The organism is Streptomyces rishiriensis, assembly GCF_003112535.1.
Lineage (GTDB): Bacteria > Actinomycetota > Actinomycetes > Streptomycetales > Streptomycetaceae > Streptomyces > Streptomyces rishiriensis.
On the sequence record NZ_BEWA01000010.1, the window covers coordinates 1 to 112169 of the forward strand.

General features: G+C 71.1%; 108 protein-coding genes and 3 pseudogenes (1 of these 111 running past the window's edge). 50 read left to right on the top strand and 61 right to left on the bottom strand.

Translation table 11 applies throughout. The features are described from left to right. Window positions 1-15: 15 nt before the first annotated feature. Window positions 16-1479, bottom strand: coding sequence for a transcriptional regulator (locus Sri02f_RS17575; RefSeq protein WP_245970657.1), 1464 nt, complete (start codon window positions 1477-1479; stop codon window positions 16-18). A gap of 187 nt (window positions 1480-1666) precedes the next feature. Between Sri02f_RS17575 and Sri02f_RS17580 the strand changes: the two genes are divergently transcribed. Beyond that, window positions 1667-2044: a hypothetical protein gene (locus Sri02f_RS17580; protein WP_109002258.1), complete on the top strand. Its 378-nt coding sequence runs from the start codon at window positions 1667-1669 to the stop codon at window positions 2042-2044. 638 nt (window positions 2045-2682) lie between these two features. Beyond that, on the top strand, window positions 2683-3189 hold the full coding sequence (locus tag Sri02f_RS17585) for a hypothetical protein (RefSeq protein WP_109002259.1): 507 nt from the start codon (window positions 2683-2685) through the stop codon (window positions 3187-3189). Between the two features lie 56 nt (window positions 3190-3245). Here the strand turns inward: Sri02f_RS17585 and Sri02f_RS17590 are convergent, their stop codons facing one another. Together Sri02f_RS17590 and Sri02f_RS17595 are read right to left on the bottom strand one after the other, a co-directional pair. After that, window positions 3246-3962: a response regulator gene (locus Sri02f_RS17590; protein WP_109002260.1), complete on the bottom strand. Its 717-nt coding sequence runs from the start codon at window positions 3960-3962 to the stop codon at window positions 3246-3248. After that, window positions 3959-5323, bottom strand: coding sequence for a sensor histidine kinase (locus Sri02f_RS17595; protein ID WP_159106717.1), 1365 nt, complete (start codon window positions 5321-5323; stop codon window positions 3959-3961). Before Sri02f_RS17595 ends, Sri02f_RS17590 begins: the two co-directional genes overlap by 4 nt. Before the next feature lie 132 nt (window positions 5324-5455). On the opposite strand from Sri02f_RS17595, the gene Sri02f_RS17600 reads away from it, so the two are divergent. From Sri02f_RS17600 to Sri02f_RS17610, 3 genes are all read left to right on the top strand, one after another. Next, complete coding sequence (locus Sri02f_RS17600; protein ID WP_109002419.1) at window positions 5456-6022, top strand: class I SAM-dependent methyltransferase; 567 nt, start codon at window positions 5456-5458, stop codon at window positions 6020-6022. 172 nt (window positions 6023-6194) lie between these two features. Next, a complete protein-coding gene (locus Sri02f_RS17605) occupies window positions 6195-6677 on the top strand; it encodes a GNAT family N-acetyltransferase (RefSeq protein ID WP_109002262.1) in 483 nt (160 codons plus the stop codon). Between the two features lie 492 nt (window positions 6678-7169). Further along, entirely contained in the window at window positions 7170-8078 is a 909-nt protein-coding gene (locus tag Sri02f_RS17610) for an aldo/keto reductase (protein ID WP_109002263.1), read from the top strand. A gap of 124 nt (window positions 8079-8202) precedes the next feature. On the opposite strand, the gene Sri02f_RS17615 is transcribed toward Sri02f_RS17610, so the two are convergent. After that, window positions 8203-8592 carry a VOC family protein gene (locus Sri02f_RS17615; RefSeq protein WP_109002264.1) on the bottom strand — a complete coding sequence of 130 codons (390 nt, stop codon included), beginning with the start codon at window positions 8590-8592 and terminating at the stop codon, window positions 8203-8205. Window positions 8593-8788: 196 nt separating this feature from the next. On the opposite strand from Sri02f_RS17615, the gene Sri02f_RS17620 reads away from it, so the two are divergent. From Sri02f_RS17620 to Sri02f_RS42845, 4 genes are all read left to right on the top strand, one after another. Beyond that, complete coding sequence (locus Sri02f_RS17620) at window positions 8789-9676, top strand: LysR family transcriptional regulator (RefSeq protein ID WP_109002265.1); 888 nt, start codon at window positions 8789-8791, stop codon at window positions 9674-9676. Window positions 9677-9811: 135 nt separating this feature from the next. Further along, window positions 9812-10000: a double zinc ribbon domain-containing protein gene (locus Sri02f_RS17625; protein WP_109002266.1), complete on the top strand. Its 189-nt coding sequence runs from the start codon at window positions 9812-9814 to the stop codon at window positions 9998-10000. Between the two features lie 63 nt (window positions 10001-10063). Further along, complete coding sequence (locus Sri02f_RS17630) at window positions 10064-10357, top strand: hypothetical protein (protein ID WP_109002267.1); 294 nt, start codon at window positions 10064-10066, stop codon at window positions 10355-10357. A gap of 225 nt (window positions 10358-10582) precedes the next feature. Then, complete coding sequence (locus Sri02f_RS42845; RefSeq protein ID WP_245970658.1) at window positions 10583-11146, top strand: hypothetical protein; 564 nt, start codon at window positions 10583-10585, stop codon at window positions 11144-11146. Between the two features lie 48 nt (window positions 11147-11194). On the opposite strand, the gene Sri02f_RS17640 is transcribed toward Sri02f_RS42845, so the two are convergent. The 6 genes from Sri02f_RS17640 to Sri02f_RS17665 form a co-directional block, all read right to left on the bottom strand. Beyond that, entirely contained in the window at window positions 11195-13831 is a 2637-nt protein-coding gene (locus Sri02f_RS17640) for a beta propeller repeat protein (protein WP_109002421.1), read from the bottom strand. Window positions 13832-13989: 158 nt separating this feature from the next. Beyond that, window positions 13990-14805 carry a hypothetical protein gene (locus Sri02f_RS17645; RefSeq protein WP_245970659.1) on the bottom strand — a complete coding sequence of 272 codons (816 nt, stop codon included), beginning with the start codon at window positions 14803-14805 and terminating at the stop codon, window positions 13990-13992. Further along, entirely contained in the window at window positions 14802-16466 is a 1665-nt protein-coding gene (locus Sri02f_RS17650; RefSeq protein ID WP_109002268.1) for a serine/threonine-protein kinase, read from the bottom strand. The genes Sri02f_RS17645 and Sri02f_RS17650 overlap by 4 nt, the downstream gene beginning before the upstream one ends. Before the next feature lie 170 nt (window positions 16467-16636). Beyond that, complete coding sequence (locus tag Sri02f_RS17655; protein WP_109002269.1) at window positions 16637-17200, bottom strand: snapalysin family zinc-dependent metalloprotease; 564 nt, start codon at window positions 17198-17200, stop codon at window positions 16637-16639. Between the two features lie 197 nt (window positions 17201-17397). Continuing rightward, window positions 17398-18558, bottom strand: a complete 1161-nt coding sequence (locus tag Sri02f_RS17660; protein ID WP_109002423.1) for an MFS transporter — start codon at window positions 18556-18558, stop codon at window positions 17398-17400. Window positions 18559-18593: 35 nt separating this feature from the next. After that, complete coding sequence (locus tag Sri02f_RS17665) at window positions 18594-19160, bottom strand: Chromate resistance protein ChrB (RefSeq protein ID WP_109002270.1); 567 nt, start codon at window positions 19158-19160, stop codon at window positions 18594-18596. Between the two features lie 215 nt (window positions 19161-19375). Between Sri02f_RS17665 and Sri02f_RS17670 the strand changes: the two genes are divergently transcribed. Continuing rightward, window positions 19376-20113 carry a flavodoxin family protein gene (locus tag Sri02f_RS17670; protein ID WP_109002271.1) on the top strand — a complete coding sequence of 246 codons (738 nt, stop codon included), beginning with the start codon at window positions 19376-19378 and terminating at the stop codon, window positions 20111-20113. Between the two features lie 83 nt (window positions 20114-20196). Here the strand turns inward: Sri02f_RS17670 and Sri02f_RS17675 are convergent, their stop codons facing one another. The 4 genes from Sri02f_RS17675 to Sri02f_RS17690 form a co-directional block, all read right to left on the bottom strand. Further along, window positions 20197-21327 (bottom strand): S8 family peptidase, encoded by a 1131-nt coding sequence (locus Sri02f_RS17675; RefSeq protein ID WP_245970660.1) that lies wholly within the window; start codon window positions 21325-21327, stop codon window positions 20197-20199. 120 nt (window positions 21328-21447) lie between these two features. After that, window positions 21448-22296 carry an IclR family transcriptional regulator domain-containing protein gene (locus tag Sri02f_RS17680; protein ID WP_109002273.1) on the bottom strand — a complete coding sequence of 283 codons (849 nt, stop codon included), beginning with the start codon at window positions 22294-22296 and terminating at the stop codon, window positions 21448-21450. Between the two features lie 165 nt (window positions 22297-22461). Further along, complete coding sequence (locus Sri02f_RS17685) at window positions 22462-23253, bottom strand: cyclase family protein (RefSeq protein ID WP_109002274.1); 792 nt, start codon at window positions 23251-23253, stop codon at window positions 22462-22464. A 166-nt stretch (window positions 23254-23419) separates the two neighbouring features. Next, entirely contained in the window at window positions 23420-23893 is a 474-nt protein-coding gene (locus Sri02f_RS17690; protein WP_245970661.1) for a hypothetical protein, read from the bottom strand. Window positions 23894-24146: 253 nt separating this feature from the next. On the opposite strand from Sri02f_RS17690, the gene Sri02f_RS17695 reads away from it, so the two are divergent. Together Sri02f_RS17695 and xynC are read left to right on the top strand one after the other, a co-directional pair. Then, entirely contained in the window at window positions 24147-24911 is a 765-nt protein-coding gene (locus Sri02f_RS17695) for an IclR family transcriptional regulator (RefSeq protein WP_245970662.1), read from the top strand. 384 nt (window positions 24912-25295) lie between these two features. After that, the gene (gene xynC, locus Sri02f_RS17700) at window positions 25296-26606 is read left to right on the top strand and encodes a glucuronoarabinoxylan endo-1,4-beta-xylanase XynC (protein ID WP_109002275.1); all 1311 of its coding nucleotides are present in this window, start codon (window positions 25296-25298) and stop codon (window positions 26604-26606) included. 206 nt (window positions 26607-26812) lie between these two features. Here xynC and Sri02f_RS17705 read toward each other — a convergent pair whose 3' ends face one another. After that, a complete protein-coding gene (locus Sri02f_RS17705) occupies window positions 26813-27409 on the bottom strand; it encodes a hypothetical protein (protein WP_109002276.1) in 597 nt (198 codons plus the stop codon). Between the two features lie 128 nt (window positions 27410-27537). On the opposite strand from Sri02f_RS17705, the gene Sri02f_RS17710 reads away from it, so the two are divergent. The 3 genes from Sri02f_RS17710 (at window position 27538) to Sri02f_RS17725 (ending at window position 30662) form a co-directional block, all read left to right on the top strand. Then, window positions 27538-28086 carry a PadR family transcriptional regulator gene (locus Sri02f_RS17710; RefSeq protein WP_109002277.1) on the top strand — a complete coding sequence of 183 codons (549 nt, stop codon included), beginning with the start codon at window positions 27538-27540 and terminating at the stop codon, window positions 28084-28086. A gap of 142 nt (window positions 28087-28228) precedes the next feature. Continuing rightward, entirely contained in the window at window positions 28229-28501 is a 273-nt protein-coding gene (locus tag Sri02f_RS17715; RefSeq protein ID WP_109002426.1) for a DUF3253 domain-containing protein, read from the top strand. 589 nt (window positions 28502-29090) lie between these two features. Further along, entirely contained in the window at window positions 29091-30662 is a 1572-nt protein-coding gene (locus tag Sri02f_RS17725) for an alpha-L-arabinofuranosidase B (protein ID WP_109002278.1), read from the top strand. A 282-nt stretch (window positions 30663-30944) separates the two neighbouring features. Here the strand turns inward: Sri02f_RS17725 and Sri02f_RS17730 are convergent, their stop codons facing one another. The 4 genes from Sri02f_RS17730 to Sri02f_RS17745 are packed head-to-tail and all read right to left on the bottom strand — an operon-like array spanning window position 30945 to window position 35746. Next, window positions 30945-32066 carry an XdhC family protein gene (locus Sri02f_RS17730; RefSeq protein ID WP_109002279.1) on the bottom strand — a complete coding sequence of 374 codons (1122 nt, stop codon included), beginning with the start codon at window positions 32064-32066 and terminating at the stop codon, window positions 30945-30947. Beyond that, window positions 32059-34182 carry a xanthine dehydrogenase family protein molybdopterin-binding subunit gene (locus tag Sri02f_RS17735; RefSeq protein ID WP_109002280.1) on the bottom strand — a complete coding sequence of 708 codons (2124 nt, stop codon included), beginning with the start codon at window positions 34180-34182 and terminating at the stop codon, window positions 32059-32061. Before Sri02f_RS17735 ends, Sri02f_RS17730 begins: the two co-directional genes overlap by 8 nt. Continuing rightward, on the bottom strand, window positions 34179-35171 hold the full coding sequence (locus tag Sri02f_RS17740; RefSeq protein WP_109002281.1) for an FAD binding domain-containing protein: 993 nt from the start codon (window positions 35169-35171) through the stop codon (window positions 34179-34181). The genes Sri02f_RS17735 and Sri02f_RS17740 overlap by 4 nt, the downstream gene beginning before the upstream one ends. Continuing rightward, a complete protein-coding gene (locus Sri02f_RS17745) occupies window positions 35168-35746 on the bottom strand; it encodes a (2Fe-2S)-binding protein (protein ID WP_109002282.1) in 579 nt (192 codons plus the stop codon). Before Sri02f_RS17745 ends, Sri02f_RS17740 begins: the two co-directional genes overlap by 4 nt. Window positions 35747-35991: 245 nt before the next feature. Between Sri02f_RS17745 and Sri02f_RS17750 the strand changes: the two genes are divergently transcribed. Next, window positions 35992-36588 (top strand): TetR/AcrR family transcriptional regulator, encoded by a 597-nt coding sequence (locus Sri02f_RS17750; protein ID WP_109002283.1) that lies wholly within the window; start codon window positions 35992-35994, stop codon window positions 36586-36588. Between the two features lie 12 nt (window positions 36589-36600). Here the strand turns inward: Sri02f_RS17750 and Sri02f_RS17755 are convergent, their stop codons facing one another. From Sri02f_RS17755 to Sri02f_RS17770, 4 genes are all read right to left on the bottom strand, one after another. After that, on the bottom strand, window positions 36601-37443 hold the full coding sequence (locus tag Sri02f_RS17755; protein ID WP_109002284.1) for a hypothetical protein: 843 nt from the start codon (window positions 37441-37443) through the stop codon (window positions 36601-36603). Window positions 37444-37700: 257 nt separating this feature from the next. Next, window positions 37701-38897, bottom strand: a complete 1197-nt coding sequence (locus Sri02f_RS17760; protein WP_109002285.1) for an SPFH domain-containing protein — start codon at window positions 38895-38897, stop codon at window positions 37701-37703. A gap of 11 nt (window positions 38898-38908) precedes the next feature. Further along, window positions 38909-39160: an NfeD C-terminal domain-containing protein gene (locus Sri02f_RS17765; protein WP_109002286.1), complete on the bottom strand. Its 252-nt coding sequence runs from the start codon at window positions 39158-39160 to the stop codon at window positions 38909-38911. Window positions 39161-39483: 323 nt separating this feature from the next. Then, on the bottom strand, window positions 39484-40164 hold the full coding sequence (locus Sri02f_RS17770; RefSeq protein WP_109002427.1) for a class I SAM-dependent methyltransferase: 681 nt from the start codon (window positions 40162-40164) through the stop codon (window positions 39484-39486). A gap of 246 nt (window positions 40165-40410) precedes the next feature. Between Sri02f_RS17770 and Sri02f_RS17775 the strand changes: the two genes are divergently transcribed. Then, a complete protein-coding gene (locus Sri02f_RS17775) occupies window positions 40411-40653 on the top strand; it encodes a DUF6411 family protein (protein WP_109002287.1) in 243 nt (80 codons plus the stop codon). A gap of 39 nt (window positions 40654-40692) precedes the next feature. Here the strand turns inward: Sri02f_RS17775 and Sri02f_RS17780 are convergent, their stop codons facing one another. Next, window positions 40693-42144: an amidase gene (locus Sri02f_RS17780; protein WP_109002288.1), complete on the bottom strand. Its 1452-nt coding sequence runs from the start codon at window positions 42142-42144 to the stop codon at window positions 40693-40695. A gap of 255 nt (window positions 42145-42399) precedes the next feature. Here Sri02f_RS17780 and Sri02f_RS17785 point away from each other — a divergent pair, with 255 nt between their 5' ends. Beyond that, a complete protein-coding gene (locus Sri02f_RS17785; RefSeq protein ID WP_109002289.1) occupies window positions 42400-45408 on the top strand; it encodes a glycoside hydrolase family 3 protein in 3009 nt (1002 codons plus the stop codon). A 221-nt stretch (window positions 45409-45629) separates the two neighbouring features. Here the strand turns inward: Sri02f_RS17785 and Sri02f_RS17790 are convergent, their stop codons facing one another. The 3 genes from Sri02f_RS17790 to Sri02f_RS43635 form a co-directional block, all read right to left on the bottom strand. Next, window positions 45630-47354 carry an acyl-CoA dehydrogenase family protein gene (locus Sri02f_RS17790; RefSeq protein ID WP_109002290.1) on the bottom strand — a complete coding sequence of 575 codons (1725 nt, stop codon included), beginning with the start codon at window positions 47352-47354 and terminating at the stop codon, window positions 45630-45632. A 93-nt stretch (window positions 47355-47447) separates the two neighbouring features. After that, a complete protein-coding gene (locus Sri02f_RS17795) occupies window positions 47448-48005 on the bottom strand; it encodes a PadR family transcriptional regulator (RefSeq protein ID WP_109002291.1) in 558 nt (185 codons plus the stop codon). Window positions 48006-48063: 58 nt separating this feature from the next. Beyond that, window positions 48064-48198 (bottom strand): hypothetical protein, encoded by a 135-nt coding sequence (locus tag Sri02f_RS43635; RefSeq protein WP_281261893.1) that lies wholly within the window; start codon window positions 48196-48198, stop codon window positions 48064-48066. A 256-nt stretch (window positions 48199-48454) separates the two neighbouring features. On the opposite strand from Sri02f_RS43635, the gene Sri02f_RS17800 reads away from it, so the two are divergent. Continuing rightward, a complete protein-coding gene (locus tag Sri02f_RS17800; protein ID WP_109002292.1) occupies window positions 48455-49708 on the top strand; it encodes a hypothetical protein in 1254 nt (417 codons plus the stop codon). A 180-nt stretch (window positions 49709-49888) separates the two neighbouring features. Then, the gene (locus Sri02f_RS44340; RefSeq protein ID WP_445009688.1) at window positions 49889-50449 is read left to right on the top strand and encodes a class III lanthionine synthetase LanKC N-terminal domain-containing protein; all 561 of its coding nucleotides are present in this window, start codon (window positions 49889-49891) and stop codon (window positions 50447-50449) included. A gap of 38 nt (window positions 50450-50487) precedes the next feature. Here the strand turns inward: Sri02f_RS44340 and Sri02f_RS17810 are convergent, their stop codons facing one another. From Sri02f_RS17810 to Sri02f_RS42240, 6 genes are all read right to left on the bottom strand, one after another. Further along, on the bottom strand, window positions 50488-53088 hold the full coding sequence (locus Sri02f_RS17810; RefSeq protein ID WP_245970677.1) for a SpoIIE family protein phosphatase/ATP-binding protein: 2601 nt from the start codon (window positions 53086-53088) through the stop codon (window positions 50488-50490). A gap of 116 nt (window positions 53089-53204) precedes the next feature. Next, on the bottom strand, window positions 53205-54770 hold the full coding sequence (locus Sri02f_RS17815; RefSeq protein WP_109002293.1) for a nitrilase-related carbon-nitrogen hydrolase: 1566 nt from the start codon (window positions 54768-54770) through the stop codon (window positions 53205-53207). Between the two features lie 60 nt (window positions 54771-54830). After that, window positions 54831-55499, bottom strand: a complete 669-nt coding sequence (locus Sri02f_RS17820) for a response regulator (protein WP_109002294.1) — start codon at window positions 55497-55499, stop codon at window positions 54831-54833. Next, on the bottom strand, window positions 55493-56581 hold the full coding sequence (locus Sri02f_RS17825) for a histidine kinase (RefSeq protein WP_109002295.1): 1089 nt from the start codon (window positions 56579-56581) through the stop codon (window positions 55493-55495). The genes Sri02f_RS17820 and Sri02f_RS17825 overlap by 7 nt, the downstream gene beginning before the upstream one ends. Window positions 56582-57004: 423 nt before the next feature. After that, window positions 57005-57478, bottom strand: a complete 474-nt coding sequence (locus Sri02f_RS42235) for a hypothetical protein (protein WP_218029879.1) — start codon at window positions 57476-57478, stop codon at window positions 57005-57007. 14 nt (window positions 57479-57492) lie between these two features. Beyond that, window positions 57493-57933 carry an MBL fold metallo-hydrolase gene (locus tag Sri02f_RS42240; RefSeq protein ID WP_218029880.1) on the bottom strand — a complete coding sequence of 147 codons (441 nt, stop codon included), beginning with the start codon at window positions 57931-57933 and terminating at the stop codon, window positions 57493-57495. A 187-nt stretch (window positions 57934-58120) separates the two neighbouring features. Between Sri02f_RS42240 and Sri02f_RS17835 the strand changes: the two genes are divergently transcribed. Continuing rightward, entirely contained in the window at window positions 58121-58342 is a 222-nt protein-coding gene (locus tag Sri02f_RS17835) for a hypothetical protein (RefSeq protein WP_109002296.1), read from the top strand. A 104-nt stretch (window positions 58343-58446) separates the two neighbouring features. On the opposite strand, the gene Sri02f_RS17840 is transcribed toward Sri02f_RS17835, so the two are convergent. Both Sri02f_RS17840 and Sri02f_RS17845 read right to left on the bottom strand, forming a co-directional pair. Then, window positions 58447-58662: a hypothetical protein gene (locus Sri02f_RS17840; protein WP_159106718.1), complete on the bottom strand. Its 216-nt coding sequence runs from the start codon at window positions 58660-58662 to the stop codon at window positions 58447-58449. 203 nt (window positions 58663-58865) lie between these two features. Further along, window positions 58866-59708: a helix-turn-helix transcriptional regulator gene (locus tag Sri02f_RS17845; protein WP_109002298.1), complete on the bottom strand. Its 843-nt coding sequence runs from the start codon at window positions 59706-59708 to the stop codon at window positions 58866-58868. A gap of 102 nt (window positions 59709-59810) precedes the next feature. On the opposite strand from Sri02f_RS17845, the gene Sri02f_RS17850 reads away from it, so the two are divergent. After that, the gene (locus Sri02f_RS17850; RefSeq protein WP_109002299.1) at window positions 59811-60506 is read left to right on the top strand and encodes an SDR family NAD(P)-dependent oxidoreductase; all 696 of its coding nucleotides are present in this window, start codon (window positions 59811-59813) and stop codon (window positions 60504-60506) included. 106 nt (window positions 60507-60612) lie between these two features. Here the strand turns inward: Sri02f_RS17850 and Sri02f_RS17855 are convergent, their stop codons facing one another. After that, window positions 60613-61491 carry an alpha/beta fold hydrolase gene (locus tag Sri02f_RS17855; RefSeq protein ID WP_109002300.1) on the bottom strand — a complete coding sequence of 293 codons (879 nt, stop codon included), beginning with the start codon at window positions 61489-61491 and terminating at the stop codon, window positions 60613-60615. A 24-nt stretch (window positions 61492-61515) separates the two neighbouring features. Next, a complete protein-coding gene (locus tag Sri02f_RS17860) occupies window positions 61516-62217 on the bottom strand; it encodes an SDR family oxidoreductase (protein ID WP_109002301.1) in 702 nt (233 codons plus the stop codon). Between the two features lie 251 nt (window positions 62218-62468). Between Sri02f_RS17860 and Sri02f_RS17865 the strand changes: the two are divergent. The 3 genes and pseudogenes from Sri02f_RS17865 to Sri02f_RS17875 all read left to right on the top strand — a co-directional run bounded on the left by Sri02f_RS17865 (window position 62469) and on the right by Sri02f_RS17875 (window position 65852). Beyond that, window positions 62469-63967 (top strand): annotated as a pseudogene (locus tag Sri02f_RS17865) (MFS transporter). Between the two features lie 260 nt (window positions 63968-64227). Further along, a complete protein-coding gene (locus tag Sri02f_RS17870) occupies window positions 64228-64797 on the top strand; it encodes a TetR/AcrR family transcriptional regulator (protein WP_109002302.1) in 570 nt (189 codons plus the stop codon). 146 nt (window positions 64798-64943) lie between these two features. Continuing rightward, a complete protein-coding gene (locus Sri02f_RS17875) occupies window positions 64944-65852 on the top strand; it encodes an aminoglycoside phosphotransferase family protein (protein WP_109002303.1) in 909 nt (302 codons plus the stop codon). Between the two features lie 55 nt (window positions 65853-65907). On the opposite strand, the pseudogene Sri02f_RS44090 reads toward Sri02f_RS17875, so the two are convergent. The 3 genes and pseudogenes from Sri02f_RS44090 to Sri02f_RS17885 form a co-directional block, all read right to left on the bottom strand. Continuing rightward, window positions 65908-66086: pseudogene (locus Sri02f_RS44090) on the bottom strand (IS21 family transposase); the annotation flags it as partial. Window positions 66087-66088: 2 nt separating this feature from the next. Beyond that, entirely contained in the window at window positions 66089-66361 is a 273-nt protein-coding gene (locus tag Sri02f_RS17880; RefSeq protein ID WP_109002304.1) for a hypothetical protein, read from the bottom strand. After that, window positions 66354-66761 (bottom strand): hypothetical protein, encoded by a 408-nt coding sequence (locus tag Sri02f_RS17885; RefSeq protein WP_109002305.1) that lies wholly within the window; start codon window positions 66759-66761, stop codon window positions 66354-66356. The genes Sri02f_RS17880 and Sri02f_RS17885 overlap by 8 nt, the downstream gene beginning before the upstream one ends. A gap of 122 nt (window positions 66762-66883) precedes the next feature. Here Sri02f_RS17885 and Sri02f_RS17890 point away from each other — a divergent pair, with 122 nt between their 5' ends. Next, window positions 66884-67486, top strand: coding sequence for an ArsR/SmtB family transcription factor (locus Sri02f_RS17890; RefSeq protein WP_109002306.1), 603 nt, complete (start codon window positions 66884-66886; stop codon window positions 67484-67486). Here the strand turns inward: Sri02f_RS17890 and Sri02f_RS41730 are convergent. Further along, window positions 67483-67629 (bottom strand): hypothetical protein, encoded by a 147-nt coding sequence (locus Sri02f_RS41730; RefSeq protein ID WP_167467568.1) that lies wholly within the window; start codon window positions 67627-67629, stop codon window positions 67483-67485. The two genes, Sri02f_RS17890 and Sri02f_RS41730, sit on opposite strands and share 4 nt — an antisense overlap. Between Sri02f_RS41730 and Sri02f_RS42855 the strand changes: the two are divergent. The 4 genes and pseudogenes from Sri02f_RS42855 to Sri02f_RS17910 all read left to right on the top strand — a co-directional run. Further along, window positions 67592-67830, top strand: a pseudogene (locus tag Sri02f_RS42855) (MFS transporter); the annotation flags it as partial. The gene Sri02f_RS41730 and the pseudogene Sri02f_RS42855 overlap by 38 nt on opposite strands. 488 nt (window positions 67831-68318) lie before the next feature. Further along, the gene (locus tag Sri02f_RS42860; RefSeq protein WP_245970663.1) at window positions 68319-68675 is read left to right on the top strand and encodes a TetR/AcrR family transcriptional regulator C-terminal domain-containing protein; all 357 of its coding nucleotides are present in this window, start codon (window positions 68319-68321) and stop codon (window positions 68673-68675) included. 94 nt (window positions 68676-68769) lie between these two features. Continuing rightward, the gene (locus tag Sri02f_RS17905; protein ID WP_109002307.1) at window positions 68770-69084 is read left to right on the top strand and encodes a hypothetical protein; all 315 of its coding nucleotides are present in this window, start codon (window positions 68770-68772) and stop codon (window positions 69082-69084) included. Window positions 69085-69094: 10 nt separating this feature from the next. Further along, window positions 69095-70165: a M14 family metallopeptidase gene (locus Sri02f_RS17910; RefSeq protein WP_109002308.1), complete on the top strand. Its 1071-nt coding sequence runs from the start codon at window positions 69095-69097 to the stop codon at window positions 70163-70165. Between the two features lie 90 nt (window positions 70166-70255). Here Sri02f_RS17910 and Sri02f_RS17915 read toward each other — a convergent pair whose 3' ends face one another. The 4 genes from Sri02f_RS17915 to Sri02f_RS17930 all read right to left on the bottom strand — a co-directional run bounded on the left by Sri02f_RS17915 (window position 70256) and on the right by Sri02f_RS17930 (window position 74028). Further along, a complete protein-coding gene (locus tag Sri02f_RS17915) occupies window positions 70256-71653 on the bottom strand; it encodes a hypothetical protein (protein WP_109002309.1) in 1398 nt (465 codons plus the stop codon). Between the two features lie 6 nt (window positions 71654-71659). After that, on the bottom strand, window positions 71660-72427 hold the full coding sequence (locus Sri02f_RS17920; protein WP_159106720.1) for a hypothetical protein: 768 nt from the start codon (window positions 72425-72427) through the stop codon (window positions 71660-71662). Between the two features lie 31 nt (window positions 72428-72458). After that, window positions 72459-72731, bottom strand: coding sequence for an ABC transporter permease (locus Sri02f_RS17925; protein ID WP_109002311.1), 273 nt, complete (start codon window positions 72729-72731; stop codon window positions 72459-72461). A gap of 421 nt (window positions 72732-73152) precedes the next feature. Beyond that, window positions 73153-74028 carry a LysR family transcriptional regulator gene (locus Sri02f_RS17930; protein WP_109002312.1) on the bottom strand — a complete coding sequence of 292 codons (876 nt, stop codon included), beginning with the start codon at window positions 74026-74028 and terminating at the stop codon, window positions 73153-73155. 122 nt (window positions 74029-74150) lie between these two features. On the opposite strand from Sri02f_RS17930, the gene Sri02f_RS17935 reads away from it, so the two are divergent. Both Sri02f_RS17935 and Sri02f_RS17940 read left to right on the top strand, forming a co-directional pair. Next, window positions 74151-75149 (top strand): NADP-dependent oxidoreductase, encoded by a 999-nt coding sequence (locus tag Sri02f_RS17935; protein ID WP_109002313.1) that lies wholly within the window; start codon window positions 74151-74153, stop codon window positions 75147-75149. 165 nt (window positions 75150-75314) lie between these two features. Further along, window positions 75315-75980, top strand: coding sequence for a hypothetical protein (locus Sri02f_RS17940; protein WP_167467570.1), 666 nt, complete (start codon window positions 75315-75317; stop codon window positions 75978-75980). Window positions 75981-76350: 370 nt separating this feature from the next. On the opposite strand, the gene Sri02f_RS17945 is transcribed toward Sri02f_RS17940, so the two are convergent. Next, window positions 76351-76788 carry a DoxX family protein gene (locus Sri02f_RS17945; protein ID WP_109002314.1) on the bottom strand — a complete coding sequence of 146 codons (438 nt, stop codon included), beginning with the start codon at window positions 76786-76788 and terminating at the stop codon, window positions 76351-76353. 541 nt (window positions 76789-77329) lie between these two features. Between Sri02f_RS17945 and Sri02f_RS17955 the strand changes: the two genes are divergently transcribed. Together Sri02f_RS17955 and Sri02f_RS17960 are read left to right on the top strand one after the other, a co-directional pair. Continuing rightward, a complete protein-coding gene (locus Sri02f_RS17955; RefSeq protein WP_109002315.1) occupies window positions 77330-77551 on the top strand; it encodes a hypothetical protein in 222 nt (73 codons plus the stop codon). Between the two features lie 703 nt (window positions 77552-78254). Continuing rightward, window positions 78255-79007 (top strand): DUF2637 domain-containing protein, encoded by a 753-nt coding sequence (locus Sri02f_RS17960; protein ID WP_109002316.1) that lies wholly within the window; start codon window positions 78255-78257, stop codon window positions 79005-79007. A 174-nt stretch (window positions 79008-79181) separates the two neighbouring features. Here Sri02f_RS17960 and ectB read toward each other — a convergent pair whose 3' ends face one another. Next, window positions 79182-80471 carry a diaminobutyrate--2-oxoglutarate transaminase gene (gene ectB / locus Sri02f_RS17965; protein WP_109002317.1) on the bottom strand — a complete coding sequence of 430 codons (1290 nt, stop codon included), beginning with the start codon at window positions 80469-80471 and terminating at the stop codon, window positions 79182-79184. A 65-nt stretch (window positions 80472-80536) separates the two neighbouring features. Beyond that, window positions 80537-80983, bottom strand: coding sequence for a hypothetical protein (locus Sri02f_RS17970; RefSeq protein ID WP_109002318.1), 447 nt, complete (start codon window positions 80981-80983; stop codon window positions 80537-80539). Between the two features lie 1125 nt (window positions 80984-82108). Between Sri02f_RS17970 and Sri02f_RS17975 the strand changes: the two genes are divergently transcribed. The 12 genes from Sri02f_RS17975 to Sri02f_RS18030 all read left to right on the top strand — a co-directional run bounded on the left by Sri02f_RS17975 (window position 82109) and on the right by Sri02f_RS18030 (window position 97164). After that, the gene (locus tag Sri02f_RS17975; protein ID WP_159106721.1) at window positions 82109-82798 is read left to right on the top strand and encodes an AfsR/SARP family transcriptional regulator; all 690 of its coding nucleotides are present in this window, start codon (window positions 82109-82111) and stop codon (window positions 82796-82798) included. Between the two features lie 1068 nt (window positions 82799-83866). Next, a complete protein-coding gene (locus tag Sri02f_RS17980) occupies window positions 83867-84892 on the top strand; it encodes a methyltransferase (protein ID WP_109002320.1) in 1026 nt (341 codons plus the stop codon). Window positions 84893-84930: 38 nt separating this feature from the next. Then, window positions 84931-86616 (top strand): amino acid adenylation domain-containing protein, encoded by a 1686-nt coding sequence (locus Sri02f_RS17985; protein WP_109002321.1) that lies wholly within the window; start codon window positions 84931-84933, stop codon window positions 86614-86616. Then, window positions 86613-87821 carry an acyl-CoA dehydrogenase family protein gene (locus tag Sri02f_RS17990; protein ID WP_109002322.1) on the top strand — a complete coding sequence of 403 codons (1209 nt, stop codon included), beginning with the start codon at window positions 86613-86615 and terminating at the stop codon, window positions 87819-87821. Before Sri02f_RS17985 ends, Sri02f_RS17990 begins: the two co-directional genes overlap by 4 nt. Window positions 87822-87930: 109 nt before the next feature. Continuing rightward, window positions 87931-88500: a hypothetical protein gene (locus Sri02f_RS17995; RefSeq protein ID WP_109002323.1), complete on the top strand. Its 570-nt coding sequence runs from the start codon at window positions 87931-87933 to the stop codon at window positions 88498-88500. Window positions 88501-88540: 40 nt separating this feature from the next. Continuing rightward, on the top strand, window positions 88541-88771 hold the full coding sequence (locus tag Sri02f_RS18000; RefSeq protein ID WP_109002324.1) for a hypothetical protein: 231 nt from the start codon (window positions 88541-88543) through the stop codon (window positions 88769-88771). Between the two features lie 26 nt (window positions 88772-88797). Continuing rightward, window positions 88798-90465: an alpha/beta fold hydrolase gene (locus Sri02f_RS18005; protein ID WP_159106722.1), complete on the top strand. Its 1668-nt coding sequence runs from the start codon at window positions 88798-88800 to the stop codon at window positions 90463-90465. A gap of 94 nt (window positions 90466-90559) precedes the next feature. Continuing rightward, on the top strand, window positions 90560-91093 hold the full coding sequence (gene ssuE / locus Sri02f_RS18010; RefSeq protein WP_109002326.1) for an NADPH-dependent FMN reductase: 534 nt from the start codon (window positions 90560-90562) through the stop codon (window positions 91091-91093). Window positions 91094-91117: 24 nt separating this feature from the next. Continuing rightward, entirely contained in the window at window positions 91118-92494 is a 1377-nt protein-coding gene (locus Sri02f_RS18015; protein ID WP_109002327.1) for an MFS transporter, read from the top strand. After that, window positions 92487-94583, top strand: a complete 2097-nt coding sequence (locus tag Sri02f_RS18020; protein ID WP_245970664.1) for a molybdopterin oxidoreductase family protein — start codon at window positions 92487-92489, stop codon at window positions 94581-94583. The genes Sri02f_RS18015 and Sri02f_RS18020 overlap by 8 nt, the downstream gene beginning before the upstream one ends. Next, window positions 94580-95962, top strand: coding sequence for an NAD(P)/FAD-dependent oxidoreductase (locus Sri02f_RS18025; protein WP_109002329.1), 1383 nt, complete (start codon window positions 94580-94582; stop codon window positions 95960-95962). The genes Sri02f_RS18020 and Sri02f_RS18025 overlap by 4 nt, the downstream gene beginning before the upstream one ends. Further along, window positions 95959-97164, top strand: coding sequence for an NAD(P)/FAD-dependent oxidoreductase (locus tag Sri02f_RS18030; RefSeq protein ID WP_109002330.1), 1206 nt, complete (start codon window positions 95959-95961; stop codon window positions 97162-97164). The genes Sri02f_RS18025 and Sri02f_RS18030 overlap by 4 nt, the downstream gene beginning before the upstream one ends. 25 nt (window positions 97165-97189) lie before the next feature. Here the strand turns inward: Sri02f_RS18030 and Sri02f_RS41235 are convergent, their stop codons facing one another. Then, window positions 97190-97399, bottom strand: coding sequence for a hypothetical protein (locus Sri02f_RS41235; protein WP_159106723.1), 210 nt, complete (start codon window positions 97397-97399; stop codon window positions 97190-97192). 86 nt (window positions 97400-97485) lie between these two features. Then, window positions 97486-98697, bottom strand: a complete 1212-nt coding sequence (locus tag Sri02f_RS18035; RefSeq protein WP_109002331.1) for an MFS transporter — start codon at window positions 98695-98697, stop codon at window positions 97486-97488. 54 nt (window positions 98698-98751) lie between these two features. Between Sri02f_RS18035 and Sri02f_RS18040 the strand changes: the two genes are divergently transcribed. Together Sri02f_RS18040 and Sri02f_RS18045 are read left to right on the top strand one after the other, a co-directional pair. After that, window positions 98752-99525 carry an AraC family transcriptional regulator gene (locus Sri02f_RS18040; RefSeq protein WP_109002332.1) on the top strand — a complete coding sequence of 258 codons (774 nt, stop codon included), beginning with the start codon at window positions 98752-98754 and terminating at the stop codon, window positions 99523-99525. 342 nt (window positions 99526-99867) lie between these two features. Continuing rightward, window positions 99868-100236, top strand: coding sequence for a hypothetical protein (locus tag Sri02f_RS18045; RefSeq protein ID WP_109002333.1), 369 nt, complete (start codon window positions 99868-99870; stop codon window positions 100234-100236). Between the two features lie 107 nt (window positions 100237-100343). On the opposite strand, the gene Sri02f_RS18050 is transcribed toward Sri02f_RS18045, so the two are convergent. The 8 genes from Sri02f_RS18050 to Sri02f_RS18085 all read right to left on the bottom strand — a co-directional run bounded on the left by Sri02f_RS18050 (window position 100344) and on the right by Sri02f_RS18085 (window position 107036). Continuing rightward, window positions 100344-100532 (bottom strand): DUF6059 family protein, encoded by a 189-nt coding sequence (locus Sri02f_RS18050; RefSeq protein ID WP_109002334.1) that lies wholly within the window; start codon window positions 100530-100532, stop codon window positions 100344-100346. Between the two features lie 81 nt (window positions 100533-100613). Continuing rightward, the gene (locus Sri02f_RS18055; RefSeq protein WP_109002335.1) at window positions 100614-100871 is read right to left on the bottom strand and encodes an acyl carrier protein; all 258 of its coding nucleotides are present in this window, start codon (window positions 100869-100871) and stop codon (window positions 100614-100616) included. Window positions 100872-100969: 98 nt separating this feature from the next. Continuing rightward, a complete protein-coding gene (locus Sri02f_RS18060) occupies window positions 100970-102037 on the bottom strand; it encodes a glucose-1-phosphate thymidylyltransferase (RefSeq protein ID WP_109002336.1) in 1068 nt (355 codons plus the stop codon). 34 nt (window positions 102038-102071) lie between these two features. Beyond that, a complete protein-coding gene (locus Sri02f_RS18065; protein WP_109002337.1) occupies window positions 102072-103619 on the bottom strand; it encodes an FAD-dependent monooxygenase in 1548 nt (515 codons plus the stop codon). 10 nt (window positions 103620-103629) lie between these two features. Then, window positions 103630-104409 (bottom strand): NAD-dependent epimerase/dehydratase family protein, encoded by a 780-nt coding sequence (locus tag Sri02f_RS18070; protein WP_109002338.1) that lies wholly within the window; start codon window positions 104407-104409, stop codon window positions 103630-103632. After that, window positions 104410-105090 carry a TylF/MycF/NovP-related O-methyltransferase gene (locus Sri02f_RS18075; RefSeq protein ID WP_245970665.1) on the bottom strand — a complete coding sequence of 227 codons (681 nt, stop codon included), beginning with the start codon at window positions 105088-105090 and terminating at the stop codon, window positions 104410-104412. 53 nt (window positions 105091-105143) lie between these two features. Beyond that, window positions 105144-106391 (bottom strand): nucleotide disphospho-sugar-binding domain-containing protein, encoded by a 1248-nt coding sequence (locus Sri02f_RS18080; RefSeq protein ID WP_109002340.1) that lies wholly within the window; start codon window positions 106389-106391, stop codon window positions 105144-105146. Window positions 106392-106394: 3 nt separating this feature from the next. Continuing rightward, a complete protein-coding gene (locus Sri02f_RS18085) occupies window positions 106395-107036 on the bottom strand; it encodes an SDR family NAD(P)-dependent oxidoreductase (protein ID WP_109002341.1) in 642 nt (213 codons plus the stop codon). Window positions 107037-107190: 154 nt separating this feature from the next. Here Sri02f_RS18085 and Sri02f_RS18090 point away from each other — a divergent pair, with 154 nt between their 5' ends. Together Sri02f_RS18090 and Sri02f_RS18095 are read left to right on the top strand one after the other, a co-directional pair. Next, window positions 107191-108441, top strand: coding sequence for a nucleotide disphospho-sugar-binding domain-containing protein (locus Sri02f_RS18090; protein WP_159106724.1), 1251 nt, complete (start codon window positions 107191-107193; stop codon window positions 108439-108441). 5 nt (window positions 108442-108446) lie between these two features. Next, window positions 108447-109721 carry a nucleotide disphospho-sugar-binding domain-containing protein gene (locus Sri02f_RS18095; protein WP_109002343.1) on the top strand — a complete coding sequence of 425 codons (1275 nt, stop codon included), beginning with the start codon at window positions 108447-108449 and terminating at the stop codon, window positions 109719-109721. A gap of 80 nt (window positions 109722-109801) precedes the next feature. Here Sri02f_RS18095 and rfbH read toward each other — a convergent pair whose 3' ends face one another. The 3 genes in view from rfbH to Sri02f_RS18110 are tightly spaced (each overlapping or abutting the next) and all read right to left on the bottom strand, a layout consistent with a single transcriptional unit that may run on beyond the window. Beyond that, window positions 109802-111100 (bottom strand): lipopolysaccharide biosynthesis protein RfbH, encoded by a 1299-nt coding sequence (gene rfbH, locus Sri02f_RS18100; protein ID WP_109002344.1) that lies wholly within the window; start codon window positions 111098-111100, stop codon window positions 109802-109804. Next, the gene (locus Sri02f_RS18105) at window positions 111093-112124 is read right to left on the bottom strand and encodes an NAD-dependent epimerase/dehydratase family protein (RefSeq protein WP_159106725.1); all 1032 of its coding nucleotides are present in this window, start codon (window positions 112122-112124) and stop codon (window positions 111093-111095) included. The genes rfbH and Sri02f_RS18105 overlap by 8 nt, the downstream gene beginning before the upstream one ends. Next, window positions 112121-112169: the final stretch of an NDP-hexose 2,3-dehydratase family protein gene (locus Sri02f_RS18110; RefSeq protein WP_109002346.1), read on the bottom strand. Its footprint extends 1307 nt past the window's final position; the window shows 49 of its 1356 coding nt (coding positions 1308-1356); the start codon falls outside the window, past its right edge; it ends in the stop codon at window positions 112121-112123. Before Sri02f_RS18110 ends, Sri02f_RS18105 begins: the two co-directional genes overlap by 4 nt.

A 112169-nucleotide genomic window follows, 5' to 3' on the forward strand; every position in this document is an offset into this window, starting at 1 on the left:
TGAACGGCGTTGGCTCTAGCTCTCGGAGGGCACCCAGGCGCGCTCGCCCGCGTCGTTCGTGCCGAACCAGTAGTGCGGCATTCCCTTGATGCTGGTGGTGTGGAACGGGCGGCCGTGGTCGTCGATGCGGATCGTGCCGCTTCGGCCCTGCGAGGACCAGTCGAGTTCGAGGTACCAGCGGGCGTCGTAGGCCTGCGTCGTCGCGTAGACCAGCAGCACCTCCGGGTCCTCGGCGGAGACGCGGTAGGGGAAGTGCACGGTGGGAACGACGTTTCCGGTGTCGGCGCCGCTCGCCGGACGGGTGATCGGGCGGTCGACGTCGAGGTTCACGGTGAAGCTGCGGGGCGTGATGTCGCCGCCGCAGCCCTGGCCCATGGAGTACGCGTTCCCGGGCTCCGGGCTCTCTCGGCTGACGATGCGGACATGGAGCGCCTCCAGGACCACAGCGGTGGACGACCTCCCCTGCACCGAGATCTGCACCGTCGTCTCCCGTCCGTGCACCGCGCCCTGCGTCGACGCCCAGACCCCGGCGTCCTGCTCGACCGGCGGCGGAGGCACCTGCGCGGGCGGCTTGTCGACGACGTACTCGTGGCCGCAGCCCTCGTTCCAGACGACGGAGTCGGTGCTCACGGTCAGCGGCGGCTCCGTGGCCGGCTTCGCGGACGAGACGGGATCGCGGCCGGTGGCGGACGAGGCGGGAGCCTTTTCTTGCCGGGGCCCGGGCGACGCGGAGCTGCCGGACGGTGCGGGGGAGGCCGTCGCCGACGGTTTCGCCGAACGGTGGGGTGCGCCGGGCGCGGCCGTCCGCGGGCCCCCGGGACGAGAGGCGTCCGCCCCGGAGGAGTCGTCGTTCGTCAGGATGTGCGTGCTGCTCAGAGTGGCGAGCACCGCGCAGACGACGGCAGTCGACGCCAGGACCCGTCGGCGGCGGTACCAAGGCCGGGGAGCAGGGGAGGGGGCGGACGCGTCCGGGCCGGGAGCACCTCCGGGTTGCCCCGCGGAGCTGTTCTCCGCGACGGGATCCCCGGTCTCGGAGAGTTCCCCGGCCTCGACGGGCTCCCCGCTTTCGGCGCCTTCCCCGGCCTCGGCGCGTTGCCCGTCCGGTGCTGTCGCCCACGCCGGTGCCGGTCTTGGTGCTGAAACCGGCACCACCGCTTCCGCAGGTCCGCCCGTACGCACCCGCTGCCGAGCCGCCACCGCCGCCAACCACAGCCGGTGCAGCTCGAGTCGCTCCTGCGGCGTCGCCTGGCAGAAGGCCGCGAGCCGCTCCACGGGCGCGAAGTCCTGCGGGACCGCCTCGCCCGCGCAGTACCGGTGCAGCGTGGAGGTGTTCATGTTGACGCGACGGGCCAGGGAGCCGTAGCTCCGGTCCGTGCGGTCCTTCAGCCGGCGCAGCAGCGCCGCGAACACCTCGACATCGTCCCGACCCGACACCGTTCCTCCGTCGTCCGCCCGCGATCCCGTATCCCAGGCACTCATATATCTGCACGTCAGATGGGCTGGGATGGTTCCACTGTCGCCAAGGAGACGACGGGAGTTGCGTCGGACTCCCGTGACCGCCGATGCTCTCGGTGTCGCCCCGACCAGGCCTGCTGACCGGGGCATACGCAAGCGATCAACTCCGTGGCCGCCGTGCCGGACGATCCGCTCGACCTCTGGAGGTTCGATGAAGTCCCTCATCCGAAAGGCGGCAGGCCTCGCAGGCGCGAGTGCCGCCGTCGCAGTCATGTCCGTGGCCGGCGCTTCGGCAGCCCGGGCGGAGGCCCCCACGAACGGCTGTCCCTACCCCTACGTCTGCTTCTACGTGGACGAGCACGCCTGGAACGCGGGCACGCCGATCGCCAAGTTCCGCGATGTCACGAGTTCCTACCAGACGGTCCGGTCCCGCCCGCACTACCACGTCGTGAACACGCGGAACGACGACGTGGCGTATCTGCGGCTCCAGGACGGGAACTCGATCTGCCTGCCGCCGAACACCGAGACCGTGTTCACGAACGCCTACAGCGTCACCGGCATAAAGATCTCCAGCAGTTCCACCTGCTGAACCAGGCTGAACCTGCGGAGAAGAAGAACGGGGCGGACGGCGCCCTGCGGTCCCGGACGTACCGGCGCGGTTGACGGTGACCGACATCGGCGCCGTGGGGCAACGGCCATGGCAGGGCCGACTGGGCTGTTTGCGGCAACGGGAGGCGCGCCGGCATCTGCGGCCGGTGCGGCCTGACCTGCAACAGCCCGTCGTCCATCTTCAGGAGCCAGGATGCCTCTGTGCCCCGCGCGTTCTCTTCGTGCCGCATCGTCGCCCTGCTGCGCGACGGCAAGCAGACCCGCGTGTTCCGGGCCGTCGGCCCGGCGCCGACCTGGCGACGGGCCGCCGGCCGCAGGCGAACGACCACATGCGGATCGCGAGCACGGCCAAGGCCTGCAGCGGAGCGGTGGCGCTGTCCCTCGTCGACCGCGGCACAGGGTCTCGACGACACCCTGCGCAAGCGCCTCCCGCAACTCCCTCACGCCTGACATCAGGTGACGCTTCGTCAACTCCAAACCCCACCAGCGGTCTGCCGGACCACTCGAAGGACCTCGAGTGCTTCCGCTACTCGACAGGGTGCGGCGTCGTTCTGGGCCACGGGGGACGCCCTGGCGTCACCTGCTCCGCACGGCCCCCGGACCGCTTAGGCTGCGGGCGTGAACTACAGCGAACTCGAGGCGGACGTCCTGCGGTTGGTCGTCGGAGCGACCGACGACGACGCCCGTGCCTTCGGGGAGGAGACGGTCACTCGTCTGGTACGGCCTGCGCTGCTCCGCGGTGCGGCCGAGGACGAACTCACCGACGAGGCCCGGGTCGCGCTCGCCACCGCCTGCGGAAACGTCCTGACGATCAGCGCCGCCGAGCTGCGGGACAAGCTTGCCACGATCTACGACGGCATCCTCGTCGAAGACGATCTGGACACCGGAGTCCTCACCGCCGTCAGCGCGTTGGCGCACTGGAAGAGCTACCTGGAGCAGAACCGGCGCGGCGAGCTCTACGAACTCGCCATCCGTTCCATCGAGGACGTCGACCACGAGGTCTCCGCCGATCTCGACGACTTCCTCGCCACACCGGAGATGGCCGCCGAGCACGACCGCATCCGCCGACTGCTGGAACCTGCCGGATCCAGGCCTGGGTTTCGGCCCGGACCGCGGCAGGGGTGAGGGGTGCCGCCGGACCCGCGGCGAGGCCGGCCGCCCGGCGGGATGTCCGTCGCCGCTCAGTCCCCGACCCGGACCAGCCCGCTCTCGTAGGCGAAGATCACCGCGTGGACACGGTCGCGGAGGCCGAGTTTGGTGAGGATGCGGCCGAGGTGGGTCTTGACGGTCGTCTCCCCGACGAAAAGGCTGCCGGCGATCTCCCCGTTGGCCAGTCCTCGCCCGACCAGGGCGAGCACTTCCCGCTCCCGCTCGGTGAGAGCCGCCAGACGGCTGCGCTGGCCGGCCGCGGAGGCGGGGGCAGGGGCGTTCAGGACGAAGCGTTCGACCAGACGCCGGGTCAGTGAGGGCGCCACCATGACCTCGCCCCGCAGCACGGCACGCACGGTCACCAGGATCTCCTCGGCGGGGGCGTCCTTGACGAGGAAGCCGTTCGCGCCGGCGCGCAGGGCCGCATAGGCGTACTCGTCGAGGTCGAAGGTGGTGACGACGAGGATCCGGGGCGCATGGGGCTGCGCACAGAGGTGTTCGGTCGCCGCGAGTCCGTCCAGGCCGGGCATGCGCACGTCCATGAGGACGAGGTCCGGCTCCAGGGCGGCCACGGCCGCGATCGCCGCGTCCCCGTCGGCGGCCTCGCCCACCACGCTGAGATCGGGCTGACTGTCGACGACCATGCGCAGCCCCATCCGGATCAATTCCTGGTCGTCGCAGATCAGCACACGGGACGATGCCGGCTTCGGAGCCGCGGGCGGGGGCGCGGGCGACGTCGGATCGGTCATGAGGTCGCCGTAGTGGGCACGGGCTCGGGCACGGGCTCGGTGGAGCGCAGGGTGGCGGCGACCCGGTAGCCGCCCTCGGGTGTGGGCCCGGCCTCGACACTCCCGCCGTACCGGGCGGCGCGTTCGCGCATTCCGGTGAGTCCGCGACCGGAGGAGAGAAGCGGGACGGGCCGCTCCGCGGCGGCTCCCGCTCCGGTTCCGGCCGAGTTCTCCACCCGCACGTGCACCAGCCGCCCGGGCCCCTGGACACCGGTGTCGACCCGCACGTGGATCGTGGCGTCCGGCGACGCGTGCTTGACGACGTTGGTGAGCGCTTCCTGCACGATGCGGTACGTCTGCACGGTGAGATCCGCGGCGAGGCCGCCGCGCTCTCCGTGAAGGTCCAACCGGGCCCGCGTGCCGCTCGTGTTGAGGCGCCCGACCAGCCGCCGCAGACCGTCCGAGAGGGACTCGCCGGCCCCACCGGGGTCAGAACCGAGGCCGGAGCCGGAGTCGGAGCCAGGGCCGGAGCCGAGGCGGGAGCCGGGATCGGATACGGTGCCGGGGGTGCCAGGTGTGCCGGGGGTGCCGGCTGAGGCGTCCGCGACCGGCGTTCGCAGCACCTCCAGGAGCCGGCGCAGTTCACCCAGGGCCTCACGGCCGGTCGCGCTGATGACGCCGAGGGTGCGATCGACGACGTCCGGGTCGACGTGCCGCATCAGCCTGCCTCCCTCGGCGTTCAACACCATCACGCTCATACTGTGCGCGAGGACGTCGTGGATCTCTCGGGCGATGCGCGCCCGCTCCTCGGCGACGGCGACCTGAGCCAGGGCGAGGCGCTCTGACCCGGCCAGCGCGACCCGCCGCTCGAACTCCGCGATGTAGGCGCGCCGAGCACGGATGTACTCGCCGAACACCCAGGCCCCGGCCAGCAGGAGCCCCACCGCGAGCGGGGTGAGCCAGCCGCCGCGAGCGCCCGGACCCATGGACTCCCGCTGCCACCCGGGAATCCACAGCAGCACGCAGACGCCGGCACAGAGCACCGTCGCCGCAGCGGCGCGCCGCAGGCCACGCACCGTGAGAGTGGCCAGGACCGCGGCCAGCGCGACGGTGCCGCGCCCCGGTTCCTGCCCCCACACATGTCCGAGATACTGCGCCCAGAACGCCGCCGTCACCAGGGCCGCGACGAGTACCGGCCGGCGGCGGCGCCACAGCAGGGGCAGCACCAGGGCCGTGTACACGACCGTCTGCACCCAGACCGGCCGCCAGCCCGGCTGCGGACGGATCACCGGGGGCACGGCCACCAGCACCACCAGCAGGACGTCGGTCAGCCACGGGTGGCCGCGCCGCAAGCGGGGCAGGGTCTCCATCAGCCGATGCACCACCTCACGCTACGGTTGGGCCCCGCTCCCTCGCATCGTCCTGCGGGGCGTCCCGGGGTCCTCCCGCGGTCGTACGCGCACCGGCCGGGGATACGACGTGCGGCTCCCCGGTGCGCTTCCAGCATGTCGGTCATGTCGATCACCACCGAATTCCTCAGACGGCCTCTCATGACCGGTGCCGTCGCCGCCAGTTCACGACGGCTCGCGTACGCGATGACCGCATCCGTCGGTCTCGAGCGTGCCCGGACCGTCGTCGAACTCGGTCCGGGAACCGGGGTGTTCACCGACGCCGTCCTCGCCCGGCTCGCACCCGAGGCACGGCTCGTCGCCGTCGAGCTCAACCCGGTGCTCGCGGCACGGCTGTCGGCCACCCGGCGCGACACACGGCTGACCGTGGTGCAGGGTTCGGCGGCCGAGCTGGCCGCCGCGGTGGGCGAACCGGTCGAGGCGGTGATATCCGGGCTGCCGTGGACGGTCATGCCACGGGAGCGACGGGGGCACATCCTGGACGCCGTGACCGAAGTCCTCGTTCCCGGCGGCAGATTCACCACCTTCGCGTATGTGCACGCGGCCTGGACTCCGCCCGCACGTGACTTCACCGCCGAACTGGGCCGCCGTTTCGACCGGTTGGAACGATCGACCGTGGTGTGGCGGAACCTCCCGCCCGCCTTCGTGCACCGGGCCACCCGGAAGCCATGACCACAGACCGGCCAGGCAGCGAGCTGGAGGGGGACTGATGGGGCGCGGACGGTCACTGCGTCGCGGTGCCTGCGCCGCTCCGGCGAGTGCCCTGGGCGCGACGGTGTGTGAAGGAGCGCCCGACGCATGACGCACGCTTGGCTGTCAGCGGCCTCGGCTACCGTCACGCGGTATGAGTGATCAGCATCTTGGGGTGAGCGTCCGCCGTGCACAGCCGGCCGATGTGGATGGACTGGTGGCGTGCAGTAGCGCACTGTTCGCCGAGGACGCCGGGACGAGAGATCCGAGCGTCTCCATAGGTTGGCCCCGTGAGTTCGGGGCCGAGCGCTTCGCCGCCGGCATAGGCGACCCGACGAGGCTGATGCTCGTCGCGGACCGTGACGGGGAGATCGTGGGACACCTCGCCGGGGCCGCGGCCGAGGGCTCTGCGATGAGGCCGGTCAAGGTCGCGACGCTCGTGAGCATGTATGTGCAGCCGGTCCATCGCCGTAGCGGGCTCGGGGAGCGCATGATCGCGCAGTTCTCTGCCTGGGCCAGGGAAGTGGGGGCCGAACTGGCCGAGGTGACTGCCTACTCCGCCAACGCCGATGCGATCCGTTTCTACGAGCGGAACGGCTTCGCGAATCATTCAGTGACGTTGCGGACCGCTTTGTGATCACACGGTACGTTCGTCAGCCCGCTTCCTGGAGCTGATTGGTCGGGCATCGGTGGTCCTGATCGTGGGGCCTGGTCGCGCACAGCACCGGGCGCCGTGCTGGGCACCGTCGGATCGGGTGTGCTGGCCACGGGGTCGGTGCCGGACGGAACCGCCGTCGTCTGCTGGATCTGGGACGCTATCGCCGTCATGGATCTCGCCCGGCCGGCGATTGCGCGTGGCCGTTGACGGTCCGTGCGCCGGTCCACGCACGCCGGTCGATCGGCCTCCTGGAAGACCCCTTATCGCCTGCCCCGCCCTGCTAGAATGTCGGGCATCACATGAGCCTTCCCGGTGCGGACTCTGATCCGCCGGGGAGGCTTTTTTCCTGCCCGGGGTCTCGTGTCCCGGAGCTCGTTGGACCCGTTATGGGCTGCTCGCCCCGCCGAGCGGGCTGAATGCGCCGCGCCCTGTCGGTTCCGCCTTCCCAGCTGGCAAGAGGAGATCCACGTCATGAGCCCACGAACGAACACGTCTGCAGCAGCGGGCACTTGGCGACTCGGTGACCTGACCGTCAACCGCGTCGGGTTCGGCGCGATGCGCCTGACGGGTACCGAGCCCTTCGACCGCGGCGTGCCGCGTGACCGCGACCGGTCGATCGGCGTGCTCCGGCGCGCGGTCGAGCTCGGCGTCAACCACCTCGACACCGCCGCCTACTACTTCTCGGCCACGCGCTCCGCCAACGAGCTGATCAACCGAGCGCTGGCCCCCTACCCGGAGGATCTGGTCATCGCCACCAAGGTCTGGCCGAGCCGCGACCCCTCGGGCGCATGGTGGTGGGCGGCGCCGGAGCAGTTGCGGGGCCAGGTCGAGGAGAACCTTCGCCAACTCGGCCGCGATCACCTGGACGTGGTGAACCTGCGCGTGCCTCCGAGCCGGCGGACCGGTTCCATCGGCGAGCACTTCGGCGCGTTGGCCGCGCTGCGCGATGCGGGACTGATCCGCCACCTCGGTCTCTCCCACGTCACGTCCGAACAGCTGGCCGAGGCCCGGGCCATCGCCCCGGTCGTCTGTGTGCAGAACCCCTATGGGATCGGTGCGTCGCATGAGGACCGGGCCGTCCTTGAGCGCTGCGGTGAACTCGCTCTCGCCTTCGTCCCGTTCTTCGCGATCGCCGGTCCCGGGCGCGAAGCGGGTCCGGTCGCCGGTGAGGGCGATGCGGTGCGCGCCGTCGCCCGCGCGCACGGCGTGTCCGTCGCGCAGGTCCGGCTGGCCTGGACCCTGCAACAAGGTCCGCACGTGCTGGCCATCCCGGGGACCGGTGATCCGGACCATCTCGCGCAGAACATGGCGGCCGGCGCACTTCGGCTCTCGGACGCGGAGATGGCACGCCTGACGTCGGTGAGGTCGGCCGACGCGTAGCGTCCGCCACAACCTGGGCCGCTGGTCACCCGATCGCCCTGCGATGCCCCTCCGATCCCCTTCCGAGCTCATTCACGCCATGTCAGGCCCCACGGCCGACACCGATGGGTGACCGGGGGAAGGCTCATGCGTCCTGCGGATACCAGCGCAGTTCCACCGTGTTGGCGTCCGGGTCCTGCACGTACAGGGAGACCGCGGTGCCCTGGGCGCCGAAGCGCTCGGCGGGACCGTCCAGCACCGTGAAGACGCCGGAATCGACGACCTGTTGCCAGTCGAGCGGCTCGACCACCAGGCAGATGTGGTCGACGTTGGAGATCTGCGACCGTTCCGCGGGCGTCGTGACGAGGTCGATGATGGTGGTCGGGCTCACCCTCACGGACGGGAAGGGGGCCTTGCCGTCCCGCCACTCGTCCACCCGCACCGGCTGCAGCCCCAGAGGGCCGGTGTAGAAGGCCAGCGAACGCTCGATGTCGGCGACGTTGAGGACGAGATGATCGAAGGCGATCACACGCATGGAGTCTCCCTGGGGTCGGGGCGCCCGGGGGCGCCGGTGGGGCGGTACGGCGGGGCCCGCGGCTCCGGGTCCCGCCGTGCCACGGCGGCCGGTCGGCGGCTGCCGTGGCCTGCCCCTGAGGGGATCATCGCCGAGCCGGCATTCATCGGTCCAACGCATGTTTGTCATTCGATCCAGCTCGTTTCACGATGGGCCGATGGATCTTCAGCAGATGCGCTACGTGCTCGCGGTGGCGGAGACCGCCAGCTTCACCCGCGCCGCCGAGCAGTGCCACATCGTCCAGTCCGCGCTGAGTCACCAAGTGGCACGGCTGGAGAAGGAGCTGGGCGCCCGGTTGTTCGATCGGACCAGCCGCCGGGTGTGGCTGACCGCCGCGGGAGAGGCGTTCCTGCCCGCCGCGCGTCAGGCCCTGGAGGCGGCCGAGCGGGCCCGGGCGGAGGTGGCGGCGGCCACCGGCGAGATACGGGGCCGGCTGACCGTCGGATCGATCCCCACCGTGGCGGCCGTCGACCTCCCGGCCGTGCTCCGGGACTACCGTCGGCGCTACCCCCAGGTACGGATCACTCTCCGGGCGGGCTCCAGCGAGCGGCTCGTCGAGCACGTGCGCGACGGCCTCCTGGACGCGGCCTTCCTCGGCGTACAGCCCGGCTTCCGTACGCAGGGGGTCCGTGACAGGGAACTCGCCCAGGGGCGGCATGTCGCGGTGGTGGCGCCGGACCACCCGCTGGCCACGGAACAGGAGGTGGACCTCGCCTCCCTCACCGAGGAGGCGTTCGTGGACTTCGCCGACGGCAGCGCCGCTCGCGCCCAGTCGGACCAGGCGTTCGCGGCGGCCGGCCTGCGCCGTGAGGTCGCCTTCGAGGTGTCCGGGGTCGAACTCATGGTCCGGATGGTCCGCAACGGACTGGGCGTAGCCCTGCTGCCCGCGGCGTTCACCGCCGAACTGCACGGGCTGCGGTGCGTCCCGATCACCAACGGACCGGTACGGGTGGAGCGTCTCATCTGGAGCCGGTTCACCCCGTCACCCGCCGCCTCCGCATTCCTCGGGCTGCTGGGCGTCGACCTGCCGTCCCAAACGGCCTGACCGCCTCCGGGTCGCGCTGCCATGCGTACCACCCGGCCATCAGGCCGAGCGGAAGTGAGGCAGTCGCCCCGGGGAATCAACGCGCGCGCCATGGGTACTTTGCATCCCTCACCGTCCACCCAGCCTGGGAGAGTCATGACGCAGCAGAGCGAGAACGAGAAGGGCAACCGATTCTGCAAGGCGTGCGGCACGCCGGCGGAAGACGGGAAACTGTGCCGTCACTGCGGCAGCGTCCTGGACCTCCCGGACGAAGCCGGGCTCGTCGAAGACCAAGGCGCAGGCGTACGGCGCGACATGGAAGGACGCACCGATCGCCAGCGGTAGAGGCGAGCGGACGGCAGGCGAACATCGTCGGCTGAACACCGCGCACCGGGGTACACGGTCGCCATGGCACCGAAGACTGATCACCCGGTTTCCCTGCGGGCCGTGCGGCAGCTGCGCCGGATCCGCGCCTTCTACGCGGCAGGAGTCCTGATGTGGACGGTCGCGGCGGCCTGGACAGGATGGATCCACCCCGCAAGCCGGCAGATGTGGGTCTCCCTACTCCTCCTGGCGGTCTTCACCGGCCTGCTGGTGACGGCCTCCCTGTGGCTGCAACGCGTCCGGCCCGCCGTGGCGAACAGGCCGGCGCACCGCGGCGCACGGCGGCACGCGGTCGCCCCGCGCCACGCCAACGCCTGAGCCCTGTCAGTCCCGGCATCGCCTCTCCCGCTGACCGCTCGGGCTCGGTTCATGCTCCACGGGCCACGCTCCACGGACGCTTCCGGGCTTCGGCCTCCGCTCTTCGGCGGCATTCTCGCCGGACCTCTCCTCCGCCCGGGACGGCGGTGGGGCATGCTGGGAGCCGGAGCCTGTTCCTCGCCGACCGGGAGGTGGGAGATGCGGTGGTGGGCCGCAGGATGGATCGTGCCCGTGGTGACCGTCCTGGCCGCATGCAGCACGTCGCCCGGCGATGGCTCGGGCGGAGGTGCGTCCGAGAACCACTCGACCGAGCCGCCGCGCGGTGCGCCGACGAGCGGCTCCGCTCCTCCCGCCTCGCCCGCCCCCAGGTCCCCGGCCTCGACCCGTACCGCGAGCGCGGCGGCGCCGAGCCCGTCCTCGCCCGCCGTCCCGTCCTCGGCTCCGGCCGCCGCCTGTGTCGCGGGACGGACGGAGGTCACCGTCGCGCCCGACGATGCGCCCCGACGGCGGTTGTGCGTACGGCCCGGGACGGTGGTGTCACTGGTGCTCCAGGCCCGCACGGACGACAAGCGGTGGACGGCCGTGCGGAGTTCCGCGCCGGTCTTCGTCCTGGCATCCGGATGGCGCGTGGATGCCGACGGCACCGCGCACGCCGCGCTGCGGTCCGCGGGCACGCGGGGCGGCAGCGCCACGATCACCGCGCTGGCGAAAGCCGCGGACGTGGCGGGAGCAGCGCGCGTCACGTTCACCCTCGACCTGACCGTGACCCCGCAAGCGCGGGAGGGGTGACCCCGGAGAACCGCATGGGTCACCCCTCCCGTCAGCACGCGGTGTGCGTCAGCCGCAGTCGCGCACCCTGATGGTGTAGATGCCGCGGCCGTGTGTGGCCGCGTACAGGGTCCGTCCGTCGGGGCTCAGCTTCAGCTGGAGCGCGGCGACCGCCGGGAGACTGCCGACGCGCTGCCACTTGGTGCGGCCGGGCGCGCGGTAGACGACGCCGAGGTCGGTGGCGACGGCGAGCCCGCCGTTCGGTGTGACGATCGCGGAGTCGGCCGGCACGTCCGGCAGGTTGGCCGAGACGTCCTTCCAGGTGGTGCCGCCGTCGGTGGACTCGAAGATGTGGCCGACGCCGGCGCCGGGGCCCTCGGTCCAGTGCCGGGAGAAACCGTTGACGGCGAGGAAGACGTGGTCGGCGTTCTTCGGGTCGACGGCGAAACCGCTGAGGTAGCGGTTGGGCACCGTCCCGTCGACCGGCAGCGTGACGTCGTGCCAGCCGGTGCCGTCCGCGTTGCCCACGGAGATGCCGCGGGCGAAGCCCTGGTTGTTGCAGGGGCCGCACCAGGCCGCGTAGACCTTGCCGCCCGAGGCCGCGACGGCGGTGGCGGTGCGGCCGGCGCCCAGGTCGTACACGCTCTTCCACTCGGCGCCGCTGCGGATGGCGTAACCGTGCGTCTGCACCCACACGTGGCGGCCGCCGGCGATCCACGTCGAGCTGCTCTTCAGGTCGGCGGTGAGCGGGGCGATGAAGCGGGCCTCGCTCGTGGCGTTGTCGGCGGGGGCGACGTTGTACGACGTGGCCTTGCTGGGGTCGGTGACCCAACTGCCGTCGTTGACGGCGCAGTTCTGGGTCACCTGGACGGCGAGGTAGACGTACTCCTCGGCGATGTGGCAGCCGTTGGCCGGGTCGGTGAGCGTGTCGCCGCCGTCGCCGCCGAAGTCGGAGCCCATCACCTTGTCGTTGCTGCGCAGGACGGACTGACCGTTGTCCTGCAGGCCGCCGGTGACGGAGAGGCCGCCGTGGTCGAGGTCCTTGCCGACGCCGACCGAGTAGTACTGCAGTGTGTCGATGGTGCCGTCGTTGAGGGAGGTCCAGTCGGTGGCGTGGCCGGACGCGTCCTGGGAGCCGTCGACCGGACGCTTGTAGACGCCGCCGTCGTTGCCGACGTACACGAAGCTCTTGCCGTGATAGCGGCCGATCGCGACGCCGTGCTGGTCGGAGTGGGTGGTCGGGTTGCAGTCGCCGGTCTGCTTGGCCGGGTCGATGGACCAGCAGGGGAAGGTGAAGTTCCAGTACGGCCCCACGGTCGACCAGGTGTCGCCGCCGTCCTTCGTCTCGTAGACCTCCTCGAGCCCGGCGTACACGTGCCGCGCATCGCTCGGGTCGACGGTCAGGAACTGGTTGTACCAAGCCTGCACGCCGGGCATGTAGCCGGCGGTGGTCAGCGCCGAGCCGTCCGCGGCCAGCTGCTTGTAGTCGGCGATCTTCGTCCAGGGGCCGAACGGCGAGGCGGCGCTGTAGACGCCCTCCAGTCCGCTGTCCGGGTTGGACGCGGTCAGTTTTGGCGACTGGTCGACGGCGTAGAAGCGCGAGCCGTCGGCGGAGCGGGCGAAGGTGACGTTGCCGACGTCGTCCGCGTCGGTCGGCAGGTCGCCGAAGCCGTGGGTGATGCGGGTCCAGACGCCGCCGACCTTGGTGTAGAAGCCGTTGTAGTCGTCGCCGCTGCGCCAGCCGACCGCGAGCACGACCTTGCTCGGATCCTTCGGGTCGATCGCGATGTCGTTGGCGATGTTCTTGTACGCGGCCGAGTCGTCGTCCGCCTTCGAGCCGCCCGGCAGGTACTCGGGATGGGGTGCGAATTCCCGCTTCCAGGCCCCCCTCGGCGTCTTCGTGGAATGACTCCACACGCCGGCGCTGGTGGCGGCCCACACCTTGCCGCCGCCGAAGCGCAGCTCGTGGATGGTGGTGGACTCCAGCTCGTCGCCGCCGACCCGGCTGCGGGGGGAGAAGGCGCCGCGATGGGGGTCGGACAGGACGTAGACGCCGCTGCCGAGATAGGCGTCGGCGTTGGTGGTGGCCTCGCCGGTCCCCAGCCACAGCCGTCCCGAGCCGTCGAGGGCGAGCGCTCCCGTGGACTGCGAGGGCAGACTGTCGCTGATGGGCGTCCAGTGGCCGCCGCTTCGCGCGGACCGCCAGACGCCGCCACCCGCGCTGCCGGCGTAGACGTAGCCGTCGTCGTCGGCGGCGATCGCGGCCATGCGGCCGGTGACGTTGCCCGAGCCGCCGCTGGAGTTGGAGTCGACGTCACGGTAGCGGGAGTCGTCGGAGTCGTACGGCAGGTCGGTGACGTTGCGCCACCTGCCGCCGGTGCCGGGCAGGTTGCGCAGACCGGTCCAGGCGGCGCCGTACGCGCCGGGGGCGACGATGCCGGGTGACGTGCGCGCCTCGGCGTATTGCTGCGCGCCCTCGGCGATCTCGTCCGCCTCGTTGCCGTCGTCCTCGTCCTCTGCCTTCACCCTGGGGTTCATGGCGCCCGCGGACTGCGTGCGCTGGGCGGCGAGTTGAGCGAGGGTGCGCGCCCCGAAGGGCTGGCCGTCCTTGTCGGGCCTGGCGCCCGCGGGCGTCGCGATGAGTGCTGCGGTGGCGGTGATGGCGCAGAGCGTGAGCCATCGTCTCTTTCGGGTGGGTGCTGACACCAGATCCTCCGAAACCGGGGTGGTCATACAGCCGTCGTGGAGCACCCGATCACCGGTGCGAGAAACCGTCCGGCATTTGGACAAGTCTTGAGCAGAACCTTCCACGCCCCGCCCGTATGTGAACGTGAATCACCCGTTCGCACGCCCTCAACTGCCATTCAGGGACAGTCGTATGTGAGGTGGGTGACGACCGTTCGGTCAACGGGCGAGAGGACGTGCAGTTCGGCCCGGGCCGCATAGCGGCCCTGGCCCTGGAAGGTCCACAGCAGGTGCAGGCGGGCCTGCTTGCGGCCACGGACCAGCACTTCGCGCAGCACGCCCGAGGCCGTTCCGTCGCTCCGGGTCCAGCGGTACGAGACCGTGCCCGGACGGCCGTTCGTCGTGACGAGGCCGACGATGTCCGCGGTGCCGCCGCACCCCAGCACCGTCGGCCCGGCCGTGACCCGCACCGCGCCCGCGGTGAGGGGAGGTCCGATGCGCTGCCAGGCGAGGAGCGCGATGACGCAGATCAGCACCAGGGCGGGCAGGGCGTGTCTGCGGGGCCGCCGGCGCGAGGGCGTGGGACGGGGCGGCACGGCGGTGAGCGTCCTGTCGCTACGTCGAGCGACGGTGGCGGCGGTCACGCCCGGGCCGAAGCGCAGCACGGTGCCTTCGACCCGATCCGGCGCGAACGTCCGCGTGGGCGTCCGCGTCGGAGCCGGCGTCGGTGCCGGTGCCTGCCCCTGTCCCGGTCCCTGTGCCTGTGTCGGAGTTCGTGTCGGCGTTGTCCGGGGCTGTGGGGAGAGCGGCTCGACGAGGGTGGCGTCCGGCTCGTACGGCCGCTGGATCCAGTGACTGGCCAGCACGGTCGCGCTGTACTCGGCGTCGGCGGGGCCGGGTTCGGAGCACGGCGGGCGCACGGCCGCGGGGTCGGGCGTACGGGTGGGCTCGCGGTCCTCGGCGGAGGCGAGGGTGCGGTCGTCGGGCGCGGTCATCGGATCTCACACTGCCTGGTCAGAAGCTGTTGCGAGCCGCCGCCGTCGGCGGAGGCGGGAGTGGTGGCGGCCCCTACGGCCCAGTAGCAGCCCGCGTTGCGGAAGGTGTGGTCCACGGTCAGCGTGTACTGGGTGGCGCCGCTCCGACGGAACGTCTGCGACGCGCCGTCCGGTGCTCCGACCCCGCTGCCGGTGTCGCCGGTGAACCACGAGACGGTGAGGGAGAGCGGGCCGGTTCCGTCCGTCGTGAGGGAGATGGTCGCCGTGGCGGTCGTCGATCCGGTCTGCCGGAAGTCGGTCACCGTGACGTCCTTGACGGCGGGAGCGGGCGGCGCGCTCGTGGCGGCCGTGGTCGGCGTCGCCTCGGTGGCCGGCCCGCTGGGCGTCGTCGTCTCCTGGGGTTCGGACGCGGTGGCGGATGTGGAGGGCTCGCCGGTGCCGGCGGTCGCCGGACCGGAGACCGACAGGCTCGGTGACGCGGTCGGTGACGCGGTCGGCGACCCGGTGGAAGTCGGGGGCGGCGAGAAGGGGGCCGACGCGGTCGGAGTGGCGGACCCTCCGGGCTCCACGGCGGGGTGGGCACTGGTGGTCGCCAGGGCCTGGGCAGCCTGCTGCGCGGCGGTCGCCTCCGGAACGTGCCGGAGACCGTAGGACAGGAGGACCCCCAGGAGCACGGCCGCACCGGACACGAGCATCCCCGCCCGGCCGGGCAGCCACGACCGCGCCCCGCCGGGGGCCGGTTCGCGGCTCAGGACCGTGCGCGCGGTGTCCTTGGTGCTCCGCGGGGCGCGGCGGGCCGACGGCAGCAGCAGCGGCACCAGAGCCACCAGCGCGGCGAGCCGGTCGCGGCCGCGTTCCTCCCAGTCGGGCCCGTAGGCGGCGCCGGCCGCCGCCTCCAGTTCCCTGACGAACGCCTCGGCGTGGGCGGGCCGTTCCACCGGGTTCTTGGCGAGGCCGCGACGCACCAGGTCCCGTACCGGCTCGGGGGCCTCGTCGGCGGGGATCGGGGCGTCGATGTGCCGCAGGGCGAGTTCGGCGAGGTTGTCGCCCGAGTACGGCCTGCGGCTCGTCAGACACTCGAAGAACGTGGCGGTGGCGGCGTACACGTCGGCGGCGGGAGAGGCGGGTGCGCCGGTCCACTGCTCCGGGGCCATGTAGGAAGGGGTCCCTGCCGCCCCGGCGCTGGCGCCGACGTCCACCGCGATCCCGAAGTCCACGAGCCTGGACGATCCGTCCGGCACGACCAGGACGTTCTCCGGCTTGTAGTCACGATGGACGACGCCGAGGCGGTGCGCGTCGGCCAGACCGAGCAGCGATCCCTTGAGGACCACGAGGGCGGCCTCGGGGTCGAGCGGGGCCGCCCTGGTCAGCAGGGTTCGCAACGAGACGCCGTCCACCAGCTCCATCACGATGGCGGCGCCGTCCGGGCTTTCGACGTACTCGTACAGCTCCGCGACGTAGGAGCTCTCCAGTCCGCCGAGCAGCCGCGCCTCCGCCCTGAACCCGTGCACGAAGCCCGGCCGGGTGCGCAGTGACTCGCTGAGGTACTTGACCGCGACCGGAACACCGGTCTTCTCGTGCACGGCAAGGACGACCCGTCCGCTCGCCCCTGACCCGAGTTCCAGCGACTCGGTGTAGCCGGGCACTGCCCATGTGTCCATTCCATCCCCCCAAGGCGGCCGAGCGGCCCGGGTTTCGCCCTCCGAGCTTCGGGCCACGCGTGGGGAGACACATTTTTCGGCCACCGCGGTTGCGGACAGGGGCTCGTGGTTCGAGGGAGGGAACACCCTCCCTCGAACCACCAGGGGGCGTCCGCGGCGCGGCGGGCGCGTCAGTCCACGATCACCTCGGCGCGCGCCGAGGGGACCCGGCCGACGAGGGCGCCCCCGAAGTTGCCTTCCACCTCGGCCTTCTCCGCGGCGTTCGGGTAGGGGTTCGTGCAGGCGGTGCCCGCGCTGGAGCCGGACATCAGACTCGAGCACGGACCGGGCTTGCGATCCGGCAGACCCAGAATGTGCCCGAGTTCGTGCGCGGAGATGCGGACGGTGTCGTACCCCTCGTCGACGGCCTGGCGTCCGATGTACACCGTGCCGCTGCCCAGGGTGGTGGGCAGGGCGCGCGGCCAGCCGTTGTCCGCGAGGACGCGTATGTTGGCCCGTTGCCCGGCGGCGGCCGGCCGGAGTTCGACGGCGTCGACGCTCTCGTTCCAGATCGCCGCGCCCCGGTCGACGGCGCTCCGGAACTCCGCGGAGCCGCCTGCGTCATAGGTCACCACACGGGTGGTTGCGGGGGCGTTCACCGTGTGGGGGGCGGCTGCGGCCTGGCCGCCTGCCAGGGCCATCGACATCAGGCAGGCAGCGGCCAGGCCGCCGGTGGTCAGCGTACGGACGTGCATGATCGACCTCCTTGTGGGGGAAGGGTAGTCGTGCTCATGACATTCCTTGAGTCCCTGCCCAGCTGAGGCGCGGACGAATCCGTCGAAGCGGGTGCCCGGGCCCGACGGCCTGAACGACGAACAGGTCCTCCCGTGCCCCACTGCGGGCCGTGCTTCGTCGGGTGTTCCACCGGACGGCGGCGCCGGCGAGGGCGGCTTCAGTGTTCGGGTGCGGCTGTCCGCGGTGTCGGTCCGGGGCGGCGGGAGGCGAGGCCGAGGAGCGACCCTGCGGCGAGCAGGACCGCGAGGGTCGCGTAGCCGTGTGCCAGGGTGGTCGACGAAGCGATCACGGCGACGAGCAAGGGACCGCCCGCGTCGCCGAGTTCGCGGCCGAGTTCGGCGGCGCCCATGGTCTGCCCGAGGCGCTCGGTCGGCGTCGAGGCGGCGAGGGCGGCGAAGCCGAGCGGGGTGATCAGCCCGGTGCCGGCGCCGATCAGGGCGGCCCCGGTCAACACACCCGTCAGACCGGGCAGCGTGGCGCAGGCGAGGCCGACGGCAGCGATCAGCAATCCGGCGCTCATGCCGCCGCGTGGAGTGAGGCGCCCTTCGTCCAGCGCCCGTCCGGCTCTGGGTTGCACGACGGCCGCACAGGCGGCGAGCACCGACACCGCCGCGCCCGTGGCGACCGTACCGAGGCCGGCTGCCCGGCCGGAGACCGGCAGGAAGCCGACCCCGACGGAGAGTGCGGCGGTTGCCGCGGCCAGGGCCGACGTCGGAGCGAGGAAGGAGCGTCGGGTGAGGCGCCGGGCAAGGTCGAGGACCGTCTGTCGGGCTCTGGGCAGGGGCGCCACGTCGGGCACGGCGAGCGCGGCCCAGGCGGCGACGGCCGCGCCGAGTGCGGTGAGGACCGCGAACAGAAGACCCAGCCCGCCGGCCCACACCAGGACGCCGCCCAGGAGCGGGCCCAGGGTGTAGCCGATCGACTTGTAGAAGCCGTAACCGCCGAAAGCCCGGCCGCGTTTGGCGGCCGGGTTGAGCCGGGCCACCAGGGCGGCGGCGGACGGGGAGAACGCCGCTGCCGCCGCACCCTGGCCCAGGCGGGCCGCCCACAGCAGGCCCGGACTGTCCGCCACCATGTACACGGAGGAGGCGGCCGCGAACGCGACGAGCCCGCCCAGCAGCACCGGGCGGGCGCCGATCCGGTCGGCCAGGGTGCCGAAGACCGGTTTGAGAAGGACCTCGGCGCCGTCGTACAGGGCCAGCAGTCCGCCCAGAACCAGCAGCGAGGTGACGGCGTCGTCCGAGCGACCGCCGAGATTGGCGGCGATGCCGTGCGCCCCGAAGGCCGTCGTGAATCCCGCCGCGTACAGCGGCCACATCTGCCGGGCCGGCGCGGCCTGCGTCTTCGCCGCGGTCACCGGCCCGGCTCCGGGGTCTGGTGCAGGGCGGCGACGACGCGCTCGGCGTAGTCCTCGCAGGCGGCCGTGCACTGTCTGAGCCGTTCTCCGGCCTCGGCCGCCTCGGGCGTGCCGAACACGTCCCGCGCGGTCAGGTCGCGGTGCCAGCGCCGCAGCCGTTCCAGCGACTGCTCCTCTTCTTCGAGTTCGGCGAGGGTGAACTTGGCGATGCGGATCTCCTTGGCCAGTTCGTCCTCGAACTTGCCGCAGTCGGCGAGGAACTCGGTCCAGTCGGCCGACCGCGCCGCGGTGAACAGCTCTCGCAGACGGGCGGCGTCCTGCGGCCCGCGACCCGAGGCGTCCAGCGTCATCGCCTGCCCGCCGGCCTGCTCGGTGAGGGCGAGCGCCCGCATGACGCCGTCGGCGAAGACCGGCACGTCCGGCACGGCCCAGATGCCCTGCCCCAGTGAGACCGCGCCGACCTTGCGCAGCTCGCGCCAGACGGCCACGCGGTGCCGCGACGGTTCCGCGGCCAGCTTGATCACGAGGACGAGCCACCGGCCCGATGCTCCCAGCCCTGTCACATCGAAAAATGTAGCAGCTGTTACATCCGCTACATCCGTCCACGGTGCGTGCACCGTCCCGCCCGTCTCCGGCTCAGCCACCGCACTGCTGCGCGACCCTGCGCGTTCGGAGGAGCTGTGGTGGCGTCCGGCAGGGGCGGACCGCAGGCTTGATCTGTATGCGTGCAGGGACGCGCCGCCGAGCTCGGGGTCGCGGCAAGCTCTTGGAGGTTCGCGTGACCGCTTCGTCGCCCTCGAGCGACACACCCCCGGCCCGGTACGACGACCTGCGGGCCCTGGTGATCAACTGCACCCTCAAACGCTCGCCGGAGCCGAGCAACACCCAGGGGCTGATCGACCGGAGTACCGCCGTCCTGGGCGCCCAGGGCGTGCAGGTCGACGTGGTGAGGGCCGTCGATCACGACATCGCCACGGGGGTGTGGCCCGACATGACGGAGCACGGCTGGGAGAGGGACGCCTGGCCGGATCTGTACCGGCAGGTCATGGCAGCCGACATCCTCGTGCTGGCCGGACCCATCTGGCTGGGCGACAACAGTTCGGTGATGAAACAGGTGATCGAACGTCTCTACGCCTGCTCCAGTCTGCTCAACGAAGCCGGCCAGTACGCCTACTACGGCCGCGTCGGCGGCTGCCTGATCACCGGAAACGAGGACGGCGTCAAGCACTGCGCCATGAACGTCCTCTACAGCCTGCAGCACCTGGGCTACACCATTCCTCCCCAGGCGGATGCGGGGTGGATCGGCGAGGCCGGGCCCGGCCCCTCCTACCTCGACCCTGGCTCGGGCGGACCGGAGAACGACTTCACCAACCGCAACACCACATTCATGACCTGGAACCTGCTGCACATGGCGCGGGCGCTGAAGGATCTGGGGGGCATTCCCGCCTACGGCAACCAGCGCACCGCCTGGGACGCGGGCTGCCGACACGACTACGAGAATCCCGAGCACCGTTAGCGGCCACGGCCCGGACCAGCGACCTGCGGTGCTGAGCGGCCGGGCCCGGGCGAAGACCGGCTGCGCTGAGCAGCCGGGCCGGATCAGAGGCCGCCGGTGTTGAGCAGCCGGTTGGGAGTGTCGGAGCGTACGCCGTGCAGGACGCCACGGGTGGCCGTGTGGTCGAGCCAGGTGTGGACCTCCTTGGCCGTGGCGTGCGGGTGGGCCGACAGATACAGCGCGATCACGCCGGTCGCGTGCGGTGCGGCCCAGGAGGTCGCGCCGCCGTCCTCCGTCGCCGTGCCGCCACCGGCGAGGGCGGCGGTCACCTTCTGGCCGGGGGCGTACAGGTCCACGCACCGTCCGTACCCCGACCCGTACGAGCCGGTGTCGCTCCACGGGCGGTCGGTCGTCGTGGAGGCCGCCACGACGATCGTGCCGGGGACGCCGGCCGGGGAGTGCCGGCAGGCGTCGTCACGGAAGTTGCCGGCCGACACCACCGTCGGGATCCCCGCGTCGACCATCTTCTTCACCGCGGCCTCCAGGGCCGTCGACCGGTGGTCGAGGTTGAGCGACATGTTCACCACGGCGGGCTTCTGCGCATGCGCGGTGACCCAGTTGACCGACTTCACCAGAGCGGCCTCGGCCGCCGCGGGGGAGCCGCCGCCCTCGCTCTCGCACAGGACGCCCTGAACCCGGACGAGCTCCGCCTTGGGCGCCACCCCGTACTTGGCGCCGCCGATGACGCCCGCGACGAACGTGCCGTGGCCTATGCCGTCCTCGCTGAAGCAGTCGCCGGAGTTCTTCGCGCCCACGAAGTCGGCGCCGAGCCGGGCGCGTCCGCCGAACTCCTTGTGGGCGACGTCCATCCCGGTGTCGATCACATAGACGTGCACGCCCTTGCCCGTGGCGGTCGTGGTGAGCTTCCCGTTCAGCGGCCGCGAGCGCTGGTCCAGAATGTCCAGGTTCCACGGCACGTGCCGGGTGAGAGGAGACGCCGCGCTCTGCGCCACCCCGGACAGCTTCCCGACGGCGCCGGGAGCCCCGGGCGCCGAGTCGGACGACAACCCCTCCCCGGCGGACGTCACGGAGGACGCCTTGCCGTGCGCGGACGGCGTTCCGCCGGTACCGCTGTTTCCGGCCGCCGCGCCGGCTTTCCCGCCGCAGGCCGAGGCCCCGAGCACCGTCATGATGGTCATCACCATGAGACCGGCCTTCGTCACGTTCCGCGTCACGACGTCCCCCATTTCCCTGCCTGCCTCGCACGCAGTCAGCGCACAAGACGACGCCGGCGCCCGAGCGGTTCCGGCAGACACGCCGGGCGCGCATCGCGCGCGACCCGGGCTGCGGAGACGCTACCGGGGCAGGCCGTGGCCGTCGAACGCTTCCCCCAGCGCTTCGGCCGCAGCGGTGAGGTCGGTGCGGATCGCCTCCTCGTGGGGCAGGAGGTCCTGCTCTCTGCCGACGACCGACAGGGCGGCCCTGATGTGTCCGGTGCCGGTGCCGGCGCGGGTGCGGGTGCCGTCGCCACCGCCGCCGTCGCGTACGGGTACGGCGTACTCGGTGACGCCGTGTTCGAACTCCCCCCGCGCGACGACGACGCCGCGCCGACGGTCGCGGTCGTTGGCCGCGGCGAGTTCCCCGGCGCTGTGGGCCGCGTTGGGGCCGCCGACGCCGATCAGTTCGTAGTCGTCGAGGAGAACGGTGATCTCCTCGACGGTGTGGTCGAGGAGGAGGGCGCGTCCGGCGCCGGTGCACCAGCAGGGGGTGACGAGACTCGCCCGGCCCTGCCACCCCTGGGCGAAGCCCGCGGCGGACTCGGCGCGCAGCAGCCGCACCTGCACGCCGTCGCGCACGGAGAGCCGTGCCCCGGCGCCGTGCGCGACGGCCATGCGGCGCAGGAGGGGGCGACTGCGACGGAGCAGGCCGGGGTGCAACGACGCGGCCGTGGTGAAGAAGGCGTTGCCGGCGCGCAACGTCGAGTCGTCGCCGCGTTCGAGGAACCCCTTGTCACACAGGTCCTGAGTCGTGCGCGACGCCTTGCTCCGCTCGATGCCGACCTCGTCGGCGATCCTGCTGACGTTGAAGCCGGTGCGGCCGGAGGCCTCGCGGTCCAGCACGGCGTTGACCACGCGCAGGGCCATACGCAGCGAGGACGCCGTTCCCGGGCTCGTCCGTCCGGGGGAGTGGCCGTTCGTCGTCACCTCCGCACTATAGGCGAGCCGGTGATCACCGGCCCGGGGCGGCGTGGGCGGGCACTCCAGGCCTGCACCGGGCGATCCCGCGGCTCTGCGTCACACCGGTACGCGCCGGCCCGGTTCGGCTGTGCCGGTTCGCGCCCGTTCGGCTGTGCCGGTTCGCGACGTCTTTCAGTCCGCGTGGTGCAGCGCGAAGACACGGGCGGGGAAGCCCGAACCGCCCTGCGGCTTGGGCCAGGTGGCCACGATCAGCGCGCCCGCCTCCGGGACCCTGTCGAGGTTGGCCAGCAGTTCGATCTGCCAGCGGTCCCGCCGCAGGACGTAGTCCTCCAGGCCGAAGTCGCCCGCCGAGGTGGCCAGTCCGGGATCGGTGTCGGTCTGCTCGTGCCCGATCGCGGTGACGCCGGCCTCCTCGAAGAGGTGGCGCAGGACCTCGGCGGACCAGCCCGGACAGTGACTGACACCCGCTTCGTCCTTGTTGGCCATGGCGGCCGGGTCCGGCCAGCGCCGGCTCCAGCCCGTGCGCAGCGCGACGAACGCCCCGCGCGGGATCCGCCCGTGGCGCGCCTCCCAGGCCGCCACGTCGTCCAGGGTCGGCACCGCGTCCGGGTCCCCGGCGACGCGCTCGGTGATGTCGAGGACGACGAGCGGAAGGATCATCTCGTCCACGGGGATCTCGTCCAGAGCGCGGGCGCCCGCGACGAAGTGGACGGGCGGGTCGACGTGCGTGCCCCACTGTCCGACGATCGTGTAGCGGTGCACGTTGAAGCCGTCGCCGCGGGACATGTCGAAGGGCATCTCGCGCTGTTCGTCGGGGAAGGCGGGGAAGTGCGGCTGACCGGGGTGGAACGCGTGCGTGAGGTCGGTGCGGACCGTCTGCCCGATCAGTTCCCGGTGCAGGGCCCACAGCGGCGGTTCGGCGGTGACGGTGTCCGGGGCCGTGAAGTCCGTGTTCGAAGTCATGCCTGCTCGTCCCTCTTTCTCGGCGTCGTACTTTGCGTGGTTCTCCGCATGCCTCTCCGCGTCGTGCTCCGGGACGTGGGCGGCGGGGATGTGTCGCTCTGGGGCTGGGTGTCGGATCGGTGCCGCATGGCCGCGGGGCGAGGGCGCTTCCGAGGAGGGGCGGGGGTCAGGCCCGGGAGACGAGGTCCAGCGGGGCGGAGAGCTCGATCACCGGAATCTCCCAGGGGTGGGCGTCGGCGATGCGGGCCAGGACCTGCGCGAGCGCGTCGTCGTCCGCCGCGGCGTCGACGTACGTGGTGACGGCGAGCGTCGAGGAGAGGACCCGCCCGCCGACCGAGCCCAGTGAGGGTCGGGCGCCGGGCCGTATGGTGAATCCCTCCGCCCCGAGGGCCACCTCGAACACGTCGTCGTAGACGCCGAAGTCCCCCAGCTCGGGTGAGGCCTCCAGGACGTGCAGGAGCGAGGCGAAGGACTCGTCGGCGCGCAGCGCGTCGAGGTCGCCCTTCGCGCAGGCGGCCAGGGTCGCTTCCGCGACCGGCCAGTACACCTTGATCGCCCGGACCGTCCGGCGTCGGACGGTCGTACGGACGGATGCGCGGTCCTCTCCGGCGGCTCTCGGCGTGATCGTGGTCGTGGCCATACGCAGTCAATCCTCGGTGGTCGGTGGTCTGGTCGGTGGCCGGAAGTCGGCGCTGGTGGACGATGCAAGGATGCTATGCGTGCATTAAATGCACGGCAAGATGCAAATGATGCACACTGGTGAAGAGTGGAGGCGCAGGCGGGGTGAAACCGCGGAGGTACGATGCGGGCCGTCGGCGCGGAACGAACGTCACCGGGACCTCGCCCTGGCGGACCCGCGCACCGGCACGGCGGAGGAACGGGCGGAGGAACAGGTGGACTCAAGCGTGGCGAAGGGCCTGGACGCCCTGTCGGCGCTCGCCCATCGTCCAGCCGAGGGCGGACCGGGAGCCACCGCCGCGTCCGTCTCGGAGCTGGCCCGCAGGCTCGGACGCGACCGCAGCCAGCTGTCCCGCGTGCTCACCGCCATGGCGGCGGAGGAATTCGTCGCCCGCGACGACGTCTCCGGCGGCGTCGCCCCGCACTGGCGGCTCTACACGGCGGCACGCGACCTGACCGCGCACCGGCTGCGCACGGACGGGCTCACCGCCCTGGAGGGCATGGCGGCCGAGACCGGCGAGAGCTGCTACCTCGGAGTCCTGGTCGGCGACACCACCGTGACCATCGCCGAACGCGTGCCCCGGGGCAGTCGGCAGCTCGGCTCGTGGATCGGCCGCCCCTACCCGGCCTACTGCAGCGACTGCGGCCAGGCCCTGCTCAGCGACGCCGACGACGACGAGGTGGCTGACGTCTTCGCCCGCACGGAGTTCCTGCGCCACGGCCCCAACGCGCCGACCGGCGTGGACGATTTCCTGCGTCGCCTGGAGGAGACCCGTCGGCGCGGCTACTCGATCGTCGACGAGGAGGCCGAACCCGGCCTGTACTCCGTCGCCGTGCCGGTCCGCGACTTCACCGACGAGGTCGTGGCCGCCGTCCAGGTCGTCGGACCGCGACGCCGCCTGCAACCCCGGACGCGGGAGTGCGCGGCCGCCGCCCTCCGCTGGGGCGGTCGCCTGGAGAGGGCCCTTCGAGGCGCCTGAACAGGCGCGTACGGCACCTCCGAAGAAGTCCGTGCGCGAAGGATGAGCCGATCTGGCCGAAGGGCGAGCCGATCTGTCGAAGGGCGAGCCGGCCTGGTCGAGTCCGGTGGCGACAGCGACCACGCCCGCGCCCCGTCGAGAGGCTTGACGGTGTTGAGGGTGGTCGTTAGCTTTCGTGATATCCGCAGTCTTGGACACTGTTCATGATGTCGAACGGCCGAGGCGTCCTGTCGAGCCGCCGGGCCGCCGAGCCAGGCCGTGCGCGACATCGGCAGCACCTCTCGCAGGAAACCGGAACACGTGTAGTCACCGCTGTAAATGGGAGCGCTCCCATGAAGTCGGCAATGTCCGTACCGGGATCAGCAGCCAAGAGGAGGAGGGGACATGACGCAGAGTCGGAATGAGCCCGTGAGCGGGGAGCGGCGATCGCCGAGCCGCAGGAGCGTCCTGGCCACGATGGGGGCCCTGCCGATCCTCACGGCCGCGACGTCCGTCGCCGGGGCGTCGAGAGCCGGGGCCGCGACGGCTGCCACCGCGGTGGTCGTCGACGCGTCGGCGCGGCGGCAGACGATCCGGGGATTCGGAGGCATGAGTCACTCCGCCTGGATCGGCGACCTCACGACTGCCCAGCGGGACACGGCGTTCGGCGCCGGCGACGGTCGACTGGGACTCTCTCTGCTGAGGATCCCCGTCCCCGAGGACCGGTCCGCCTGGAGCCGGGACATGGCGACGGCGAGGCGCGCGATCGAGCTCGGCGCGACGGTCATCGCGTCGCCGTGGAACCCGCCCTCCTCCATGGTCGAGACCTTCGTCCGCGGCAGCCAGACCAATGCGCGACGTCTCAGGCACGACATGTACGGCGCCTACGCCCAGCATCTCAACGACTTCACTGCGTTCCTGCGGAACAACGGAGTCAATCTGTACGGCATATCGGTGCAGAACGAGCCCGATTACGCACAGGACTGGACGTGGTGGACCCCCGCCGAGATGGTCCGGTTCCTGCGGGAGAACGCCGGGTCGATCAGCACCAGGGTCATCGCGCCGGAGTCCTTCCAGTACCTGAAGAACATGTCGGACCCGATCCTCAACGACCCGGCGGCGCTCGCCAACGTGGACGTCATCGGCGCTCATCTCTACGGCACGCCGTTCGCGAACTTCCCCTACCCCCTGTTCAAACAGAAGGGCGCGGGCAAAGAGCTCTGGATGACCGAGGTGTACTACCCCAACAGCACGGACTCGGCGGATCTGTGGCCCCAGGCGCTCGACGTGGGGGAGCACATCCACCGCGCCATGGTGGACGCCGAGTTCCAGGCGTACATCTGGTGGTACATCCGGCGAAGCTACGGCCCCATGCGCGAGGACGGCCGGATCAGCAAGCGCGGCGCCTGCATGGCGCACTTCGCCAGGTTCGTGCGGCCCGGATCCGTACGGGTCGAGGCGACGGCCCGACCGTCGTCGGACGTCTACGTCTCGGCGTACAGGAGCGGTGACTCGACGGTCGTGGTCGCCGTCAACAAGGGGGCCTCCGCGGTGAGTCAGCAGTTCAGCCTGGCGAACGCCAGCGCGTCCAGCGTCTCGTCGTGGCTGACCGACGCGAACAGGAACGTCGCGTCCCAGGGCGTCACCGGGGTGTCGAACGGCGCCTTCGCCGTCTCGCTCCCCGCGCGAAGCATCACGACGCTCGTGACCGCCTGACCGGACCCCGGCGGAAGCCATGCGGGTCGAGCGCCGCACGCATCAGGAGGTGGTGCTCATCCCGCGTGACGCCGATCCGCAGGGGCTTGGCCGTTCCTCGCCGCCTGCACCCCCGAGGAGAGGTGAGCGGCGGCGGGTCGCGCCGCCGGCCCTCGCGTCCGAGCCGCCGCCCGGAAACCTGTGCGCTCAGTTCGGGGAAGTCGGGTCTACTTCGTGTGGTCCTGCGGCGCGGCGGCCGTCTGCCGGGCGGCGAGGAAGCGGCTGCGGGCGATGTCGGGGTAGCGGATCGTGAACAGGATCGGCAGGACGATGCCGGCGACCGTCAGGGCCGTGCGGGCGCCGCCGCTGTCCGGCTGGTAGCGGTGCAGCAGGGCCGAGCCCGCGCCGGTGACGGTGAAGGCGGCCGCCCACACCGCGGTGATGGCCTTGTTCACGCTGAGGAACAGCGGGGTGTTCCAGTGCTCGGAGGGCACCGACGTCCGTGCGATGCCGAGAGTGAACGGCCGGCCGACTGCCAGCGAGCCCCATGCTGTCATCGCCAGCCACAGTGAGGAACCGGCGGACGCGTAGTCCTCCACGAACGCCGAGTCGGGCGCGGCGCAGGCGACCGCGGTGGCGACCGCGAAGAACAGCGTGGCGCTGATCTCCACGACCTGCGCGTCCCACGGACGGCCGCCGGCGCGCTGGTAGCCGATCAGGGCCAACGCGACGACGAGGCCCGCGCCTAGCGCGAGTCGGGCGTCGAAGCTTCCGACCAGGATGCTGACGACTATCCACGGAAGGAAGCTGCGCAGGTACTGCATGGTCGTGTCCCCCTGTGCGAGTGGTCTCGCTCTGCCCGAACGGGCGATGTTCCACTATTGACATGTCGAAACTAGAAGGTCTTGCCGTGACATGTCAAGACTGGAACGTCGGGTCTACAGTGGGAATCATGAGCCTTCGCCACGCATTGCTGGGGCTGCTGTCCAACGGGCCGGGCAGCGGTTACGACCTCCTCGGCGCCTTCAAGTCGACCCTGTCGAACGTCTGGCCCGCGACTCAGAGCCAGGTCTACTCGGAGCTGACCCGGCTCGCCGACGCGGGCCTGATCAGAGTCGCGGAGGAGGGGCCGCGAGGCAGGAAGACATACGAGGTCACCGCCGACGGCCGCGAGGAGCTGCGGCACTGGCTGCTTGAGGTCGCCCCGGACGGCTACCGCCGAAACGACATCCTCCTGAGGGTCTTCCTCCTCGGCGCGGTGGAGCCGGGTGAGGCCCGGGAGTTCATGCGCCGCCGCGCCGAGATCGCCCGCAGCCGCAACGCCCAGTTCACCGCGATGGACGAGGCGATGGCCTGGGGCGACGACGCGCTCTCCGTCTACGGGCGGCTCACCCTCGAGTGGGGCAAGCGCTTCACGCGCATGCAGGCGGAGTGGAGTGAGTGGGCGGACGAGCAGATCGCCGAGGCGCAGGCGTCATCCGAGGAACAAGCGGACCTGTAGGGCGCAGGGGGAGGCCGGCACGGGGGCCTTGGGATCGCTGCGCAAGGAAGATGTCGATCCGGCGGGCGTCGTCCTTCTGCGTGCAGGCGCGGTGCGGGCGCTGAGCGTGGCCTCGTCGCGTCGGCCGGGTGATACTGGCGTGGTGGGCGAAAGCGAACGGCAGACGGGCCGGCGCTTGGAGCAGGCGATCTTGGAGTTGCTCGAACGTCGCGGCCTCGCCAAGACGATCTGTCCCTCGGACGCCGCGCGGGCGGTGTACGAGGGGGAGGGCGACGGCTGGCGCGAACTCATGGAGCCCGCTCGCCGCGCGGCTCGCCGTCTGGTCGCGGCAGGCGAGGTGGAGATCACTCAAGCCGGCCGTCCCGTCGAGCCGACGACGGCCCGGGGCGCGATCCGTATCCGCCGTGTCCGCTGAGGAAGCGGCTGCAATTCGCTGACCGGATGCGCCCGTGACCGGCCGCGTCACGTCAACTCGCGGCGACGTCGTCGGCCCGGCACGGTGCCCCGCAGACCGCAGACCGCAGACCGCAGACCGCAGACCGCAGACCGCAGACCGCAGACCGCTGTACGCGGCGTGGCTGACCGCGGTCGCCGTCACCGCCGCCACCTGGTGGACCTTGGCCCATTTGCTGCACACACGGTACGGCCGTGTGGTCCTGTCGGGAGAGGCCGAGTCCGGCGTGGAACCGCCTCCGCCGCGGTTGCCGCCGTGGTCGGGGGCCGTGACAGGAGGCGGGACGCTTCGGCGGCAGACACGGGCGCCGATGGTCGAAGTATCGGACATGCGCGATCTGTTGACATGCTTTCAGGCCCTCCTATTATCGACAGCTGTCCGTCATTCTGATCAGTGTTCGACATGACGAACGCACCTCTCCTCCTGTCCGCTCCCACCGCGTCCGGCTCCGGACGTCATCTGCCATAGGAAATGGCATGTCCATGCCTATCGCGCAATGTCTCCCAGCCGTGGGAGGCCGACGAACCCCCTCATCCCCAGGAGACCGCCCATGCCCGTGACACCGGTCCGCTCCAGGCGGGCCAGGCCGCTCGCGCTGTTCGCGATCGTGCTGGCCATGGCCACATTCCTGCTCGGCGGCCCCGCCTCCGCGGGCACCAGCGCCGCGGCCGCCGGCTCGCTGCCCTGCGACCTGTACGCCGCCGCCGGCACGCCCTGCGTGGCCGCGCACAGCACGACACGCGCCCTCTACTCCACCTACAACGGCCGCCTCTACCAGGTCAGGCGCGCCTCGGACGGCTCCACCCGGGACGTCGGCGTGCTCAGTTCGGGCGGGTACGCCGATGCCGCCGCGCAGGACTCCTTCTGCGCGGGGACGAGCTGTCTCATCACCGTCGTCTACGACCAGTCCGGCCGCGGCAACCATCTCACCCAGGCGCCGCCCGGAGGGTTCCAGGGCCCTGCGGCGGGAGGTTACGACAACCTCGCGGAGGCGTCCGCGGCACCGGTCATCGTGGGCGGCCACAAGGCGTACGGCGTCTTCATCGCGCCCGGTACCGGTTACCGCAACAACCACACCAACGGCATCGCCACCGGTGACCAGCCGGAAGGCATGTACGCGATCCTCGACGGAACCCACCGTAACGGCGGTTGCTGTTTCGACTACGGCAACGCCGAGACCAACAGCCGGGACAACGGCAACGGCACGATGGAGGCCGTCTATTTCGGCGACATCAAGGCGTGGGGCTATGGAACGGGCAACGGTCCCTGGGTCATGGCCGACCTGGAGAACGGGCTTTTCTCCGGAGTGAACCCCGGCTACAACGCCAACGACCCCAGCGTCAGCCACCGGTTCCTCACCGCGATCGTCAAGGGCGGCCCGAACCGCTGGGCGATCCGGGCCGGCAACGCCCAGTCCGGGGGCCTGTCCACGTACTACGACGGTCCTCGGCCCAACGCCTCGGGCTACAACCCGATGAAGAAGGAAGGCGCGATCATCCTCGGTATCGGCGGCGACAACAGCAACAGTTCCGCCGGCACCTTCTACGAGGGCGTCATGACGTCGGGCTATCCGTCAGAGGCGACCGAGAACGCCGTACAGGCCAACATCAGCGCCGCCGGGTACGTGGCGTCCCCTCCGGCAGGCGCCCCCGCCGCGGGTTCCCGCGTGTCACTGCGGGCCACCACCTCCTGCTGCACCGACAACTTCATCCGGCACAACAGCGCCGACAGCGACGCCGTCATCGCGGCGGTCTCCGCCTCCAGCGCCTCGGCCGACAAGGCCGCCGCCACCTGGACCGTGCGTCAGGGCCTCGGTGACGCCTCCTGCGTCTCCTTCGAATCCGCCGACAAGCCGGGGCAGTACCTGCGTCACTACGACTTCCGACTGCGCGTGGCGACCATCGACAGCAGCGCACTGTCCCGACTGGACGCCACGTTCTGTCCGCAGGCGAGTCACAACGGCCAAGGCGTCTCGCTCCGGTCCGCCAACTACCCGAGTGACTTCGTGCGCCACTACAACCACGACGTCTACATCGCGAGCCACGGCGGGTCCCACGCGTGGGACAGCACCGGCGCCTGGTCCGACGACACCAGTTGGGTGGTGACCTCGCCCTGGGCCTGAGGCCCGCCACGCCGGACGGGCGTCGAGCCGCGCCGCCGCCTCGGCGGCGACGTCGGACGTCGGCGAGAGGGTGAAGTACGCGCCGGCCGAAGGCCGTTCGACGCAGCCGGGGCAGGGGAGCCCCGGCTGCGTCGGATGGACGACGGCGCGTTCGACGCAGCCCTCGCGGATGCTTCCCACCGCCGGGCGTCCCGCGCGCCCGGCGGCCGCTTCCTCCAGCGCGCCGAGCGCCCGAGTGCGCCGAGCGTGCTGGCTGCCCGAGCGCGCCGGGCCGTCGACGGCTCAGGCTGACCGGCGATGGTGGATCGGCCTGTCCGACCCGGTCAACGGCAGACCCGTACCGCCCCGGCGGGCGGCGACGATCTCCGCCGCGATCGACAGAGCGGTCTCCTCCGGCGTGCGCCCCCCGAGGTCCAGGCCGATGGGCGACCTCAGCCGCGCCAGCTCATGGTCCTGCAGACCGATGTCGCGCAGCCGCCGGTCCCGATCGGCATGGGTGCGGTGGGAACCCATCGCGCCGACGAACGACACCGGCAACCGCAGCGCGACCTCCAGCAGCGGGACGTCGAACTTGGCGTCGTGGGTGAGCACGCACACCACCGTGCGCGTGTCCGTCCGGGTGCCCCGCAGATAGCGGTGCGGCCAGTCCACGACGACCTCGTCGGCCTCGGGGAAACGCTCCGGGGTGGTGAAGACGGGACGGGCGTCGCACACGGTGACGTGATACCCCAGGAACTTGCCGGCGCGTACCAGGGCCGCCGCGAAGTCGACGGCGCCGAACACGATCATCCGGGGCGGCGGCACGCTCGGTTCGACGAGCAGGGCGAGGCCGCCGGGGCAGTGCGAACCGTCCGGCGACAGCTCGACCGTGTCGGTGCGACCCGTGTCCAGCGCGGCCAGGCCCTGTGCGGTGGCGGCTCGGTCGAGGTCCTCGTGCCCGCCGAGCGCGCCCTCCCGGGAGCCGTCGGCGTGCACGAGCAGCGCGCCGCCGAGAAGGGCCGCGGGACCGCGGACGACCCTGACCAGCGCCGTCGGCTCGCCTCGTGCCACTCGCTCCAGAGCGGAACGCAGCAGCGCGCCGACCGGACCGTCCGGGGTGAGCGGGGTGACCAGGACGTCGAGGACCCCTCCGCACGTGAGTCCCACGGCGAAGGCGTCCTCGTCGTCGTAGCCGAACCGTTCGAGGACGCTGTCCCCGCTCTCCAGCGCCCGCGCGCACAGGTCGTACACGGAAGCCTCCACACAGCCGCCGGACACCGACCCGATGACGGTTCCCTGCCCGTCGACGGCGAGGGCGGCGCCGGGACCGCGGGGCGCGCTGCCGCCGACCGACACGACGGTCGCGACGGCGGCCGCACGGCCCTCGGCCAGCCAGTCGCCCAGCTGGGGCGCGAGGTCAAGCATCCTGGCCGCCCGTCAGAACACGGTCGGGGCGGATGGGCAGGCTGCGGTGGCGTACGCCGGTCGCGTGCCACACGGCGTTGGCGACGGCGGCGGCCGCGCCGACGACGCCGATCTCGCCGATTCCCTTGATGCCGACCGGGTCCTCGGGGTCGTCGTCCGCCACCCAGTGCGCCTCGACGCGCGGTACGTCGGCGTGCGTGGCCACGTGGTAGCCCGCGAGGTCCGCGCCGACGGGCCCACCGGAGACCGCGTCGCGCGCGGCTTCCTCGTGCAGGGCCATGGAGATGCCCCAGATCATCCCGCCCGTGAACTGGCCGCGAGCCGTGAGGGGGTTGACGATGCGCCCCGCCGCGAACACGCCGAGCATGCGCCGTACCCGGACCTCGCCGGTGCCGGTGTCGACGGCGACCTCCGCGAACTGCGCGCCGAAGGAGTGCCGTTCCTTCTGTGCGAGCGCGGCGATCGCCTCGGTGGTGTCGGAGCGCGCGGTGACGCCCTCGGCCGGGATCGCGGCACCCGGCACGAGCCGGTCGCGCAGTTCGCCCGCAGCGGCCATGACCGCCCATGCCCAGGACCGCGTCCCCATGGATCCGCCCGCGATCATCGCGGGCCCGAACGCGCTGTCGCCCAGGCGTACTTGTACGCGTTCCACCGGGACGTCCAGGGCGTCTGCGGCCACCAGCGTGAGAGCCGTCCGGGCGCCGGTGCCGATGTCCGCCGCCGAGATCCGCACGGTGAAGCGGCCGTCCGCCTCGGCGGTGATCGAGGCTGTGGACGGCGCGGCGCCGGCGCCGAAGGAAGCCGCCGCGGTGCCGGTGCCGAGGAGCCAGCGCCCCTCGCGCCGCACCCCGGGCCGCGGGTCGCGCCGGTCCCAGCCGAAGCGACGGGCGCCCTCCTCGAAGCAGGCGCGCAGATTGCGTCCGGCGAAGGGGAGACCGGAGACCGGGCCCCGGTCCGGGTCGTTGCGCAGCCGCAGCTCGACCGGGTCGACGCCGCACGCGTGGGCGAGTTCGTCGAGCGCGGCCTCCAGCGCGAAGGAGCCCGGCGCCTCGCCCGGAGCGCGCATCCAGGTGGGGGTCGGGACGTCGAGAGGCACGACCTGGTTCTCCGTGCGGTGCGCGTCGGCGTCGTACATCACCCGGGCCACGCCGGCACTCGGCTCGACGAACTCGAACACGGTGGAGGTGCGGCTGAGCGAGAGGTGGTCCAGTGCGCGCAGCCGCCCGTCGGCGTCCGCTCCGAGCCTGACCCGCTGGATGGTGGGGCTGCGGTGGCCGGCCAGCGTGAACATCTGACGGCGCGTCATGACCACGCGCACCGGGCGCCCGGTCATCCTGGACGCCATCACGGCGGCCACCTGGTGGGCGCGCACGCCCTTGCTGCCGAAGCCGCCGCCGACGTGCTCCGAACGCACCCGCACCGACGCGGGATCGAGCCCGAAGAGGTTCGCGAGTTCCGCGACGACCCAGGTGGTGCCCTGGTTGGAGTCCACCACCTCCAGCCGGTCGCCCTCCCAGCGGGCTGTGGCCGCATGGGGCTCCATGGGGTGGTGGTGTTCTTCCGGAGTGGTGTACGTGGCGTCCACCACGTAGGCGGACGCGGCGAGTTCGGCCGCCAGATCGCCCTTGTCCGTCACGGCGGGCATATGGCCGTCCGACGGGTGGGCGTCGGGATGGTCGCCGGTGAAGCCGACGTCGTGCGGGGCCTGTTCGTAGTGGACCACGAGGGACTCGGCGGCCTCGCGCGCCTGTTCCGACGTCTCGGCGACCACCAGCGCCACCGGCCAGCCCAGATGGGGCACCCGGTCGTTCTGGAAGACCGCGCACGTCGGGTCCGGGCCGGTGCCCAGCATTCCCACGTAGTCCGTCTTCAGCGGCGGCGCGTTGCGATGGTCCAGCACGCACAGGACGCCGGGCATCGCGAGGACGGCCTCCGCCCCGATGTCGCGGATCCGGCCGCGTGCCACGGTGGACAGCACCAGCCAGCCGTGGGCGAGGTCGGCGAAGGGCACCTCGCCCGCGTACCGGGCCGCACCGGTGACCTTGTCCCGCCCCTCCACGCGGACGTGGCCGGTGCCGACGGCGCGGGCGGGGGCGAGGGGCGCCTCGGCCGTCATCGCGCGGCCTCCTCGGCGAGCTCGCTCAGCACGGCCACGGTCAGGTTGCGCATCAGGGTCACCTTGAATCCGTTGTGCGACAGCGGCCTGGCCGCCGCCAGCTCGGCGTCCGCGGCGGCCGCGAACGACGCCGTGTCGGCGGGCGCGCCTACGAGGGTCCGCTCGGCCGCGCGGGCCCGCCAGGGCCGGGAGGCCACCGCGCCGAACGCGAGGCGCACCTCCCGGACGACGCCGCCGCGGACGTCGAGCGCGGCGGCGACCGAGCCGACGGCGAACGCGTAGGAGGCGCGCTCTCGCACCTTCCGGTAGCGGGAACGGACGGCGACCGGAGCCGGCGGCAGGGTGACGCCGGTGATCAGTGCGCCCGCCGGCAGGGCCGTCTCGCGGTGCGGGGTGTCGGAGACCGGGAGATAGAACCAGCCGAGGGGCAGTTCGCCCGGTCCCTCAGTGGTCTCGTAGTGGATCACGCCGTCGAGGGCCGCCAGTGCGACGGCCATGTCCGACGGGTGCACGGCCACGCAGTGCGAGGAAGCGCCGAGGACGGCGTGGTTGCGGTTCTCGCCGTTGACGGCGGCACAGCCGCTGCCGGGTACCCGCTTGTTGCAGGGCGCGGTGGTGTCGGCGAAGTAGGCGCAGCGGGTGCGCTGGAGCAGGTTGCCGCCGACGGTGGCCATGTTGCGCAGCTGGCCGGAGGCACCGGCGAGGACCGCCTGCGCCAGAGCGGGGTAGCGCGTGCGGACCAGGGAATGGGCGGCGAGGTCGCTGTTGGTGACGGTCGCGCCGATCCGCACTCCGCCGTCCGGAGTCGGCTCCACCCGGTCCAGCGGCAGGCCGCGTACGTCGACCAGCCGTCCCGGTCGTTCGACGCCGGTCTTCATCAGGTCGACCAGATTGGTGCCGCCGGCGAGGTAGCGCGCGTCCGGGTCGGAGTCCAGCAGGGCGACGGCGCCTGCGACGTCGGGAGCCTTCCGGTAGCCGAACTCCCTCATGCCGCAGGCTCCTTGGCTTCCGGTCGGGTGTCCGTGCGCGTCGCGGGCCCGGATTCCGCGGCACTGGCGACGGCCTCGACGATCGAGGTGTAGGCGGCGCAACGGCACAGGTTGCCGCTCATGCGTTCACGGATCTCGTCCGCTGTCAGCGGAGGCGGTCCCGCCGAGGGCCGTATGTCGGCCGTGGCGGCGCTCGGCCAGCCGGCGGCGTGCTCCGCGAGCACGCCGATGGCCGAACAGATCTGTCCGGGCGTGCAGTAGCCGCACTGGTAGCCGTCGAGGTCGAGGAACGCCTGCTGCACCGGGTGCAGTTGTTCGCCGTCCGCCACGCCCTCGATGGTGGTGATCTCCCGCTCTTCGGCCGCGACCGCGAGCTGGAGACAGGCCACGGTCCTGCGGCCGTCGACCAGGACGGTGCAGGCTCCGCACTGTCCCTGGTCGCAGCCCTTCTTGGTGCCGGTGAGGTCGAGTCGCTCGCGGAGTGCGTCGAGCAGGGTGGTGCGGTGGTCGACGGGGAGCGTGCGCCGCTCGCCGTTGATGTGCAAGGTGATGACGCTGGACGTCGGTAAGGCCATGAGAGCTTCTTTCGCGCTTCCGGAAAGCCGGGCGGCGACCGCCGGTGCCTGGCGACTGCCGAGTACGTCGTTGGGTGGTGCGCGGTGGACGCGCGGGGGAGGCGCCGAGGTGCACGCGGACTCCCGCGCGGATCCGGCCGGAGCTATCGTGTTCCCAACCGGACAGCCGTCCGCTATCGGCAAAAGTAACGGACAGTTGTCCGCTTAGCAAGGGTGGGGTTTCCGCGCACCCCGAGGAGAGTCGAGTGCAGCACGACAAGGACGCGCCCCTGCGCTCGGACGCACAACGCAACCGTGAGCGCATCCTCGAGGTCGCCCTGGCCGAGCTGACGCTGTGCCCCGACGCGCCGCTCAGCGCGATCGCCAGGAAGGCGGGCGTGGGCCAGGGCACCTTCTACCGCAACTTCCCCAACCGCGAAGCCCTCGTCCTGGAGATCTACCGCCACGAGATGCGCCAGGTGGCCGACAGCGCGGCCCAGCTGCTCGAACAGCTGCCGCCGGACCGGGCCCTGCGCGCCTGGATGGACCGGCTGGCCGAGTTCGGCATGACCAAGGCCGGTCTCGCCGACGCGATCCGCCTCGCCACCAGCAAGGGCGGCCTCACGAAGCCCGCTCACACCCCCGTCTCCGACGCGGCCGAACTCCTGCTGCGTGCCAACGACCGGGTGGGCTCCATCCGGCCGGGCATGACCCCCGACGACCTGGTCCTCGCCATCGGAGGCCTGTGGCAGATGGCGCCCACCGACGACTGGCGACCGCGTGCCGCCCGGCTCCTCGACCTCGTCATGGACGGGCTGCGCGCCGGCGCGCCCGGGGCCGGCGGCCCGGCTGTGCCGTCCTGAACGCCTCACGTCCTATGAGTGTTCGCCGAGCTGGAGGACGCCCGCGAGGGAGAAGCACAGAGCGCCGGTGAGGGTGCCCCAGTCGGCGATGTCGGCGTTGACGAGGCTGCCGGTGGCGGGGCGGGTGTAGGCGGCGAGCGCCGAGACCATGAACAGCACCGACCCGAGTTGGTCGACGACCACGATCCACTGCCCGAGGTCGTGCGTCCGCAGGCGGAACCGGTCAGGGCCGATCTCGATGAAGGCCAGATGGCCGGAGATCAGGAAGAGGGCGCAGCCGATCACGTCGGGGGTCCAGATCAGCCTGTTGACCTGCTGCACGGACAGGCCCTGCAGGAAGGAGTCGAACAGGTCGACGGCGAAGACGAGCGTGCCCGAGAAGAGGACGAAGGTGCTCAGCCAGTCCACCCGCGTCGGCTCATAACTCCACCATCGCCAGCCGGGGGTGACCAGCCGCCCTGCGCCGCCCGCGACGTGGCGCGGCGCGTTGATCACCTGGAGCAGCGAGACGTACCCGCCGAGAGTGAAGAACACCCCGCCCACGAAGTAGATCGAGGCGCACTCGGTGGCGTCGCCGGAACCGAACTGGGCGACGGCCGCGCCGGCCGCGAAGAAGGCCCCGCCGATCACGAAGGCGAGCGCGGCGACGGCGTTGAGCCGCCGCAGCCGGGTGCGGGAAACGGCGTCCGCGCGGACGTGGCGAGCGGGCCCCGCGCTGACGGGGCGGACGCAGAGCAGCCCACGCCGGCGCGCGATGCGGGACTCCCACACGGCGGTGCCGCCGTCGGGAAGATGCCAGGTGAGCCGGGTGGTGAACGGTCCTGCGCCCTCGGCGCGCTGCTCAGGTTGCCCCACGGGCCGAGCCTAGAACCTCGGCCAGGACCGGTGCCGGACGAAACGCCGTCCTGCCGCGCCGCCGTGCGGAGACCGCGACACCGTTCCGGCGGCGAATCGGGTGCCGACCGGTGACCTCCTGGTCCAGAAGATCACCACCGGTGAACTCGACGCTCTGCGCGAGCGGCTGCCGGCCGCACTGCACACTCGGCCGAGCGGGCTCTCGGCCGAGCACGCCCGCCGCCCGGCGCTCCTGACGATGCTGTTGACGACGGACGTTAGTCGACGTCCACGGGGCCGTCGTCCGACTTCTTCTCCTTGCTGGTGGGCAGCTGGAGCAGGCCGTTGCCCTTGCTCTCGGGACGGTTGCCGGAAGGGGGGGCGCCGTCGGCGTCCTGGCTGCTCAGGTTCTGGCGGACCGAGTCGAGGATCGTCAGGCCCTGGGACACGAGGCCCGCGGCGATCTCGCCGAGACCGTCCGCGCCGTTGAGGACGTTGACGTTGGCGCCGGCGAGGCCGCCGGCGGCCTCCTTGACGATCTGCGGGAGCTGGTCGATCAGCATCCGGTCGAGCGCGACCCGGTCGTACGAGGCCGCTGCCTCAGCCTGGATCTTCATCCGCTGTGCCTCGGCGGCCGCGAGGATCCGGACCCGCTCGGCCTCGGCTTCGGCGGGCTTCACGACCTCGGCCACCAGCTGCTGCTGGCGCAGTTTGGCCTGGCGCTGGGCCAGCTCCGTCTGGGCGGCGAGCACCTCCTGCTGGGCGTGGGCCTGCGCCAGCGGTCCGGCCTGGGCGGCCTGCGCCTGGGCGCGGTCCACCTGGGCCGAGTACTCCGCCTTGACGACGGCGGTCTGCCGGGCGTACTCGGCCTGCTTGCGGGCCGCCTCCTGCTGCGCCTCGGCCGCGGTCTGGGTGGCCTGCGCCTGCGCGATCTGCGCCTGCCGCTGGATGGCCGCCTTGTGGGGCGCGGACATCGCGTCGATGTAGCCGGTGTCGCCGTCGTCGATCGACTGGATCTGCAGCGAGTCGACGATCAGGCCGATCTTCGCCATCTCGGTCTTGGAGGTGTCCAGGACCTCCGCGGCGAGCTTCTGCCGCTCGGTGACGATCTCCTCGACCGTCATCGAACCGATGATGGCCCGCAGATGGCCGGCGAAGATCCGGCCGGTGAGCACGGACATCTGCTCCTGGTCGGAGAGGAACCGCTGGCCCGCGTTGATGATGCTCTCGTGGTCGTTGCCCACTTTGAAGGCGATGACCGCGCGGACGTGCAACGAGATGCCCTGTCGGGTCACACAGGTCTCGGTGACCTCCGACTCGCACATGGACAAGGTGAGGAACCGGACCTTGCGGAAGATGGGGAGCACGAACTTGCCGTGCCCCGTCACCACTCGAAACGGCGCGCCCCCCAGTCCGCGCCTGCCTCCCGAGATCAACATCGCCTCGTCGGGGGCGGGTACGCGGTATCCGAACATGCTTGTACTCCTCAGCCTGCGCCGACGCTGTACTCGCCGAGCGCGTCCAATGGATCCACCCATTCGATGACGCCGACCTCACGGCATCCACGCGATTCGATCACAAGCACTGTGGCGCCTATGGGCAGGGGCTCCTCCGACCAGGCGAGGAACGTCTCCGACCCGCCTCTGACCCGCACCAGGACTTCGCCGGGACCCGCAGGTCCGCGGGTTCCGATCAGTACGTTTCCCGTGCAGCCGATCACGGCCTCGTCCTGCGGCATCACCGGCCGTCCTCCTCGTCCTGGCCCCGGTATTCGACGATAGTCCCAGTGTGGTCGCAGACCCAAAGGGCGGGAGGATCCGGTTCGCGGCGTCGGCGCCTCTTATGGACGCCCCCCGCATGGCCGACGCTCTCGCGCCGACGGGCCGACCGTCTCCTGGCGTCGCAGGCGACGGATTCCCCAGGGACCGGCAGGAGACGTCCATGTCACATCGTGCTCCCCTCGCAGGCACAGCCGCCGCGACCGTACGCGTCACCCCGCCGGCCGGGACCGCTCACGCCCAGGACCTCGACTGCCGCGACGTCGCTCGGGCCTGGAGTCCCTCAGCGCAGTCGGCGTGCGCGGAGCACCAGGTCGTCGGCATGGTGTGCGCCGGCGCCACCGTCGGGTGCCACGCGGGGGCGTTGCTCGTGCACCTGCACCTCCCAATCGTCGTCGAGCTGAGCGGCGACCATCGAGGGCCAGACGTAGTCGGCCGGGTCGAAGCCGCCGTCCTGCGCGTGCTGGGTGTCCATCCCCGCGTGGTGCACGAGCAGCAGCACGCCGCCGGGCGCGACAGCGGCGAGCAGCGCTCGCTCGGCCGCGGCGTCGGGGGTGCGCAGCAGGGCCGGGTACTGCGCGGAGACCAGGTCGAAGGAGGCAGCCGGGAGACCTGCCTCGGTGAGCGCGGCGTGCACCCAGTGAACGGTGAGCCCGGCGTCCCGCGCGTGCCCGGCCGCCCGCTCCAGTGCCAGGCCCGAGACCTCGAGGGCGGTCACGTCCCAGCCGGCGCGTGCGAGCCAGACGGCGTCCGCGCCCTCGCCGCAGCCGACGTCGAGCACCCGCCCCGGTGTGAGCCCGGCGACCTCGGCCACGAGCGCGCCGTTGGGCCGGCCGCTCCACAGCTGGTCCCGGTCGGCGTATCGGTTGTCCCACTCCGCCCGCACCGCGGGGTCGCCGACGTATCCGTCGGCGGGAAAGGAGTTGGCGGAAGCAGGCGATCCTGCTGCGATGTTGTCGGTCACGGCCCCACGGTCGTCCACCGGGGCCCACGGCCGCCACTCTTGTTGCCGGTCCGGCAAATCGTCGTCCGAAGAGCGTCGCCGTCGCACCGGACGTCATCGCGGTCGTCAGCGGCTCGCCCGGCACCCCGACCGACTGCCCCCTGGCGTGGCCCGCGCCGCAGCGGGCAGTCGGTCGGTAGCACAAAACGCCACGTCCGTGCTGTGGCACGGAGTTGAACCCGTCCAGACCGGCCCAGGAGTCTCCCCATGATGATCGTCGGCGTGATCGCCTTCTGCGTGATCCTCGCGGTACTCGCTTTCGTCGTCCCGCGACTGAGCAGGCACCCCCAGAACGGCGCGCAGCGCGGCCTGGGTTGGGGATCTCGTGCCGGTTCCAAGGCCCCCGGCCCGCTGGGGCGCCTGTTGAGCAAGCCTTTCGAGTCCAGCTCGCGGGCCGTGGGCCGCAGTGGTTCCGCGGGCCGCCGGGCGCGTCGCCGTCTGCCCTTCTGACCGACCAGTGGCGCGCTGCCCCGACCGGCACAGGGCGCTCTACCGCGGTGCCTCGAAGCCGCCGATCCGCTGCTCGAGCAGTTCGGCCAGCCGCAGCGGGGTGCGGTCCTCGAACATCGGGCCGATCAACTGCACTCCCACCGGCAGGCCCTCGGGGGATCTGCCCGCCGGTACGGCGGTGGCGGGCAGGCCCGGCATGGTGGCGACACCGGCCCACACGAGCTGGTCCAGGTACGGGTACTCGACGCCGTCGATGTCGATGCGGCGCTTCATCGGATCGGGGTCGTGATCGTGCGGAAACGCGGGAGTGGGAGTGACGGGACACACCACGGCGTCGAACTCGGCGAAGAGCTGCCGCCATCCATGGCGGTGGCGCTCTCGGCCATTGTTCGCCTCCATCCAGTCGCGGTGACTGGACACCGTGCCGCGCAGCCGTGCCGCATCGAGGCTCTGATCGTCCGCTCCCAGTCCGTGGGCCTGGGTCCGCAGTCGCCCGTACGCTTCGGCGGGAAAACGCGCAGCCGAGCTCGCGAACAGCAGATGCGTGTAGAGCATCGCGGCTTCGGTCAGGTCGGGCAGCAGCGGACTGTGTCGCTCCACCCGGGCGCCGCCCTCGACGAGCGCGTCGGCCACCCGATGCACCCCCGCCCGCACGGCGGAACCGGTCGGGATGAGCGGATGCTCGTCCAGGACCAGGACCCTGAAGTCGCCGAGCCGCTCGTGGCGCGCGGGCGGCAGCGTCAGGTCGTACGCCGCACCCAGCGTCAGCGGGTCCGGTCCGGCCATGACGTCGAGCAGGAGCGTGAGGTCGCGGGCGGTGCGCGCCATGGGCCCGACGACGGCGAGGTCGGACTCGGCCGGGTACGCCGGCCCCTGCGGCGGGACCATACCGCGGCTCGCCGCCAGCCCGAGCGTCGGCTTGTGTGCGTAGACACCGCAGAAATGTGCGGGAGTGCGCAACGAACCCCCGATGTCGGAGCCGATGGACAGCGCGCCGAACCCGGACGCCAGGGCGGCCGCTGATCCCCCGGAGGACCCACCCGGCGTACGACGGTGATCCCACGGGTTGTTGGTGGTGCCGTAGATCTCGTTGAAGCTCTGCACGTCCTGCAGTCCCAACGGCACATTGGTCTTGCCGAGCACCACCGCGCCCGCGGCCTTGAGCCGCGACACCTGCACCGCGTCCTCGGCCGGCACGTAGTGTCGATGGAGCGGCATGCCCCAGGTCGTGGGCAGCCCGGCGACGTCGTAGGACTCCTTGACCGTCACCGGAATGCCGAGCAACGGCCGGTCCTCACCGCGGGCGCGCGCCCGGTCGGCGCCGCGTGCGGCGGCCCGCGCCCGCTCGAAGTCCGGCACGCAGATCGCGTTGATCGCCTCGTCGTGCTGCTCGATCCGTGTGATCGCCGCGTCGGTCACGTCCTCCGAGGTCGTTTCACCGGCACGTAAGGCAGCCGCGAGTTCCTCAGCCGTCAAAAGGTTCGACTCCATGCTGCGGACCGTATCGGCTACGGGAAGAGGCCATGAAATGGCCGTTCGCACAACGGGTTTGGACGCCTTCGCACTCATGGCGCGACGTCCGCGAGGTCCTGCGCGATCGAGAAGCGGTCGAGCCGGCCAGGGGGGCGACCTCCTCCCCGGCGGCGTGCGCTGTCCGACGTGACGTCTTGACGGGTGTGCGGGCCATGAGTTGACTCACGGCGTGATCTAAGCATTGAGCGAAACACGTGAGCCGAGGGAAGGTCCATGCCGAGAACCGCTCTGCTCCTCTCCACCGCCCTGCTCGCCGTCGTGCTGTCGCCGACGACGTCCCAGGCCGCCGACGACCCCGCGCCGGTTCCCGTCGACCGCTTCGAGGGCGAGGTCCCCTTCGCCTCTCAGCCGGCCGAGGGCATCTTCACCTGGGGCGGCGACGGCGACGATCCGCCCGCCCTGCAGCTGACCGCTCGCGCCGACGCCCCCGAAGGCCAGAAGGTGCTCACCGGCGCCTACGACATCAGCGGCTACGGCGGCTTCACGCACGACTTCGCGGCCGACCGGCCCGCGCACGACTGGTCCGCCCGCCGAGGCGTCCGCTTCTGGTGGGAGGGCCAGGACTCCGGCAAGAAGGTCCCCTTCGAGATCAAGGACGGCGGCGCGAACGGCGAGGCCTCCGAGCTGTGGACGACCACCTTCACCGACGACTTCAGCGGCTGGAAACAGATCGAGCTCCCCTTCGCCGACTTCGCCTACCGCACGGACTACCAGCCCGTCGGCGGCATCGACCACGTCCTCGGGCTCACCCAGATGTGGGGGTACGCCGTCACGCTCCCCGTCGGCGTCAAGGGTCTCTTCGCCATGGACGACGTCGAGCTGTACGGCAGGGCCGACCAGGCGCTGCGGGCGCATGTGACGACCGACGCGGCCGTCTACCCGATACGGGAGGGCGGCACGGCCACCGTCTCGGTCACCGTCGCCACCACCGGGTCAGCCCCCCTCGACGACCCGGTCACCGTCGCCTACGCGACCACCGGCGGCACCGCCGACCCGGGCCGGGACTACACGCCGGTCACCGGAACACTCACCTTCCCGGCCGGGACGGCGTCGGGAGCGACGCGGACCATCGAGGTCCGCACCCTCCGCGACAAGTACGCCGAGCCCGCCGAGACCGTCCCGCTGAAGCTGACCGTCACCGGGGCCAAGGCCCCCGCCGAGACACCGCAGGTCGTCCTCAACGCCAACGGACTGCCCTATCTGGACGCCAAGTTGCCGGTGCGCAAGCGTGTCGCCGATCTCCTGTCCCGCATGTCCCTCAGGGAGAAGGCGGGACAGATGACCCAGGCCGAGCGCGGCGCCGTGGGGGAGGGGGCCGACGTCGCCACGTACGAGCTCGGCTCGCTGCTCTCCGGCGGCGGCTCGACGCCCACGCCGAACACCCCCGGAGCCTGGGCGAAGATGATCGACGGCTTCCAGCTCCGGGCCCAGGCCACGCGGTTGCAGATCCCGCTGATCTACGGCGTCGACGCCGTGCACGGCCACAACAACCTGGTCGGCGCCACGATCATGCCGCACAACATCGGCATCGGCGCGACCCGTGACCCCCAACTCGCCCAGCAGACCGGTGCGGTGACGGCCAGTGAGGTCCGCGCCACCGGCGTCCCGTGGGACTTCGCCCCCTGCCTGTGCGTCACCCGCGACGAACGCTGGGGCCGCTCCTACGAGTCCTTCGGCGAGGACCCGGCCCTCGTCCAGTCCATGGAGACCGTCATCCAGGGGCTACAGGGCCGCGCCGACGGGCGGGATCTGAAGGACGACGACAAGGTCCTGGCCACGGCCAAGCACTTCGTGGGCGACGGCGGCACCGAGTACGGCTCGTCCACCACGGGCACGTACACCATCGACCAGGGCGTCACCAAGGTCACCCGGCAGCAGCTGGAGGCCGTCCACCTGGCGCCGTACCGAACGGCCGTGGACCGGGGCATCGGCACCGTCATGCCGTCGTACTCCTCGCTCGACGTCCTCGGCGACGGACAGGGTCCGGTGAAGATGCACGCCCGCGCCGACATGATCAACGGTGTGCTCAAGGGACGTATGGGCTTCGACGGGTTCGTCATCAGCGACTGGAACGCCGTCGACCAGCTCCCCGGCGACTATCCGTCCCAGGTCCGCACGGCGGTCCGCGCCGGCGTCGACATGATGATGGTGCCGTACGGCTACAAGGACTTCACCTCGGCCCTGATCGGCGAGGTCGACGCCGGACGGGTGAGCGGCAAGCGGATCGACGACGCCGTCTCGCGCGTCCTCACGCAGAAGTTCCGGCTGGGACTGTTCGAGCACCCTTATGCGCAGACGGCCAACGCCTCCGGGATCGGCGGCGCCGCGCACCGGGCCGTCGCCCGTCAGGCGGCCGCCGAGTCGCAGGTGCTCCTGAAGAACAGCGGCGGGCTGCTCCCGCTGAGGAAGGCGCAGAAGGTCTACGTCGCCGGGTCCAACGCCGACGACCTCGGGAACCAGACCGGAGGCTGGACGGTCACCTGGCAGGGCGCCTCCGGCACCCACACCCAGGGCACCACCGTCCTCGACGCGATGCGCAAGGACGGAAACGTCAGCTACTCCAAGGACGCCTCCGCGCCCACGGCCGGCTACGACGTCGGCGTGGTCGTCGTCGGCGAGACCCCGTACGCGGAGGGCGTCGGGGACGTCGGCAACGGGCACTCCCTCGAACTGTCGGCCGCCGACCGTTCCGCGATCGACAAGGTGTGCGCGGCCATGAAGTGCGTGGTGCTGGTCGTCTCCGGACGCCCCCAGCTGATCGGCGACCGGCTCGGCGCGATCGACGCCCTGGTCGCGTCCTGGCTGCCGGGCACCGAGGGCGACGGCGTGGCCGACGTCCTCTACGGGAAACGGCCCTTCACCGGTCGGCTGCCGGTCACCTGGCCCCGGTCCGAGGCTCAGCTGCCCATCAACGTGGGCGACACGTCGTACGACCCGCTGTTCCCCTATGGCTGGGGCCTGACGACCCTGGCCAAGACGCCGGCGGGCGGCGCGGCCACCCTTCGGACGCTCGGCGTCGCGGCCGCCGCGGCCGAGCGGGCCGGGGCCGACCGGACGGGCCGGGCACTCGTCGCCCGGGCCCGGCAGATCGTCCAGCAGAAGGTGGGCACGCACCTCACGGCGGGGGCCGCGAAACCGTTCGCCGACGCCGACCACCTCTCGCTCACCGGACGGTACGGAGCGGCCGTCCGGAAGCTGGGCGAGGCCTACCGGGCCGCCTGAGAAAGCGCCGTCCGCGCGCGCGACCCGGCAGGGCAGGACGTCGGCGGCGGGGGGCGACTGAAGCCCGCCGTACGGATGTGCGGACCCGAAGCCCCCTAGCCCGTCCCTGACAGGCGCTGCGATCCGTCGGGCGGATCGCAGCCGTCGCCCATATCTCGGTCACCTCGCGGGGTACGGCGGACGCTGTGCCCCACGAGGCGGCCCGAGGCCGCGTCGGGGCCTCAGGGCTTCATCTCGTACGCCCCCGACAGAGCCTCGACCCGTTGCCAGACGCGCTCCGAACGCGCCGCGTCGACGACCGGACGCCGGACCGCGCCGAGTGCCCAGAGCTGCTGCTCCCCGGTCGCGGAGTCCTTGCCGTGCAGCTCGACGGCGTGCGCGGAGAAGTCCCGCACGAGGACGGCGAACAGCTCGTCGAGCACATCGTCGTCGAGGCCCGTGAGGGCGGCCTGCTCCAGGACCAGCTGCCCGTGGACGACGAGCGCGAAGAGCTGCCCGACGGCGAGGAGCAGGTCGAGGTCCCGGCTCTGCTCCTTGTCCGGCGCGGCCTTGAGCACGAAGTCGCAGAGCGCGTCGGCCTGTTCCCGGGACCGGGCCACGTTGGGCAGGTGGGCGTACGCGTCGAAGGCCGGCCGCCAGTCATGAAAACGCACCGAACCCAGGCCGCGGGCCGGGCCCTGGCGGAAGAGGAACTCGTCGTCGGCCGCGTCGAGGCGGGTGGCGACGGGCTCGTAGGGGACCGGGTCGAGGAGGTGGTTGCGCATGAACTTGAGGATCAGCGCCAGGTTGACGTGGACGGTGCCCTCCAGCTTCGGCAGGCTGCGGATCTCGACGGCGGCCTGGGCGAAGTAGGTGTCCTTCTCGAAGCCCTTGGCGGCGATGACGTCCCACATCAGGTCGATGACCTTCTCGCCCTCGGTGGTCACCTTCATCTTGGTCATCGGGTTGAAGAGGAGGTAGCGGCGGTCGTCGGGGCCCGCGGTGCGGAAGTAGTCGACGGCCCGGTCGCTGAACAGCTTCATGCCTACGAGCCGGACGTAGGCGTCGGTCAACTCCCGCCGCACATGCGGGAAGGCGGTGACCGGGCGGCCGTAGAGGATGCGGTTCTGCGCGTGGGTGACGGCCTCGTACATCGCGTGCTCGCAGATGCCGATCGAGGCGGTGCACAGGTTGAACTTGCCGACGTTGACCGTGTTGAGGGCGGCGTCGAACGCGGCGCGGCCGGTGTGCAGCACGTCCTCCGGGCCTACGGGACAGTCCTCCAGGCGGAACTCGCTGACGTACTTCGACGAGTCGACGACGTTCTTGACCAGGTGGTACGCCGGGTGGCGGCTGTCAGCGGCGAAGAAGACGTATCCATCGGGGCCTTCCACGTCGGTGCGCCGGCCGAAGACGGAGACGAGCCCGGCGGCGTTGCCGTTGCCGATGTAGTACTTGGAACCGGTGGCCCGGAAGCCGCCCGCGCCGTCGGGCTCCAGAAGCATGTCGGTGGAGTAGATGTCGGCGCCGTGGGCCTTCTCGGACAGGCCGAAGGCGAACACCTCACCCTGGGCGAGCAGTTGCGCCGCGCGGGCGCGGGCGGCGGGGTTCTCGCTCTGCCAGACCGGGCCGAGGCCGAGGATGGTGACCTGCCACGCGTACCAATAGTCCAGGCCGTAGAAGCCGAGGATCTCGTTGAGGGCGGCTATGCGCGCGGTGTCCCAGCGCTTGTCGCCCTCGCCCGCTCCGGCGGCGGAAGAGATCGTGAGGAACGTCGCGAAGAGGCCCTCCTCGGCGGCGAACGCGAGGAAGTCGCCGAGCCAGGCGCGGGTCCGGTAGTCCTCGATCAGGCGGCGCTTGCCCCGCTCCTCGAACCAGTCGACGGTGGCGCGCAACAACCTGCGGGTCTCCGGGTCGAAGTGCGCGGGGTCGTACGTCCGCGGGTTGAAGAGCAGCGTGTCGGCCATGGGTGCCGCCTTTCGGCTGGGAAGGGTGAAAGCGGTAACGGACAGAAGTACGGGTACGGGTACGGATACGGGGGCCGAGCTCCGGTCGGCCGGTCAGCGACCGGCGTCGAGGCCGGCGAGTGTGGCGAGGACGTCGTCGAGCCAGGCGATCATCATCCGCTCGTACGCCATGCCGCCGCGCAGTACGACGTGCTGGAGCTCCCGCTCGGCGTCGAGGGGACCGCCTGCCGTGGGCTCCCCGAAGTCGCGGGCCTCGCCCGTGAGGTAGTGGGCCAGGCGATCCGTGTGCGCCTGCCGGTGCCGCTCGACCTCAGTGATCAGGGCGGCCGGATCACCGAAGGCGGCGCCCCGCACCTTCACCGCCAGGTCGTGCCGCACGCTCTCGGGCTCGGTCGCTTCCTGGAGCCACGCGCCGAGCGCGTCCCGCCCCGGCCCGGCGACGGAGTACTCCTTCTTGTCCGGACGCCCGTACTGCTGGACGTCCCGGACGTCGACCCAGCCGTCGCTCGTCATGCGCTTGAGCACGCGGTAGATCTGCTGGTGGGTGGCGGTCCAGAAGTACCCGATGGACCGCTCGAAGCGCCGGGCCAGCTCGTAGCCGGAGCCCGGCTTCTCCAGCAGGGAGACGAGGATCGCGTGCTCGAGCGCCATGCGCACGATCTTCCTATGCACCTCGTTGCATAGCAACGCCGCAGCCGTGAGACACGGCTCACCCGGTGCAGGTCGCGCAGATCGCCGCCGACGGCGGCATGTCCGGTTCGGGCTGCTCGTCGACCTCCGTGAACTCCATCTGCGAGCCGTCTCCTTGACGTCCGGTGGGTGCGGCGGGGTGAGATGGATCCAACTGGTAGCACCTCCGCAACGATGCTTCCATGGAGATTGAGCCATGCCCTCGTGACAGCACCGAGGAAGGCTCAGGTGCGTTCACAGACCGGAGGTGACGATCATGCCGTCGGCCCCAAAGCCGGACCTCGCCTGCCAGTCACCGCTCTTGTTCATCGGGAGCACGACCCTGTTCCTCGACATCACGGGATGAAGGACTTCCGCATCGACGATGTGCTGACCGGGGCTTGGGGTGACCTCGATCGGGAAGAGGAGCCTTGCTGGAGGTCGGTATGGCCAACGGGAAAGAGTTCAACGGCTCCGAACGCCCGGCGAAGGCCAGAGGAAGCCTCTCCGTCTTCATTCTCGTGTGGATCGCCTCGCTCTTGCTCGCGCGTAACGCCGTACCGGACTCATCGAAGCAGGATCACCCATACCAGCCGACCAGGCGTAAGAACGTCGTCCAGTTGCCCAAGTCACCCAAAATCCAGTTCAGGACGCACCGGACGGCTTGGCGCGAGCGAGCTGCCGCACGCATCCTCTATCTGGAGCAACAGGCAGACCGTGAAAGGTGCCGAACGGCAAAGAGCCCGGCCGAGCAGTGTCAACGGAAGGAGACACTGGAAGGGATCTCGCGGCAACTCGAAGAGGCGGGCAATGCCATCACCGCACGGAGGCGCCTCTTCTCCGGAGCCGCGGCCCTGGAACGGACCTGGGCCAATGTGCGCGCGACCGATGTGATGCTGCTTGCGTTGTGTGCGGACGAAGATCTGAGGAGCCGAAGCGCTGACGTGCTGAGCCACGTCCAGCAGCATCTTCGACCGGGCAACCCGCTTCGAGTGAGGACGGAGGCGGTGGAGAAGCGCCTGGAGACGAAGAATCCTGGACCGGGGGACCGGGAACTCCTCGTCCTCGCTCTGAGCGCTTCGTACGACGCGCTGGACGCCGAATTCAGCAGAGTGCGCAGCCTCAGCATCATTCTGCGGATCGCCACCTTCTTCGTTCTTCTCGGCGCCGGTGGACTCGCGGCCTGGGGGTGGTCTTGTCCCCATTCCCTGAACATGTGTTTCATCCCCAAGAGCGGGGGCCCCATCGCATGCCCATCCGGGGAGATTTCTCCGAAACCGCACCATGTTCCGAGTCGGTATGCCCAGCGCGACGACGTCCTCCTGATCGAGGCGGCAGGGCTGGCCGGCGCCGCGCTCACCGTCATTGCCTCTCTGCGCCGGATCCAGGGAACCAGCACTCCTTACATGTTGCCGCTTTCGGCCGCGCTGCTGAAATTCCCGACCGGCGCTCTGACGGCTTTCATCGGGGTGCTGCTGATCAAGGGGGCGTTCATTCCCGGCCTGAGCGCCCTGGATTCCAGTTCGCAGATCATGGCCTGGGCCGTCATTTTCGGCGCAGCGCAGCATCTTGTGACCCGCTTCGTCGACGCCCGGGCCCGCGAAACCCTGTCGGACGTGGGCCGCGCGCCCGCCGATCCCGAACCGGTCGCCCCGGGGACCGCACGGGGCTCCGCAAGGAAGTGAGCGACCTTCGTTGAAGGAACGGTGGACGCATGGGCTTTCGGCCGGTTTGCCGACCGGGCCGGCCGGTCGGCGTCCGTGAACACCTGGCGCCCGGCTCGTGCGTGCGATGTGCACGGGCGAGGTGTGCGAGGGGGTGTGCGATGTGCACAGGCCCGGCTGTGCGCAACCCACGCCGTGCCGGTGACAGACGAACGATGTCCGTGCTCCGCCGCTCTGCCATCGTGGGAGAGGAACGCCCGGACAACCGCTCAGGAGGGCACCGGATCCGGAGGCTTCCGTGGACAAGCGGTACGAAATCGCGTCGCGTTCAAGTTCCTCCCCGGCCTGGAGACCCTGTTCCTCGCCAACGCCAAGTACGCGCACCGCGGATCCAGCGGGAAGTTCGTGACCGTCTATCCGAGCGACGAGTCCGAGTGCGAGCGCATCCTCGCCGAGCTGGGCGACGTCCTCGACGGTCTGCCCGGACGGTGCATCCTCAGCGATCTGCGCTGGCGGGACGGCCCACTGCACGTCAGATACGGCGCCCTCGCCGACCGCCACTGCGACAACACCGTACGGTGTATCGCCCACTATCACCCGGATTGCCGGACTTCCCGACGGCGGCGGACCCGGACGGTCGCCCGCCCGGTCCGGCTTCGGGCGGCCGTCTTGGAGGCCCGCCACCTCCGGTTTCGGGCCCGCGGACGTCAGCTTGATCCTTGGTCGGGGATGCCTCCGCCGGCGCGAGCCGCTGAGGGCTGACGGCTCTGAGGGTTCAGGGCGCGCAGCCCCGCGGCGTCTCAGTCTTTCGGCAGCGCCTGCTCAGCCCAGATCACCTTGCCCTGGGGGGTGTAGCGAGTTCCCCAGCGCTCGGTCAGCTGCGACACCAGGAAGAGGCCCCGGCCGCCCTCGTCGGTCGTCGCGGCGTACCGCAGGTGGGGCGAGGTACTGCTGCCGTCGGTCACCTCGCAGATCAGCGTGCGGTCGTGGATCAGCCGCAGGTGTATCGGCTCGCAGCCGTAGCGGACGGCGTTGGTGACGAGCTCGCTCAGCACCAGTTCCGTGCTGAAGGCCAGCTCGGACAGGCCCCACTCGTCGAGCTTGTCGGAGGCTGTGGCGCGTACCGCGGCGACGGCGGCCGGATCGGGTGGCACGTCCCACTCGGCGATCCGGTCCGGCGGCAGCGCATGGGTGCGGGCGATGAGCAGAGCCACGTCGTCGGCGGGGTGGTCGGGCAGCAGTGATCCCAGTACGGCCCGGCAGCTCTCCTCCGGCGCGCGCTCGGGGTGACCCGTCAGGGCCTTGCGCAGGAGTTCCATCCCTTCGTCGAGGTCGCGGGTCCGGTCCTCGACGAGACCGTCGGTGTACAGGACGAGCTGGGAGCCTTCGGCGATGTCCAGCTCAGCCGTCTGGAAGGGCATGCCGCCCAGACCCAGAGGCGGACCCGGCGGCAGGTCGGGAAAGATCACGTTCCCGTCAGGATCGGCCAGCGCCGGAGCCAGGTGTCCCGCGCGCGCCATGGTGCAGCGGAGCGTCGTCGGGTCGTAGATCGCGTACAGGCAGGTGGCGCCCACGACGGCAGCGGGGTCGTCCGTGCACGCCTCGTCCTGGTCGATGCGCCCCACCAGGTCGTCCAGGTGACTGAGCAGTTCGTCGGGCGGCAGATCGAGCGTGGAGAAGTTGTGCACCGCGGTCCGCAGCCGCCCCATGGTCGCGGCGGCGTGCAGGCCGTGGCCGACCACGTCGCCGACGACGAGCGCCACGCGGCTGCCGGGCAGGGGAATCACGTCGAACCAGTCCCCGCTCACACCCGACTGCGCCGGGAGGTACCGGTAGCCGACGTCGAGGGCGCTCTGCTCGGGCAGGCCTTGCGGCAGCAGGCTGCGCTGCAGGGTGACCGCCAGGGCGTGCTCGCGCGTGTACCGGCGGGCGTTGTCGATGCTGACCGCGGCGCGGGCGACGAGTTCCTCGGCCAGTGAGAGTTCTTCCTGGTCGAAGGGGCTGTGCTCCTCGCAGCGCCAGAAGTTGACCATGCCGAGCACGACCCCGCGGGCCTGGATCGGAGCTGCTATGAGCGAATGGATGCCGTAGTCCAGTATCTGTTCGGTGCGTTCCGGGTCCTGCAGATGCCAGCCCGTCGCCGTGGACAGGTCGGCCACCAGTTCGGAGCGGCCGGTGCCGTAGCCGCGTGCCTGGGGTGTGGAGGGAAGGAAGTCGATCAGCCGGTCCTTCTCGTAGAGCGGTTGATCGTCGCGGATGCCCCATACGGCGACCCGTCGCATTCCCTTTGCGGTGGCGGCAGGCTCCTCGCCGTGCAGTACGGCGTCGGCCAGATCCACGGTGACGAAGTCGGCGAAGCGGGGGACGGCGATCCGGGCGAGTTCGTCGGCCGTCCGGACGACGTCGAGGGTGGTGCCGATGCCCAGTCCGGCGTCGTAGAGCAGCTTCAGCCGCTCACCTGTGATCTCGGCCCTGCCCGACACGGCCTGCAGCTCCGTGGAGTCGCGCAGCGTCACCACGGTGCCCTTGGGGCCTCCTGCACCGCGACCCGTGGACCTCTGGTTGACCACCAGCAGCCGCGGCCCGGCCAGATGTACCTCGTCGTTGGCCTCGCGGCCGGAGCTGAGCACGGACATGATCTCGGGTTCGAGGTGCGACATCCGGGAGACGTGCTGTCCCTCTGCCTCCGGGGGCAGCTCCAGCAGACGCTTGGCCTCGTCGTTCGCCAGGAGCAGCCGCCCCTCGTCATTGACGATGAGCACCCCTTCGCGCACGGAGTGCAGCACCGCGTCGTGGTGCTCGTACATGCGGGTCATCTCGTTGGGGGCCAGACTGTGCGTCTGCCGTCGTAGCCGCCGGCTCACCAGCACCGTGGCGGCGGTGGCCGCTCCGAGCGCGCCTGCCCCGGCGGTCAGGATGATCGGTATCTGCCGCTCCACCAGGCCGGTCACATGCTTGACCTTCAGCCCGGCGGAGACGAGGGCCACCACGTGGCCCCGGGCGTTCCGGACGGGCACGGTGGCCTGGACTTCCTGGCCGAGCGGGCCGTGCACGCTTTCGGTGTAGACCTTGCCCGCCAGCGCCGGCTCGATCTTTCCCACGAACCGTTTTCCGATCCGGTCCGGCAGGGGATGGGTGTATCGGATCCCCTTCGTGTCCATGACGACGACGAAGTCGACGCCCGCGGCCTTGCGTCCGGCCTCGGTCTGCGGCTGCAGGATCTTGGAGGGATCGGGCGCTTGCAGCGCGGACAGCACGCCCGGCGCGTGCGCGAAGGTCTGGGCGACGGCTATGGATCTTCGTTTGGCCTCGGCGTTGGTCTGCCGCTGCGACTGGAGGACAAGGGCGAAGACGGCGAATGCCACGAGGAGCACCACCAGTGTCACCTGCATGAGGAGCATCTGGCCTGCGACGGTCCGGGTGCTCCTGCGCACCAGCGACCATAGACGCGATATGCGCGTATCTCGGGCAAAACGGTCTTCCATTCGGCCTTTCTAACACTGCCCGCACCGTCAAGTCACGGGTTCTGCCCTCGCGCCCGCATGCCGGACGCCCATCGACGCCCTCCACCACCACGACGGGGACTCAAGCTGTACCGGGTCTCACCAGTAACAACAGCCTCATTGGCACGTGGGTCGTCGTTCCGTGTGACCTGGCCTCCGGCCCGTGGGAAGCGCCGTCGGCCGATGGTCACAGCGGCGAGCAGCAGCATGCAGAGCCAGGCGAACCAGTCGCCGAACCGGTCGTACACGGTGGCGCCGGCGGGGGCGGGAAGGGCAGCCGTGACCGTGGTGAAGTCGTCGTGGCCGGTGACCTGTTCGGCGAGCACCCGGCCGTACGGGTCGCTGACGGTCAGTCTCCCGGCACGGGCCGTGCGCGCCACGGCCAGGCCGTTCTCCACACCGCGGGCGACGGCCATCCGGCTGTGCAGCCGGCCGTCCTCGGTGAAGTCCCATGCGGGCGCGAGGAGGACGGCGGCGCCGTGGCCGCGGTAGTCGCGGACCAGGGCAGGGAAGTCCAGGTCCTTGCAGATGATGAGGCCGTGGCCGGGGGAGACGAACGTCAGCCCGCCGCCGGGCCGCAGTTCCTCCTCGGCTCCTGGGATGAGGTGGTGCTTGAGGTACAGCACCGGCTCGCCGCCCTGCGCGCGGAACCCGAGAGCGGCGTTGGAGGACGTCCCGGCGCGGTCGAGCACCAGCCCGACGACGATGTCCTGGCGGTGCTCGACGGCCAGCCGCCGAAGCGGGCCGGTGAGGACCGGCAGCGTCCGCTCGTCCGCGGCGAAGGTCTTCTCCGGGAGGACCACCGTGCTCGTCGAGCGGGGCAGGGCGCGGATCCGCATGACGTAGCGGTCGAGGAGGCGTCGGCCGGCGGTGGTGGCCAGGTCGGCGGTGTCGTCGGGTCGGTCGGTGTCCAGCAGGGCGACACGGGCGGTGGCGACGGGGTGCGGCTGACTCAGCCGCCATGTGCCGTAGCCGAGCGACAGGGCCATCACGACGGCGGCCACCACCAGAACCCGGCCCCCGCCGATCCGGCCCCTGCCGCCCCGGTCCCTGCCCTGCACCTGTGGCGTGGTCGCCGCGGCCAGCGCCGCCGGGAGGCCCATCACCAGGAACGTGATCCCCCACGGCCCGGTGAGGGAGGCCGTCTGGAGCACCGGCAGCACGTCCGCCTGGGTGTAGGCCAGGCTCAGCCAGGCGCCGTGGGGCAGGGCCAGCGACACGACGTACTCCAGCGCGACCCAGCCCGCAGGGACGGCAGCGGCGGCAGCGAGCGGACGACCGTTCACCAACAGCCGGCGATATGCGCAGGTCAGCAGGGCGAACACCAGCGCCTGGCCGAGTATGACGGCGACGGCGGCCGGGAGCGGCATGTCCAGGGCGCCGAGGAAGTACGGCCACATCCTGCTCTGCCCGAGGAGCCAGGCGAGCCCCGCGGCGCAGCACGCGACGCGCGCACCCACCCGGGGGGCCAGCCGGAGGACCGGCAGGGGCGCGAGCCAGGTGAGCCAGGGCAGCGGGTGCAGGCCGGTGCCGAACAGCAGCAGCACGGAACTGACGAGGGTCGGGACGAGGACGGTCATGGAGCGATCCTGTGCCGCGCGGCCGCGCCGGTGCGTCGCTCCCGCGAGCGCTTTCGGCCCTCACTCCTGAGAGTCACCCGGTGCGACAAGACCGGACTCGTAGGCGAACACCACCGCCTGCACGCGGTCGCGCAGGCCGAGTTTGGTGAGGACGTGGCTCACGTGCGTCTTGACGGTGTGCTCGGTGACGACCAGGGCGCCCGCGATCTCGGCGTTCGACAGGCCGCGGGCGACGAGCCGCAGCGTCTCGGCCTCACGGGCGGTGAGCTGCCGTAGGCGGGCGGCGAGACGGGGGGCGACGCCGTGGCTCGGTCGTCTGACCAGGTCCTCCACCAGCCGGCGGGTGACCGCGGGGGCGAGCAGCGAGTCGCCCGCTGCCACCACCCGTACGGCCCGGGCGAGTTCGTCCCGTCTGATGTCCTTCAACAGGAAGCCGCTCGCCCCGGCCCGCAACGCGTCGTAGACGTACTCGTCCAGGTCGAACATGGTGAGCACCAGGACCCGGGAGGGCAGTGCCGAGCAGATCCGTTCGGTGGCCTCGATGCCGTTCATGCCGGGCATCCGCACGTCCATGACCACGACGTCGGGCCGCAGTTCGTGCGCTGTCCGGACCGCGGCGGCGCCGTCGGCCGCCTCGCCGACCACCGACATGTCGTCCTGGCCGTTCAGGATCGCGGCGAACGCCGCACGGAACAGGTCCTGGTCGTCGGCGACGAGAACGCTCAGCATGCGGCTCGTTCCACCGGAAAACGCGCGACGACCGTGAACCCCCGCGGGCCCGGCCCGGCGCGCACGGTGCCGCCGCACGTCGTCGCGCGCTCGTGCATCCCGATGATCCCCAGGCCCCCGGGTCGCGGGGTTCCGCCCCGGCCGTCGTCGGCGATCTCGATCTCCAGGTCGCCGCCCCAACGCACCCGCACGGCCACCGCGCCGGCCGCGGCGTGCTTGCGGACGTTCGTCAGCGCCTCCTGGACGATCCGGTACGCGGCGACGCCGACCTCGGGCGGGACCGTGCGCGGCGCACCCTCCACGGTCAGTCGCACCGGCAGCTCGAAGGCCCGCACCAGGTCCTTGATCGTCGCGAGCCCGGGCTGCGGCGCACCCGCCGGCATCTCCCTGAGGACGCCGAGCAGCGCACGCAGGTGGGTCAGGGCGGCGCGTCCGGTGTCGGCGATGCGGTCGAAGGCCTCCGTCTGGGCGTCCCGGCCGTCCGCCGCGTCGGACTCGCCCCGCCGGGCGAAGGGACCGGCCTCCGCCTGGACGACCATCAGACCGACCGAGTGCGTCACGACGTCGTGCATGTCGCGGGCGATACGGGCGCGTTCACGCAGCACCGCCGCGGTTCTCTCCTGTTCGAGACGCCGGGCGCGCTCGGCATGCTCCGCAGCCTGCGAACGGCGTGCCTGTTCGGCTGTGCCCAGCGCGAACGCGGCGAAGAAGGCCGTCCCCATGAGCGGATAGACGTCGGCGTTCTCCCGCGGCAGGGCCAGCGAGACGTAGACGGCGGCCACCGTGATCGGCAGCGACACCAGCCGCACCAGGGGACGGCTCAGCGCGGCAACCGAGTACACCCCCACCAGCGGCCCCCACGGCAGCAGCAGCGGCTTCTGCCACAGCACCAGCGCGGTCGTCGCCGCACCGACGACCAGGGTGACCGGCACCGGCGCCCGCCGCCGCCACAGCACCGGAGCCGAAGCGGCCAGGGCCAGCGGCGCCATCCACCAGCGCCCGGGCGACGGCAGCACGGGCACGACCGTGGCCAGCGTGACGGCCAGCGCCACCAGCGGGTCGACGATCCGTGGGCTTCGCATGCCGTTCAGTGTCCTGGCCGACAGGCCCCCACACCTCACTCGCAGGAGTGAGAAGCGGCTTCCACCACAAGCCGCCGCCCGCCGCGCGCCCGCCGCTCCTTCGAACAGTCAGTACGGAAGGAGGCGTCCCGACGGCGTCCTGCGGTCGATCTCGTCCTTCGAGGGCGAGGCGGGCCGACGGCTGACACGGACATGAATCCGGGCCTGACGGTTCATGACGCCCTCCTCGCGTGGTGCCTCCGGTGCATCCGGTCTGGAGTACATGCCCCGCGTCCGACGCCTCCACCCCCGTCGGCGCGCTCGTAAAGAACATCGGGTCCGAGGCGTGAGACGCCCTCGACGCCGACGGCCGCGAGAAAAGCCCCGTCTCGGGCTGAACGGCATCGCGCCGGACTGCCCCTGAGTCCCCGTCAACGCGATCGGTCAGGCGGGATCGGCGAGATCGGCGAGAGGGGCGCTCGCTTGCCAGGCGACGGGCATGACGACGTCGACACCGTCGCGGCGGGCCAGGGGCAGCAGCCGGCTCATCGTGGCATCAAGGCTGTCCAGGAAGTAGGGCATGGGCCGCAGGGGCCGGTGGAGGCCGACGAACAAGTCGTCCCAGTGCACGAGGACGACGCGCCGGGCTCCGGTCGTGACGACCACCTCGTCCCAGTAGGCGTCCAGGAACCCGGGCCGCTGCCGCCCCAGGCTGCCGACACCCAGATAGACGACGTCGGCGAGGCGCCCCTGCAGGGCGCCGGGTCGGAAGTTCGCACTGGCGTGGAGCAGGATGCGGCCCGCGGGATGGGCGATCAGCACGCTGTAGGCGGTGCCCGTCCTCCAGGCGCCGGCACGGGCCGGGGGCACAAGGGGTTCGTCGACGGTACCGGGGTAGTGGTCCCCGGGGCTGTGCACGGAGTCGAGGAAGGTCAGGTCGAAAGGCCGTAGGAGACCGTGGCCCCGTCCGCCACCACGCGCAGGGACGACTCCGGCACCCCCAGGCCGCGGCCGATGTTCGCGGTGGAAGGCGAGCCGACCAGCTCCGCGCCGGTCTCCAACGCCCACACCGGCGCATCCAGAGCGTGGTCGTCATGGGCGTGGGCGCAGACCACGGCGGCCAACTCCTCCACCCGCAGCCGGGCGATGGCGGACCGTACGAGAGAGCGGTCGGGCGCGAGCTTGCCCATGGCGACGCGGAGCATCCCGGGTCGGGTCACGAACCCGTCGCTCAGGACTGAGGTCTCCCCGTCCGACAGGAGCACGGAACTCGTGCCCAGGAAGTGGGCGACCAGCCCGCCGTGCTCCGGCGCGACGGGCTGCCGGTAGGGCAGACAGGGGCGCAGACTCGGACGGCCGAAGGGCATTCGCATAGCGGCATTCTGACCTGTCGCACGAGGCGGGGAGTGGGGGCGTGGGCTCGATACCGGGATCGGTGCCGGGCAGGCCTGAGCGGGTGACATCGTGGGACGTCCGGCCGTACGGGTCTTCGATCATCGTCTGGGCGTGCCGGCGGAGGGGCGGGGGCAGAAGAAGGCGTGAGGGCCGAGGAGTGTCGAGATGAGTGAACGTCAGGACGGCGAATGGCTGGCGATGACGCCGGCGGACTTCGACCGGGACGTCCCCCTGCGTCTGAACGTGGGCACGGGACCCACCCCTGTGCCGGCAGAGCCCGACGAGTGCGGCACGGTCCCGCTCTTCGGCCACGAGCCGCCCGCTCGGCGACCGGTCCGGCGCGCCGGGCGCCGGACCGGCCCCGTGGAACAGGACGAGCTGTTCTGACCCGGCCGGGGCGGGGGCCCCGAACTCAACTGCCCGGCCACGCGCGGAAATCCGCCTCGGGGGTATGACCACGTGCGCACGGGAACAGGACCACAGGAGTTCTCCTACCTGTCCCTGCGAGCGGCGAAGTAGCCGATGACCTCGATGGCGTTGAAGGCTCCCACGGGCACGGCCACCAGGCTCCACCAGGGGGAGACACCGCCCGTGATGCTCGAGATCAGCAGCGCGACGCACCCCACTCCTGAGGAACCCGCCACGAACAGCTCGTGACGTCCTTCGGCGCGGAGCCCGTACAACGGGCCTTGAGGATGCGACTTCATGCTCACTCCGTCGGTGAGGGCGGGCGCGCCCGATGGGGCTGCGGCACAGCGGGCTGTTCCGCTTCGGTCCCGAACTGTACGGCCGCGGGCAGAGAACGGCATCGGTGGAACCACGTAGTCGCGCCTGGTCGGCGTGTGCGCGAGCACGCCGCCGACCAGGCGCGTCGGCCCAGGAGCCCCGCGCCGAGGGCGGGACGCCTCTGCTAGCCGTCCACGCGGACGCCGCTGGTGACCCGCAGGAACTCCAGCTTCTCCGCGTCGGCGGAACCCGCGGCCACGGTGTAGACGACGAGGCGGATGTCGCAGCCCGGGACCGTGAGCACGTCGCAGTCGCAGGTCACCTCGCCGACCTGGGGATGCACGACGGTCTTGCGGGCCGAGACGTGCGGGCCGACCGCACCCTCGTCCCAGAGCCGGGCGAACTCCTCGCTGCCGGAACGCAGTTCCGCGACCAGGCCGGTGAGCGCGCGGTCGCGCGGGTAGTCGAGGAGCGCGGTGCGCAGGTCGGCGACGAGCGCGGGTTCCAGGGCGTCGCCGTCCTGGAGCACGGGCCAGGCCGCGAGCCCGGAGGGCCCCACGGCGAAGACCGCCCGCACCAGGTTCCGCTCGGTGTGTGTCCGTGCGCCGGGGTCGCCCAGCAGCGCTGCCCACGCGGGCGTCCAGGTCAGCAGGGTCCAGTCGGCACTGAACACCCCCACGGGGAATTCGCCGAGGCGGGCCAGCATCCGTTGGACCCCGGCGGGAACATGCGTGGAGATCGTCCCTTCCTGGGGAGGGAGGAGGCCTGCCAGCCGGTAGGCGTAGTCGCGTTCCAGCGGCTGTAGCTGCAGTGCCCTGGCCAGGCTCGCGACGACCTGCGCCGAAGGGCTCGTGGCACGCCCCTGTTCCAGCCGCACCACATAGTCCACCGACAGCCCGGCGAGCTCGGCCAGTTCCTCGCGTCGCAACCCCGTCGCACGTCGTCCGGGCCGCGCGGCCCGCCCGACGTCGAGGGGGGACAGCCGGTCGCGCCAGCGGCGCAATGCGGTGCCAAGGGTCTCGTCCACGCGACCATTGTGTCTGCCGGACAGCCGCGGTGCCTGGTACTGGCCGTCCTACCGTCGCAGGGGGCACTGGTTGTCCCCTCGTCGCGGTCCGAGAGTGAACGCATGACGACAACGCTCATCACAGGAGCCAACAAGTCCCTCGGGTACGAGACCGCCCGCCGGCTGATCGAGGCAGGTCACACCGTCATCGTCGGCGCTCGTGATCCGGAGCGCGGCCGGGCGGCCGCCGACGCGCTCGGCGCCCGTTTCGTGCAGATCGACGTGACGGACGACGCGTCGGTGGCCGCGGCCGCCGACGACATCGGGGCCCATGAGGGCGGCATCGACGTCCTGATCAACAACGCCGGCGTCCTCGGGACGCACAGCCCCGCCGACCGGATCACGGCCGCTGACGCCGTCGCGGTGTTCGAGGTCAACGTCGTGGGGATCGTCCGGGTGACGCACGCGTTCCTGCCCCTGCTGCGCCGATCTGCGAACCCGGTCATCGTCAATGTGTCCAGTGGAATGGGGTCGTTCGCGGCCACTCATGACCCCGGGCGCGCCGAGGGACAGGTCGTCGCGCCGCTCTACACGGCGTCGAAGGCTGCCGTGACCATGTTGACCACGCAGTACGCGAAGTCCTTGCCGGACGTGAAGGTGAACGCGGCCGACCCGGGGTACACCGCGACCGACTTCAACGGGCACAGCGGCCCGCAGACGGTGACCGAGGGGACCGACGCCATCGTCGAACTCGCCACCGTCGGGGCGGACGGCCCGACCGGAACCTTCCGCGACCGTCACGGTGAGATGCCCTGGTGATCCACCTCCGAGTGCGCCGATCCTCGGCCTGGACGGCTGACGCTCCGGCCCCTCGGTCCCTCATGGCGTTCACCGATCGAACGCAGACGCCGAGTTGCCGGGGCGCTCACGCCGGCGAGGTCAGCAGGTCGGCCAGTACGTCGGGCCGTTCCAGGGCGATGAAGTGGCCGGCCTGCGGGACCTGGGTGAAGTCGGCGGCCGGCAGCAGCTTCTTGTCGGCTTCCCGGTCCGAGGGGCGGGACCAGTCCATTTCGCCGTAGACGAGGTGGACGGGGGCCTTGACCTCGGGGTAGCGCGAGCGGGCCGCGATGAGGCTGGGCAGGGCCTGGTAGACGCCTCGGGCGACGGTCGGGTAACCGGGGCGGCTTCCCACCTGGAGGAGCTCGTCCACGTAGTCCTCCCTCAGCGCGCGCTTGTCGCCGAGGCCGCCTTGCAGGATCCTGCGGAACACGGCCCTGGGCTCCACTCCGGCGATCACCGGGCCCACTCCCGGTGCGAGGACCCCGCCGACCACCACACGGGCGAGGAGGCCGGAGCGGGCGATCCCGTCCGGGAAGTCGTAGGCGTTCACCGCGACGACGCGTCGGACGCGCTCCGGCAGATCGGCCGCGGTGGTGAGCGCGAGCACCGCGCCCATGGACTCGCCGACCAACGTGACGTCGTGGAGGTCGAGTTCGGTGAGGAGCCGTTCGACGCCCGCGCGCATGGCCGGCTCGTCGTACGAGGCGCCGGGCACGATCTCGGAGTAGCCCATCCCCGGCAGGTCGAGGGCGTACACGGTGTAGTGGTCCGCGATCAGCGGGATGAGGAGGCGGAAGTGCTCGGCCTGGGTGCGCACGGTGTGCAGCAGGACCAGGGGAGCGCCGGCGCCCGCCTTGAGGTAGCGCAACGTCCCTTCGTGACCGCGGTGGCCGGGGCGCGGTGCGATGGTGTGGGTGGTGGTCCCCGGGATGTGCATCGTGGGGCGTGACTCGTGGAGGGGCATCTCGTCGGCTCCTTGTCCGGCGTACTACTGGGCCAGCTGGGGGTACAGGGCGGCGAGGTCGCCGGCGAGACCGGCCTTGACCTGGCGCGAGATGTCGTCCGCGAGTACTTCGTACGCTCCCGCTTCGACGCCGTCGAGGGCGAGTGCGGCGACCTCGCGCGGGTCGGACTTGGGCGCGACGACGCCGGCCGTCAGGTCCGTGTCCACGTATCCCACGTGCAGTCCGGTGACGGCGATGCCGCGCGGCTGGAGCTCCAGGCGCAGGGAGTTGGTCTGCGACCACAGGGCGGCCTTGGAGGCGCTGTACGAGCCGCCGAGGGCGATCCAGGAGAGCGCGGAGTGCACGTTGAGGAGGTGGCCGCCGCCGTTGCGCTCGATGACGGGCGCGAAGGCCCGGGTGAGCAGCAGCGGGCCGTAGAAGTTGGTCTCGAACTCGCGGCGTACGTCGTCGACGGGGGAGTCGAGGAAGGACGCGCCGACCGAGGCGCCGGCGTTGTTGATCAGTACGGTCACGTCTCCCGCCTGTGCGGCGGCGGCCGCCACGGAGTCGGGGTCGGTGACCTCCAGCGCCACCGGGACCGCGTCGGGGTGCGTCACGCTGCGCGGGTCGCGGGCCGTGGCGTAGACCTTGCCGGCGCCGCGTGCGTAGAGCTCCTCCACCAGTGCCTTGCCGATGCCGCGGCTGCCGCCGGTGACGAAGACGTTCGCGCCCTTCAGAGCGGTCATGACTACCTCCACAGAATGAGAAACCGATCGGTTTCCACCACCGTAAACCGATCGGTTTCTCGATGCAAGTACGCGAGGGGAATCGGCCGCGTCGGAGGAGTGGGGTGGAGCATGCGGCCCGCTTCCCCGCCCTGCCGTGGGCATGGGGGCGGGCCGTTGGCTTGCGCTGTGGAAACCGATCTGTTTTCCTAGGTGGAAACAGATCGGTTTCCGCCCGGTGGCTGGCCTATGGACTGCAACCAAGGGGAAAAGTGAGTACCACCTTCGACCGCGGAGCGCCCGTCTCCGGGACATCAGGTTCGGGCCGCCGCGGCTCACATGCCGTGCGCTGGTGGGTGCTTGTCGTGCTGGGCACGGCGCAGCTCATGGTCACGCTCGATGCGACCGTCGTGAATATCGCGCTTCCCGCAGCGCAACACGACCTCGGGTTCAGCGACGGCAGCCGGCAGTGGGTCATCACCGGTTATGCCCTGGCGTTCGGCAGCCTGCTGCTGCTCGGCGGCCGGCTCGGTGACCTGTTCGGCCGGCGTACCACCTTCGTGACCGGCCTGGTCGGTTTCGCGGGTGCGTCCGTCCTCGGCGGCGCGGCCACCAGCTCGACATCCTCGTCACGGCACGCGTGGCCCAGGGTCTCTTCGCCGCGCTGCTCGCGCCTGCGGCACTGTCGCTGCTCAGCGTGACCTTCACCGACCCGAGGGAGAGGCCGAAGGCGTTCGGCGTCTTCAGCGCGCTGGCCGGTGCGGGCGGCGCGATCGGACTGTTGCTCGGCGGCATGCTCACCGAATGGGCGTCGTGGCGCTGGGTGATGTACGTGAACGTCGTCTTCGCGGCCGTCGCGCTGATCGGCGCGGTGCTGCTGCTGGCCAAGCCCGCGGTCACCGGGCGGCCCAGGCTCGACATTCCCGGCACCCTCGTGGTGAGCGCCGCGCTGTTCGCCGTCGTCTACGGCTTCGCGCACGTCGAATCCACCCGTTGGACCGACCCGGTCAGCCTCGGCTCCATGGTCGCCGGTGTGGCGCTGCTCGCGGTCTTCGTCTGGCTGGAGTCCAGGGTCGCGCATCCGCTGCTGCCGCTGCGACTCGTATGGGACCGCACCCGCGGGGGTTCGTTCCTGACGGTGTTCGTCATCGGCATGGGGATGTTCTCGATCTTCCTCTTCCTGACCTACTACCTGGAGGCGAGCATCGGCTACTCGCCGATCAAGACCGGACTGGCGTTCCTGCCGATGGTCGCGGGCATCGTCGCCGCGTCGACCACGGCGCCTTCGCTGCTGCTGCCCAGGGTCGGCCCGAAGATCGTGATCAGCGCCGGCTTCCTGGTCGCCGCGTCCGGCATGGCCCTGCTGACCCGGCTCGAGCTGGACAGCGCCTACCTCGCCGACATCATGCCCGGTCTGATCCTGCTGGGTCTCGGCCTCGGCGGAGTGATGGCCACGGCGTTCCAGGGCGCGACCGCGGGCATACATCACGAGGACTCGGGCGTCGCCTCGGCGCTGATCAACACCGGTCAGCAGGTGGGCGGTTCGATCAGTACGGCACTGCTGACCACCGTCGCCTCGTCGGCCGGGACCGACTACCTGTCCTCGCACAAGCCCGGCGCGCTGACCATGGCCCAGGCCGGAGTCGAGAGCTACACGGCCACCCTGGCGTGGGGCGCCGGGTTCTTCGTGGTCGGAGCCGTCCTGTCGGCGCTTCTGATACCGAACGCGCCGCTGGCGCCGTCGGAGGGCGAGCCCGTGATCGCCCACTGAGCCCGGCTCCGGAGTGAGAGATGCCCTGCCACCCGCGCTGATCACCGCCCTCATGGCGTGAACCGGCGAAGGGGGACAGGGCATCTCCGAGTCGGTGTCGACGTCTGCCGCGCGATCCGTCCTCACCGCACCGATATGGCGGAGGCCGCATTCTTATACCCCTCGACCGTGGACGGCGGGTAAGCGCGCCCCCGCCAAGCGCCCCAAGCATCGTAAACCGATCGGTTTTCAATTGGGCGGATCCGAGTTAACCTCGCAATATGACCACGGACGTGAAGGCAAGTCCCCGGGAGCGGCTGCTGGAGGCAGCGGCCACGCTCACCTACCGAGACGGTGTCGGCATCGGTGTCGACGCGCTGTGCAAGGCGGCGGGGGTGTCGAAGCGCTCCATGTACCAGCTGTTCGAGAGCAAGGACGAACTGCTGGCAGCAAGCCTCAAGGAGCACGCCTCGGCCTTCGTGGCCACACTCCTCCCTGCGGCGGACGACGACGGTTCACCCCGCGAGCGGATCCTGCACGTCTTCGATCAGGTGGAATCACAGGCGGGTGCGCCCGGGTTCCGGGGCTGCCGGTACCTGGCCGTGCAGATCGAACTCAAGGAGGAGGACCATCCTGCGAGCCGGGTCGCCCGCCAGATCAAGGCGAACCTGACCGCCTTCTTCCGCTCCGAGGCCGAACAGGGCGGTGCGCGCGATCCCGATCTGCTGGCCCGTCAGCTCAGCCTGGTCTTCGACGGGGCCAGCGCCCGCGCGGGAATCGGAGTCGACAACCTCACGGGGCTCATCACGCCCACGGTGACCACCCTGCTCGACGCGGCGGGCGTGCGCTGACGGATCGGTCCGAGCCCTAGGCCGATCCACAGGGCATGAGCATCCTCCTGTTCGCCTGCCCTCCCCGTGGACGCCTTGTCGCTGCATTCGCACTGTTCCCGAGGGTGAGATCCGCTCCGTCTGCCGTCTCAGTATGGTGACTTCGCATGACCGACACCGACACCGACACCGACACCGAGATCACCGCAGAGCTGGTTCGCGGTCTGCTGCAGGAGCAGCATCCAGACCTTGCCGGGTTGGCCATCCGCGAAGTGGCGGGCGGTTGGGGCAACCAGATGTGGCGTCTAGGGGACGAGTTGGCCGTGCGTATGCAGCGCATGGACCCCACCCCGGATCTCCAGCTCAAGGAGCGTCGGTGGCTCCCCGTGCTGGCTCCGCGCCTTCCGCTCCCGGTGCCGACCCCGGTGAGGTTCGGCGAACCGTCCGAGCGCTTCCCCAAGCACTGGACGGTGATGACGTGGGTTCCCGGCGAGCCGTTGGACCACGGGTCGATCAGCCGCGGCGCCCACGCGGCCGACGTGCTGGCGGACTTCCTCCGGGCGCTCCATGTGGAGGCGCCCGCCGAGGCCCCGGTGGCCACGGACCGCGGTGCCCATCCCAGGAACTGCACGGACGGCTTCGAGGCCTTCTTCCAGGCCGTTGTCCCCGACGACATCGCTGCCGGCGTCCGGGCCGTCTGGGACGACGCCGTTGCGGCCCACGCGTGGGAGGGTCCGCCGCTCTGGGTGCACGGTGACCTCCATCCGGCGAACGTCGTCGTCTCGGACGGAACGCTTTCGGGCGTCGTCGACTTCGGGGACATGTTCGCCGGCGACCCGGCGTGGGACCTCGCCGCCGCATGGGTGCTGCTGCCCGCGGGCATGGCCTCACGGTTCTTCGACGTGTACGCGCATGCGGACGAGGCGGCGATCAGGCGTGCCCGCGGGCTGGCCGCTATGAAGAGTCTCTTCCTCATGCTCATGGGGCAGAACGGAGATCGGGGCCTTCCCGGCGGCAAGCCGAAGTGGGGACCTGCAGGCCGGGCGGCACTTGATCGTGTACTGAAGGGCGTTTGACACGCGCCCCTTTGAACATGAGTGTTTGCGGCAACGGTCGGGTGCCGACCGGAAGGTGCAGCAGCAGGACCTCGACCAGGGCTCAAGTGCCGGCAGCGTCCCGTGGGTTTTCAGGGGAGCGGCCCAGAACGCCTCATGGGTGGCGGTGAAGGAGCCCTCGGCACGCGGCGCGGCCAGCGCGGTCGATCCGGCCATGACGCCGGGCTTGACCGGCAGGATCTCCAGGTAGTGGTCGGTCAAGGGCGGCGTGCGGTCAGCAGCCAGGCGATATTCATCAAGGTGATCGCTCCCCGGATCCAGCAGACGGCGGCGCTTCCGTCCGGCGCCAGCGCCGTGGCGAGTACGCCCAATCCGACGGTGCCCAGAACCAGCCTGGTGCTGCGCCTCAATGCCAGTGACGCGCGCAGCGGCCCCGGTTCGGCCAGTCTGTCGGCCAGGTAGGCGTCGAACGCCTCCGCGACCTGATCGTCGATCTCGTCCCGCATCTGGGCATCGAGTGAGTCAGACATGGACGGCCACCCGCTGCACCATAGGTGTCTGAACGGAAGCCATCACCGGCGGCCGCAGCGCGACGACAGTGCACAGTGCCGCGAGGGGCAGTTCCAGCGTGCAGGCCAGCGCCAGTGAGATGACGACGGAGTGCCCGGCCGTCATGACGTCGAACCAGGCGTCGACCAGCAACATCACGGCCGTCGCGATCGACGCCAGCGGCGCCCGGTGGTCACTGCGCCGGACCAGCAGCGCCGCGGTGAGCAGACCGGCGATCTCCAACGCATCGAATCCGACCCAGGCGACCCGCCAGTGCTGTGCCGGATAGAGGTCCGGCAGTGTCGTCCACAGCACCGCAAGCCACGGCACCAGCGCCAGCCCCGCGGCCAGTAACAGCCTTCCGGCCAGGATTTTTCGCATCTCGACCCCCGAGCGTCCCGGTGCCCACTGGCACCCTCGTGCACCAACGTAGCGATTGCAGAGATATTCTGCAAACAATCTCTGTGATGACTGCAGAGGATCTCTGCAGTACGCTGGTCGCTATGGTCGAGCGCCCCGACAAGAGAGTGCTCACCGGCCCGGACCTCAAAGCCTTCTACAAGGCACTGTCCAACCCGGTGCGCCGCGACATCCTCAGCTACCTCGGCGAGCACGGCGAAGCGAACTCCACCAGCGTCGCCAAGGCCCTCGGTGAGAGCACCGGCACCACCAGCTACCACCTGCGCAAACTCGCCGAGCTCAAGCTGATTGCTGAGATCGAGGAACGGTCCACCGGCCGGGAACGCTGGTGGAAGTCACTCATGACGGACATCTTCACGCCGCCGGGCCTGGAGCTGACGGCCGATGAACGCGAGGCCGCGGTGAAGATCGGCACCCTCAAGATGGCCCATGACCTGAACCTGGTCGTGAGCGCATACGCCGGGTACGACTCCTCCGCAGGCTGGAACCAGATCTACCGCGCCGGACTGTGGATGACGAAGGAGCAGGTCGCCACGTTCGTCGAGGAGTACCAGACGCTTCTGCGCAAGTACCTGACGGAGCCCGGTGACCACCCACCCGACTCACGGCACATGGCCGTACGCCTGGTGGTTGTGCCCGACGAGGGCCCCCGGCCCGCCCTGCCTGCTGAGCCGGACGACGATTAGCGCCACACCAGACGACAGAGTCCCGGCACCGAGGTCAGCCCAGGGCAGTGACGCCGTCCGGCCTGCTGTTCCTTGTCGGCGATGTGCCGCAGGCTCAACTGGAGAATGGGCCGGGTCGCCTCCGCCTCCCGCATGCTGGCCATGGGCGCCGCCCCCTCGGGGCCTTCGTCGGCGGCTGGCTGGCCACCGCCTACGACATCCGCACGCCGCTCTGCGCCGCCGCGGGCTTACTCCCGGCGCTGACGGCCGTCACGGCATCCATGACCGGCAACCGCCGGGTCGAAGCAGCGCTGCGTGCCGCCGCCCCAGCCGACGTCCCGGCTCACCGGCAGGCAAGGATCCCGCCCGGAGTCGGAGCCCCATGGGGTGAGCCTATTGAGTGGAATTGCGCAGAATCTTCATTCTGTACGTTCCTCCCCTCCGGTGGCGGACATGGTCGAGCGGGAGAGTCGGGGAAAGCGGCGACGGCTGAATCGCCGACTGGTGATCACCGCGGCCGTCGCACTCGTCGACCGGGAAGGACTCGCGGCGCCTACCATGCGGCGGCTCGCCACCGAGCTGGGGGTGGAGCCGATGGCCATCTACCGCTATACCGCAGGTAAGCAGGAGCTGGTCGACGGCCTGGTCGAGGCCTTCTTCGCCGAGGTCAACGACCGACTGCGCACCTCGTCCGAGGAGCCTCGCCAGGACCTTGCGGAGGAAGCCGGCCGGGGCGGGCCGCAGAACAGCCCTGGCGCGCCGAACTGGACCGGATCGCCCGCGCGTTCAGGGCCGAGGCGCGGGCCCATCCCGAGATCCTGCCCGTGGTGGCCACCCGCCGCTCGCCGTTCCCGTGGCCCGGCGCCCGGCCCCGCTGCTCCAGCTCACCGAACACATCCTCGCCGTGCTCGGCCGCGCCGGATTCGACGACCCCACGACGCTGACGATCTACCGTGCCTTCGTCGCCTGGAACCTCGGCTGCCTCCTCGTGGACGAGCGCCCGGTCGTCGACGACCCCGACGAACCGGACCTCATGCTGCGCCTGGGGCTGCACCGGCTGCCCGCCGCCGACTACCCACGACTGCGTGCCGTTGTCCCACGTCTGGCCGAGAACGACGGCGAACGAGACCTCATGGAGGGCCTTGACAGTCTGCTGAGCCGCATGCCCGATCCTGCCCTTGACGCGTTCTACGACGGAAGAGCACGCTGAGAATACGAGGTACGCATCGGACGTACACCTACGTCGGCAAGTGCGTCGCCGACACCGCCGAGGTGAGCACGACGGCGCCCGGAAAGTGGCCGCCATGTCCAGCGAGTACACCACCCTCCGCGTCCGCGTCACGGCCGAGGACGCCGACACGCTGCGAGCACTTCTGCGCGAGGTCCGACCCGACGTCGGCGGCGGTGTCCGCCGGACTGAGGACGGCTCCATCGGCATCGACGCCTACGTGTCGCCCGAGCAGGCCGAGGCCCTCGACCGCGAGGGTGTGGTGGTCACCGTCCACGCGGACGCCACGGCCACCGGCAAAGCCCGCCAGAGCGAGGTCGGCGAGGGAGACCGGTTCGCTCCCGGGGACGCGGTTCCGCACGGGCTCGCCCTCAAGGCGACGGACGCCTAGGAGGGACACCATGTCGTATCTGAACGTCACGGAGGTCGAGTCGGCCGTGGCATCACTGGCCGCCGCATTCCCGGCCGCAGAGCTCATCGAACTCCCGGAGCCCTCCGTCGAAGGCCGGACCGCACACGCCCTCAGGATCGGCACGGGAGGGCGGGACGTCCACGACGCCGTCTTGCTGATCGGCGGCGTGCACGCCCGCGAGTGGGGGAGCTGCGAGATCCTGGTCGACCTCGCGGCCGACCTCCTGGAGGCCCACCGCGACGGCACCGGACTCACCTACGGCGGCACCGCCTTCACCGCCGCCCAGGTGCGCAGCGTCCTCGACGGGCTCGACGTCGTCGTCTTCCCGCTGGTCAACCCCGACGGCCGGCACTACAGCCAGACCGTCGACCCCTTGTGGCGCAAGAACCGCAACCCGGCTCTGTCCGGCGGCGACCCGGCCGGAGTCGGCGTCGACATCAACCGCAACTACGACTTCCTCTTCGACTTCGAGGCCGCTTTCCATCCGGCCGCTCCGGTGCGGGTCTCCAACGACCCGGCGGACCCCCAGCAGGTGTACCAGGGCCCCAGCCCCTTCTCGGAACCCGAGACCCGCAACGTCCGCCGGCTGCTCGACCAATTCCCGCGCACCCGCTGGTTCGTCGACCTGCACAGCTACTCCGAGGACATGCTCTTCGTCTGGGGGGACGACGACAACCAGTCCCTCGACCCGAGCCGGAACTTCCGGAACCCGGACTTCGATCACCAGCGCGGACTGGCCGACGACCTGCTGTACGGGGAGTTCGTGCCCAAGGCCGACGCCGACGACTCCGCCGTCCTCGCGGAACAGTTCAGCCGGGGCGCGAAGGGCGTCCGTGGCAAGGACTACACCCCGATGCCCGGCTTCGACCTGTACCCGACCTGCGGAACCAGCGACGACTACGCCTATGCGCGCCACCTCATGGACTCGCACAACGGCAAGGTCCTGGCCTTCACGGTGGAATGGGGCAAGAGCTTCCAGCCGCCGTGGCCGGAGATGGAGCACATCATCCTCGATGTCGACGCCGGTCTGCTGCAGTTCTGCCTGAGCGCTGCCACCTAGCATCGCCTCTCGCCTCTCGCCTCTCGCCTCGCACCCGCGCCTGGCCGCTCCCGCCCGGGGACGGCTGAGAGCGGTCGGCGACGCCCAGGCCTACGCGGCCCGGTGGAAGAAGAACGGGTCGATCGACGGCGGCACGCGCGTCACGTTGTCCAGGTCGAACAGCTGGTGGCTGACGAAGTCGGCGTGCCGTTGATACGTCACTCCCTCGGGGAAGTCGGCGAAGTCGGGCGTGTTGTTGCCCGAGAACACCCCGTAGAAGTCCCGGCCCACCGAGAGCAGCCGGATGTAGTCGCCCAGGTACGGAAAGAACTGCGCCCGCGGCACGTTGGCCGGCGCCTGGTGCAGGACGTGGTGCTCCGCCGGGGTCTGCCAGCCGTCGCCGGTCAGCTCCAGCGTCGTCACCCACTGGCTGTGCTTGAACTGTTGGTACGCAAGCCCCAGCAGGGAGTCCGTACTGACCGCCAGTGCCGGGTTCTTGGCGTCGGTGACGGTGCGGACATCGGACGACCAGGTCTGCCCGTGGTCGGTGGAGTGGCGTACGTGCAGCGTGCAGCCGACCCCGGGCGCCGCGCCGCCGCGGTCGCACCAGGCCACCCACACGTCGGCCGGGTCCGTCGGGTCCACCGCGATCGCGAGATCGCCGCCGAGGCGCTCCTGCCCCATGAAGGCGTTGAACCTCTCGGTGCGCTCTGCCACCACCCGCTGGCCGATCCCGGAATCCTCGGCGTCCTTCAGATCCTGGAACGCGTTCGGACCCAGACCCCCTTCGTCGTCGCGGGTGACCACGACGTCGAACGTGACGTTCAGGATGCCCCCGCCGACGTCACCGACGTCGCGCCAGCTCTCGAAGACCGCGTACACCGTGCCGTCGGGATGCAGCGCGATCCGCACCGGCGGCCCGTCCTGGCCGGACGGCGCGCGCCGCTCGATCACGCTGGGCTTGAACCCGGCGGGCGCCGGCGCCGTGCGAGCGTTGTCGGAGACGTCGACGGCGGCGGTCTGCGGCTGCCGGCCCAGGTCGTTGTTGGCGACGTAGACGCGGTCGCGGATGTCACCGTGCAGCCGGACGCTGGCCGCCACCACCCACGGCTGGTCCGGGCTGTCCCGGGTGACGAGGATTTCCATGGGCGCCGTCGAGGAGATGCCCGGCGAGCGCAGGATCTGCATGCGGGTCACCTTGGGCCGGTGCAGTCCGCTGAGGATGCCCGCGTACAGGGCGCCTCCCTCGGACGCGAACCCGACCGAGATGTCCCCGGTGCCCGTGTCGGCGTCCGCGCCGGGGATGATGCTTCTGAGGCCCCAGGTCTGCCCGCCGTCGGTCGACACGTAGACCGGGGCGAGAGGGCCGCCCATCGGATCGGGCGTGAACGCGGTCGCGACGATCTCGGAGGGGCTCTCGGGATTGACCGCGAGATTGGGCTCAGCGTCCTGGCTGCGGCCGCCGCTCAGCGCGGCGGGAGTGATGTTGACGACTTTGAGCGTGGGCATGCCGACTCACCTCCGTGCCGCCTGCAGCGTCTGAAGCTTCTGCACCGGCTGGTAGTCATCGGGGTGAAGGATCTGGAACGGGGCCCACTCAGCCAGCGCCCCTTCGGTGGCGTGCAACATCCACATCCCCTCCTGTGCGGGCTGCGGCTTGGGCGCCCGGAACCAGCGGAAGTCCCGGCTGTTGGGGTAGAGCACCGTGATCCGCCCGGGGGCGATCTCCCCCTGCTCCACATGGGACACGTCGAGCTGGGCGCGCCACCAGTCGGGGGCGTGCTCGCTGAACTTCTCGTCGGGGGTCCGCCCGCTGCCCGCCTGCTCCAGGCCGACGACCACCGCGACCACGACCGCGTCCGCCTCGTCGGCGTGCGTGACCAGGCCCTCGTTCTCGATGTCGCGCTGGAGAGCGGAGAACGGCATCGGATCGGCGCTCCTGGCGACCCGGGAGACGTCCGGAGCCACCGCGTCGGCGGGCAGGCGTCCGATCTCCCGGACGGCAAGCCCTTCGCCGTAGGCCATTCCGTCGGTGAAGAACGCGGCCGCCTCGCCGACGGTCGGCGGATCGAGGTCGTCCGACAGCTGAACGGTGACCTCGCTCCCCCCGAGCCTCGTGAAGGCGTCGGGGGCGTGCAGCACCGTGTCCACCTTGACCACCGCCGTGCGTTCGCCGGCCGGTACCTCCGCGAGCCGTGTGTCGCCGACGCGGGTGACCGTGCCCAGGAAGCTCAGCGGAGTCCGCCGGACCAGTCCCAGCACATCTTCAGGACCATCGGGCATGACGGTCCTCCTCTCGCCTCAGCCGGCCGCGCTACCGCGAGGCGTGCGCCGCAGCCGGGTGGGTTCGCCGCCACTCCGTCCGGGCGCCGAGTGCGCACAGGACGGTGACCAGGGCCGTGGCGGCCACGATGAGCCACTCGACGGCTCCGCTTCCGGCGTCGGGCTCGACGCCGAAGAGTGTTTCGATCCAGTCGCGCCAGATGAGCGTGACGAGGAAGAGCAGCCCGGAGAGGGTTCCCAGGGCGATCTCCGCCCAGAAACGCCTGCGGACCGGCCGCACCTCCCGGAAGGCATGGAAGCCCATTTGGAGCCTCCCTTCTCTGCCCCCGGGGCGACCTGCCGAGCCGTCCCGGGCGGATGCCGGGCTCGCGACAAGGGCTCGGTGCCGGAGCCACCGTGGCGCCAGGCACCCTCGACGGGGTGAGCGGACGCAGTGGAAGCTCGACGTACACCTACGCTGCACACATACTGCGTGTACAAGTCTCCGCTCCCTCGACTCCTCGGTCAACCGAGTCCCCGGCCGCGCTCGCCGCACCGGGACGCTGAAGGAACAGCCCTGCCGGCCGCCCCAGAGCGACGCGTCGCGCAGCGCCGCCATAGTCTGGGAGCAGTCTCCGGCGGCGTCGTGGAAAAGAGGATGGTCGTCGACGCCTTGAAGGTCCTGGGCGCCGGGCGCATTTGGGTCCCTGGGGCAGTTCGGCGCCAGGCGGGGCGGCCGGTCCCGGTCAGGCTGCCGGGGCGGCGAGGACGGCCTTGGCCGCCAGCCGGAGGTTCCTGATCATCGGATTCGGGTCGCCCTTGCGGCTGACCAGGACGACCTGGCTGGAGGGAGCGCCCTCGATCGGGACGGTGACGAGGTCGGGACGCAGAGAGCTCCGCCGGTCGCCGACCGGTAGCACGGCGATCGCCCTGCCGCTCGCGACGAGTTCGAGCTTGTCCTCGTAGCTTTCGATCGGCGGCACGCCAACTCCGAGGATCCGGTAGGCAGTCCAGTCCGCGGTCGTGAACGCGCACGGAGCCACCGCCTCGCCGGCCAGTTCGTCCGCGGTCACCGACGCGCGGACGGCCAGGGGATGGCCGCGCGGAACCACGAGCATCCGCGGCTCCTCGTACAGCGGGGTGGTGAACACGTCGTCGGCGGCGAGCGGCAACGGAGCCCGCGCGATCAGGGCGTCCACGCGCTTGTCGGACAGCGCCCCGACGTCGCGGCAGCTCAGATACCGGGTGGCGATCTCGGCGTCCGGGTGGCGGCGGCGCAGTTCCCGTACGGCGGCAGTGATCACCAGGTCTTCCACGTAGCCGATGGAGATGCGCTCGGTCTCTGTCTGTTCACGCGCGGCCGACTCGGCCTGCCGGGCGGCCTGCAGCAGGGCGTGGGCCCGGGGGAGGAACCTCTGGCCGGCCGGAGTGAGCCGGGTGCCCTGAGGCACGCGGTCCAGCAGCCGCGTGCCGAGATGCTTCTCGAGCCGTTGGATCTGGCGGCTCAGCGCGGGCTGGGCCACGTGCAGGTCGGCGGCGGCCCGGCCGAAGTGCTGATGGGCCGCCACCACGGTGAAGTAGCGCACCAGCCGCAGTTCCAGGTCCTGTCCGAGATCGTTCACCCTTTCACCGTACCCGTCATGCCGTTTCGGAATGGACAGGTTGCCGAACCGGTCTTGGACGGCCGTGCCGCCCTTGGCCTTGACTGAAGGAGCAACGTTTCCGGAAGAGAGCGACAGGCGCGATGAAGGCGATCCAGATCCACGCAGCGGGCGGGCCGGAAGTTCTGCGGTATGACGAGGTGCCGGTTCCAGAGATCGGCCCGGGCGAGGTGCTCGTCCGGGTGCACGCGGCGGGCATCAACCCGCCGGACTGGTACCTGCGTGAGGGGATGAAGGTCATGCCGGCCGAGATGAGGCCGGCGCTGTCGTTCCCCCTGATTCCCGGAACGGACATGTCGGGCACGGTTCAGGCCGTCTCCCCGGACGTGCGGGGGTTCGCCGTCGGTGACGAGGTCTTCGGCATGCTGCGGTTCCCCGGATTCGACGGCCGGACGTACGCCGAGTACGTGGCCGCGCCCGCTTCGGACGTTGCTCACAAGCCGGCCCGTATCGACCACGTGCAGGCGGCCGGGGCGCCGATGGCCGCCCTCACGGCCTGGCAGTACCTGGTGGAACTCGGCCACGACGTGCCGTCCCCGTTCACCGGCCGGGTGCACCGGCCGGCGCCGATCACGCCAGGGATGACCGTGCTGGTCAACGGGGCCGCCGGTGGAGTGGGCCACTTCGCGGTGCAGTTGGCGAAGTGGAAGGGGGCGCACGTGATCGCGGTGGCCTCGGGCCGGCACGAGCAGTTCCTGCGCGAGCTCGGCGCCGATGAGTTCATCGACTACACCAGGACACGGGCCACGGACGTGGTCAGCGGTCTCGACCTGGTGATCGACACCGTCGGTGGACCGGACAGCTCACGCTTCCTGACCGTGCTCAAGCGCGGCGGCACCATGCTTCCGGTGTTCTTCGCCCAGTACGACCCGCAAGAGACGGCGAGGCTGGGCATCACCGTCTCGAACATTCAGGTACGGTCCAGCGGCCCCCAACTCGCCGAGATCGGGAGCCTGTTGGAGGAGGGCACGCTTCAGGTCGGGGTGGACAGCACCTACCCGCTGCCCGATGCGGGCAGCGCACACACGCGAGCGGCGCAGGGCCACCTCCAAGGCAAGATCGTGCTGACGGTGGCCTCGTGATCGCCGGACTCCGGCATGGGCCAAGACGCGAATCCCGCTGAACCCGGGGGCCGCGCATCATGGTGAGCCGCTGCTGACCCAGAAGTCTTGACAATCACTTGTCCGGCATTCCTGATGGGGCGGGGTGGTTTCTCTTCAGTCGTCGCTTGCCCGTGAGGGGTCGTCATGCGTTTCGTCCGTGGTGTCGCTGTGCCGGCAGTGTTCGCGTTTCTGCTGGCGGGCTGCTCCGCCGGTTCCCTCGGTGGTCTGGGCGAGTCCGGGGCTGCGGCGGCCGGGCCGTCGAAGACGCCTGCCGCGGGCGGGTCGTCCGGGCGGTCGCTCGCGGTGGGCGCCGGCCCGCAGAAGGCGTACACGGTGCAGAGGCAGCCGGCGGCGGGCAGTTGCAGGTACCGGTATGAGCGGGGTGAGCCGTTGGAGGACCCCGCTTGCACACCGGGTGCTGTTTCTCCGGCGGTCACGCAGAGGAACCTGGCGTCGACGATATGCCGCAAGGGCGGCTACACGTCGGGGATACGCCCCTCTGCCTATGTGACGGGCAAGGAGAAGAGGCTCAATGCCGCCTCCTACGGCTATAGCGGCCGTCTGAGCGACGCCGAGTACGACCACCTGATCAGTCTTCAGCTCGGCGGTGACCCCAACGACCCCCGGAATCTGTGGGTCGAGTCCGCCGACCCCGACCATCGGGCGGGCGCCGGCGTGAACAACAAGAAGGATCCGGTGGAGACGAAGCTGCACACGGCGGTCTGTGCGGGGAAGATCACCCTCGCACAGGCGCAGCAGGCGATCGTCAGGGACTGGACCACCGCGCTGAGCACGCTCCACCTTCACTGAAGAAGTCGTTTCAGAGCCGGGGGCGGTCTCCTGGCGTCGGCCGGTGCGGCCGGCGTGGTGCTGCTCGATGCCGTGGTGCCGCTGGTCGAGGACCCCGTGCGGGCAGATCGCCGTCACCTGGCGGGTGAAGGACTGCCTCTCGCTCCTGAACACCGAGCGGTGGAACAGCCCGAACGGGCCGGTGCGTTCGACGCTCTCGCGCTCGACCGTGCGGTGGCCGGTCACGGAGTAGGCGGGCTGCGAGGGGTTCCGCATGACGGTGCTCGCGGCGCGGTCGGTTCAGCACTTCGCGCCACGGCCGGGCGGACGCCGACCCGGGCACGCGAAGGCGGCGTCCGACCGTGCCGGACGCCACCTATCCCCTGGGGGCTCACACCCGTCGTCGTACCAGCTTCAGCAGATCCCTGGTGGAGTCCCGGCGGACCCAGGCGATCAGGACGAGCGGCACGACGAGGATCAACGGGGTCGCCGCGTTCTCGCCGTCGAAGACGGCCATCTGGACGACGAACGCGCCGACCATCAGCGCGCTCAGCGCGAGCGCGGCCACCGACTGCAGCACAGGGATCAACAGGGCGACGGCACCGGCGAGTTCGAGTGCGCCGATGACGTACATGCCGGTGCTGCCCCAGCCGATCCGCTCGAAGGAGTCGACGGCGTAGGAGTTCGCGATCAGCTTCGGCAGGGCGCTGGCGATGCCGTAGAAGAGGGCGAGCAGCACCTGTACGGTGCGCAGGGCGATCCGGGCGCGGCGCCCACGGGAGGCGGGGGCGGAAGCCGCGGAGGTGACGGGGGCGGTGGTCTCGGACATCAGGTTCTCCTGTGCTGCGCGGGGTGATGAGCGCTACGTGCTGCGGTCACAGGGATAGACCGGGCGTCACCCCAGAACTCATCGGTACAGAACGCACCGGTCCTGCACCGGAAACCCTCCGCGCCAGGTGCACCAGCGCCCGCCATCCCGCGGACGGCCCCCACCGCCCGAGCCAGCGCCCACGCCGGGGCAGCCCCTCCACCGCCGGCTCCGGGTTCGCGAATCGCCACCCTCAAGTGCTGGCGCCTCCTCCGTACACTCCACTGCTCGACGACCCGGATCACCGGCCTCGTCCAAGCCGTCCTCGTCCCTTGTCGGCCCGGACGCGGTCCGCACGCGGAGATGCGCGAGCCGCGCGAGGTCGGGTCGAACGGGGCGGCTGGCGCTGTTCTCTGGTTGATTCCACGGTGGCCGGTCTTTCAGGCAGAGCAGGGCTTGTGGGGCGTCTGGCGGGTTTTGGGGCGTGGTGCCGGGGATGAGCGCCTGTGCGCATGGCACGCTCCCTGCCCGGCCGGCGGGGGCGCGGCGCACGGTCGAACGCATGGGAGACGTCAGGGAAGTGTGCGAGGGCCGCGGTGACGGCACGGACTGCCCGAACGGGGAAGTCTTCGAACCCGGCGAGACGGGGCCGCGGTGTGAGGAGTGCCGGCATCACTGGGAGCTGGACGAGACGGAGCCGGAACGCCGGGCGGGCGAGGAGGCCGCGGGGCTGACCCGGCCGATGGGGGACCCGTGGGAAGCCGGGCGGGGAACCGCGGCGTAGCCCTTCGTGGTTCTACTGGAGTCGACCGTGGGCACGAAGCCGCACCACCGGCCGCACCACGAGTGCCTGGTGCGCAGGCCTGGAGCTCGGTGAGGGCTGCCCTCACCGTGTCCGCGCAGAGGGCGAAGGCATCCCGTGGCGAGGGCGGGCACCAGCTGTTCAGAGGCGCCGCGTCGTCGCCCGCAAAGGGGTCGGCGGGCGGCGCGATTTCCTCTTCGCCCGTGCGCAGCGCCACCTCGGAAGTCACCTGCCTGCCGCTCCGGTGAATCCGAGTACAAGCCTCTCGGCTCATAAAGTGCGAAGTGGGATACGTAGGACTTGATCAAGGAAACCTCACCCGTACCGGGGTCGCGATCACTCCTCTGCGCGCGCACCTGGAGGAGTCAGGGCGCCGTTAGCGGGATATGACAGAAGCGACGCCTCCCGGTCTCCCTCGACGCAACACCAGGCCGGGCAGTGCACCTGTGGCCCCTGATCTGACAGTGAGGAAATGCGCTTGGACGTCTGGTGCGACTTACTCGGCGCTTGGGGCGCAAGGTACCCCAATCGGGGACGGTGCATGGGTCGAACATCGTATTACCGAGCCTCTGTTGAGTGATTTCCTCGGGCTGCTGGAGGCGATCCAGGAGGAACTCAATTCTCGGTGGAACGTCCAGGGGAACTCTGACCTTAACGCGAACAGTGCGTGACGGAAGAAAATCCCATGAATCATGACTACGTGAATCCTGCGTTTGCGCAACGTGAGTGGTACTCCTATGGAACGGGGAACGGCTGGAACGGGGGGTTCGACGACAGCGTCCACGCAGGGGTTCCCCTGACTGAACCCAGCACAGGGGGCTGGGACCCGGTCGAGGAACTTGCCAATCTCCTGCAGGAACCCGTGCAGGCGGAGCATTCGGCAAGGGTGCCGCCGCTTCGCAGGGAGCCTCCGGCCGGCGTCGACTTCAGCGACCCTCTGGAGAGCCTGGCTGCTCAGCTACCGCCTCCCCGACGCACTTCTGCCGGGCACCGGAAGATGGAAGTTCGAAAAGCCCGGCTCAAGTGGTTGCAGACCGGCAGCGTCGCCCTCGTCGCCCTCGTCGCCGCCATTGTGGCGATGGTCAGCGTCTTCGGCGGCATGGTGGCCTACAAGCCGCTGCAGAACATCACGTCCGGAACAGGTGTCGGCATCGCACCGTCCTGGCCTCTTCTCGTGTACGGCCCGTGGATGGTGGCCTCTCTGTCCATTCTGCGCGCTGCCTTGCATCAACGCCGAGCGGTCCACTCGTGGTTCATCGTTCTGCTCTTCTCCTCCGTCGCGATAATGCTGTGCGTAGCACAAGCACACAAGACCTTCACCGGAATCGCTGGAGCTGCTCTGCCCGCCCTCGCATCTCTCGCATGCTTTCAGCAACTCGTCCGGCAGATCACCCTGACCCTGCCACCACGACAGGCCCTGCGCCGCCACCGGCAGTGAGCCCTTTTCCACTCGGTTGAATGTCGCTCTGCCCAGTCCCCGCTCCGCCCAGCCGCTGTTCGGCTCCTGCTGGAGGTGGGCGCCACGACCGCGCCCCCTCCAGTAGGAGCCGGACGCGGCCCCCCCGGGACTTCTTGTCGCCGATGGGCTCGTCCAGCATCACGGCTCGGGAGTTCAGGCCGACAGCGCCGTCTCACGCACCGCGCATGTCAAAGCGTTCAGGCCCTCGTCGAGTTCGCTGAAGGTGGCGGTAAGAGGCGGCAGCAGCTTGACGACCTCGCCGTCCGGGCCGGAGTTCTCGACCAGGAGGCCGAGTGCGAAGGAACGGGTGGTGACCCGCGCCGCGCGATCCGCGTCGTAAAACTCCAGGCCCCACACCAGGCCCCGGCCTCGGAACTCCTTGACGTCGTCGGGATGTTCGGCCTGGATCTTCGCCAATGTGCGTTCGACCTGCTCGCCGTGCAGCAGCGTCTGCTTCTCCAGTTGGTCGTTCGTCCAGTAGGCCTCGAGCGCGGCCGTGGCGGTGACGAAGGCCGGGTTGTTGCCTCGGAAGGTGCCGTTGTGCTCGCCCGGCTCCCAGATGTCGAGTTCTGGTTTGAAGAGGCACAGCGCCAGGGGAAGCCCGTAACCGCTGATGGACTTCGAGACGGTGACGATGTCGGGAACGATGCCCGCCTCCTCGAAGGAGAAGAAGGCGCCGGTGCGGCCGCACCCCATCTGGATGTCGTCCACGATCAGCAGCATGTCGTTGCGCCGGCACACCTCGGCGAGTTCACGCAGCCACTCGGGCCGGGCCACGTTGACGCCTCCCTCCCCCTGCACGGTCTCGACGATCACGGCGGCGGGGCGGTCGAGTCCGGAGCCCTTGTCCGCCAAGAGCCGCTCGAACCATGCGAAGGGAGGGGCGTCGCCCAGATAGCCGTCGTAGGGCATGGGGACGCTGTGCACCAGTGACACACCCGCGCCCGCCCGTTTGAAGGTGTTGCCGGTGACCGCGAGCGAGCCGAGGGTCATACCGTGGAAGGCGTTCGTGAACGACACGACCGTCTCACGGCCCTTGACCTTGCGGGCCAGCTTGAGCGCCGCCTCGACGGCATTGGTGCCGGTCGGGCCCGAGAACATCACCTTGTACGACAGTTCCCGCGGCCGCAGGATCACGTCCCGGAAGGTCTGCAGGAACGTGCGCTTGGCCGCGGTCGACATGTCCAGGCCTTGGGTGACCCGGTCACGTTGGAGGTAGTCGATCAACGCCCCCTTGAAAAGGGGGTTGTTGTGGCCGTAGTTGAGCGAGCCCGCACCGGTGAAGAAGTCGACGTACGCGCGGCCCAGTTCGTCGTACAGGTATGAACCGCGGGCACGGTCGAAGACGGTCGGCCAGCCGCGGCAGTAGCTGCGGACTTCCGACTCCAGGGTCTCGAAGACGTCGTCCTGATCGGGTGCAGCGACCCGCTGATGACGGTCCATGGCACATCCTTGAAGGAGCAGGGGAGTGGACGGGTGAGCTCGAAGAGGCGGGCGGACACGTGACGTCAGACGGCGGCTGCGAGGTGACGGAGCCAGGCGGATGTGGGCCGGGCGACGACCCGGCCGGGGGCTCGGCTGCGGGCGGCCAGGATCTCCCGCAGGAGCGCCTCCCTCTGGTGCAGCGCGCCCGGACGGCCGGTGAGGGCCCGCCGCCACACACGGGTGATGTCGAGCGGGCTGAGGTCGCCGGAGCGGTACGACGCACGGCAGTGCAGCAGAACGCCGCCGTTTTCCTCGGGAAGCGGTGTGGACAGGTCGACATGGACGGAGGTCTCGGGAAACTCCACCGTCACAGCGTCCTCGTGGCACACGACCTGAAGGGCCTCGGCCAATCGGCTGTCGCCGATGATGAGGGCGTATCGGAGGGCGAGGCCGTGCCGCTGCACGGCGCTGCCCTGCCGGTGCCGCCGGGCCTGGCGGCCCGCACGGGGTGAGGTTCTTTGATCGGGCATGGTGCGCTGTCTCCTGCCTACGGGCCGTCTCCCGGGTCTCGCGGCGGACGAGGGCCTGCTGGTGACGACGGGCTGGATCTCCGAGGTCCGGGTGAGCCGGGTACGGGGACGGGCTGACGTCGGGGCCGCCGCGCTTCCCCCCGTGGACGGGCTCCGGGTTTCCGTCCTCGCAGCGAGCGGCCGCTTCCCGTGTTCGCACCCGACGACCGCATCGGCTTCCCCGAGGATGCCGCGGTTCAGCTCGTCGAACCGCACATCTCCTTTCACCCCGACGGACCGATTGCGGTCTCACGGAACGTACGCAGGCCGGCCGTCCTCGCATCCAGGCAGTCTGCCGATGTGCCGAAAGCCGCCTGTCAATGTGACGTTCACATTGTGGACTCCTTCTGGCGGGCATTCGCCCGGAGATGGCGTTGATCGGGTCGACGAAAGTATGGCAAAGGGCGCTCAAGAAACTGTTGGAGAAAGCGTTGAATCGCAGCTCGGAGGTGCCTGGTGCGGGGTTTGTGGCGGCCGTCGAGGGCGACCCGTGGTCGTTACAACTGTGAAACCGTGCGGTTTCGTCGACTGTCGGTGCAGGGACTGGTTTCGGCCACGCGCATGGCTTGCGGCTCGCCAGCCCAGATTGCGCCAAATCGTTGTCTCGCGGCTGGAGTCGCACCCTGTCGCCCCGGTGACGGTGCCGATGAGCTGCTGCGAGGGCGGGAATGCTTGGTTCCCCTGGTGATTCCGGGCCGTGGGGCAGGACCGCTGCCCTGGTGACATTTGCCGCACAACGGTTATAACGGACGTGCGCTCTTCGCTGTCACACGCGTTGTATGCAAAGGTCGTTCGTAGCTTTAGCGCCAAAAGGACCCTGGGTGCCCTTGGTTTACCTGCAAACCACTGTGTATGTTTCTGCTGCTTCGTGAATCTGGATGGGTCACCGGCATCTGCATCAGAAATGGGGGACTGATGGATCGCTCGAAGCATTTGGACGAACGAATTCCGAGGCCGCTGGTACGGGAACGGCAAGCGAATCAGATGGACGCGGCGACGGTTCAGGGAAGGGTTCTCGGCCCCTTGCATCTGGGCGCCTCCGGGTCGGATGAAGGCGTCTCGATCGCACCGAAGGTTCGTACGGTCATGGCCATGCTGTTGGTCCATGTCGACCAACTGGTTCCGGTCCACGCCTTCATGCGCGAGCTCTGGGGAGAGCGGCCGCCGGCAACCGGCTTGCGGACCCTGCAGACCTACGTACTGAACTGCAGAAAAATTCTGTGCACGATCACCGGTCGCTCACCCGCCCATGTCGCACGGGAGGTCCTGGTGACCGGAGCGGGGGGTTATGGGCTGAAGAGTGCTCATATCTGCCTGGACTGGCTGGAGTTCCAGCGGCTGAAGAACCTCGGGACCACGGCACTGGAAGAGGGTGAGAGCGCGACGGGGATCGAACTGCTCGACGCCGCCCTGGCGCTGTGGCGGGGCGATGCTCTGGTCGACACCCCGGAGGGGCCTGTACTCCATTCGAAACGGCGGTTCTTCGAGGAGTCCCGGCTCGACGCCATAGCGATACGGGCCGAGGCGCAGATCAAGGCCGGCCTGCACCAGCGGGCCATCACCCAGCTGGCCGCAGTGACCACCGAGCACACGCTCCATGAGGGACTCCAGGCCCAGTACGCTCGCGCACTCGCGCTCGGCGGGCGCAGGGCCGAGGCCCTCGGCGTGCTGCGCACGCTGCGCACCCGGCTGGTGAGCGAGATCGGGATCGAGCCCGGCGCCCCGCTCAGGGAACTCCAGCTGGCCATACTGAGTTCGGAGCCCGGCGCGGTGTGAAGCCCCCCCGCGGTGGGTCACGGGCGGCTGCGGAGCGGAGGGCAGTGATCGCCGCGCCGGCTCCCGTGGGGGCCCCGCGGCTCCGATGAGAACGGTGCCGGCCTCATGGCATCAGCCGGCCCCTACACCGCCAGGCGCACTGGGTGAGGCGCCCGGCGCCTTGGAGACGCGGATCGGCGAGGCGGTCCGCAGCCCGGCGAGCACTCGGGCCTGCGGACCGCCTGCGCCGTCGCCGCTGAGGGGGCGAGCCCGGCAGCCCCGGGCTCTTCCTGACCGCAAGTACGGTGTTGCCGCCGTACGACTGAGCGGTTGTCGGTCTGGTCGGCCGCTCCTTCACCAGGGCGCGTGAGTCACCCGGCCGATCTGCGGCGGGGTCGGCGGTGCGGCACCGTGCAGGCAGCACGGTCGCGGCCGGACGAGCTGGTGAACTCCCCGACGGAAAGCGTGCCCGTGGAATCCGTCCGAGGTGCCCGAGACGGTCGTCCGAGTTGAGGCGCCCGCCCCCGCACGGCCATCAGTCGGAGGGCATTGACGACGCGGCCGTCATGCCTGTCCCTGCGGGTACCAGAAACAGCAGGGACGGGAACCGAGCGGCCGTGCACCGTGATCCTTTCGTCGTGGCGCACGTACTCGTCACTGGGAGGACCGGCTTCCCCCATCGCCGAGGCCCTGCCCGGCACGGACCGGACATGCCCGGCCGTTGACAGCCCTCGGACTCACGTGATGAGTCCCGGCCGATCACGAGAACGACGGAGCCCTGTCCCGCCCCCTCGGAGGCTGTCCTCTCTTCGCCCGTCGGCCTTCAGACATCCAGGACAGGCCGACAAATGCCGTCTGAACTGCGCCTCTGCCATATCCAGGCTCAACGTTGAAGGCTTCTGGGGCTGGTTCCCCACAAGATCTCGACGGGGGGCTGCGAGGCTGAGACCGCAAAGGCCCCGCGACGGGGGCGCCGCTCGCATCCGCCGCCCGGAACAGGCCCGACGGGCCGGACGCATCCGGCCGACACGGCGCCGATGGGGAGCAGACCGGTGAGGCCTGACCATGAACGAGCAGGAGGGCGTGGATATGACCACGCATAACGCGACCGAGAGCGAAGCGGGTCTGCAACTCGTCGAGTTGATGACCGGCTTCTGGAAGGCACAGGCCGTCTACATGGCGACCGAGCTGGGCATCGTCGATCACATCGCCGCTGCGGGCCGGATCCCCGCAGTCGACCTGGCGCACCGCACCGGCACCGACGCCGACGCCCTGGGACGGCTGCTGTTGTTCCTCGACAGCCTCGGTGTGGTCGACGGCGACGAGAAATGCGGCTACGCCCTCACCCCTGTCGGCGCCTTGCTGCGCACCGACGCTCCTCACTCGATGAGCGACCACGTCCGCCTGCACGGCTCGTACTTCTACCAGGCGTGGAGTGCTCTGTCCCACTCTCTGCACACCGGACGATCGGCGTTCACCCGTGTCTTCGGCAGCGACCTGTTCTCGTACCTGCACCAGAATCCCGACGTGGCGCTGACATACGAACGCGCCATGACGGCGGGCGCCCCCTTCTTCGCCGAGGTCGCTCACGCCTTCGACTTCTCCCGCGCACGTCGGATCGTGGACGTCGCCGGCGGGAACGGAGCACTCATCGAGGAGATCCTCGACGCACATCCCGGCCCCCACGCCGTACTGTTCGACGCACCCGATGTCCTCGAGGAGTCGGCGAACCGCCGGATCGCCACGGTGCACGCGGACCGATGCCGGCGAATCGCCGGAGACCTCTTCGAGGCGGTGCCCGACGACGGTGACGTCTACCTCCTCTCGCGCATCCTGCACTGCTTCGACGACGAGGCCTGCCACCGGATCCTCACGAACTGCCGCAGCGCGATGGCCCCGAACGCCCGACTGGTGATCGTGGAACGCATCCTCGCCAAGGACACCGGCTCCTCGCTCGCCCAGGGCTACAACCTGCACATGCTGGTAGTGCACGGCGGCGGCCGCGAACGGGACGAGGCGCACTACCGCGCTCTTCTCGGACAGGCCGGGTTCGCCGTGGAATCACTGCGCCGGCTGTCACTGGAGACACATCTCCTCGTCGCGGTGTCCAGCTGACCCCTCATCACCCGCCACTGACGGACCCGGGAGAGACCTTGAACAGCCAGGCCCCGTCCACGCGCCTCACCGCCGATCCCGCTCCACAGCCCCGGCCCGAACTGCCCCTGGCGCCGGGCGCGGTCCCCCGGGCACGAGAACTGGCCCTGCGTAACCCGGTAGCGCTCGACACGACGACCGCCCTCCTCGACCACGTCATCCGGCACGCCCGGGTCCGCCCGGACGCCTGTGCCGTCTTGGACGGCGAACGCACCCTGACCTACGGGCAGTTGCTCGCCAGGGTCGCCTCGGCGAGAGACGCGCTGTACGCCCGGGGGGTGCGGGCCGGTGACCTGGTCGCCGCCGTCGGCCCGCGCAGCGCGCACACCCCGGTCGTCTTCCTGGCTCTGGAGAGCCTCCTGGCGTCGTATGTGCCGATCGACATGAGCTGGCCGGAGAACCGTGTCCGTGACGTGCTCGACCGCAGCAAGCCCGCCCTGTTGCTCGACTACTCCGGCCGCGCAGCCTCAGCCGCGCGTTCGGCCGCCGACGCCGAGGGGCTCGGCACGCTGAGCCTGCCGACAGAAGGCAAGCCCGGCCCCGTGGACCACGAAACGTACGGCGACCGCGGCGGCGAGACCCGGTACACGATCTTCACCTCGGGCACGACCGGCCGCCCGAAAGGCGCCGTCATCGAGCACCAGGGCCTGCTCAACCATCTGTGGTCCAAGACGGCCGACCTGTCACTGGGGCCCGAGGACGCGGTGGCCTTCTCGGCGCCGCTGGTGTTCGACATCTCCATCTGGCAGATGCTCTGCCCGTTCCTGGTGGGCGGCAGGGTCGTCGTGATCGACGATGCCGCCATGCGCATGCCGCGCTGGCTGATCGGCGCCCTGGACACCGCGGACGTCACCGTCGCGGAGTTGGTGCCCACGGTCGTCGGCCGGCTGCTCGACGAGATACGGCGCCAGGAGGGGCCGGCGCTGCCGAAACTGCGGTGGCTGCTGTCCACCGGCGAGGAGCTGTATCCCGCCCTGGCGGAGCAGGTACTCGACACGCTCCCGCACGTGTCCCTCGTCAACGCGTACGGGCCCGCAGAGTGCTCCGACGACGTCTCCCTGCACACCGTGACCCGCGCCGACCTGCGCCGCCCCCGACTGCCGGTCGGCACCCCCGTCGCCAACTGCACCCTCCATGTCCTGCGCCAGAGAGACGACGGCGCCTGGCGGCCGGCCGAACCTGAGGAGAGCGGCGAGCTGTTCGTCGGCGGCACCTGCGTCGGGTCGGGCTACCTCCATGACACCGCCACCACGGAACGCGCCTTCTTCCGCGACCCCTTCGACCCGGATTCCCCGACCTGCCGGATCTACCGCACCGGCGACCTCGCCCGCGTGGAGGACGGGCTCCTGTACTACCTGGGCCGCGGCGACCGGCAGGTCAAGGTCGGCGGCGTCCGGATGGAACTGGACGAGATCGAGGCGGTCCTCAGCCGGCACCCAGCCGTCGAACAGTGCGCCGTCACCGTCTTCGACCAGGACGTCATGAGCGAACTGGTCGCCCACTACACCCTGCGCACCGAGGTGCCGCAGCAGGAACTACGGCTGGCGCTCAGCGCGGCCCTGCCCCCGGTGATGGTTCCGCGCCGCTGGCAGCAGTGGGACACGCTGCCCCTGAGCCGCAACGGAAAGATCGACTACCGGTCGCTCACGGCGGCCACGGCCAGCACCCGGAAAGAGGCACTATGACCACGGCAACGACAGAAACGGCAAGTGTGGCCGAAGGCGCGGACCGGGCCGGCGTCCCTGACCTCGCGGAACGCCTTGCGGCGGTGACCCGGGTCGCCGAACAGCACCTGAAACGCACCGAGCGGGACGCGACGTTCCCCGCTGAGGCGCTGGCGGAGCTGCGCAGCACCCGCCTGCTCGGCCTTCAGGTGCCCAAGGAGGAGGGCGGCCTAGGCGGCACCCTCGGCGACCTCATCGAGGCAGGCCTGGCGCTCGGGCGCACCGACATGTCACTGGGCATGATCTTCGTGATGCACTGCCAGCAGGCCGAGGCCGTTGTGCGGCACGCCTCGTCGCCCCTGCGGGAGGAGCTGATCCCGCTCCTCGCCGAAGGCAAGCTGTACCTGGCGTCAGTGACCACCGAGAGCGGCAAGGGCGCCGACCTGTTCAAGTCCGAGGCGCCGCTGCACGAGGCGGAAGGGGTCCTGGAAGTCGACCGGACCGTGCCCATTTCGACCGGCGCCACCTCTGCGGACGGCTTTCTGATCACCATGCGCAGCCCCTACGCCACGGCAGACCAGCACGTCTCCCTCGTCTACGCCCACCGCCACCAGCTGCACGTGGAGGTCACCGGGCAGTGGAACCCGATGGGGATGCGCGCCACGCACAGTCCGCCGCTGAAGCTCAGCGGACGTATTCCGGCCCACCAGGTGATCGGTGAGCACGGCGCGTTCCACCGCATCGTGCAGTCGGTCTTCGGCCCGCTCGCCCACCTCGGCTGGTCGGCCGTCTGGCTGGGCACGGCCTCCGGGGCCCTGTCGCGAGTGCTGCGGCTGCTGCGCGACCCGGCCGGCCGCAGGCGCTTCGACCTTGGCTCGGAGCTGCTGCTCAGCAGGCTGTCCGGAGCCCGGCAGCGGCTGGAGACCGTCCACGCGCTGCTGCGCCGGACCCAGGCACTGGCCGAGGGCGGGACGGACTGGTCGGTCACCGGTCACCAGCTGCTGCTGAACAACCTCAAGATCACGGCGGCCGAGGAGTGCTACGCAGCCGTCGACGAGCTCATCGACGCGGTCGGCCTCGCGCACGGCTATCTCCAGGACTCGCCGACCCGCCTGGAAAAGGCCCTCCGCGACCTGCGGTCGGCCGCCCTCAACTACAGCAACGACCGGCTGCACCTGGCCGACGGGCGGCTTTGCCTGCTCGACCCGGACGTACGGTTCGCCTGAACACCGGGCGCCTCCGGGGAGCCGGCCGCCACGTACTTCTGTACCCGCACGCGGCCACCCGATCGCGGCCGCACCCACCCACCCACATCTCGCCCTCCGAGGATCCCTCATGCCTGGAAGCACCACCGAGAGCCAGACCCAGAACTGGAACACCGCCCTCAAGTACATCGCAGGGCGCAAAGCGGCCGAGGAATCGTTGGGATTCGTCGCGCACGTCAGCGCAACCGTCCGCGACACCGAGGACGCCGCGGCCGTCGTCCCGGCGGTGGCCCGCACCTGCGTGCCGTTCTTCGCCGGCGCGGTCTCGTTGGACGCCGAGACCACACACGACCGGGCCGTCTTCCACGGCTCGGACGAACTGGCGGCCGTCGTCGACGCGTTGCGCGGACTCGCCGCGGAGACGGGGCAACGGCAGATCGTCATCAGCGAGCACGAGGGGCTGGCCGCCAAGACCGACCCGCGCCACCTCGAACTGCTGCGCGAGGGAGGGGGCGACTCGGCGGTGGTCATCTCCCTCGCCTACCGCGGGCTGTCCGGCGGTCACCTCATCCTCGTACGGCAGGCCGACCATCGCCGGGGGGCTTTCAGCCCCGGGGACTTTGCCCTGGCCTGCGAAGTGGCCGACCGCGTGGGGGCGTTCAACGCGCTCGCCGGTCTGACCGCCCGCTCCGGAAAGTGACAAGGCCGGACCGAACGCCGGACACCACCGAGGAGGGCTGATGGCAGCGACCTGGAACGACGTACGCGATTGGATCCTCGAGCGCAATCCCGACCTGACGGATCTGCAGCCCGAGACCGACATCATCGACTCACGCATCATCGACTCACTGCAGTTCGTCGAACTCGTCCTGTTCATCGAGGACCTGCGCGGCACGGCGCTGGAATCGAACGACGTCAGCCTCGATTCCTTCCGCACCCTCAAAGGCATCGAGCAGACCTTCTTCCAATGAGGCCGACGTCCGTGCGGGGAGTGGTGATGGGCACGAGAACCGAACGATCCCTGGTCATCCAGGGCGATGTCGACAAGGCCGACGACATCGTCGTCTTCCTGCCGCCGGCGGGCACCGTCTCCTCGCCCTACCTCCCGATCGGCACCCTCCTCCAGGACACCCTGCCCACCGTGCACTGCGAGACGCCGGGGCGCGGCCGGCTGGCGAACGAGGAGGCGCCCGGCTCCGTGCACAGCGCGGCCGACCGCTGGGCCGCCGACCTGGCCGAGATCGTGCCGGGCCGTCGGCTGCACTTCTTCGGCCACAGCCTGGGGGCGCTCTACGCCTACGAACTGACACTCCGTCTCGAGTCGCGCCCCCACAGCGAGGTCGGCAGTCTGTCCGTGTCGGGCGCCCGCGAGCCGGGCAGCAGTCCCCGCTCCCTGCTGGCCACCGCCTTCGCCGCGCTGCGGGCCCCGGACCGGCAGGAGGGCGCCGGGGAGCACTGGATGGACCGGGACCTGCGTATGCGGGGCGAGTACCGGACCGCCCATCAGGTGGTGCGGGCCCCTCTGGCCCTGCTGTGCGGTGCCTCCGACCCCTTCGCCACACCGGGCGAGATGGAGCGCTGGAAAGACTTCACCAGCGGTCCGTACCTCGGAATGTTCACCTTCCGCGGCGGTCACGACTACTACCTGTCCGGTGAGCAGGCGATCGCGGACGTCATCTCCCGCATCGTCGGACACAGCCGGCACCCGAACTCAGCCCGCACCCCGAGTGATCCGGCGCGTGGGCCTGCCCTCTCCGGAACCGATCCCTCCCTGCACCGCCGAACGAATGGAGTTTCAGACATGCCGAACGACCAGCAGAGCACGCCTTCGCTCGAGCAGTTGATCGACGTCATCGCGAACAGCTCGGTGGGCATCGCGGTCACCGACCGCGCGGGCGCCGTCGTGCTGCACAACCGGGCGCAGTCCGTGCTGATGGGCGGGGAGGCCGACCACCTCGGCGGCCGAATCCTGCTCGACAGCGCGCAGGACGGCCTCCAGGCGCTGATCGAGCGTTTGGGGAAGGAGCAGCGGGTCGAGAACGTGCAGGTCACCTACCGCGGCAGCGGCGGCGGGAACGAGCACGCCGCCCGGGTGAACGCCGTGCTGACCGGCAGCGGCGACGACGCACGCATCCACTGGGTGAGCCGGCCGGAGCTCAGCGAGCGGCTCCCGATCCCCAACGACAGGACCGAGGACGTCACCTCCGACGCCACGTCCTGGATCCGCGCCGTCAACGAGCGCCCGCTGCCCGCCCTGGCTCCCACCAAGGAACTCGAGGACGTCATGCGCGAGTTCTACGAGGTGGCCCCTGTGGCGATCCATCTGATCGGCGTCAACGGCCAGGTCATGCATGCCAACCCGGCGGACGTGGCCCTCGTCGAGTACACGTCCTCGCCCTCCGACTACGTCGGCCGGCACATCCGCAACATCTATGACGACAAGGGGCTGCTCGACGACTTCCTCGGCCGCTGGGACGAGGACTCGCCGATCATCAACTTCCGGGCCAACTTCCTGACCAGGGAGGGCGCCCCGAAGCCCGTGCTGATCTTCTCGACCGCCCAGGCCGAAGGCGGCAGCGTCACCAACACCCGCTGCTTCGTCTTCAGCGACCCGGAGCCGCAGCGCGCCCGCGACACCATCAGTGCCTTCGGCTGGCCGGCCTGACCCCCGGCGGCCGGGGCGCGGGGCCATGCCCGCGCCCCGGCCGCTGCGCACCCGCTCGGTTTCCCGCCCGGAACACACGACACCAGAGGTGGCTGTGTCTCACGTATTGGTCATATCCGGCAGCCCGTCCGCGACCTCCAAGACCGAAGCCGTCGGCGATCACGTGGCGCGGCGCCTCGCCGACTACGAGTGGCACGCCCGGCACCTCAAAGTCCGCACCCTGCCAGCCGAGCCGCTCGTGAACGCCGACGCCACGCATCCCGCCATCGCCGAGGCCCTGGAACAGGTCTCCCGGGCCGACGGCATCGTCCTCGCCACACCGACGTACAAGGCGAGCTTCTCGGGCCTGCTCAAGACCTTCCTGGACCTGCTGCCCCGCTACGGATTCCGGCACAAGGTCGTGCTTCCCCTGGCCACCGGCGGCAGCGTCGCCCATCTCCTGGTCCTCGACTACGCGCTGCGGCCCGTGGCGCACGCGCTGGGCGCCCGGCATGTGGTGCAGAGCCTCTTCCTGCTCGACGAACACCTCGTCCGGCAGGACGGCCGGCCGCACCTCCTCCCGGAGAGCGCGCGCCTGCTCGACGACGTCATCGAACAGTTCCGCAAGTCCCTGATCTCGGCATCCTGAGCCGGCCTTTCCCTGGAGCACACCATGACTCACCGTCCCCACAAGGGAACGTGGCTCGTCGACTGGGACCCGGAGGACGAAGACGCCTGGGAGCGCTACGGCCGGCGGCTCGCGCGCCGCAATCTCGCCCTGTCCGTGCTCAGCGAGCACATCGGATTCTCCGTATGGACGCTGTGGTCCGTCCTCGTCCTGTTCATGTCGCCCGATATCGGCCTCGGCTTCGACGCCGGAGACAAGTTCCTCCTGGTGGCCACGCCCACCGTCGTCGGCGCCTTGCTCCGCCTACCCTACAGTTTCGCGGTGACCCGGTACGGCGGACGGAACTGGACCGTGTTCGCCACCGCGATCCTGCTCGTGCCGACCCTCCTCGCGCTGTACTTCGTCCAGCGGCCCGGCACGCCGCTGTGGGTGTTCCTGGTCGTCGGCGCGCTCGCGGGCGTCGGCGGCGGGAACTTCGCGTCGTCGATGACGAACATCACTGCCCTGTACCCTCAGCGCCACCAGGGGTGGGCCCTCGGCCTGAACGCCGGCGGCGGGAACCTGGGCGTCGCGGCCGTGCAACTCGTCGGGCTCACCGTCATCAGCGTGGCGGGCCGGACCCACCCGTCGTACGTTGCCGCGGTCTACGCGCCGCTGATCGTGCTCGTCGCGCTGCTCGCGGCGTTGCGGATGGACAACGTGGACGCGGTGCGGGCCACCCCGGGCACCCAGCGCGAGGCCGCCCGCGACCAGGACACCTGGTGGATCTCGCTGCTGTACATCGGCACGTTCGGCTCGTTCATCGGCTACGGCTTCGCCTTCGGGCTGGTGTTGCAGAACGAGTTCGACACCAGCCCTCTCGGCGCGGTCGGCTACACCTTCCTCGGTCCGCTGCTGGGCTCGGTGGCCCGGCCGTTGGGCGGGCTGTTGGCCGACCGGCTGGGCGGGGCGAGGGTGACCTTCTGGAACTTCCTCGGTATGGGCGCGGGCACCCTCGTCCTGCTCGGCGCGGTCCAGGTGAATTCCTTCGCCCTGTTCGTCGCCGGGTTCACCGCCCTGTTCGTGCTCAGCGGCATCGGCAACGGCTCCACGTACAAGATGATCCCCGCCGTGTTCGCGGGGCGCGCCCGCCGTGAGGTCGCCGCCGGCCAGGACGCCGGCGCCGCGTTCGCCCGGGCACGCCGGCTGTCCGGGGCGGTCATCGCCATCGCCGGGGCGATCGGCGCGCTGGGTGGCGCCGCCATCAACATCGCCTTCAAGCTGTCGTACTCCGACGGCTCCGGCTCCGGTGCGCCCGCCTTCCTCGCCTTCCTCGCCTACTACGTCCTGTGCATGGTGCTCATCCGGGCCGTCTACCTGCGCCGGAGGCCGGTCGAGCACACGGCCCCCGCCGACCGTATCGAGGCGACCAGCCGTGTCTGAACCGCCTGCCCGCACACCGCACGTGGAGACGCACTGCCCCTACTGCGCCCTGCAATGCGGTACGCGACTGAGCGGCGACCGGGACATGGGCGTGACCGTGCGCCCGGCCGAGTTCCCGACCAACCGAGGCCGCCTGTGTCAGAAGGGCTGGACCGCGCCCGACGTGCTGGCCGCCGCCGACCGGCTGACCGTGCCGCTTGTCCGCGCACCGGACGGCAACTTGACCGAGACCACCTGGGACCGCGCCCTCGACACAGTCGCGGGACGCCTGCGCGAGCTGCGTACGCGATACGGCCCCGACACGGTGGCCGCCTTCGGCGGCGGCGGCCTGACCAACGAAAAGGCCTACCTGCTGGGCAAGTTCGCCCGACTGGCACTGGGCACGAGCCAGATCGACTACAACGGGCGGTTCTGCATGGCGTCCGCCGCCGCGGCCGGCAAAGCCGCCTTCGGCGTGGACCGCGGCCTGCCCTTCCCCGTCACCGACCTCGCGGCCGCCGACACGGTGCTGCTGGCCGGCGCCAACGTCGCCGAGACCATGCCGCCTCTCATGCAGCACATGGACACGGCGGAACTCATCGTCATCGACCCCCGGCACACCCCCACCGCCCAGCGAGCCAAGCTGCACCTCCAGCCCGCCCCCGGCACCGACCTCGCCCTCGCCCTCGGTCTTCTGCACATCACCGTCGTCGACGGGCTCACCGACGCGGAGTACATCCGACGCCGCACCCACGGCTTCGCATCCGCCGTACGCCAGGCGATGGCATGGTGGCCCGAGCGGGTGGAGGCCGTCACCGGCGTCCCGGCGAGCACCCAGCGCGCCGCCGCCCGGATGCTCGCGGCGGCCCGGAACGCCTACATCCTCACCGGCCGCGGCGTCGAACAGAACAGTCAGGGGACCGACACCGCCGCCGCGTTCATCAACCTCGCCCTCGCTCTCGGCCTGCCCGGCTCCGGCCACGGCGGATACGGATGCCTGACCGGGCAGGGCAACGGCCAGGGCGGGCGCGAACACGGGCAGAAGGCCGACCAGTTGCCCGGCTATCGCTCCCTCACCGACCCCGAGGCCCGCGCCCACGTCGCCGGCGTCTGGGGTGTGCCGCCCGAATCGCTCCCCGGACCCGGGCGCACCGCGTACGAACTCCTGGACTCCCTCGGCCGCGACCAGGGGCCACGCGCCCTGCTGATATTCGGGTCGAACCCCGTCGTCTCCGCACCGAACGCCGCGCACGTGGCCGAGCGGCTGGCCTCGCTGGACCTGCTGGTCGTGGCCGACTTCGTCCCCTCGGAGACCGCCCGCACGGCCGACGTCGTGCTGCCGGTCACCCAGTGGGCCGAGGAGGAGGGGACGCTGACCAGCCTGGAGGGCCGGGTGCTGCGCCGCCGCGCGCTGCTGACACCGCCCCCGCACGTGCGTACCGATCTGGAGGTCCTGCACGGCCTCGCCGTGCGGCTCGGCGAACCCCCGCATCGGTACCCGACCGCCCCGAGGGACGTCTTCGACGAACTGCGCGCGGCATCACGGGGCGGACCGGCCGACTACTCCGGCATCAACTACCGGCGCCTGGACGCCGGAGAGGCCCTGCACTGGCCCTGCCCCGCCACCGAGCCCGCGCATCCCGGTACACCCCGGCTCTTCCTGGAGCGGTTCACGCACCCCGACGGCCGGGCCCGGTTCGCCGAGGTCGACCACCGCGGGCCCGCCGAGGCCGTCAGCGCCGCGTATCCGCTGCACGCCACCACCGGCCGCGTCCTCGCCCACTACCAGTCCGGCGCGCAGACCCGGCGCGTCGCCGAACTGCACGGCGCCGCCCCCGAACCGCTCATCTCCGTCCACCCCGACACCGCCGCCCGCGCCGGGGTGGCCGGCCGGGCCCTCGCCCGGGTCACCTCCGCCCGAGGCAGCATGACAGCCCGGATCCAGCTCGACCCGACGATGCGCCCGGACACCCTCTTCATACCGTTCCACTTTCCGGGCGACGGCAGCGCCAACCTCTTCACCAACCCCGCCCTCGACCCCCGCAGCGGCATGCCCGAATTCAAGCTGAGTGCCGTACGGCTCGAGCCGCTTCCGGAGGCCACACCATGAACCGGACCCTCGTGGTCGGAGGCGGCCCCGCCGGTCACCGCCTCGCCGACCGACTACGCCACCACGGCGTCTCCGGACCCGTCACGATCCTCGGCGCCGAACCGTATCCGGCCTACCACCGGCCCTTGCTCTCCTACGTCCTCTCGGGGCAGGCGGACCCCGAAGCCCTGCGCATGCCGGCCCTGCCCGGCATCGAAACGCACTCCGGCACGGCCGTCACTCACATCGATCGCGTGCGCCGGGAGGTGCACACGTCCGAGTCCGTCCACGGATACGACGTCCTGGTCCTCGCCACCGGAGCCCGCGCCGACGTGCCGGACATCCGTGGTGCGAGGGGTCCCGGCGTGACCGTGCTGCGCACCGTCGCGGACTGCGCACGCGTCACGGGGGACACGGTGGTCGTCCTCGGGGGCGGGCCCCTGGGTGTGGAGACCGCCGCCGCCCTGGCGGCCCGCGGCACGGCCACGACCCTGGTCTGCGCCACCCCCCATCCTCTGTACGACCGGCTCGGCGAGAGCGCCTCCGCGCTGCTCACCGACGCCCTGCGCCGCGCGGGCGTCGACGTGCTCGCCGGGCGTACCGTCACCGCGCGCGAGCCCGGCCGCGTCCTCCTCGACGACGGGACCCGGGTGCCCGCCGACACCCTCGCTCTGTGCACGGGCGCGCACCCCGAGGTGCGCCTCGCCCGGGCGGCCGGGCTCGGAGTCCGGACCGGAATCGTCGTCGACGACCGGTTGCGCACCAGCGACCCGCGCATTCACGCCATCGGCGACTGCGCCGAGCACGAGGGGCGGGCGGTGGCCGGCATCGAGGCCGCCTGGGCCCAGGCCGACAGTCTCGCGCGGATTCTCACCGGGCAGGACGCGCCCGCGCACCACACGACCCCTGCGGTGTTCCGGCTGCGCACCCGGATCGCCGAAGTGGCCTGCGTGGGCGCTCCGGCCGCCTTCGCGGATCCCGCCCTGCGCCGCCTCACGTACGCCGACCACGAAGGCGGACGGTACGCCAGGCTCGCGCTGCGCGGCGAGCGTCTGGTCGCCGCCGTGTTGTTCGGCCTGCCGGAGGCCATCGCCTCCGTCGGGGAGCTGCACCGGCGCGGCCAGGCGCTGCCCTCCGACCGACTCCACCTGCTCCTCGGCGGGCCGCCGCGACCCGCGTCGACGGACCTCGACCCGCCCGAGGACGCCGTGATCTGCCTGTGCAACAACGTGCAGCGCCAGACCCTGGCCAAAGCATGGCGGGCCGGCGCCCGTACGGTCACCGCGCTCGCCGCCGCGACCCGCGCCACGACAGGCTGCGGCGGCTGCGGCAGTGATGTGGCGGAGCTGAGCGCCGGATGGGCGCGCGAGACGCGCCACGACGGAGAGCGGACCCCGTGACACGCACCCTGGTGGTCGCCGGACACGGAATGATCGGACACCGGTTCGCCGACCGGCTTCGCGCCCTGGACACCGCACGCGACTGGCGCATCGTGATCCTCGCCGAGGAACCCCACCCCGCCTACGACCGCCTGGCGCTGTCCACCTATCTGGGCGGCCGCAGCAGGGACGACCTGACGCTCGCCGGCCGGGACTTCCTCGCCGACCCCCGAGTGGAGCTGCGCCTGGCGACGCCCGTCGCCCGCGCCGACCGCACGGTACGCGTGGTCGTGACGCAGGGCGGCGACCGGATCCGCTACGACGCCCTGGTTCTCGCCACGGGCTCCCGCCCCTTCGTCCCCCCGGTGCCGGGGCGGGACCTCACGCACTGCTTCGTCTATCGCACCTTCGAGGACCTGGACGCGATCCGCCGCGTGGCCCGCCCGGGAGGGCAGGGCCTCGTCGTCGGCGGCGGCCTGCTCGGCCTGGAGGCTGCCTACGCGTTGAGCCGACTGGGCGTGCGCCCTCACGTCGTGGAAACCGCGCCCCACCTGATGCCGGCGCAGCTCGACCCCGGGGCGGCCGAGGTGCTGCACCGGCGGGCCGACGAACTCGGCCTGCGCCTGCACTGCGGCACCGGGGTCGCGCACGTGCATGCGGGGCCCGACGGCGCCGTGCGAGCAGCCACGCTCGGTGACGGGACGACGCTGGACGTGGATCTCGTCGTCTTCGCCGCAGGGATCCGGCCCCGCGACGAGTTGGCGAAACCGCTCGACCTGGCCCGCGGAGAACGCGGGGGCTTCCTTGTCGACGCCCTCTGCCGCACCGCCGATCCGCGCGTCTGGGCCATCGGCGAGTGCGCCGCCGTGCTGGGGCGCTGCCACGGCTTGGCCGCCCCGGGATACGCCATGGCCGACTCGGTGGCTGCCCAGCTGACGGGCCGTGACGCGCAGCCCTTCGACCGGACCGACGACGCCACGACGCTCAAACTCCTCGGCGTGCACGTGGCCACCTTCGGCGCCACGGTCCACCCCGGCGATCCTCGGCCGGTCGAGGTGACCTTCGCCGACGGCATCGCCCGCTACGCCAAGGTCTTCCTGCGGCCGGACACCGGCACTGTGCTCGGCGGCATCCTCGCGCGCGACACCGGTTCCACCTCCCCACTCCGTTCCCTGGTCGGCCGCCCGCCGCCCGCGGACCTGGAGCGGCTGCTGCTGCCCTGATCGCCACCGCACCGCTGACAACTCGTCAGGCGTGGCGTGGCGCCGTGAAGGCCGCCACCTCGCCCTCGCGCAGGATCACGAACGCCGCACAGGCACAGCGGCAGTACTCGACGCGGCCATCGGAGGTGTCATGGCTGGACACCAACCGCCAGTCGGGCCGCGGCAGTTCGGTACAGCAACCCCAGGCGGCCAGCGGGCAGGCGTCCTGGGCGGGTGGGGCCGGAGAAGAAGCCACCGGCCGGCTCACTGGCTGTCGCACTCCGTCGTCCTTTCGTGGCTGGTCCTCGGGCGGCCCGCGTGCCGGCGGCCGGGCCGGGCCGGTCAGATGCTGGTGCGCTCGGCGGATTGGCTCGCCGTCTCCGGCTCGGCTTCGTCGCCGTTCCCTGCCGCCGGCTTGGGCACGGCCGGTTCGGGCAGGGTGCGGAACAGCAGCCAGCTGAGGGCGGGCATCGCGATCAGGGGCATCAGGGCCGTGCGCAGCGAGGTGGCGTCGGCGATGCTGCCGATGAGAGGGCTGGTCAGGCCGCCGACGCTGACCATGAGGCCGAGGGTGATCCCGCTGGCCGTTCCGACGCGCGTGGGCAGATAGTCCTGGGCGAGCGTGACCTGCAGCGAGAAGGGGACGTACAGGCCGACCGAGGTGAGCGCCACGAACAGGTAGATCGCCGGGCCGGGCACGAACACCACGCCCGCGACGGCCCCGACCGTGATCAGGTACGACATGCTCACCACCGTGACCCGGTCCCAGCGGTGGGCCAGTCTGCTGCCGAGGAGCGTGCCGACGGCGCCGCCCACATAGAGCACGAACAGCGCGGCCGTCCCTGCCGAGGTGCCGCCGCCCGTCTGCTCGCGGACATGGAAGGCGACGAATGTGCTCATGCCGACGAAGACGACGGACCGGCACACCACCGCCAGCGACAGCCGTATGAACGACACCCAGTCGTTGTGGCCCTGCGCGGCTGCCTTGCCGTCGCCGGCGGACGGCGCCCTGTCCAGGGCCCGCAGCACCGGCAGCGTCAGCACGCTGCCGATCAGCGCGGGCAGGATCAGCAGCGGTGAGAAGCGCAGTCCACCCGTGGCGATCACGACGCTGACCAGCACGGGAGCGGCGGCGAAACCTACGTTGCCGCCCAGGGAGAACCAGCCCATGGAGCTGTGGCTTCCCTTGCTCGCCGCCCGTGCGACCCGCGCGGACTCCGGATGGTAGGCGGCGACCCCGATGCCGGACAACGCGACGAACACCAAGGTGAGCGTGTACGAGCCGCCGACACCGCTCAGGGCCACGCCGAGCCCGCCGAGGACAGTGCTCGCCGGGAGCAGCCAGGGGATGGCGTGCCGGTCGGTGAGGGCGCCGAACAAGGGCTGCACCACGGAGGACAACAGGCTGGCGGCGAGGACGATCCCCGAGGCCGCGGCGTAGGTGTAGTCGCGCTCGGCGACGAAGAACGGGACGAGGGCCGCGACGGCGCCCTGGTAGACGTCCACACATGCATGTCCGACCGACAGCAGCACGATTGATCTGTTCCTTGGCATGGCGTCATGGTCACCCGTGGCCGCCGTGTCCGGCTTCCGATAATCTGCCAATCAATGACGGACTTCCGCCACGAGTCGGTGGCGTCGACCAGCGCCCGCCGACTCGCCTCCGGGACGGGGATCGACGCCCACCGGCACGACGACCACCAGCTCGTCTACGCGGGCCGGGGCGTCCTCGCCGTCACCACCGGTGCCGGCTCCTGGACGGCCCCCGCGACCCGGGCCATCTGGGTACCGGCCGGCACCGTGCACTCCCACCAGGCGCACGGCGAACTCGAACTGCACCTGATCGGCATCCCGGCGGACGTCCACCCGCTCGGCACCGACGAACCCACCGTGCTCAGCGTCAGCCCGCTGCTGAGGGAACTCATTCTCGCCTGCACCCGCGACCCGGCGGACGTCACCCCGGAACACCGCCGCCTGCGGGCCGTCCTCTACGACCAGCTACGCGTCTCCCCCCAGCAGCCACTGCACGTGCCGGCGCCGACCGCACCGCAACTGAAGGCGCTGTGCGCGATCCTGCACGCCGACCCGGCCGACAACCGCACGCTGGCATCCCTGGGCGCGGAGGTCGGCGCCAGCGGCCGCACACTGTCCCGGCTGTTCAGGGCCGACCTCGGCATGACGTTCCCGCAGTGGCGCACGCAACTGCGGCTCTCCCACGCCTTGGTGCTGCTCGCCGAGGACACACCGGTGACGGTGGTGGCGCACCGATGCGGCTGGTCCTCGGCGAGCGCGTTCATCGACGTCTACCGCAGTGCCTTCGGCCACACGCCGGGCCGCGCCGCGAGCGCTGCACGGACGGCAGGACGGGACGGAGACGGATGAACCGGATCCGCCTTGGCGTGCCCGGGTGGGGTGGTGGTCAAGATTGTGTCATGTGGGGGCGGTGGTTGAGGGGGTGCGAGTCTGCGGACGTATGTGGGGACGGTAGGCAGGTGGTCCTTGCGGGTGGAGGGTGTTTCTGTGGTCGTGCAACGCGTCGTCCTCGCGTCGGCTGCCGGGTTGGCCTGCGTGGTCGTGCTGGCGGGGTGCGGTGTGTCGAGCGGCGACGCGTCGGGCGCGAGCCCTGACGGCGTCTCACCGGTCGCCACGGCCGCGGTGGGTTCCGCGCCTTCCGCACCGGTCGCTTCGGCGTCGGCCGGCAGTCGTGATTCCGGGAGTGGGCGGATGGCCGTGACCACCGGGGTGACGGCCGGGGTGGCGAGGGGCGCGGGCAGTGTGGTCACCGACGACAAGGGCATGACTCTCTACCGCTATGACCGGGACCGGCCGAGTCCGTCGAGGTGGACGTGCGCCGGTGCGTGCACGAAGACGTGGATTCCGGTCCTGGTGGAGGACTCCGTGCAGGCCACCGGGGTGGAGAAGAGCCTGCTGGGTACGGTCCATCGCAAGGGTATGAAGCAGCTCACCCTCGCCGGCTGGCCGCTGTACCGCTACGTCGGCGACACGAAGGCCGGTGAGGCGAACGGCCAGGGCAGGGAGCAGGAGTGGTACGCCGTCACTCCGTCAGGCCGGAAGGCGGCCGTGACGGGCTGATCGCCCGCAGCCCGGGCGCCGAGGTGGGTGACCGCCGCCCCGGCTCCGCCGTGGTGGTCGGAGGGTTCCGGTCACTGTGCCGTTCTCGTCCGCGCCGTCCCCGGATGCTAGTTGCAGAGTTTTTCGGGGTGGCCCGGCGGCGGCTCGTTGAGGAAGCGCCGGGGCGGGAGGGAGAGCGGGTTCAGTTCGAGGGGTGCGTATTCGTGGGGGCCGATGTAGCAGCGGCCGAGGTGGGCGAGGTGGTTGAAGGCTGAAAGGGCCGCGCGGCGCAGGTGCCATCGGACGCGCCAGTGCATGGGGGAGCCTCCTTGTGTGCGGGTGGGTGCGGGATGCCCGGGCAGGCGGGGCGGGGGAGGGGGCGCCTGCCCGGGCCGTCTTCAGCTGGTCACGGTGAGGTGCTGGTTGACCAGGGCGATGAGCTTTGCGGGGGTGTCGAACGTGTGGAGTCCTTCGTCGGGCAGGGTGACGTTGAATTCCCGTTCGATCAGGGTGCTGGTCTGCAGCAGGGCGAGGGAGTCGTAGCCGAGGTCGGTGAAGTTGGCGTCCAGGATGTCTCCGTCGAGGTTCGCCGACTCCTCTTCGCCCGCGTGCTCTCGCAGGATGCGCTTCATGTCTTCGAGGGTGAACTCGCTCATGGGGATTCCTTCTGTCGGGTGGGTGGTGTCCGGTGCGGGGCGGGTGCGGGGCCTGAGCGGCTGGGCTTGGGGGAGATGGGCGTGTGGGGTCGGGCGCGTCACGCGGGGAGGGCGATCTGGGAGTGGTCGCCGACCAGCAGTCGGTGGCGCGGGTGGCTGTCGCCGACGTGGACGTCCGCCCAGCGGCCGATGAGCGATCCCTGGAGGTCGAGGACGTCGCGGATCGAGGCGCCGTCCAGGATGATCGAGTCGGAGACGGCGGACCCGGAGAGCTCGCAGTGCCGTCCCACCGCGGTGTACGGGCCGATGCGGCTGTTGCGGATCGTGCTGCCCGCCCCGATGATGACGGGTCCCTCGATCCGGGAGGCGATGATCGTCGCTCCGGGTTCGATGACCACGTCGCCGACGATCAGGCTCTCCGCGTCCACGTCGGCGCGGTCGCTGTCGCAGCGCAGGGTGTCGAGGAGCACCCGGTTGCAGTCGAGCAGGTCGTCGACGTTGCCGGTGTCCTTCCAGTAGCCCGTGAACTGCTGGGCCGTCACCCGGTGGCCGCGGTCGACGAGTTGCTGGATCGCTTCGGTGATCTCCAGCTCGCCCCGTGCGCTGGGTCTGAGGCGCGCGACCGCGTCGTGGATCGCCGGCGTGAAGAAGTAGACCCCTATGAGTGCCAGGTTGCTGCGGGGTTCCAGGGGCTTTTCCACGACCGCGGTGACGCGGCCGTCGGCGTCGAGTTCCGCGACGCCGAACTGGCGGGGGTCGGGGACCTCGGTGACCAGCACGCCCGCGTCCGGCCGCTGGGCGCGGAACATCTTGGCCGCCTCGGTCACACCGCCGACGAGCATGTTGTCGCCGAGGTACATGACGAAGTCGTCGTCTTCGAGGAAGTCCCGGGCGATCAGCACGCAGTGGGCGAGGCCGAGCGGGAGGTGCTGCGGTATGTAGGTGATGTCGAGGCCGAGTGCCGAGCCGTCGCCGACGACGGCTCTGATCTGGTCCTCCTGGCTGCCGACGATCACCCCGACCTGGGTCACCCCCATGTCGCGGACGTTGTCCAGGCAGTGCAGCAGCACGGGCTTGTTGGCCACCGGTACCAGCTGCTTGGGTATCGAGTAGGTGAACGGGCGCAGTCGGGTGCCCGTACCGCCGGACAGAATCAGGGCCTTCATGGCCACCTCCGTGGGTTGCTGGGCGACACGGCGGTCAGGGCCTGGCGGGCGGCCCGAACCAGGTGTGCAGGGCGTCGGCGAGTCCGGGGGCCGCGGCGTCGGCAGGGCCCGCCCAGGCGACATGGCCGTCCGGCCGGATGAGGACGGCCTCCACGGCCGTCTGCGTGGCCGGTTCCAGGGCCGACTGCGTGGCCGTGTCGACGGCCGCCCCCGCGCCCGCGACCGCGCTCTGCAGGGCGCGTGCGCGGACCAGGTCGATCCGGGGGGCCCATGTGCGGGCCGGGGCGGACAGGGCGTCGGAGTCGGTCAGGTCGAGCAGGATCCCGCGGCCGGGGTGCAGCAGTTCGGCGATCCGGGTGCGCCCGTCCTCGGTCTTCAGGGCGAGATCGGGCACGGCCCGGCCGGTCCAGGGGTGCGCGTGGCCGTCCTGCGGGTAGCCGACGTCGGTGCCGGCGACCAGGGCGGACAGATGGGCGTTGACCGGGGCGAGGGCCAGCAGTTCGCCGAAGAGCTCCCGCAGCGGGTCGGTGCGGGGGTCGGGGTTCATCAGCGCGAGCTGGGCCCGGGTCTCCTGCAGGACGCGCCGGGCCACCGGGTGGCGTTCGTCGTGGTAGGAGTCCAGGAGCGCCTCGGGCGCGTCGCCGCGTACCTCGGCCGCCAGCTTCCAGCCGAGGTTCATGGCCTCCTGGAGGCCCAGGTTGAGGCCCTGCGCGCCGATGGGGAAGTGGATGTGGGCGGCGTCTCCCGCCAGCAGCACCCGCCCGTCGCGGTAGCGTCCGGCCAGCCGGGTGGCGTCGCTGAACCGGGACAGCCAGCGGGGTTCGCGGATGTCGACGGGCGTGCCGATCACCCGGGCGATGCTCTCGCGGAGGTCGTCGAGCGTCACCGGGACGTCCGCGCCGTCCTGCGGTGGCCGGAACTCGGTCGTCAGCACACGGACGTAGGGCGCCTCGAGGGCCACGGCCATCAGCAGGCCCCGGGCGGTGCGCGTGGTGCCGGGAACGCCCGAGGGGAGCTGGCCGGGGTCGTCGAGGATGACGTCGCCGAGCAGCGCGGTGACGCTCGCCCCGGTGCCGGGGAAGTCGAAGCCGGCCAGCCTGCGGACGGTGCTGCGGCCGCCGTCGCACCCCACGAGGTAACGGCCCCGCAGGTCGTAGGGGCCTTCGGGACCCGTCGCGAGGACGTGCACGCCGTCGCGGTCCTGGGCCACTCCGGTCACCTCGTGGCCGCGCCGGATTCCGGCCCCGAGCTCGGTGGCCCGTTCCTCCAGGAGCCGTTCGGTGTGCGCCTGGGGAATCAGCAGGGAGTAGGGGTGGCTGCTCGTCAGCCGGGAGAGGTCCAGGAGCGGCTGGAGCCCGGCGAAGTGCGCCTTCGGCCACTGCGGACGGTCCTGACGGAACCGCTCGGCGAGGCCCCGGTAGTCGAGCATCTCCATGGTCCTGGGCTGCAGCCGGAAGGCCCGGGAGTGCGGGCTGGGTTCGCTCAGCTTCTCCAGGACCACGACGTCGACGCCGTGCAGGCGCAGTTCGCAGGCGAGCAGCATGCCGACCGGACCGCCGCCGGCGATGATCACATCTGCCATGTGGGCTTCCTCACAGGGGGGTTGCGGGCGAGACCCGGCCGGGGCGGTGCGCCGGCCGGGCGGAGAGGTACTTGTCGAGCACTTTGTGGTGGTAGTCGGGGCCGAAGCCCATGTGCTCCACCACCGGCGCCAGCCGGCGGAGCCGGGCGGTGGAGATCTCCTGGGTGACGGCCGGCGGGCCGTAGCTCCAGTGGGCCTGCAACCCCAGCCGGTGCTGGATGTGCCGCACGATCCGCTCGATCGGCACCGCGCTGCCGGACGCCACGTTGACGATCGTGCGCCCGACGCCGGTGGCGAGGAGCGCGTCGACGACGGTGACGACGTCGGTGACGTCGATCAGGTCCCGGCAGGAACCGGGAAAGATCCGCACCCGGCCGGACCGCACCTGCGCGGCCATGGCGGGCAGCAACTGGTGGGGCGGCTGGTCGGGGCCCACCACATGGCCCAGACGCAGGATCAGGAAGTCGACCGGGGAGGCGGCCAACTCCCTCTCCAGGGCGTGCTTGTGTCTTCCGTACGGGGTGGCGGGCCGGACCGGGCCGTCCTCGGTCCCGGGCCGGCCCGGTTCGGAGTACAGGCCGCTGGAGGCGGTCGAGAAGAAGACCAGCCGCTCCCCGCTGTCCGTGCAGCGGCGCACCAGGTCGCGGACGAGGGCGGCCTCCCGCAGGAACGGCTCCGGCGAGGTGTGCCGGGCCGCGGAGACTCCGGCCGCCGCCACGACCACCCCTGGGTGGGAGCCCGCGACGGCAGCCAGGTGGCGGGCCAGGAATCCGTTGCCGACGATGTCCATTCAGGCGGTCGGCCGGATGTAGCGTCCGTAGGCGAGGTCGCCCTCGCCGATCAGGACCTCGACCGGCGAGGGCAGCCCGAAGTACTCGTCGCAGGCCCGCTTGACGCCCGGGAACTTCACGACCGTGCGCGGGTTGGCCTCCGGGTCGGCGTAGTCGTCGAGGATCACCGAGCCGCCGGGCGCCAGCCGTGGAACGCACTCGGCGAGCGAGACCACGGTCGAGCTGTAGAGGTCGCCGTCGAGGTAGCCGAAGGCGATCCGCTCGGGCAGCTGGGTGTGCAGGGTGTCCTCGAACCAGCCGGGGTGCATCGGCGGCGGCGTCTTGTGCCAGGCCGCGAAGGTGGCCGCGACCTCGGCCTGGCCGGCGGACATGGCGCCCAGCGGCATGACGATCTCGTCCTCCTCCGAGGTGTCCGGGAGGCCTTCGAAGGAGTCGAAGACATGGACCGGCCGGTCGTCGCCCAGCGAGTCGAGCACGGCACGGATCCACAGGGTCATCGCACCGCGGAAGCAGCCGAGTTCGACCACCGCGCCGGGGACGCCGTCCGCGACGACGCGCTCGACCTCCCGGCGTACGTGTCCGAGGCGGTCCGGGTCGACGGTCTCCCCGTGGGTGCGCAGCAGCCACGCGTGCAGGTCGTCCAGGGTGTCGTGCCGGGTCGCGTCGTTGGTCGTTGACACTGGTCTTGTCCTCGCTGTCGGATCGAAGGGGTGCCGGCCGGTACGTGCGGCGCTCATCGGGGCAGGTCCGCGGCGTCGAGGGCGCCGGTGCGCGCCAGCCGCTCCAGGGCCGGGACCAGCTGTGCCACGGTCGGGTGGCTGTCGATGTCGCTCTCCAGACGCTTGGCCGCCTCGCGCAGGGCGGCGTCGGTGAGCAGCCGGGAGACGGCCGTGCGGATCTGTTCCGCGGTGGCGTCCAGGCCGGGCAGCAGCAGCGCCGAGCCGCCCAGCGCGAAGCGGCGCCCGATCTCCACCTGGTCGTCCGTCAGGGCGAGGATGAGCTGCGGCAGTCCGGCTGCGGTCATCATCGGATTGACGCTCCCCTGGTGGATCACCGCGTCGCAGTGCGCCAGCAGCAGATGCAGCGGATGGTCGCGCAGCAGCCGTACGCCGTCCGGGAGTTCGCCCAGCGCGTCGGCCTGCTCCGGCGCGGTGGTGAGCAGCAGCTCCGCGCCCGCCGAGGTGACCGCGTCGATCGCGTGGCGCAGCGCGGGGACGCCGGTACCGAAGATTCCGGACGCCGAGTTCCCCCAGATCAGGCAGATCCGCGGGCGCTCGGGCCGGTCGAGCAGCCAGGGATCCATCGCGCCCGGCCCGTTGTAGGGCACGTACCGCACGGGCATCCGCAGGGCCTTGCCCATGTCGGGGGTCACCTGCCGGGGCGAGGGGTCGATGGCGTAGCCGATCTGCGAGCGGTCCCAGCCGGTGACGCCGTGCCGCGCGAACGCGCCGGTCGGGTCGTGCAGGCTCGCCTCCACGCTGCCGAACATGCCGGGGGAGTGGTACACCGAGGGAACCCCGGTGGCCAGGGCCGCCAGCACGCCCTCCGGTGTCATCAGGTCGTGCACCACCAGGGCCGGGCGCCAGGACCGCGCGAACGCGACCGCCGCGTCGCAGTTGCGCCCGAGGCTCTCGTGGTACCGGCGGGTGAAGTCCTCCTCGTGCGCGGCCACGTCGTAGTCGTCGTAGCTGTCCACCGGCTGTCCGGTGACCGGGTGCACCGGCGCGAGCGCGGCGAACTCGTCCGGGGAGCGCCGCGCGGCGGCGTACCGCGACATCCGCTCCACCTGCATCAACTCGAACCCTTCGAGCACGGGAACCGGGACGAGCCCGGCCCCGCTGATCGCGGGCGCCTGAGCGGGGGAACAGGCGACCCGCACCTCGTGTCCCGCGGCCTGAAGGGCCCAGCCCAGGGGCACCATGCAGAAGTAGATGCCCTTCCAGTTGGTCGTGGTGAACAGCACACGCATGCCGGCGGTCATGGCTCAGCTCCTCGTGGTCACCGACGCGTCGTCGGACACCAGCAGGGCGACGCTGTGTCCGACGCGCTGCGGCGACTCGGCCGGCAGGGTGTGCGTCCGGATGCCGAACGGCCCGAACTCCACCTCCAGTTGCTCCAGGGCGGCGCGCACGGCCGCGTCGGTGATGGCCCGCGCGGGGTCGGCCGCCGCCCGGCCGGGCAGCGCCGGGTCGCAGATGTAGACCAGCGAACCCGCGCCCCGGCCGACCATGTCGGGCAGTGGGGCGTAGGCGGGGGTGAGGCAGGTGAGCAGCTGGGCCCGTACCGCGTCGGCGAGGGCCACCGCGGGGTCGGCCGTGGACTGCACCGGCTCCACGGGGCGGCCGGGTCCGGTCACCACCATGATGTCGACGTCGCCGAACGCGCCGCCCGCCTTCTTGCACAGCAGATCGCTCTGGGCCGGGTCGCGCAGGTCGGCCTTGATGGCGACCGCCTGCCCGCCGGCGCTCTCGATCCCGCGGACCACCTCTTTCGCCCGGGAGAAGGAGCTGAAGTACTGCACGGCCACGGCCGCGCCCCGGCCGGCGAGTTCCGCGGCCACGGCCGCGCCGATGTCGGTCTCGGCACCCGTGACCACCGCGACTTTGGTGTCCAACGACTCTGTCATGGCGGTGAACCTAGGAGCGCCTCTTCGAGCCGCGTTATAGCGCGCGGCAAGCCCGGACCGTCTGCGTGCCCCGGCCGCCTCGAAGGGTCTTCTACGTGCGTTCCAACCCTCGGCACAAGGCTGCCCGCCGGATACCGACGAGCGGGAGGCCTGGATGAGAGTGCTGTTCACCGTGTCCGACTGGGGCGGGCACTACTACTGCATGGTGCCCCTGGGCTGGGCCCTTCAGGCCGCCGGGCACGAGGTGCGGGTCGCCTGCCCGCCCGCTCAGGAGAGGGCGCTCGCCGACGCGGGACTCGTCCCGGTGCCCGTCCTGGACGGCCCCGACATGACGTACTGCACCCGGTTGATCCGCTACCAGGAGGCGGTCGACGGCACCGGTTCGCTGCCCGGGCCGCCGCTGCACCCCGCGACCTGCGAACCGGTGGCCGACCTCGCGGAGTTCGACGTCGCGGCCGAGACGGCGCGGTTCTGGCAGGAGGCCGGGCGCGCCCTCGAGCGCAGCCACGACGCGGCGGTGGAGTTCGGCCGGGCCTGGCGCCCGGACCTCGTCTGCTACGACCTGATGGCGCCCGAGGGCGCACTGGTCGCCCGCCTCGCCGGGGTGCCGGCGCTGTACCACTCGGCGGGGCTGTTCGGCGCGGCCGAGACCGAGCCGGTCCTCGAAACGGGGCTGGAGGACCCGACGGGGTCGTTCGCCCGGCACGGTGCGAAGCCCTGGAGCCGCGACCAGATCGAGTACGTCATCGACCCCTCGCCCGACTCCTCGCTGCCGCCGCACGGCGCCGCGCAGCGGATTCCCGTCCGCCCGGTGCCGTACAACGGGGTCCGCTCCGTCCCCGACTGGCTGCTGGAGCCGTCGTCCGGCCGGCGCGTCTGCGTGCTGTGGGGCTACTCGGCGACCGCGATGTACGGGCCGCACGTCCCCGCCCTGCGCCACGCGCTGGAGGCGGCCTCGGCCACGGGGGCCGAGGTGGTGCTGACCGCCGGCCCGCAACAGGTCCAGGCCCTGGGCGAACTTCCGCCGGGAGTAAGGGTTCTGACGGATTTCCCGGTCGATCTGCTGCTCGCGGGCTGTGACGCGGTGATCCACCACGGCGGCGCGGGCACGGTCATGAACGCCTTCACGGCGGGCGTGCCGCAGCTGTGCCTGACCCTCAGCATCGATGGGCCCGTCTACCGGGAGCGGATCTCCCGGGGCGGCGCGGTCCTCGCCCTGTCGGCGCTGACCTCCACGCCGCAGCAGATCCGGGACGGCGTCGCCGCCGTCCTGGGCGAGGACCGCTACCGGCACCGCGCCCGGCGGATCGCCGCCGAGCTCGCCGCCCGGCCCGCGCCGTCCCGGCTCGTCGCACCGCTCGTCGAGCTGGCCCGCACCGGCCGGCTCGCCCCGGCGGGGAGGTGAGGGCCGTGCGGGTGCTGTTCACCGCCTCGGACTGGCGCGGGCACTACTACTGCATGGTGCCGCTGGGCTGGGCTCTGCAGGCCGCAGGGCACGAGGTGCGGGTCGCCTGCCCGCCCACCCAGGCCGCCTACGTCGGCCGGGCGGGGCTGGTCGCGGCGCCCGTCCTGGAGGCCATCGAGCTGACGACGATGGGACGGATGTTCCGCTATCTGGAGACCGTGGCCGGCAGCCGCCCGGGGCTGCCGCTGCACCCGTACACGGGGCAGCCGGTGCGCTCGCTGGACGAGTTCGACGTGGCCGCCGAGGCCCCGAAGTTCCAGGCGGGGGCGCACGAGGCGATCCGCCGCAGCTACGACGGGGCCGTCGCCTTCGGCCGCCGGTGGCGGCCCGACCTGGTGGTGCACGATCTGACCGCCCCGGAGGGCGCACTGGTCGCCCAGCTGACCGGCTGCCCGTCCGTGTACCACCCGCCGGGCCTGTCCGGCACAGCCGAGACCGAGCCGGGCATCGACCTGGGTGACGGCGATCCCTCCGGCTCCTTCCCCCGGTACGGCAGGCCGCGCTGGCACACCGGCCACGTCGACTACGTCATCGACCCCTCGCCCGACAGCGTCGTGGTCCCCATGGGCCAGGCGCTGCGGATGCCGGTCCGCTACGTCCCCTACAACGGTCCCGGCGGGCTGCCCGGCTGGCTGCCCCGGGGCCGAGACCGGCCGCGGGTGTGCGTGCTGGTGGGGGAGTCGGCCGCCGCCGAGGCCACCGAGATCCCGCTGCTGCGCGCCGCGATCGACGCGGTGCTGGACCAGGGCGCCCAGGTGCTGCTCACCAGCACCCCCCGCCAGGCCGAGCAGCTGGGTGAACTCCCGCCCGGGGTGCGGGTGCTGAGCAGCTTCCCGCTGAGTCTGCTGCTGGGCGTGTGCGACGCGGTCGTCCACCACGGCAGCGCCAACGCCCTGATGACCGCCGCCGCGGCCGGGGTGCCGCAGCTCGCGCTCTCCTTCACGGACGAGCAGGGCGTGGTGAGCCGCCGGATCGCGGCCACGGGCGCGGCCGTCGCGCTCTGCGCGCTGCGCGAGGACCCGGCGGTGGCGGCCCGTGCCGCGGTCGCCGTGCTGACCGGGGCGGAGCACCGGGCGGCGGCCGGCCGGCTGCGCGAGGTCATCGCGGCGCAGCCCGCGCCGGCCGATCTCGTCGAGCCCCTCGAACGCCTAGCCCGGACCGGGCGCTTGGAGGCCGGGGACCTGCCCTCCTACGGGCCGGCCCCCGCCGTGCCGAGCTGACCGCCGGCGCCGCCGTCCGTACAGCACCGCAGCCGGGGTCCGTCCCTTTCGGGACGGGCCCCGGCTGCGTGGCGCGCGGGTCAGGCCGCTGCGGCGAACTCCCTGATGGAGGCCGCCACGTAGTCGATCATTTCGAGGGTGAGCGACGGATAGACGCCGATCCAGAAGGTGTGCTCCGTGATGACGTCGGAGTTGGCGAGGTCGCCCACGACGCGGTGCGGCTGGTCGAGATAGGCGGGATGCCGGGTGAGGTTTCCGCCGAAGAAGCGGCGGGTGCCGATCTTCCTGGACTCCAGGAAGTTCCCCAGCTGCTGCCGGGTGAAGGGTGCGTCGGGCCGCACGGTGATGACGAAGCCGAACCAGCTCGGATCGCTGTCCGGGGTCGCCCGGGGCAGCAGCAGGCCCGGCACGTCGCACAGCCCGTCCCGCAGGCGCTGCCAGTTGCGCCTGCGCAGCTCGCCGAACCGGGCGATCTTCTGCAACTGGCTCAGCCCGAGCGCGGCCTGCAGATCCGTCGACTTCAGGTTGTACCCGACGTGGGAGAAGATGTACTTGTGGTCGTAGCCGTGGGGCAGATCGCCCAGCTGGTAGTCGAACCGCTTGAAACAGGTGTTGTCCTCGCCCGGCTCGCACCAGCAGTCCCGGCCCCAGTCGCGCAGCTGCTCCACGATCCGGGCCAGCGTCAGGTTGCGGGTGACGACACAGCCTCCCTCACCGGTGGTGATGTGGTGCGCCGGGTAGAAACTGGCCGTCGCCAAGTCGCCGAAGGAGCCGGTGGGCCTGCCCCGGTACAGCGATCCCACCGCGTCGCAGTTGTCCTCGATCAGGAACATGCCGTGTTCGGCGGCCAGTTGGGCGACCTCTTCGGCCTGGAAGGGGTTGCCCAGCGCATGGGCGATCATGATCGCCCGGGTCTTCGGTGTGATCGCCTCGGCGATCCGCTCCGCAGTCGTGTTGTACGTGCCGAGCTCCACGTCCACGAAGACCGGGACCAGGCCGTTCTGCAGGATGGGGTTGACCGTCGTGGGGAAGCCCGCCGCGACGGTGATCACCTCGTCCCCGGGGCGCAGCCGCCGGTCGCCGAGCTGCGGCGACAGCAGCGAACCCAGTGCCAGCAGATTGGCCGAGGAGCCGGAGTTGGTCATGTGCGCCTTGCGCAGACCGAAGAACCGGGCGAACTCGCGCTCGAACCTGCGTGAGCTGACGCCGGCCGCGATACGCATGTCCAGGGCCGCTTCGACAAGTGCCACCCGGTCGTCGTCGTCCAGCGTCGCGCCCGACGGGAAGACGGGGGTGACGCCCGGAACGAACTCGTGCCGGACGTTCTCCTGGTGGTACTTGCGCACCAGGTCGAGGATCTGTTTCTTTCCCTCACTCATGCAACGTCTCTTCCTGGAGTCTTCCTGGGAACGGGGCGGCTTCGGACCGGAGGCCTCCACCATGGACCGGTGCTGTCGAGACTGCTTCGACGCCGTGCCGAGGCGCTCGCCCGAGGGCTGCCCGCCACATCGAGACGAGCGCGTCGTGCGGGGTGAACCGCGGCCGCCAGCCGAGCAGTTCACGGGCAGCACGGATGTCCGCCCGCTGATCCCCGACGTCGCGGCCCCGGACGGCCGCGGCCCGGGTACCCGGTGAGCGGTCCGTGACCTCGGCCCGAACCCCGCTCACCTCGATCAGTTCGTCGACCAGCCGGCGCACGCCGACCGACTCGCCGCGGCCCACGTCGATGACCCGCCCCCCGGCCGGAGCGCGGGCGGCGGCCCGCACCACGGCGTCGGCCACATCGCGTACGTCGACGAAGTCGCGGTGCGCGGTGAGCGGCGGCAGCTCCAGCGCACACGTCTCGCCCCGGCGCGCCGCGGCGGCCAGCCGTTCCGTGACCCCGCCGAGCAGGCTGCCGGCCGGAGCCCCCGCCCCCAGGGCGTTGGAGACACGCAGCACCACCCCCTCGACCAGGCCGGCCTCGGCCGCCGCCCGCACCGCCCGGGTGGCCCGCGCCTTGGTCAGGGCGTACAGCGCGGCGGGCTCCGGATGTCCGGGCTCGGGCAGCGAACGCTCGTGCAGCGAGCCGATCTGCACCAGCCGCGGCGGCAGCGGCAGCGCGGCCAGCACCTCGATCAGCCGGTCCACCAGGGAAGCGTTCAGCTCGGTCAACTGCTCGTCCGTGGCGCCCCAGACGGCGCCCGCCGCGTTCACGACGGCCACCGGCCGCTCCCGTTGCAGCAGCGCGGTGAGCCCGTCGCCGTATGACCCGCTGAGGTCGAGCGTGACGGTGCGCCGCACGTCCGGGCCGGCGCGGCGGTGCGCCACGCAGAGCACGTCCCAGGACCCGGCTGTCAGCGCCCGGCAGATGTGACGGCCCAGGAAACCGGTGCCGCCCAGGACCACGACCTGTCCCCTCACCGTGATCCCAGCGACCGCAGGCAGGCCAGGAGACAGCGGGCCTCC

Bases quoted from the DNA above. Each gene is read 5' to 3' on its own strand.
- Sri02f_RS17575 (WP_245970657.1), bottom strand. From the start codon at position 1,479: ATGAGTGCCTGGGATACGGGATCGCGGGCGGACGACGGAGGAACGGTG.
- Sri02f_RS17580 (WP_109002258.1), top strand. From the start codon at position 1,667: ATGAAGTCCCTCATCCGAAAGGCGGCAGGCCTCGCAGGCGCGAGTGCC.
- Sri02f_RS17590 (WP_109002260.1), bottom strand. From the start codon at position 3,962: ATGACCGATCCGACGTCGCCCGCGCCCCCGCCCGCGGCTCCGAAGCCG.
- Sri02f_RS17600 (WP_109002419.1), top strand. From the start codon at position 5,456: ATGTCGATCACCACCGAATTCCTCAGACGGCCTCTCATGACCGGTGCC.
- Sri02f_RS17605 (WP_109002262.1), top strand. From the start codon at position 6,195: ATGAGTGATCAGCATCTTGGGGTGAGCGTCCGCCGTGCACAGCCGGCC.
- Sri02f_RS17610 (WP_109002263.1), top strand. From the start codon at position 7,170: ATGAGCCCACGAACGAACACGTCTGCAGCAGCGGGCACTTGGCGACTC.
- Sri02f_RS17615 (WP_109002264.1), bottom strand. From the start codon at position 8,592: ATGCGTGTGATCGCCTTCGATCATCTCGTCCTCAACGTCGCCGACATC.
- Sri02f_RS17620 (WP_109002265.1), top strand. From the start codon at position 8,789: ATGGATCTTCAGCAGATGCGCTACGTGCTCGCGGTGGCGGAGACCGCC.
- Sri02f_RS17625 (WP_109002266.1), top strand. From the start codon at position 9,812: ATGACGCAGCAGAGCGAGAACGAGAAGGGCAACCGATTCTGCAAGGCG.
- Sri02f_RS17630 (WP_109002267.1), top strand. From the start codon at position 10,064: ATGGCACCGAAGACTGATCACCCGGTTTCCCTGCGGGCCGTGCGGCAG.
- Sri02f_RS17645 (WP_245970659.1), bottom strand. From the start codon at position 14,805: ATGACCGCGCCCGACGACCGCACCCTCGCCTCCGCCGAGGACCGCGAG.
- Sri02f_RS17650 (WP_109002268.1), bottom strand. From the start codon at position 16,466: ATGGACACATGGGCAGTGCCCGGCTACACCGAGTCGCTGGAACTCGGG.
- Sri02f_RS17655 (WP_109002269.1), bottom strand. From the start codon at position 17,200: ATGCACGTCCGTACGCTGACCACCGGCGGCCTGGCCGCTGCCTGCCTG.
- Sri02f_RS17660 (WP_109002423.1), bottom strand. From the start codon at position 18,558: ATGTGGCCGCTGTACGCGGCGGGATTCACGACGGCCTTCGGGGCGCAC.
- Sri02f_RS17685 (WP_109002274.1), bottom strand. From the start codon at position 23,253: ATGACTTCGAACACGGACTTCACGGCCCCGGACACCGTCACCGCCGAA.
- Sri02f_RS17690 (WP_245970661.1), bottom strand. From the start codon at position 23,893: ATGGCCACGACCACGATCACGCCGAGAGCCGCCGGAGAGGACCGCGCA.
- xynC (WP_109002275.1), top strand. From the start codon at position 25,296: ATGACGCAGAGTCGGAATGAGCCCGTGAGCGGGGAGCGGCGATCGCCG.
- Sri02f_RS17705 (WP_109002276.1), bottom strand. From the start codon at position 27,409: ATGCAGTACCTGCGCAGCTTCCTTCCGTGGATAGTCGTCAGCATCCTG.
- Sri02f_RS17710 (WP_109002277.1), top strand. From the start codon at position 27,538: ATGAGCCTTCGCCACGCATTGCTGGGGCTGCTGTCCAACGGGCCGGGC.
- Sri02f_RS17725 (WP_109002278.1), top strand. From the start codon at position 29,091: ATGCCCGTGACACCGGTCCGCTCCAGGCGGGCCAGGCCGCTCGCGCTG.
- Sri02f_RS17730 (WP_109002279.1), bottom strand. From the start codon at position 32,066: ATGCTTGACCTCGCGCCCCAGCTGGGCGACTGGCTGGCCGAGGGCCGT.
- Sri02f_RS17735 (WP_109002280.1), bottom strand. From the start codon at position 34,182: ATGACGGCCGAGGCGCCCCTCGCCCCCGCCCGCGCCGTCGGCACCGGC.
- Sri02f_RS17740 (WP_109002281.1), bottom strand. From the start codon at position 35,171: ATGAGGGAGTTCGGCTACCGGAAGGCTCCCGACGTCGCAGGCGCCGTC.
- Sri02f_RS17745 (WP_109002282.1), bottom strand. From the start codon at position 35,746: ATGGCCTTACCGACGTCCAGCGTCATCACCTTGCACATCAACGGCGAG.
- Sri02f_RS17760 (WP_109002285.1), bottom strand. From the start codon at position 38,897: ATGTTCGGATACCGCGTACCCGCCCCCGACGAGGCGATGTTGATCTCG.
- Sri02f_RS17765 (WP_109002286.1), bottom strand. From the start codon at position 39,160: ATGCCGCAGGACGAGGCCGTGATCGGCTGCACGGGAAACGTACTGATC.
- Sri02f_RS17775 (WP_109002287.1), top strand. From the start codon at position 40,411: ATGATGATCGTCGGCGTGATCGCCTTCTGCGTGATCCTCGCGGTACTC.
- Sri02f_RS17780 (WP_109002288.1), bottom strand. From the start codon at position 42,144: ATGGAGTCGAACCTTTTGACGGCTGAGGAACTCGCGGCTGCCTTACGT.
- Sri02f_RS17785 (WP_109002289.1), top strand. From the start codon at position 42,400: ATGCCGAGAACCGCTCTGCTCCTCTCCACCGCCCTGCTCGCCGTCGTG.
- Sri02f_RS17790 (WP_109002290.1), bottom strand. From the start codon at position 47,354: ATGGCCGACACGCTGCTCTTCAACCCGCGGACGTACGACCCCGCGCAC.
- Sri02f_RS17795 (WP_109002291.1), bottom strand. From the start codon at position 48,005: ATGGCGCTCGAGCACGCGATCCTCGTCTCCCTGCTGGAGAAGCCGGGC.
- Sri02f_RS17810 (WP_245970677.1), bottom strand. From the start codon at position 53,088: ATGCTCCTCATGCAGGTGACACTGGTGGTGCTCCTCGTGGCATTCGCC.
- Sri02f_RS17815 (WP_109002293.1), bottom strand. From the start codon at position 54,770: ATGACCGTCCTCGTCCCGACCCTCGTCAGTTCCGTGCTGCTGCTGTTC.
- Sri02f_RS17820 (WP_109002294.1), bottom strand. From the start codon at position 55,499: ATGCTGAGCGTTCTCGTCGCCGACGACCAGGACCTGTTCCGTGCGGCG.
- Sri02f_RS17825 (WP_109002295.1), bottom strand. From the start codon at position 56,581: ATGCGAAGCCCACGGATCGTCGACCCGCTGGTGGCGCTGGCCGTCACG.
- Sri02f_RS42240 (WP_218029880.1), bottom strand. From the start codon at position 57,933: ATGCGAATGCCCTTCGGCCGTCCGAGTCTGCGCCCCTGTCTGCCCTAC.
- Sri02f_RS17835 (WP_109002296.1), top strand. From the start codon at position 58,121: ATGAGTGAACGTCAGGACGGCGAATGGCTGGCGATGACGCCGGCGGAC.
- Sri02f_RS17840 (WP_159106718.1), bottom strand. From the start codon at position 58,662: ATGAAGTCGCATCCTCAAGGCCCGTTGTACGGGCTCCGCGCCGAAGGA.
- Sri02f_RS17850 (WP_109002299.1), top strand. From the start codon at position 59,811: ATGACGACAACGCTCATCACAGGAGCCAACAAGTCCCTCGGGTACGAG.
- Sri02f_RS17855 (WP_109002300.1), bottom strand. From the start codon at position 61,491: ATGCCCCTCCACGAGTCACGCCCCACGATGCACATCCCGGGGACCACC.
- Sri02f_RS17860 (WP_109002301.1), bottom strand. From the start codon at position 62,217: ATGACCGCTCTGAAGGGCGCGAACGTCTTCGTCACCGGCGGCAGCCGC.
- Sri02f_RS17870 (WP_109002302.1), top strand. From the start codon at position 64,228: ATGACCACGGACGTGAAGGCAAGTCCCCGGGAGCGGCTGCTGGAGGCA.
- Sri02f_RS17875 (WP_109002303.1), top strand. From the start codon at position 64,944: ATGACCGACACCGACACCGACACCGACACCGAGATCACCGCAGAGCTG.
- Sri02f_RS17880 (WP_109002304.1), bottom strand. From the start codon at position 66,361: ATGTCTGACTCACTCGATGCCCAGATGCGGGACGAGATCGACGATCAG.
- Sri02f_RS17885 (WP_109002305.1), bottom strand. From the start codon at position 66,761: ATGCGAAAAATCCTGGCCGGAAGGCTGTTACTGGCCGCGGGGCTGGCG.
- Sri02f_RS17890 (WP_109002306.1), top strand. From the start codon at position 66,884: ATGGTCGAGCGCCCCGACAAGAGAGTGCTCACCGGCCCGGACCTCAAA.
- Sri02f_RS41730 (WP_167467568.1), bottom strand. From the start codon at position 67,629: ATGGCCAGCATGCGGGAGGCGGAGGCGACCCGGCCCATTCTCCAGTTG.
- Sri02f_RS17905 (WP_109002307.1), top strand. From the start codon at position 68,770: ATGTCCAGCGAGTACACCACCCTCCGCGTCCGCGTCACGGCCGAGGAC.
- Sri02f_RS17910 (WP_109002308.1), top strand. From the start codon at position 69,095: ATGTCGTATCTGAACGTCACGGAGGTCGAGTCGGCCGTGGCATCACTG.
- Sri02f_RS17915 (WP_109002309.1), bottom strand. From the start codon at position 71,653: ATGCCCACGCTCAAAGTCGTCAACATCACTCCCGCCGCGCTGAGCGGC.
- Sri02f_RS17920 (WP_159106720.1), bottom strand. From the start codon at position 72,427: ATGCCCGATGGTCCTGAAGATGTGCTGGGACTGGTCCGGCGGACTCCG.
- Sri02f_RS17925 (WP_109002311.1), bottom strand. From the start codon at position 72,731: ATGGGCTTCCATGCCTTCCGGGAGGTGCGGCCGGTCCGCAGGCGTTTC.
- Sri02f_RS17935 (WP_109002313.1), top strand. From the start codon at position 74,151: ATGAAGGCGATCCAGATCCACGCAGCGGGCGGGCCGGAAGTTCTGCGG.
- Sri02f_RS17940 (WP_167467570.1), top strand. From the start codon at position 75,315: ATGCGTTTCGTCCGTGGTGTCGCTGTGCCGGCAGTGTTCGCGTTTCTG.
- Sri02f_RS17945 (WP_109002314.1), bottom strand. From the start codon at position 76,788: ATGTCCGAGACCACCGCCCCCGTCACCTCCGCGGCTTCCGCCCCCGCC.
- Sri02f_RS17955 (WP_109002315.1), top strand. From the start codon at position 77,330: ATGGGAGACGTCAGGGAAGTGTGCGAGGGCCGCGGTGACGGCACGGAC.
- Sri02f_RS17960 (WP_109002316.1), top strand. From the start codon at position 78,255: ATGAATCATGACTACGTGAATCCTGCGTTTGCGCAACGTGAGTGGTAC.
- ectB (WP_109002317.1), bottom strand. From the start codon at position 80,471: ATGGACCGTCATCAGCGGGTCGCTGCACCCGATCAGGACGACGTCTTC.
- Sri02f_RS17970 (WP_109002318.1), bottom strand. From the start codon at position 80,983: ATGCCCGATCAAAGAACCTCACCCCGTGCGGGCCGCCAGGCCCGGCGG.
- Sri02f_RS17975 (WP_159106721.1), top strand. From the start codon at position 82,109: ATGGCCATGCTGTTGGTCCATGTCGACCAACTGGTTCCGGTCCACGCC.
- Sri02f_RS17980 (WP_109002320.1), top strand. From the start codon at position 83,867: ATGACCACGCATAACGCGACCGAGAGCGAAGCGGGTCTGCAACTCGTC.
- Sri02f_RS17990 (WP_109002322.1), top strand. From the start codon at position 86,613: ATGACCACGGCAACGACAGAAACGGCAAGTGTGGCCGAAGGCGCGGAC.
- Sri02f_RS17995 (WP_109002323.1), top strand. From the start codon at position 87,931: ATGCCTGGAAGCACCACCGAGAGCCAGACCCAGAACTGGAACACCGCC.
- Sri02f_RS18000 (WP_109002324.1), top strand. From the start codon at position 88,541: ATGGCAGCGACCTGGAACGACGTACGCGATTGGATCCTCGAGCGCAAT.
- Sri02f_RS18005 (WP_159106722.1), top strand. From the start codon at position 88,798: ATGGGCACGAGAACCGAACGATCCCTGGTCATCCAGGGCGATGTCGAC.
- Sri02f_RS18015 (WP_109002327.1), top strand. From the start codon at position 91,118: ATGACTCACCGTCCCCACAAGGGAACGTGGCTCGTCGACTGGGACCCG.
- Sri02f_RS18025 (WP_109002329.1), top strand. From the start codon at position 94,580: ATGAACCGGACCCTCGTGGTCGGAGGCGGCCCCGCCGGTCACCGCCTC.
- Sri02f_RS18035 (WP_109002331.1), bottom strand. From the start codon at position 98,697: ATGCCAAGGAACAGATCAATCGTGCTGCTGTCGGTCGGACATGCATGT.
- Sri02f_RS18040 (WP_109002332.1), top strand. From the start codon at position 98,752: ATGACGGACTTCCGCCACGAGTCGGTGGCGTCGACCAGCGCCCGCCGA.
- Sri02f_RS18045 (WP_109002333.1), top strand. From the start codon at position 99,868: ATGGCCGTGACCACCGGGGTGACGGCCGGGGTGGCGAGGGGCGCGGGC.
- Sri02f_RS18050 (WP_109002334.1), bottom strand. From the start codon at position 100,532: ATGCACTGGCGCGTCCGATGGCACCTGCGCCGCGCGGCCCTTTCAGCC.
- Sri02f_RS18055 (WP_109002335.1), bottom strand. From the start codon at position 100,871: ATGAGCGAGTTCACCCTCGAAGACATGAAGCGCATCCTGCGAGAGCAC.
- Sri02f_RS18060 (WP_109002336.1), bottom strand. From the start codon at position 102,037: ATGAAGGCCCTGATTCTGTCCGGCGGTACGGGCACCCGACTGCGCCCG.
- Sri02f_RS18065 (WP_109002337.1), bottom strand. From the start codon at position 103,619: ATGGCAGATGTGATCATCGCCGGCGGCGGTCCGGTCGGCATGCTGCTC.
- Sri02f_RS18070 (WP_109002338.1), bottom strand. From the start codon at position 104,409: ATGGACATCGTCGGCAACGGATTCCTGGCCCGCCACCTGGCTGCCGTC.
- Sri02f_RS18080 (WP_109002340.1), bottom strand. From the start codon at position 106,391: ATGACCGCCGGCATGCGTGTGCTGTTCACCACGACCAACTGGAAGGGC.
- Sri02f_RS18085 (WP_109002341.1), bottom strand. From the start codon at position 107,036: ATGACAGAGTCGTTGGACACCAAAGTCGCGGTGGTCACGGGTGCCGAG.
- Sri02f_RS18090 (WP_159106724.1), top strand. From the start codon at position 107,191: ATGAGAGTGCTGTTCACCGTGTCCGACTGGGGCGGGCACTACTACTGC.
- rfbH (WP_109002344.1), bottom strand. From the start codon at position 111,100: ATGAGTGAGGGAAAGAAACAGATCCTCGACCTGGTGCGCAAGTACCAC.